This is a genomic window from Candidatus Neptunochlamydia vexilliferae (assembly GCF_015356785.1).
Lineage (GTDB): Bacteria > Chlamydiota > Chlamydiia > Chlamydiales > Simkaniaceae > Neptunichlamydia > Neptunichlamydia vexilliferae.
On sequence record NZ_JAAEJV010000001.1, the window covers coordinates 57672 to 141616 of the forward strand.

Here is an 83945-nt window from a genome sequence, read left to right on the forward strand (position 1 = left end):
CATCGAAAAAGGGGGGGATGTGATCCCTAAAGTGGTCCGGGTCCTTACCGAAAAACGGCCTTCTGATTCGAAGCCGTGGACGATGCCTGAAGCGTGCCCCGTTTGCCACTCACCTGTCACCCGTAAAGAGGGAGAGGTCGCGGTGCGCTGCCCGAATAAAACAGCGTGTGGCGGACAAAACCTCCGCCGCATCTCCTTTTTTGCCAGCAAAAATGCGATGGATATCGACCACCTAGGGCCTGAAATCGTCAAAAAACTTATCGAGCTTGGGTTTGTCACCCGTATCTCAGACCTCTACCGCCTCACCGAAGAAGAACTTGCCCAGGTCGAAGGGTTTAAAGAAAAAGCGATTGCCAATCTTTTAAAAAGCTTAGAAAACTCCAAAAAAACAACCCTTGCCCGCTTCATCTTTGCCATAGGCATTCCTTTTGTGGGAGAAGGGACAGCTCAACTTTTAGCAGATAGCGCAGAAAGCATCGAAAAACTTTCTGAGATGGGTAAAGAAGAGCTTTGCAATATCGATGGGGTGGGGGATAAAGTGGCCGCTTCTATCGTTACCTTTTTAGATGATCCTGCCCACCAAAAAGAGCTCGATGATCTTCTTGATCTCGGCGTTCAGCCGACCGCCCAAATGAAAAAAATTGTCGGCCATTCCTTTGCGGGAAAAGCCTTTGTTTTGACCGGTTCTTTAGAAGGATTAACCCGAAGCGAAGCGGGCAATCTCATTAAAGAGCGGGGGGGAAAGGTGAGTGGCTCGGTGAGTAAAAAAACCGATTATGTCTTAGTCGGTGAAGATCCCGGCTCCAAATATGACAAAGCCAAAACCCTTGGCATCACAATTCTTGACGAAGAAACTTTTCAAAAAATGTTATAAAGGTTAACCTGGCTCAAAAACAACGATTGGAGTTTGTTTATGAGAAAAGTGATCATTGGGGGAATTATTGGAGCGGTCATCGCATTTGCATGGTCTTTTGTTTCTTGGATGGTTCTTCCCTGGCATAACACTGGGATGAATGCCTTTACAAATGAAACAGAAGTTTCCCAGACGATTATGCGCAATGTCCCTAAAGATGGGACTTATGTTTCTCCTCATTTTGTCAATAAAGAGGGTAGTACTGAAGAAGAGCTACAAGCAATGGCAAAAGCTCCCTTCATTTTTATGCAGGTTCAAAGAAAGGGGATGGACCCTACCATGGCCTGGCCCTATGTCTTTTCTTTCCTGACCCAGTTTGTCGGTGCAGCGTTGATCTGCGCTCTTCTACGGGTGACGACACTTGGTTATGGTGGGCGTCTTATTTTCACTATGACCATTGGACTGATTGTGGGGATCCTTGGCTATGTGCCTGATTGGAATTGGTTCGGCGCTGGCTTCCAGTTTACTCTAGTGATGGTGGCTGATCTGATTGTGACCTGGTTTCTAGCAGGGCTGATCCTTGCAGCTTATGTGAAGCCTGCGCATCACGAACGGCCTATGTAAAAAATCGCACGCGCTGGCTTTATCTTCCTCTTCAAACTCAATCAGCCAGTATACTGAAGAAGGGTGGTTGAAGATCAACAATCCTTTCTCCATCATTCTTGGAAGCCATATATCAAAAAAGTTTTTGTTCTTAATCGCTAAGCTGTCCTCTAAGGGGATTGTTTCTTGTCCTGTTCGGTAAAAGTAATAGGCATAATCACCAATGAAGGTAGCTTCTCGTAAGGCACTCATGAAGAGCTTCTCCATTTCTCGAGTTCCCTCTGAAAACCAACTATGACAGCCGTGAGGGCAATAGAAGCTTGACTCTTTTGATTCTAAAGAAAACGCTTCAAAGCGAAAAAAGAGTAAGGAAGCTAAGATGATAAGGCGAGCCATATATACCCCTAAATTGGACTAAGAGAAAGAAAAATTTTAACTTACTTAAAATTTTCCAGTCTACTTAATTTTTACACTCACCGATGAGGGTTTGGTGGTTGTAGCTGTGGATTTGAACGTTTTGCAGCGTGCCGATGAGGGACTCGTCGCCGGGGAAGATCACCTTCTTCCAGCAGCGGGTCCGCCCTTTTAGCTGTCCATCTCTATTACGCCGCTCAACAAGAACTTCTAATTCTTGATTGAGAAGGGATTGGCGCTCTTCTGCGGTGATCGACTCATGAAGGGTCATGAGACGTTGGAGGCGGTCATCCTTCACCTCTTGAGGAATGTCATCCTTCCACCGCATAGCAGGAGTCCCTTTTCGAGGGCTGTAGGTATAGAGGAAGGCAACCGAGTAACGGATCTGTCTAAAAGCCTCAAGTGTTTCTTCAAACTCCTCTTCGGTTTCAGTCGGGAAGCCGACGATGATGTCGGTGCCAATAGAAACATTGGGGACAATCTCTTTAAGGAGAGCCACCTTTTCAAAGTATTGCTCTTTAGTGTAGATCCGGTGCATCTTTTTAAGGATCCGGCTGGATCCGGCTTGGATGGGGAAATGGACAAATTCGCAAAGAGAAGGGAGGTCGCGGATCGCTTCCATGAGCTCGCGGGTGATATCGATCGGGTGGCTTGTCATAAAGCGGATCCGCTCGATTCCATCAACCTTATCGAGGCGGTATAGGAGGTCGTGGAAAAGCTCTTGCCATTCGGGCTGATCTTTTCCGTAGCTATTTACATTTTGGCCGAGTAGGGTGATCTCTTTATAGCCTTGGTCAGCGAGGAGGCGGACCTCCTTTTCAATATCTTCAGGGGGGCGGGAGACCTCTTGTCCGCGCGTATAGGGAACGACGCAGTAGGTGCAGTACTTATCGCAGCCCCGGATGATAGAGACGTGGGCCTTATATTTGTCGTCCCGTTTGGCCACAAGGTAGTCGAGGTTTTCTTCAAATTGGTCATCGGTTTTGATTTGGGGGCGGCCGGTGTCGATCACATTATCGAGGATCATCCCTAGGTCGGTGATGTTATTGGTTCCGATGACGAAGTCAACATTGGGGAGTTTTCGGAAGAGGCTCTCTTTTTTGGCCATTGCCATACAACCGGTCACTCCGATCATCTGCTTTTTTTTGGAGCGGCCGAGCTGCCCAATCTTCCCCATTACCTTCCGTTCGGCAAGATCGCGTATTGAGCAGGTGTTAAAAACAAGGAGATCGCCCTCTTTTTCATCGTAGACCCGCTTGAGCCCCCGCTTTAGGAGTTGCCCCACCATGATCTCTGAGTCGAGCTCGTTCATCTGGCACCCATAGGTGCGAATAAAGAATGTCTTCGGTTTTTCCATGCCGAGTCATTCTACTTTATTTCTTTTGAGAAGTCAATGAGTCGTTGAGCATCTTTTGCTCTTGCTCTGGCAACCGTTCTATAAGGGTGTTTCGGTCTTCTTCTGGCAACGGCTCTTGAAACTTCCGTAAAACCATGTTTGGGAGTTCCTTTAGATCTTCTTTTGGCAGACCATTTAGAATCTTTTGTGGGAATTGGATGATACTTTTTAGAGTCTCATCTGACACCCAATGCATCCACTGAATGGCGCCATAACGGAAGAGGTGCAAGAGGGCCGCTTCTCCGACCGCCCTCTTTAGGGTGGTTAAAGCAACTTCTTTAAGGGGTGCTTGAACAGCTTTAAGGTCTTTGTATTTGGTCCGTTTGAATAGGGCTTGAGTTGTGGCTGTTGCTAGTGCTCTGTCAACCCTAAGAATTAGGATATCTTGATTCATCTTTTCCCGGTTGGCTTCATGTTCGATCTCAGAAACTTATGAAAGTTTAGATTCGATCTCCACACTTTGCCAGCCAAAAAAATCGGCATGGTTCAAAATAGGGTAACAATTTTGGTCTTATGAAAGATGCGTCGGGGGCAAGCCCCCTGCTGCCCCCTTGAGCTTCAATCTGGCAAGCCAAATCGACCCTCCTCGGGGGGCCGTGCAAAGCACTGTTCCACCCCTCGTGCGGGGCGATTTTGCAGAGCCATTTTGAAGCCGCGGACAGCTCACCGCATGGCTTTTCTTCGCCTTCGGCTCCGAAGCCATGTCAGTTCGCTGGAAAGGTTCTTTCCTAGAAAACCTTGCACATCTTTCACCAAGGAACAAGCCTCTTTTTTTCCAGGTTTTTAGCCACTTACCATATTCGCTTTGCTCGACTTTCAGCTTAACAAAAAAAATCCACTGAACCGACACAGCTTCGGAGCCGAAGGCGAAGAAAAGCTACGTCGTGAAGTGTCCACATTTCGTGAAGTGTTACCTCAGCATGCTGTATTTTGAACCATGCCGAAAATCGAAAAAAAAGAGACCGACTTTTTTGGAAAAGTTAAGTGTTCAAAAAAGCAACCTTTTTTAAGAATTCTTCTTTCCAGAAATAGTGGTCAAGAAGGCCTGTCGTATCCCATCCAAGAATGTCATAAGCGACGTAGAGAGCCTCGACGGAGGCGAGTCCGCGGGTCGGGTCGACGCAGTCGGTCTGTTTACGGGGATAGGCGGTTCGGACATCGGAGGGTAGGTTCCGGCGGATCCACTTCTCTTTATGGGGCAGCTGCCGCTCCATCACCGCTGCATATTTCCAGGTCCCATCAATTAAAAAGAGGCCGTGGTCCTTATCAGCAGGGGAGAGAGGAGGGGCATCAAGGGTTAAGAGGATGGTATTGGGGAGAAAGGGGATCGGGTCGGTTGGATAGGTAAGAAAGTGCATCTCTTCTCGGCTTTCTAGTCCGGCAAGACTACACTTTTTGAGGTTTTCTTTCCGGTGGCGGAGAATCGTTACTTCCATGAGGTCACCTTGAGGATCTCTTTTGGAATCTCAAAGAGGAAACGGGAGGGGTTGCAGCTGACGAGCTTTCCATGTTGGGTCCGCTTCCGCGCCATGCTTAGGCAGAGGGTTTCCATCGCTCGGGTGATGGCGACGTAGAGAAGACGCCGCTCCTCTTCGATCCCTTCCTTGGTCTGGCTTTTCGCATGGGGGATGAGCTGGTCTTCAAGACCAACGAGGAAGACGGCGGGAAATTCAAGTCCCTTCGCGCTATGAAAGGTCATCAGGTTGAGCTTGTCTTCGCCAAAACGGTCCTTTTTATCGATCGTTTTTTTATTGAGCATGGAGCTAGAGAGAAAATCGTGAAGGGTGGGATCTTCCTCTTTTTCGTAGGTTTGAAGGGCGGAAATACACGCTTGGACATTTTCCCACTTGAACTCTCGTCCCTTATCACTTTTGACTTCGTTAAAGATCGCATTTTTATAGTCAATTTTTTCCACAAGCCATTTAAGTGCCTCGGAAAGGGAGGCACTTTGAAACTTTTCGGTCATCCCTTGGTAGAGGATCATGAAGTTTTTGATCCCTTGGGTGCCCCGCGAGGTGAGCTCTAGCTCGGGGTAAGCATCTGCTGCAATTTTTTCCATCACCGCCATGAGGGGAAGGCGCTTTTGTCGGTTAAACTGGGTGATGGTATCGAGCGTTTTATCGGAGATGCCGCGACGGGGGTAGTTGACGATTCTAAGGAGGGCCTCTTGATCTTTAGGGTTGGAGGTAATCCGCAGGTAGGCCATCAGATCCTTGACTTCGGCGCGCTCAAAAAAACCGAGTCCGCCAAAAACTTGGTAGGGGATTCCGCGGACCCACTGCTCCCCTTTTCTCCAGACCGTTTGCATCAGGGAAAGTTCAAATGAACGGGCAATGTTATTGGAGCGGTAGAGGATCGCCATCTCTTTCCACCTGTAATTCTTTTCCTCTTTGAGCTGGAGCATCCGCTTGATCACCGCCTCCACCTCATCTTGTTCGGTTGGGGCATTGAAGATCTCAAGGGTCTCTCCCTCTCCCGCATTGGCCTCAAGCACTTTGTCATGGCGGTGGACATTGTTGCGGATCACCGCATTGGCCGCTTTTAAGATGTGGGAGGTGGAGCGGTAGTTTTGCTCGAGCTTCACCGTCACATCGGCAGGGAAATTGAGGATGTGCTCCACTTCAGCGCCACGCCAAGCATAGATCGACTGGTCATCATCACCGACAACGCAGAGGTTCCCATGCTTTTCAGAAAGGAGAGAGGCAAGACGGTACTGGATCGGGTTGGTATCTTGATACTCATCGATCATAATGTAGCGGAAGCGGTCTTGATATTTTTCTAAGACCTCAGGAAAGGTTTCAAAAAGTTCGACCGTTAAGGTCAAGAGGCTATCAAAATCGAGGGCATTATAAGCCCGCATAGCGGTCCGAAGCCCCTCATAGACCTCTTTCACAAATGGCTCTTTTTCTGAAGGGGTCATCCCCTTCCCTTTTAGATAAGAAATGGAGGTGATGATCGGTTCAAGAGCGAGCTCCTCCTCTCCCTCATAGAGCTCTTCGGCCACCTGCATGATGAGACGACGCATATCTTTTTCGTCGTAGAGGGTAAACTTTTGGGTGAAGCCAAGGCGGTGGATCTCTTTGCGGAGAATCCGCATACAAAAACTGTGGAAGGTTGAAAGGGTCACAGCGGAGGCTTCTTCTTTAGAGACCATATGGGCAACCCGCTCCCGCATCTCTTCGGCAGCTTTATTGGTAAAGGTGAGCCCTAAAATGGCTGTGGGGGAAATTTTTTTGCCTTGGATGAGATGGGCAATACGGTGGACAAGGACTCGGGTTTTCCCACTTCCTGCCCCAGCAAGGATCAGGACCTTCCCTTCAGTGGTTGTTGCCGCTTTTTGTTGGTTTTTGTTGAGCTTTGCCACAGTGCTTGATGACCTGTTTCAGTTCAGATTCAATGTCTTTAGAGGTAAGCTCCCGGTATCCCTCTCGAGGGTGGATGTTAAGGACCAGCCCTGGGGGAAGAATGGGGTAGAGCTTCCGGTAAGCCTCACGGACGATCCGTTTAAAACGGTTCCGGTCGTGGGCCTTGCCCCATTTTCTCGCGATGGTAATTCCCAATTTTGAGGGGGTCTTTTCCTTGATTAGGGCAAAGGCAAGGAGCCGGCTTCCCACATGCTTTTTCCCCTCTTCGTAGATAGCACGGAACTCGCGCCGCGATACGATCCTCTGGAGGCGGGAAAATTTAAGCAGCAAGGCGCTTCCGCCCCTTACTACGCTTCCGATTGATGAGATTTCTCCCACTGACGGTCTTCATACGGGCACGAAAACCGTGGGTTTTCTTTCGTCTTCTTTTGCTAGGCTGATAGGTTCTTTTCATAACTCTGGTAACTCTTATGTTGAAATATAAAGACCATTTTACTTCAGTCAGAATAAATCTTCAACCATAAAAAAAATTTATGAACTCGCCCTCTTGTCAAGAATTCCCCTAATCTATATACTCGGCTTATTGATAAATTTTAGGATTTGATAATGAAAGTACGAGCATCTGTAAAAGCAGACCCCAGCAAAGGGGACAAAGTGGTAAGACGGCGAGGCCGCCTCTACGTCATTAATAAGAGAAACCCCAATCGCAAGCAGCGACAAAAAGGACCAGCAAGGAAGAAGTAATGGCTAGAAAAGCAATGATCGAAAAAGAAAAGAAGCGCAACCACATGGTTCGTGTGAAGTGGGAAAAAAGAGAAGAGCTCAAAAAGATTGTGCGTAGCTTGACCGTGACCGAAGAGGAGCGGATGGCCGCCCAAGAAAAACTCAATTCCCTTCCTAAAAATTCTTCAAAAATTCGCCTTCGGAACCGGTGCCGTTTCACCGGCCGCCAAAGAGGCTACCTCCGAAAGTTTGGCCTTTCTCGTCTCTGTTTCAGAGAAATGGCAAGTGCCGGGCTGATTCCCGGAGTCACCAAGGCTTCTTGGTAAGAAAAAAGCCCCGACTGGGGCTTTTTTTATGTCTGAAGGAGATTCGGCAGCTCCTCTAATCTTTTCCAGTTTTCCATTTCCTCATTCCAGACATAGGTCGCTGCGGTGATCAGATCATCATCCCAAGCCTTTTGCAGGGCATAAAAACTCATCGGCCCATACCGCTTATCCTCACCATCAAGGTAATACCATAATTTTTGTGACTGAAGAGGAGGAGCAACCACTTGAGGGGGTGGAGCTTTCTCGACCACTTTTGAGGGAAGAAGGTATAGAATCACAACGGCAATAAAGCCAAGAGCCACCCCTAGAAAAAACCAGGTCGTGGGAGTACGCCCCCGTTTTAGGGCTATCCGGTAACAGATCCATCCAAAAAGAAGCCAGGAAGCCAAGTAAATCATGGTCCCCATCATACCTTAGTCGACAGATAAAAAAAAAGTTGAAAAAAAATGTTGCACCAGGTTTAATGTTTTTTTCGAATTAACGCAAAGGGGCCTGTATGGCATCATCATCAAATATGAACGGTCAGAAACAAACGCTTTCTGAATGTGATTTAACAGGCTATGAGCTTCAGTTTCCTGCTCAAGTTGTTCATAAGGAAAAAAATTCAGTCTGTGAGAAAAACAACATAAAGCATGAATTTTTAATTGGGTACATTGTGAACAAAGTTCTTGATAAAGAGGCAAAGATTGTTTGCCCAATGTGCCAGGAGGAAATATCAGCTATTACTTTGAAGGTTGATGATATAAATAAACCATATAAAGAAGAGCAGTACAAAAATATTAATAAGGTGGAACGTTACATTCAGCCTATTCGGAAAGAGTTCATTCGCAGAGAATACAATAAAGATGGCAAACTGATTAAAAACCGTGATGATAAAACCCCTCTGACTATTGACGATATTCGAGATATTGTTCTAAGGGTGCAACAACCAGCCAATCAGCAAGAGGGTGATTGTTGTTTGCAAGGTCTGCTCAACTTAGGAGGGTGTACCCTTGTTGTTGGACTATGTGTTGCATCATGGCAAATCTGTAAATATGTTCTTGGAATAGATGATGACCAAGAGGACCGAAAAACACCCCCGCCGAGTCCGATTAATAGAAACCGGGCCGTAAGTCGGTTCGTGTAGGTTCTTCTTTCGGAATTTAATCGAACGATGTAGACTGAGATAAATAGAGATTCAATATTAGGATAGGTTCATAATGCATGATCAGTTTAAGGAGCTCGACACCAAGGAGCTCAAATTTGCCGACACCGTCTTTGCGCGCGATATCGAAAGTCGCGTTTTTCAATCGATTGTCATTAAATGTTTAGCCGAGGTCGAGGGAGTCGCCCTCCTCGAGGGAACCCTCCTTGACAACCTTCTTGGCCGTGAAGGGAACGAGCGGATCAAGGGGATCCACGTCGAGCAAGACTCTAAGAACCACTCGGTGAGCATCAAGGTCGAGGTTAATATTGCCCATGGGATCTCCATCCCTGAAAAGGCAAAGGAAATTCAAAGCAAGATCGCCGAAGAGGTCTGCAACTTAACGGGACTCCATGTTGCGTGCGTCCACGTTGTTTTCAAGGCGCTTATTTCTGATGAACCGATCGAAGATATTATGGAAGAAGAGCTCGAAAAGGAAGAAGAAGAGTTCTCCCCCGAGAATTTATGAACCTATCCGAAAACTATAGCGCCCTTTCTTTGCACTCCTTCTGCATCTTTTTAGAAGCTGATCTTTTGCCCTTGTCTCTTGGACAATGTGCTCAAGTCAGCTTCCAAAAATCTACTAGAAATCAGGTGAAAATCAAGAACACTCTAGCTTACGGATAGGTTCAATGAAGACCAAAGACCTCCTTTTCTCAGCGGTCCACTTCTTTGTCACCTGCTTCATTATTGGAGTAGGGGTCTTGTTTTTAACCCTTCCCTATGCCGCTCATCTCCGTGTAGCACTGGTTAACTTTCTCCTCGAGCCTGGAGAGGCTTGCCGCCTCATCGGCGCTTCGATTTTAGGGTTTGGCTCCCTCCTCTTTATTGCCATTTTTCGTCTGAATCGTCGCAATTTTTTAGCGCTCGATTCTGCTGATATCGACAAAGGGGTGATTCAGGAGGTTGCCCTGGACCACTTTCAGCAGAAATTTCCCGATGAGGAGTGGAGTTTTGATGTGGCGGTCCATCCTAAAGGGAGGCTTGAGATCTTCACTTCAGGAATGGGACAGCTTGAAGAAGAGGAGTTTGAGGGGGAATGGAAAACCTTTTTAGGAGAGCGGCTTCACTACTTCAAACCGTTTACTTTGACATTTGTTGAAACTTAATACCTGGGAGCAAATTGCAAAATTACTGATGATCGCTTTTCGGTTCTTTTCACAAATTTTGCCGTTTGATGCAAACACCCTACCCTAAAGGGTATGTGAGTTTTCATCAAACGGCAAAATTTGCAAAAATCTTCCAAAAATCGGCATGGTTCAAAATAGGGTAACAATTTTGGTCTTATGAAAGATGCGTCGGGGGCAAGCCCCCTGCTGCCCCCTTGATCTTCAATCTGGCAAGCCAAATCGACCCTCCTCGGGGGGCCGTGCAAAGCACTGTTCCACCCCTCGTGCGGGGCGATTTTGCAGAGCCATTTTGAAGCCGCGGACAGCTCACCGCATGGCTTTTCTTCGCCTTCGGCTCCGAAGCCATGTCAGTTCGCTGGAAAGGTTCTTTCCTAGAAAACCTTGCACATCTTTCACCAAGGAACAAGCCTCTTTTTTTCCAGGTTTTTAGCCACTTACCATATTCGCTTTGCTCGACTTTCAGCTTAACAAAAAAAATCCACTGAACCGACACAGCTTCGGAGCCGAAGGCGAAGAAAAGCTACGTCGTGAAGTGTTACCTCAGCATGCTGTATTTTGAACCATGCCCAAAAATCGATTAATCAGTAATTTTGCAATTGGCTCCTGGGAAAGCAAGCTAGAGATGCTCGAAGGGCTTTTCGATTTTTTCTCTGGCTTTGGTAGACAAAAACCCCACATACTTGCCTTAAAGTAGGGGGGGGGGTTGTCTATCCAAGCCAGGGGAAAAAGAAAAAGCCAGGCGATCAGCTATAGCTTACTTTTCCAGGTAAAAATGGTTTCGATGTCTTTCTTTGTGAGGCCGGGCGCCCGTTCGAGTGCTTCACGGCTCGCTTTTTTAATCTGCTTCACACTTCCAAAATGTTTCAGGAGAAGGGAACGCTTCTTGGGGCCGATCCCAGGAAGGGTATCGAGCTCGGTCTGGATGATCCGCTTGGTCCGCCGCTTCCGGTGGTGGGTAATGGCAACGCGGTGGGCCTCATCCCGAATTTGCTGGAGGATAAAGAGGGTTGACGAACGGGGAGAGAGGAAAATCGGATCTTTTTTATGGGGGACGAAAATTTTTTCGAAGTTAAGCCCCTTGTCATGCCGCCCCTCCTCTTTGGCAAGGGAGATCACATCGACATTGGCAATTTCCAACTCTTTAAAGACGTCGAGAGCAACATTGAGCTGCCCTTTTCCTCCATCGATAAGGGCGAGGTCGGGAAGTTCATCCTTTTCTTTGGCTTTGGTGTAGTGGCGGGTAAGGACTTCACGTAGCGCCCCATAGTCATCCCCCGTGTCGATCTGCTTGATATTGAAAAGGCGGGTCCGTTCTTTATCCCGCTTCCCATCTGTAAAGCCGACCATGCAGGCGACGAGATCGGTTCCTGAAATATTGGAGGTGTCAAAGCATTCGATCCGGACGGGGCACCGATCGAGGCCACACGTTTCTTGCAAGTCAAGTAGCAGTTCTTCTTTAGAAAGCTCTTCGGTAAAGAGAGCCTTGGCATTTTTCTTAGCGAGCTCGAGGAGGTGGACCTTTTCCCCTTTTTTCGGGTGGACCAAAGAGAGTTCTAAAATTTCTTCAAGAAGGGACTCTTTTTTCAGGGTGATCGGGAGAAGAATCTCTGGGGGTCGCTTGTCTTGGTTTTGGTAGTGCTGTAATAGGAAACTTTCCCAAATTTCCTCATCGGTGGAGGCAAGCTCGATAAATTTAAAGTGGTCGGCGCCTGTGAGCCGTCCTTCGCGGAACATGAGCTGGGCGATGATGTGATGTTTCCCTTCGTGGTAGAGGGCAAAGATGTCGCAGTCCTTCCCTTTTGCTCGAATGATGGCTTGGCGACTCTTTGTCACATGTTCGATCTGCCCGATCGTTTTATGGAGAGAGCCTGCCCGCTCAAATTCGAGATTTTCGGAGGCGGTTTCCATCTCTTTTTTTAGATCGCGGAGGATCGCCTTGTCATGCCCTTTAAGGAATTCGATTGCCCGCTTCACCTCTGTTTCATAGACTTCATGGGTACACTTGTCGACGCAAGGGGCGAGGCACCGCTTGATCCCATAGAGGAGGCAGGGGCGGCTCCTTGAGGTAAGCTCCCGGTCAGAGCACTGACGGAGCTTGAAGACCCGGTTCATCAGATCGAGCGTTTGCCGAGCGGCAAAAGCGCTCGTATAGGGACCAAAGTGGAGCCCCTTCCCAGGAGGTTTCCCTCGGTAGCGGGCAATCCGGATTATGGGCCACCGGTGCTTATGATTAATCGTCAGGCTGATGAAGGTTTTGTCATCTTTGAGGAGGACGTTGTACTTCGGCTGATGCTTTTTGATAAGGGTGTTTTCTAAAAGGAGAGCCTCTTTTTCGGAGAAGGTGACAATGGTGTCGATCTCTTCCACCTGTGAGGTGAGGAAGGGGACCATCATCCGCCCATCCCTTCCCGGAACAAAGTATTGCTTGACCCGCTTCCGGAGCTCTTTGGCTTTCCCGATATAGAGGATCTCTCCCCGCTTGTTTTTCATCAGGTAAACACCTGGTTCCTTGGGAAGCTTATCGAGATCGATCATAAAAACTTACTTTTCCACTCTTCGAGTTTTTGAAGGGCGCGCATCGGGGTTGTCTCGTTGAGGTTGAGTTTTTCGAGTTCGCTCTTCAGTTCCTCTTCATCAATAGAAGGGGGCGGAGTGAAAAAGGAGAGTTGCTCTTGCTGTTTTGGAGTGTCACCGGTGGTTTCTAACTTATGAAGCTCAGTACACGACAATTTTTGGGGTCGATGGACAGCTGCGGCTTTACCAGGTTTCCTTTCTTCCTCACCCATAGCGCTTTGGCTATGGGATTCGTCATTCAAGAAAACCTGTTTTTGCCTCGCTTGCTCATCGCCTTCCAAAAGTTGTTGTGTACTGAGCTTGTGAAGGACATCGTGCGCCCTTTTAAGGACCGAAGGGGGAAGCCCTGCAAGGCGTGCCACATGGATTCCATAACTTTTGTCGGTGCTTCCCGCCACGATTTTTCGTAGGAAAACGATCCGGTCAGCCGCCTCTTGGACCGCCACATGGACATTTTGGACACCCGGGTGATCCTCTTCCATTTCGGTCAGCTCCCAGTAGTGGGTGGCAAAGAGGGTTTTACATCCCATTTTTAGGAGGTATTCGGCAACAGCCCAGGCGATCGAGATCCCATCAAAGGTGCTCGTGCCTCTTCCAATCTCATCCAAAATCACAAGGGAGTGGGAGGTCGCATTGTTTAAGATATTGGCCGTCTCGGTCATCTCTAACATGAAGGTCGACTGGCCACGGGAAAGGTCATCGCTCGCTCCAATCCGACTAAAGACTTTATCGACGAGGCCGACGTGGGCCTTTTGGGCTGGGACAAAGGAACCGATCTGCGCCATGATAGTGATGAGGGCCACCTGCCGGATATAGGTCGACTTTCCTGCCATGTTGGGGCCGGTAATTAAGACGAGACGGGCCTCTTCATCGAGCTGGGTGTCATTGGGGATAAATGCATCGCCTAAAAGGGAGGCTTCGATTACCGGATGGCGTCCCACTTCGATCGAAAGGGTATCGCTCTCATCTAAAATCGGACGGGTGTACTGGTTTTTTACCGCAACCGTTGCCAGGGAAAGGAGACAGTCAAGCGCCGCGATGCTCCGCGCCAAAAGGGTGATCGTATCGCTATGGGTAGCGATCTCTTTGCGGAGCTCGTGGTAAAGGCGACTTTCAAGGGCTTGGATTTTTTCTTCAGCGGAGAAGATTTTTTCCTCATAGGCTTTGAGTTCGGGGGAGATAAACCGCTCGTTATTGACGAGGGTTTGCCGCCGCTGGAAGGAGTCGGGCATTTTATCCGCTTGCCCCCGGCTCACCTCGATGCAGTAGCCAAACGCTTTGCTAAAGATGATCTTGAGTGTCCGAATCCCGGTCTGCTCTTTCAGCTCACTTTGGTACTGAGCGATCCACGATTTGCTATCGGTTTTCAGAGTGCAAAGTTCATCGAGCTCTTCATTCACTCCAAACCGGATCACCTTCCCTTCGCCCAGCTTAACGGGAGGCTCTTCCACAAGGGTTTCCTCGATCCTTTTTGCAATCGCTTCGGTGGGGGGAAAGACCATGTTTTCAAAGAGGGGCGCTTTAAAACTTGCGACGCTTTTACGAATGGCCGGAACCGCATCCAAAGAGGTTTTTAGCGTTGTCAGGTCGCGGGGCGTTCCCGTTCCGGTCGAGATCCGGGTCATCAGCCGCTCTAAATCGCGGATGGGGCGGAGCTTTTCCGCAAGGGGAAGGTACCCTTGAAGCTCCTCAACCGCCTCTTGCCGTTTGACGATCCGATCGAGAGAAAGAAGGGGGTGGGTGAGCCATGACTTAAAGAGACGGGCTCCCATCGGGGTGCGGGTGTGATTGAGCAGCTTCAGGAGTGTGCAGTTTTTTCCTCCCTTATGAAGGGGCTCGGTCAACTCTAAGTTCCGCTGCGTCGCTTTGTCGATTGCCATGTAAGAAGAGAGCTCATCGCGGGCAATTTTTTTCACATGGCTGGTGGATAAATTGAGGTCCTCTTCGATGTAGGACAAGAGGGCGCCCGCAGCGGTGACACTGGCCGTCATCCCCTGAAGGCCAAACCCATCGAGGGAGTGGACTTTGAGGTGGCCGGTGAGAAAATTAAAAGCGTTTTGCGGGTTGAACCGCCAGTTCTCTTTTTTGGTGATCCGGACCCCCTCCAAAAGGGGCTTTAACGTCTGATAATCCCGCTCGGAAAGGAGCACCTCGGAAGGGCGGCGACGGAAAAACTCATCCTGGAGCTCTTTCAAATCGGTTGCTTCCGAGACGCGGAGCTCTCCCGTTGAAAGATCCAAAAGAGCCAGCGCATAATTCTTATTGAGGATTGTAATCGAAGCGAAAAAGTTGTTGTCGTTTTCGGGGATCGAGTTCAGTAACGTTCCTGGAGAGACGACCCGTACAATCTCCCGCTTCACGAGCCCCTTGGCAAGTTTCGCATCCTCCACCTGTTCGGCAATGGCAACTAGGTACCCCTTTTCAACGAGCTTTTCTATATACCCTTCGGCAGCGTGAGCGGGCACCCCACTCATCGGGATCCCTTGCCGCTGCGTCAAGGTCACATCGACCCCTTCTGAGAGAAGAGTGGCATCGTCATAAAAAGCCTCATAAAAGTCGCCCAGTCGAAAGAGCAAAATAGCCTCTTTGGCTTTCTGTTTGCAGGCATACCATTGGGCCATCATCGGAGAGAGTTTTTCTACACAAAGGTTCATTTTTTAATCCTTTTTAGGAGCTTTTTTAAAAGGCCTTCTTCTTTTTCTCCATTGATGAGATCAAGGGCCTCTTTAGCCTCTTCGATTCCCTTAGCGATTTGGAGGATTACCCCATCGCACCACCGCTGCGATTCGACAATGTCATTTTGGAGTTCTTCGAGGCGCTTTAAAATTTCTTGGGGCGATTTAGAGATGTTTTCGATGGGGGAGGGGGAAGTTGCATGGAGCTGCGACTTATAGTTTTCAATCATTTGCCGGAGCTCGAAAACATCGATGAGTAGGGGGAGAAAGGTCTTTTTAAACTCTTCGCGAAGTCCTTTCGTGGCGCTCGAGGGAATAATTTTCTTAGGTTCCCGTTCTTCTTTGACCGAAGCAGGAGAAATCGTTCCCGACAGGGGAGAGGCGTCGAGCTTCCGGTAGACCTTTTTTTTAAAACTTGTTTTATCCATGACTACCAAGATAGAGCATCGCAGAAAAAATGTCGATCGTATAGACTAAAAAGAATGGGTGTTTACGCAAAGAAAAGTCTCGAGCTCTTAAGGGAGAAGATCGACCTTGTCGAGGTGATCTCTTCTCATGTGAACCTAAAGGCTGCAGGAAGTAGCTATAAAGGGCTTTGCCCCTTCCATGATGAGAAGACTCCCTCCTTTGTGATTCACCGGGGAGATTCTCACTACCATTGCTTTGGATGTGGTGCCCATGGCGATGCGATTGCTTTTTTGATGGGCTACATGAAGATGACCTTTGTCGAGGCGGTCGAAACGTTGGCAGAGCGGTTTCAGATTCCGCTTGAAGAGGTCGAGTATGACAGGCGGCAGACGGGACCAAGCAAAAAAGAGCTGAAAGAACCCCTTCAAAAAGCAGCCGATTTTTATCACACCTACCTTCTTCATACCGACGAGGGACACCGGGCCCTCAAATACCTTTATGATCGGGGGCTTGACCTCGATTTTATCCGCCTCTTTAAGGTGGGGTTTGCTCCACGAAGTGGTGCTGTCTTCGGAAAGTTTATGCAAAAGTATCGGTATACGGCTCAGCTTCTAGAAACTGCCGGTCTCATCAAAACTCTCTCCGATGGAAAGAAAAAGGTCTTTTTTTCGAACCGGATCACCTTCCCGATTTTGGATGTTTCGGGGGGCGTGATCGGCTTTTCGGCCCGGAAGACGAGTGAAGAGACTTTTGGCCCCAAGTATGTCAACACTCCCGAGACCCCCCTCTTTAAAAAGTCCCACACCCTCTATGGATTGAGCTTTTCGCGGCGGCAGATCGCCAAGGAAAAGCGGGCCATTGTTGTGGAGGGGCAGATCGATGCCCTCCGCCTCATCCAATCGGGTTTTAACATCACCGTTGCAGGACAGGGAACCGCCTTTACCGAAGAACATGTGAAAGAGCTTCTCAAGCTGGGGATTACCCGGGTCTATTTGGCTTTGGATGGGGATGAAGCGGGACAAACCGCTGCCTCAAAGATTGGAAACGTCTTTCAAAAAGAGGGGGTGGAGGTCTATGTTGTCCCAACGCCTCCAGGGATGGATCCCGATACGATTTTAAAAGAGCAAGGGCCCCCCGCCTTTACCGAGCTTTTGGAAAAGGCAGAGGATTATCTCTCCTTTTTGGTGGGCTATTTTTCGAAAGAGAGCGACCTCTCTTCTCCTTCGGGAAAAAGTCACCTGATTCAGACGATTGCTGAGCGGATTCGGAGCTGGGATCATCCCCTCATGGTCCACGAATCACTCAGAAAGCTGGCGCAACTCACCCAAGTCCCTGAAAAACTGGTGGGTGTGGGACAAGAAGAGGTCCGCCGCACGACCTACATCAAGCGGGAGGGAAAACTTTCCGAAGTGGCGATCAACCCCGATCGGGTCCTTCAAACAGACCTCCTTCGCTGGCTTTACCTTTTGGGCGATGCGGAGCCTTCTCTTCTTGAGATTATTAAAGAAAACCTCCGTCCCGAACACTTTAGCGTCACCTTATGCCGCCGCCTCTTTTCCCTATACATGGAGAACCTCGAGGCTCAAAAACCAGCCGATCTTTTGTCGCTTGCCAATAACTTAGAAAATCCCGAAGAACAAATCCTTTTTTCCGAGCTGATCCAGAAAAAAGTGAATACCGAAAGAGCGGAAGAGGGGGTGATCGAAACGGTGACCAAGATGCTCCAACATCATTGGATGGAGGAGCGGGAAAAGATCAAGATCAAAATCCAAAGTGGGCAATGTTCCCAGGAGGAAGTTTTGGAGCTTGCCAAGGCCTTTGATGCTTTAAGGGCTCCTCCTTCTGTAATTAGAGGTTCTGAATCTTCCCAAAGTCAAGAAGTAAAGAGAAGTGAGAGAAGACCTCCTGAAGCAGCGCGATCCGGTTAGAGCGGACGTGTGGATCATCGGCCAAAATTTTCACCTCATCGAAGAGCTTGGCCAGGGGAGAGCGGAGCTTAGCCAGCTCCCTAAAGGCTCCCTCATAGCTCTGATCCCTGAGGAGATCTTTGAGAGGCCCTTCTAAGGAGGTGAGTGACTTATAAAGGGACTTTTCAGCTCCTGCTTCGAAAAGATCGGGTTTGATCGTCTGTCTTTTCTCCGAGCCGATCTGCCCTTTTGCTCGTTTATAAACCTCAAAAAGGCCTGAAAAATGGTCACTTTTTCGGAAGGAGTGAAGCGCTTCGGTTTTTAGAAATTGATCGTAAGGATCGGTGCACCGGGTTTGAAGAGCGGCTTCAATCTCATCTTTTTTAAAGCCATATTCTTCGAAAACCCCTTTTGCGCGGGCGGTTATAAAGCCCTGCACCTCGGGATCTTTGATGAGAATTTCTAAGTCGAGGTTGAGGCGGTTTTCGACCAGGATTTTGATCAGCCCGATCGCTTGGCGACGTAGGGCGTAAGGATCGCTTGAAGAAGTGGGCTTGAGCCCCACCTTGAAGGTGCTAATGAGATTGTCGATCCGATCGGCTAAGCTAAGGACAATTCCTGCAGCGGTTCTTGGTAGGGCGCCCCGTTCGGACTTAGGGAGCCAATGCTCTTCAATCGCGAGGGCGACCTCTTTCTCCTCATTTTGATGGAGGGCATAGTACTTGCCGATCGTCCCTTGAAGGTCGGGGAACTCTTGGACGAGTTCTGATGCAAGGTCTGCTTTACAGAGTTCTGCAGCGCGGACCACTATCTTTTCGGTTCCCAGCTCAAGGGCTTGGCACAGGGTGAGGGCCAGGTGTTTAATGCGAGAGACTTTTTCAGCTACCGATCCCAGCTCTTTTTGAAAGACGATCATCTCCAGTTTTTTTGCAAAGGTGTCGAGTGAGGTTTTGAGATCTTCTTCGTAGAGGAAAACCCCATCGGAAAGACGGGCTGAAAGGACATTTTGGTTCCCTTCTTTAATGAGCTCATTCGGGGTGTTATCTGCGGTGATGACAAAGAGGGGAGCGAGCTTGTCAGAAGCATCTTTTAAGGGAAAGTACTTTTGGTGCTCCACCATCTCGGAGGTCAGGACCTCTTCGGGAGCCCTTAGGAAAGCCTCGTTGAAAGAGGCATAGGTCAATTGTGGCCACTCAGCGAGGTAAAGAACCTGTGCGAGGACTTTTTCTTTATAAAGGGCCGTTGTCTTGGTCTCTTCTTCAATGGCGGTAAGCTCTTTTTCGATCTTTTCTCTCCGCGCCTTTGTATCGACGAGGACCTTCCCTTTTTCCAACGCAGCAACATAGTCTCCAGGAGAGGCAACCTCAATGGGTTCATCGCACAGCTGCGCATGACCCCGCGAGACATTTCCAGAGACCACTTCAGCCACCTCGAAAGGAACCACCTCTTTTCCAAGAAGGGCCACCACCCACTGCAAGGGGCGGGCGTAGCTTGCCTCAATATCAGACCACCGCATCCTCTTGGGGAAAGGGAGGTCGGTAATGAGTTTGGGTAGCGCGCGGCTTAAAAGTTCGAATGTCGAGACCCCTTTCTTCTTCACCGTGACGCGGATGTAATCTCCATCCACCTCGTCCCTCTTTAGGGGGGGTAAGTTAACCGATTTAAAAAAGCCTTCTCCTTGCTTGGTGAGCACTCCTGCATCATCATAAGCGATCGAAACGGGAGGCCCTTTTCGCTCTTCTTCCACCTCTTCAGTGCCGTGGACAAGTCCCTTTACCAAAATCGCCAGGCGACGGGGAGTCCCATAGACCGACACATCACCAAACTTGAGCTCCGATTCTTTGAGAAGTTTTTCGAGGGCGTTTTTTAAGTTGCGACATCCAATTGGCACAAATGTTGCAGGGAGCTCTTCCGACCCAATCTCCAATAAAAAGTCATTCTTTTTCTTTGGATCAAAAGCGGTTGGGATGGAGAAGGTTTTTGTCTCTTTTACCCTCTCATTCTGAAGCATCGGAAAGCCCAATTTTTCGCGGGAGGCGAGATAACAGGTGGCTGCCCCTCGCGCTAATTCACGGACCCGAGCGATATAGCCCGTCCGCTCCGTAACGGAGAGGACGCCCCGCGCCTCTAACATGTTAAAAGCGTGGGAGGCCTTCATCACAAAGTCGTAAGCGGGGAGGGGAAGGTCGATTGCAATGAGCGCTTTCGCCTCTGTTTCATAATCTTCGAAGTGGCGGTGCCACATCTTGGTCGAGGCTTTATAGAAATTGTAGTGGCTCCACTCTATTTCGCTTTGGTGGTAGATATCCCCATAGGTGAGTTTTTCGTTGTATTGCATCTCGAAGAAGCTTTTCTTCTTCTGGATGATCATTGCGAGCCTTTCTAAGCCGTAGGTCAGTTCAACGCTAATCGGTTTTAGCGAAAAGCCAGCGACCGATTGGAAGTAGGTAAACTGGGTGACTTCCATCCCATCGAGCCACACTTCCCAGCCAAGACCCCATGCGCCGAGGGTGGGGGACTCCCAGTCATCATGGACAAAGCGGATATCATGCTCCTTCAGATTAAAGCCGAGCTCTTCCAAAGATTCCAAATAAAGTTTTTGGATCTCTTTCGGAGAGGGTTTCATGATCACCTGAAGCTGGTGGAAAAGTTGAGTCCGGTTGGGGTTTTCCCCAAAGCGGCCATCCTGCGGGCGGCGGGACGGTTCCACATAGACCGTATTATAGGGCTCAGGGCCTAAACAACGTAAGAAGGTGGCAGGGTTAAAGGTTCCTGCGCCGACTTCGACGTCATGTCCTTGTTGAATCAGGCATCCCTTGCGGGCCCAAAAGGATAGAAGGGTATTGATAATCTCTTGAAAAGTCATTCTATCTTTAAACAACCGTTTATGAGACAATCATGCAGAAATAGGAGATATTATGCGAGAATTTTGTGCCCTCTATGGGAAAGAGGTGAAAAACTTTTTTGCCGAAGAGGAGGAAAAGCCTTTTCGAGCGACCCAACTTTGTGACTGGGTTTATCAAAAAGGGGTTGTCGACTACGACGCCATGCTCAACCTTTCTCAAAATTTGCGCACTGTCCTTAAAAAAAAGCTTTTGCTCGGCCAGCTTACACTCCAAGGCAGCGAAGACTCTGCCGATGGAGAGACCAAAAAATTTCTTTGGAAGCTTTCCGATAACCGCCTTGTTGAGTCGGTCCTCATCTCCAGTGGGGAGCGGCGGACCGTTTGCGTCTCCTCCCAAGTGGGATGTCCCGCCCGCTGCGCCTTTTGCGCCTCAGGCAAACAAGGACTGATGCGGAACCTCACCGCAGGGGAGATCGTCGAGCAGGTCGTTCAGATCAACCACCACCTGTTTCAAATCGGCGAAAGGGTCAGTCACATCGTCTTTATGGGGATGGGGGAGCCCCTCGATAATTATGAAGAGGTGGTCCGCGCTCTAAAAATCCTGATCGACCCCGAACTTTTGAACTTTTCTCCTCGCAAAATTACCGTTTCGACCGTCGGTGTTGTCCCTTATATCAGGCAGCTCATTGGCGAAGGGATGAAGGTCAACCTTGCCCTCTCTCTCCATGCGCCCAACCAGCACATCCGAAAAAAAGTGGTCCCTTACGCCCGAAAATATCCCCTTGAGGATGTTTTACAAAGTGTCCGCGACTATGCCCGCTTTACCAAACGGGATCTCACTTACGAATATGTCCTCCTTGCGGGGATCAACGATCAGCCTCACCATGCCGAAGAGCTTGCCCACCTTGTTCGAAAAGACCCCTGCATCGTTAACCTCATTCCCTATAACCCCGTTCCCGGTGTTCAGCTCAAACGGCCCACTACAGAAGCAATCGAAGCCTTTCGAAGACTTCTGACTAAAGGGGGCGTCCGCAACACCTGCCGCTACACCAAAGGAAAAGACATCGCTGCCGCCTGTGGACAACTTGCATTGAAAAAATTGACATTAGGTAGCACTCCGGGTATAAGTGGACGGCATGAAAGCCGCAAGTAAAATATCGCTATTAAGAGGAACCATACCGGTGAAATTACCCCTATTCCTAACCATTGGGCGGATCTTTATCAGCCCCATCTTTTTAATTTTTTATCTCAAGTACCAACAGCTCGGGGTTTCCCTCCATGCCTTGCCCTTTATCCTTATGTTCCTCCTCACCCTTTCAGAGCTTTCTGACTTTTTCGATGGTTACCTGGCCCGCCGCTTTAACATGGTGACCGAGCTCGGAAAAATTCTCGACCCCATGGCCGATAGCATCACCCGCCTCACCATTCTCCTCACCTTTACCCAAGGGTTTATCCGACTGCCCCTTCTCCTCGTCTTCGTCTTTGTTTACCGCGACGCAATGATCAGTACCCTCAGGACCGTCTGCGCCTTCCGGGGCGTCACCCTCGCCGCCCGGACCAGCGGCAAGGTCAAAGCGGTCCTCCAAGCGATCTCGATCTTTGCGATCCTAATCCTGATGATTCCCTATTCTTGGGGGATCCTCCCGCTGATCCAGCTCCAGATGATCAGCCTCTACATTATCTCAGCCGCCGCCCTCTACACCCTCTTTGCCGGCGCTGAGTATATCTGGGCCAACCGGGACTACATCAAGCTCGCCTGGAAGAATGAGTAGCAGGGTTAATTCGATTTAAGGTGTTTGTTTTAAGTTTCTTAAGTTAGGATTTTTTATTTCTTTGCTTTTTATTCGCTTGGGCGTTAACATTCCGGTTAGATTTTAGACACAAAAATTTTAAAGAAGGAGACTCAAAAAATGTCTAGCACTATCGATCCAAATAACAGTAATGCCACAGATAATTCTGTATTAAAACCCACTGACCAAACTGTAAATGAAAAACAGGTTGCCACAACTAGTGATATTGCTGAAAAAGTAATCAACAATTCCAGTAGTGATAACGCTACACTATCAAAAAAATCTGATAATCAGACCACACCAAACGCCAACATAATCATCAGCGACAGTGACAGTGATGTTAGTTCCACTCCTTCGAGTCCAAATCGATTAGAAAGTGACGACAAAATTGATCAAAATTTGAATGCTTCTGGTGATGATGGCCAAAACTCTTCCTCATCCAGCACCAACTCTTCACCATTACGCTCTGATGTTGAAGATGATAACAGTAGCAGCGGTTTAAGCCCTACTTCTAATTCTAGTTCTTCATCCAACATTAATAATGACAACAATAACGATAAAACAAATTCCTTAAACAAAGTAAAAATTGGTGCCGTAGCGCTACTACTACTGCTTGTTGCTGGAGGAGCTTATTATAGCTACAACAGGGGGTGGTTAAACCCCATTCTACCAGACAGGTTTCAGAAACTTACAGCTGGTGGTGAATAGCCGCTTGTAGAGCCTCTTTGTAGGTCTGCAGATACTTTAAGGCTGGGGTCTTCCAACTCCAGTCTTTTTTTATGCCATTTTGGAGCATGAGTTGGTTTTTTTTAGGGTTGTTTTTATGGTTTTCAAAGGCACGGTCGATCGACCAGCGGAGGCTATCCTCGGCAGGAAACTCGAAGGTGTAGCCGTTCCGTTTTTCTTTGGGGATTTCTTCATGGTCGATATCGAAGATCGTGTCGCTGAGGCCCCCCACTTTGTGAACGATGGGGAGGGTGCCGTAGCGGAGGGCGATCATCTGAGTGAGGCCACAAGGCTCGAAGAGAGAGGGAATGAGGATAAAGTCGGCGGCGGCGTAGGTGAAGTGGGCGAGCCTTTCGTTAAAGGTAAAATGGAAGTGGACATGGGGATTATCGCGGTACTCTTCGGAGAGGGATTGGAACTGGTTTTTTAGGCAAGGATCGGGGGTCGACCCGAGGAGGATAAACTGTCCTCCTTTTTTAAGGACATATTCGATGCCGGCGAGGATCAGCTCAGGCCCTTTTTGCTGAACAAGGCGGGAAATTGAGGTGAAAAGGGGAGCCGAGTCGTAGTCCATTTTGAGCTCTTTTTGGAGCGCTTTCCGGTTGGCTTTTTTTCCTTCGGTCAGGGTTTCTAGGGTGTAGTTTTCGGCAAGGAGGGGGTCGGTCTCGGGGTTCCAGTAGGAGGTGTCGATCCCATTGAGGATCCCTTTGGTTTTTTTTTGCTTGATGACCTCTTCAAGGCCATAGCCCTCTTTTCGTTCGATCTCTTTGGCGTAGGTGGGGGAAACCGTTGTCAAAACATCAGACTCCATCAGTCCTGCTTGGAGGAGGTTTCCCTTTTTGTTTTTGATGAGGGAAGGTCTTTTTAGGGGAAGTTTGCCAGGGGGGCAGACCCCTTGGTATTTCATATTGTGGATGGTGGTAGCGATCGCCCCCACCTTGAGCCCCTTTTTCTGATAGGTCTCTCTGTAAAGGGGGGCGGCAAAGGAGGTGAGCCAGTCGTGCAAATTGAGAATATCGGGGTGCTTATTGCTTTTTAGAAGGTACTTGAGGGCCGCCTCTGGAAAGAAGGTGAACCGCTCGATATCATCCTTTTCGCCGTAGATGTTTTCTCGCTGAAAGAGGGGAGACTCGATGAGGACTAAAGGGATCGTGTCATACTCGGCAGACCAAAAAGAATCGCCAAGAGATTTGAGATTTTTGAGCTGTTTCCGATCGATCTTTTTGTAGAAGGGGAGGATCACTTCGACCTTTTGTCCCTCTTCGACAAGTGTTTTGGAAAGGCCGGCGGTGACATCTCCAAGTCCTCCCACCTTTGCGATAGGAGAAAGTTCTGTTGCTAAGTGAACGATATACATATTCCACTGCTTATCACAGATCAAGGCTTTTTAGGAAGTTTAGTCCTCTATGAATCTCAACCCCATTTGCCATTCGCTCTCGTTTGAGCTCTTTGACAGCTTGAGTAGCTGGGATGTCATACTTTTCATGAAAGTAGCGTAAGGCAGGATGGACGGTGTGGTTGGCGTACTTTGCCTCGATCATCATTTTGACCTCATCATCTTTCACTAAGGCAAAGTCAACCTCTTTCGACTCCTTTGTCCGCAGGTACCTAAGGGCATAGTCTTCTGCCTTGGTATCGATTTTGAAATGAACATGTTTAAGAAGGCACATTGCGACAAAGTTCTCAAATTTCACTCCGAGGTCTCCCTCGACAAGCCCTGTGTCAAAGAAGTAGACTTTAGGCTCTTTAAGGAGGCTCCGCGCAATGTTTCTCGAGTAGGGAGGGACGAGAAAAATGATATAGAGAGCCTCAAGGATTTGAACGTACTTCCTGACTGTATTTGGAGCGATAGCAACATCTTCAGCAATTGAGCGGTAGGATACAGGAGAACCGACCCGCCTTTGAAGAAGCTCGAAGACGAGGCGGATGGCTCGAAGGTTACGAATGCTTTCAAAGTCGAGAACATCGGCACGGAGTAAGCTGTCTGTGTACTGCTGACGCCACCTTTTGGCATCAGTGGGATTTTTAGCAAAAAAAGGTTCGGGGAATCCTCCTCGTTCTAGAAAGTGATCAAGGGTGTAGTCTACTGCGGCATGGTCGCATTCTACAGGAGAAAGAGGGAACAGACGATGGAGGAAATAACGTCCTGCAAGAGAGTCTCCAATTTCTCTGAAGATTTCTAATCGTGCACTTCCTGTAACGAGAATTTTCTGTTTAGATGGCTTGGTGTCATAAACCCCTTTTAGGTAGTTTTTCCATCCCTCCATCTGATGGATTTCATCAAAAATGAGGAGCTCTGTTTGAGGAAGCCAACTTTCCTCTAAAATGATCTTACGATCTTCTGCACGGTCATAGGTTAGATAGGCTGAAGATTTAAAAGATTTGGCGATATCCTTTGCAAGGGTTGTTTTTCCTGTCTGGCGTGGACCTGTTAGGAAAACCATTTTTTTTTGGAGATCGTTTAAAATATGTTCTTTTTGCATCCGTTTCATACCTGACTATTTTGCACGCTAATGCACAAAAGTCAAGGCTAATGTGCATTAGCGTGCAAAATAGTCAGAGCCCAAACCACTAATCAATTAACCTCAAGTATCTTACAAAAAAAGACATAAATTTATTGAAAAACAAGCATTTACCATAACCTCATTGCGAGATTCACCTAGCAAGGAGTTGGAATAAACAGAAATCTGCTTGGGAAATGCACTTCTTTCCATATAGTTAAAGATTTTCCTTTCACAAAAACCTCAATCCCTACTTGAAAAGAAATCTATGAGCGGGTAACATGGTCTCTTACTACCTATTGTTGGGGTGTAGCCAAGCGGTAAGGCAGCGGTTTTTGGTGTCGCCATGCGGAGGTTCGAATCCTCCCACCCCAAATATGGAGCCGTCGATGCGGCGGCTCCAGAACATTTGAGTGTTTTCATGGCCGAACCTTTTATGCTTTTCTCGGGAACCTCTCACCCGACACTGTCGGAAGAGATCGGAAAAAGCCTGGGTGTCAGTCTTGGAAAAACTGAAATTGAATTATTCCCTGATGGTGAGATAGGCGTTCAAATACTTGAGAATGTCCGCGGTCGGGATGTCTTCGTCGTGCAAAGCATTGCGAAACAGCCCAATCTCTATCTCATGGAGCTATTGATTCTTATCGATGCTCTAAAAAGGGCCTCTGCACGTGGAATCATTGCTGTCATCCCCTACTTTGGGTATGCGCGGCAAGATCGCAAAGATAGAGGAAGGGTGCCGATCACGGCAAAACTCGTCGCGAACCTGCTCGAAACAGCGGGGGCAACGCGGGTCATTGCCATGGATCTTCACTCGGAGCAGATCCAAGGATTTTTCGACATCCCCGTCGATCACCTTTATGCACATACTGTGTTTGCAAAAAAGGTGAAAGAGCTGGGGCTCGAAAATCTGACGGTCTGCGCCCCTGATGTGGGGAGCGCCAAGCTCGCCCGCATCCTCGCCACCGAGGTGGAGGGGGACTTTGCGATGGTTGATAAACGGCGAATAGGTGCAAGTGCTATCGAAGCAGGCGCACTCCTCGGCGATGTGCAGGGAAGGAATGTGATTCTCGTTGATGATATTTCCTCAACGGGGCAGACGCTCAAAAGAGCGGCTGAAGTGTGCAAAAAAGCAGGTGCTGCAAAGGTGTTTGCGGCGGTGACCCACCCCCTCTTCTCTGAAGAGGCTTTAAAGGGAGCGCCCATCGATCAGCTTTTTGTGACGAATACGATTCCAATGGCCCAAGAGATAGCCGGTCCTCAAGTTGAAGTCCTTTCTGTGGCTGGGATTTTTGGAAAAGCGATTGAGTGCATCGTAGAAAATGCCTCGGTAAGCTCTCTTTTCCGCTCCCGCACTTAAATTTCACTATTTGGAAAAAATGTAACAACAAATCTGGAGTGTATATGAAACTCGCAGTGTCCAAACGGGCAGGAGAAAAGAAAAGTGAGCTGACACAGCTCAGATATAAAGGGGATATTCCCGCAGCGGTCTACTCTAAGGGGAAACCATGCGATAAGATCTCCATTAATGGCGCCGAGTTTGCGGCAGTTCTTCGAGGGCTCCCTCAGGGGCACCTTCCGACAACTGTCTTCGATCTTGGTGGAAAAAAAGCAATTGTAAAAGATATTCAGTACCATCCAACGACCTATAATATCCTTCATCTTGACTTTCAGATTCTTGATGACAAGACAGAGGTCGATATCAACGTCCCTGTGGTTTGTGAGGGTGAGGCTGACTGTGCGGGAGTGAAGCTCGGTGGCTTTGTCCGGCCGATCAAAAGGCACGTTAAAGTACGCTGCTTCCCCGGAGATCTTCCCACCTCTTTTAAGGTGAATATCAAAGATCTCGCAATCGGTCAGTCAAAAAAGGTTGGCGATATCGATTTTGGTGAGGCGGTTCGCCCCTTAGCAGCAGATAAAGAAATCGTTGTAACAATTGCGAAGCGTTAATTATGAACAGATCCAGAAGTGCAAATACCCATTTTTTCCGCTGTTTCTGCATCTTTTTAAAAGCAGATTTTTCGCCCTTGTCTTTTGGACAATGTGCTCAAACCAGTTTTCAAAAATCTGCGAGAATCAGACAAAAATTAAGGGCATTATAACCTATGGATAAGTTCACGGGAGCATTGATCGTTGGCCTTGGAAACCCTGGTAAAAAGTATGAAAATACCCGGCATAACCTCGGGCAAATGGTCCTCTTTGCTTTCGCTGAAAAATATGGCCTTTCCTTTAAGAAGGAGAGCGACTTGAAAGGGGAGATTGCAAAAGGTGACGTGAAGGGGAAAAAAGTGGTTTTCCTTTTTCCCACCACCTACATGAATCTCTCTGGACAAGCGGTAAGAAAAACGATGAGTTTTTACAAGATTCCCCAGGAGAAGGTTTTGATCCTCTCCGATGATGCAGCCCTCCCTTTTGGGACCCTAAGGTACCGGGAAAAGGGGAGCGCAGGAGGGCATAATGGCCTGAAAAACATCGAAGAGTGTTTGGGAAACCAGGACTACCAACGGCTGAAGCTCGGCATTGGTGAACCTCTAGTTGGCTATCTTGAAGACTACGTTTTAGCCCCCTTTTCGAAGGAAGAGCAAGAAAAAATCCCCGAAATTGCCACCGAGTCAATCGGTTTTATTGAAGAGTGGCTATTTCAAGAAATGAAGGAACATGCATGACAAAAGAAGAGTCAAGACTCTATGAAGGGATGTACATCCTGAGCGCTCTACTTAGCGAAGATGCTTTGAAAAAAGCGCTCGAGCGCATCACAAAATCCATCGAGGAAAAAGGTGGAGAAATCCACAAGATCCATGAGATGGGACGCAAAAAACTTGCCTATGAAATCAATGGACATAAGCAAGGGCAATACTTTCTTCTCTATTTTTCGGTCGCTCCTACAGCGGTTGAAGAGATGTGGAAGGAGTACCACCTTAACGAAGACCTCATTCGGTTCATGACAATGCGAGCCGAAAAAGTTCTCGAAAAAATCGAATTTAAACCCCTTGTAGAGGCGTAAAGTATGAAAAAACGATCTGGATTTCGATTCAAAAAGAAAAAAAGTTGCCCCTTTGTTGCATCTGGGGTGAAACATATCGATTACAAAGATACCGAGACCCTTGAAAAGTTCGTCACCGAGCGAGGAAAAATTCTCCCAAGGCGAATCACAGGAGTGTCTCACCGCTACCAACTTCTCTTGAAGAAAGCGATTAAAAAAGCACGTCATGTGGCCCTATTACCCTTTGCTGCGGAGGAATAATTAATGAAACAAACGAAAAGTGGAAAAACTCAGCTCCTTCTTTTGGAAGATGTCACCAATCTTGGGAAAAAAGGAGATCTAGCGAGCGCCAAACCAGGCTTTGTCCGGAACTTTCTTCTCCCACAGAAAAAAGCGGTTATCGCTGACAAGCGGACCATCCGCATGCAAGAAAAGCTCCAAGAAGAGCGGTCTAAACAAGCCGCTGAAGATAAAAAAGAGTCTGAGACGCTTGCAGCCCGCCTTAAAGAGATGACCTTCACTACAAAAGTGAAAAACGATACTCAAGGGCACCTCTACGGATCGGTTGGCCCTGTTGAAGTGGTTAAGGTTCTTGCTGATGAGGGCATTACCATTGAGCGTAAAAATGTGGTCCTTCCGAAGCCGATTAAGATGGTTGGAATGCATGACGTTCAGCTCAAACTCAAAGAAGATGTTCCCGCCTCCTTTAAACTAACGGTGGAAGGGGAAACAGTCGTTAAAAAAGAAGAAAAACCACGCGTCGAAGTCGTCGAAGAAGGGGAAGAAGACAAAGCCCCTGAAACCGAAGAGGCGACTGAAGATCTTCCCATGCGGAGCGAGCGAGACAAAGAGATGAAAGAAGAGCTAGAAGAGCGCACAAAAGAGTGAAGCTCTTTTCGCCTGCTAAGCTCAACCTCTTTTTCCGCGTTCTAAAAAAGCGGACCGATGGCTTTCATGAGATTGCAAGTCTCATGCAAGCCATCTCTTTTGGAGATACCCTCCATTTTGAAGTATCGGACAAGGACACCTTTACCTGTACCGACCCTAGCCTTCCCACAGATGAAACAAATTTTGTACCCCGCGCACGGACCCTTTTCCGTGAAAAGACCAGCTTTATCCAGCCCATTGCGATCCACTTAGAGAAAAAGGTTCCGATCGAAGGAGGACTTGGTGGGGGAAGTAGCAACATTGCCACGACCCTTTGGGCCTTAAACCAGCTCAGTGGTCTCCACATCGATGAGGGGACCCTTTCGAGCTGGGCAGGGGAACTTTCCTCGGATGCCCCCTTCTTTTTCTCATGGGGAACAGCCAATGTAACAGGGCGAGGAGAGAAAGTTGAACCTCTCAAACCCCTTCCTCCCCAGTCGCTCTATTTAGCCAAGCCCAAGGGTGGTCTATCGACCCCCCTTGTCTATAAACACTGTTGTCCTAACGATTCCAAAGAGGGGAATGATCTTGAAGCCGCCGCCTTTGCCTTAAGGCCTGATCTGGGAGACCTTAAAAGGGAGCTTCTTGCTCTCGGTTTTGAAACGGTGACCATGACCGGAAGTGGGACCACTTTCTTCTGCACAGGTGCAGTCGAACAACCCACTTTGCCTGATGTTAACTTTTGGAAAACCTCATTCCTATGGCGGAAAGAAGGGAATTGGTACAAATCGTAAGTAGCTTTTATTAAGCGTTTTGTGTTATTTTTGGCGTAAAAATGGCGGAAAGGTGGCGTAAAAATGGCGGATATAACAATCTAAGTGCATATGGGTCATAAAGAAGACTATAAAAGACAAATTGGTGGGATCCTGGAACTTATTAGAAGGTTTCCTGAAGGGCTGTCTGCTTCTGAAATTCTTGAAAAGAGTGGGGATAAATGGTCTCGCCGTAGTTTGCAGAGAAAACTTTTGGAGTTGCAAAAGGATGGGATGGTTAGGAGAGAAGGGGGGAAAAAGACTGCGCGTTATTTTGCAACAGGTCTTGAAAGTGGAGAAATTAAAGAAGAAGAGCCCTCTTACCTTCCAATTTCAAAAGAGGGGAAAGAGGTTCAGTCTTATATTCTCAGTCCGATAGGGAGTCGTAAGCCGGTAGGCTACCATAGAGAGTTTTTTGAGTCTTATATTCCTAATCGCACTTTTTACTTAAGTGAATCAGATCGCAAAGAGCTTTTTGAAATTGGAAAGCAACCCGATGGAAAAAAGCCTGCAGGAACTTTTGCTCGTGATATTTTTGACCGTCTCCTTGTCGATCTATCGTGGAACTCTAGTCGACTGGAGGGGAATACCTATTCCCTTCTTGAAACAGAACGTTTGATCGCTCAAGGAGTGGAAGCAGGGGGGAAGTCTTCTCTAGAAACTCAAATGATCTTGAACCATAAAGAGGCAATTGAGTTTCTAGTCGATAGCGTGAATGAAGTGAAGATGAATAGCATCACGATCCGGAACTTGCATGCTTTTCTTTCCGATGAACTTCTGGGAAATTCTGAAGCTTGCGGGAAGGTGCGCGCCATTCCCGTTGGAATTAGTGGAACGGTTTTTCATCCCCTGGAAATTCCCCAGCTTATTGAAGAATTTCTTGAAGAAATTCTTCTCAAGGCGGAAGAGATCAAAGATCCTTTTGAACAGGCTTTTTTTATTATGGTCCAGCTTCCCTACCTGCAGCCTTTTGAAGATGTTAATAAACGGGTCGCCCGTCTTGCAGCCAACATTCCGTTGATTAAAGGGAACCTTTGTCCTCTATCATTCATTGATGTTCCTGAAGACCTATATGTAGAGGGGATTTTAGGGGTGTATGAACTGAATCGGATCGAACTATTAAAAGATGTTTTTTTATGGGCCTATAAGCGCTCGACAATTCGGTACTCAGCCATTCGCCATTCGGTAAAAAGTCCTGACCCTTTCCGCCTTGAGCACCGAGAAGAAATGAAGCAGCTTGTTAGAAAGCTTATCCTAGAAAAAATGGATAAAGAGTCGGCAATCGTCACGATCCATGATTGGGCAGAGATCCACCTCAAAAAAGCTGATAGGCCCCGCTTCACCGAGATTGTAGAAAGAGAGCTGATGGCTCTCCATATCGGCAATATCCAACGGTATAAAGTTTCTCCTAAGCAATTTGAAGCATGGCAAAAGAGTTGGAGTTAGGGTCCATCAAAAAATAAATGCTACAAGTTGGCTGGCTGCGACTTTGCCAAATTAAGCTTCCTCGTTGCCCTTCCCTATTGGGAATGGTGCTCCTCATTCAGCTCAATTTCGCTGTGTCTCTCTGAGTCAACTTGTAGCATTTACTTCTTTGACGAACCCTTATCCTTCTTTAGCCTCTTTTCCATCAAAGTCTTCAAACTGAACAATTTTTTTAGGAATTAAGTGATTTTCAAGGGAGGTTAAGCGTTGGTTAGAATTTTTCAGTTCATTTTCAATGACCGATATGCGAGTTTCTATTTTACCAAAGCGACTTTCTACATTTTTTTCGAATGAATTGACTTTATCTGTAAGTTTTTGTGTCTTACTGATAAGATAGATGAAAAATACAGAAAATATCCCAATAATAGTGAATGATTGAGTCCAGTCCATCTCTTCCCCTTATGCTTTGAGAATACAATATTTTCGAATAAAAGTATCGCTTATGGAAAATAAAATTTCAACTTGTACCCATTCCGACTCAAAATTTGGGGGTTTGCCAAAGCCAGCGCATTCAAAAAAAATTCACAAAACTATGCACGGGATTCATGAATATAAGAGATTTTCTAAGGAAAAACTCTTGATATTACATGCTTTTTAATGTGTTTGAAAACCAATTTAGTAAACTTATTTCTTTGAATGCGCTGGCTCTGGTACATAATGACAAATAACCCTCAATGTGTAACAATTGGAGGTTATGACAACGAAGCTTTATGATGATCAATTGATTGTAGTGACGGGAGCCGCCGGCTTTATCGGGTCGGGGGTCGTCCGCTACCTCAATGACCAAGGATTTTCTAACCTCCTCCTCGTCGACGACTTTGGGACATCAGAGAAGTGGAAAAATCTTCGAAATAAGCGGTTTATCGACTTCATTTCCCCCGAAGAACTTTTTGATTTCCTTAAAGGGAAAGAGCAAGATGTCGAGGCCTTTGTCCATCTGGGCGCCTGCTCAAGCACGGTAGAGCCCGATGGGGACCATTTTATGAAGGTCAACTACCGCTTTTCAGTCCGCTTGGCCGAGTATGCCCTTGAGAATGATCACCGCTTCATCTACGCCTCATCGGCCGCGACCTATGGCGATGGCTCTTTGGGCTTTTCCGATGATGAATCGAAGCTCGATACCCTCGTCCCTCTAAACATTTATGGCTTTTCCAAACAGATGTTTGACAAGTGGCTCCAAGAAAGGGGCGTTTTAGACAAGGTGGTTGGCCTCAAATATTTTAATATCTTTGGCCCCAACGAGTACCATAAAGGACGGATGGGGTCGATGGTGATGCATATGGTCGATCAAGTCCATAAAACAGGAAAGGTTCGCCTCTTTAAGTCGTCGGAGCCCGATCGTTTCCCCGATGGAGGGCAGTGTCGTGACTTCTTCTATGTCAAAGATGCGGTGAAGATGACCTGCTCCTTTTTAAATAACGACCTTGGGGGCATCTTTAATGTGGGAAGTGGTCAGGCCAACACCTGGAATGCCATGGCAGAAAATGTCTTTAAGGCGATGGGAAAAAAGACAAATATCGAGTATATTCCGATGCCAGACGACCTCATCGGCAAGTATCAAAACTACACCTGCGCCGACATGGGAAAGCAGAGCGATTTTAAAGGGGACTTTACCTTTGCAAGCGCCATTGAAGATTATGTGAAAAACTATTTACTAACAGGGGCAAGATGGTAATCCGCTCATTTAGTCAGCTAAGGCGGGCAAAAGTCCTTGTGTTGGGTGACTTTATGCTCGACACCTATACAACCGGTCGAGTCGAAAGGGTCTCTCCTGAAGCACCTGTGCCGATCCTCCACGTCCAGCAGACCGAAGATCTTCCAGGGGGCGCGGGCAATGTTGTCCTTAACCTCCAAACCCTCGGCGCCGAGGTGATCGCTGTTGGAAGGGTCGGAGATGACAAAGAAGGGCTCCGTCTGAAGCAACTTCTCAAAGAAGAGGGGACCGATGTTTCGGGAATCTTTACCCAAAAAGGGGTAAGCACCCCCCTAAAAAATCGGCTGATCGCAGGAGGACAGCAGCTCATCCGGGTCGACCAAGAATGTATCTCTCCCCTTTCAAGTGAAGTCGAGGAAGAGGTGGTCACTTTTATCGAGTCCCATAAAGGGACCTTTGACGTGATCGCTATTTCTGATTATGCAAAAGGGTTTCTTTCCCACTCGCTCCTTCAAAAGGTGCTGGGCTTAGCTAAAGAGTGGGGAATCCCCACCATCGTTGACCCCAAAGGAAACGACTTCACCAAATACCAGGGGGCGACCCTTGTTAAGCCGAACTATAAAGAGGCGGTTGCTGCTTCCAAGCTGACGCCTGATGCCGACCTCGACGCCATTGGAGAGGCTCTTTTAGAAGAGGCAGGCGCAGAAATGATCATGGTGACCCGCTCTGAAGAGGGGATTTCCCTTTTTGAGCGTGGTAAGGGAAGGCAAGACTTCCCCGTTAAATCGCGAGAGGTCAAAGATGTCACAGGGGCAGGCGATACGGTCCTTGCAATGACAACGATGACCTTCGCCTCAAAGCTTCCCCTTAACGAAGGGTTAGAGCTGTCGAACGTTGCAGCAGGGATTGCTATTGAGCGGCTCGGCTGCGTTCCCGTTTCTTTATCGGAGCTTGCCGAGCGCCTTTTAGAGACGAGTGTGAGCAATAAGATTTTCGATGGAAACCACATCTTTGCTTTAGAGCAAGCGCTTATCGATAAAGAGCTCACCATCCTTGGAATCAATACCGAAGAGGGAGTTTCAAGCGCTCTCTTTTCACAGATTCAAAAGCTGGCCAAACAAAAAGAGGGAGAGCGGCTGATGATCTATTTGATCGACTCCGATCCCGATCCTGACTTTCTCTCGATCCTTTCTTCCCTTCACGAGGTCGACTTTATCGTCATTCAATCAGATAGCCTCGCAAGCCTCACTGAAAAAGTGGCTCCCAAAAGGGTTTATACCCTAGGTTCTGATGGGCTTCTGATAAAAGCTCCACTATCTAGGCTCATGCTTGAGCAAATAAAATAGTTAAAAAACCAAAATTTGGGCATGGTTCAAAATAGGGTAACAATTTTGGTCTTATGAAAGATGCGTCGGGGGCAAGCCCCCTGCTGCCCCCTTGAGCTTCAATCTGGCAAGCCAAATCGACCCTCCTCGGGGGGCCGTGCAAAGCACTGTTCCACCCCTCGTGCGGGGCGATTTTGCAGAGCCATTTTGAAGCCGCGGACAGCTCACCGCATGGCTTTTCTTCGCCTTCGGCTCCGAAGCCATGTCAGTTCGCTGGAAAGGTTCTTTCCTAGAAAACCTTGCACATCTTTCACCAAGGAACAAGCCTCTTTTTTTCCAGGTTTTTAGCCACTTACCATATTCGCTTTGCTCGACTTTCAGCTTAACAAAAAAAATCCACTGAACCGACACAGCTTCGGAGCCGAAGGCGAAGAAAAGCTAAGTCGTGAAGCGTCCACATTTCGTGAAGTGTTACCTCGGCATGCTGTATTTTGAACCATGCCAAAATTTGTTAATGGTAACATTCTTGCAGCTTGCCAAATTGCAAAAATCTTATTGAAGTGTTGAACGACTACTCCCTACACTAGAAGAGCTTAGGCGATTTAACCTCTTATAAAACCCTTCCTTTTGGCTGTTACTCATGCTAGATATACTAACTTCTTGTTTAAGCTGTTTGATCTCACGTTCTAGAGGATGGTTGATTTTTTCAAGCGCTGATATTTTTTCTGTAAAAGATTTTTTTAGAAGAGAATCATCCACTTCATTCACCGGGTGTTCTTTAGTTAAAAGGGTAAGTCGGGAGTAATGAATTCCTTCGTTTAAAATGGCTATTTCATCTCCTGAATGTGGACCATACAGTATAGGGGCCATGTCATTACTTGAAAATAGCAGAAGACGTTTTTCAAAAAGATAGGCTGCAAGCTCCATTTCTTTATCTGTTAAAAAGTAGCTCGGCTGTGCTATTTCGGCAAAGTACTTTCCAAAAGATGTGGAACTTAATAAAAAGTCTTCCTCTAACCTAGAAGCCTCCTTATTTTTGGCTACTCTTTCTTTGGTGAGAGTTTCTAAGTTTTTTGTTTTTAAGGGACTTAAAAAGCTAGATAGTTTTTCTCGGATAGCCTCAAGAGCGTTAAAGCAATCCCGTTTGTTTTCTCGAAGCTCTTTGATAAGTTCTTTATTGGTTAGCCTTTCCCATCGTCTTGATTTTTTTGTTTCTTTAAACCCATTTTCTCCTGCAGCACCATCCCGAATCAAAACCATCAAAGGGGAGTCCTCTTTTGCCTCAAGCATGACTCTATAGTAGAACTTTTCTAGATTTTTTATCTTATCAGCAACACCTCTATTCCATTTTTCACATTCCCTTTTGTAATCACTTCTTCTCTCAAAAAATTCTCTTAAACAACATAAAGTCTGAGCGCGATATTTTTCTTTTTCCGCTTTCAGCTTTGATATAAAAGCTGTTTTTGCTCTTCTCTGTATCTCCTCCGCTATTCCCCCTCCTAACCCCTTAAAAACCCATTGCTTTTGATACAGCTTTCCTAAAAGTGCATGGATACCGCATGCCCCATCTCCCAAGGTAGGTTCCTCCAAATAATAAGAGCGATTGTTAAAGGTAAATAGTGGAGAATAGTCCTTTTTTTTCTCACACTTCTTAGGTGCTTCTGAAGGAGTTGATTTATTGGGCATGTTTTTTTTATTTGAAAAAAACATTTTAAAAAAGCTTGCCTCAGTGGTTTTTCCTAATAACTTATTTATCTCATTTTGAACCTGTTCTCCTATTTTATTTGAGTGTATAATTAAATTTCTAAGAGAGCGATTCACCTTTAGCGATTCTAAAATCGCCTTTCCTCCATTATATCCTAGATTATTGTCGTAAATAGTAAGACCGTAGAGCGTTTTATTAATTTTTAGAGCTTCTCCGATTGCCTTAGCTCCACCTTCCCTTAAGTTGTTTTTGCTAAGATCGAGAAACCTGAGTGTCCTATTGACTTTCAGAGCCTCTCCGACTGCTTCGGCTCCACCTTCCCTTAAGTTATTTTCGCTAAGATCGAGTTGATAGAGTGTTTTATTGACTTTTAGAGCTTCTCCGATTGCCTTAGCTCCGTTTTCCCTTAAATTATTTTCGCTAAGGCGCAGATAAGTCAGGGCTTTATTAATTTTTAGTGCTGTTCCGATTGTCTTAGCTCCAAGGTCCCTTAGATTGCTTTTGCTAAGATCAAGGTAAGTGAGAGTTTTATTAATTTTTAGCGCTATTCCCATTGCTTCCCATCCCTCAGTTCCAGCATTGGTTTCACTGAGGTTGATCTCTGTGAGTGTATTATTAGTCTTCAGCATCTCTCCAACTGCTTGCAACCCTTTAACTCCTAAATTGTTTGCACTAAGCTTAAGCTTCTTGAGAGATTTATTGAGTTTAAGTCCTCTCTCGATTGCCTTAGCTCCTTCACCTCCTATGTTATTTTTATCAAGGTGGAGTGATGCAAGTTTATTATTGAGCTTCAAAGCCTCTCCGATTGCATTTGCTCCTTCAGCCCCTATGTTATTTTCAGCAAGGTCGAGTGATTCGAGTGTATTATTGGACTTCAAGGCTTCTCCGATAATTCTTGCTCCTCCAGCTTTTATTTTATTTTCGGAAAGATCAACATATGTAAGTGTATTATTAACTTTCAGCATTTGCCCAAATATTTTACCTGTTTGGTCATTTAAATTATTGCACGAAAGGTTGAGACTCTTCAATGCTTTATTGAAATCCAGTCCCCTCAAAATTACCTTTGCTCCTTCGGCTCCTATATTATTTTTAGCAAGATAGAGATGTGTGAGTACACTATTGGTCCTAAGAGCTTCCGCAAAGGCCTTAGCCCCCTCAGCTCCTATGTTATCTTCATAAAGAGTCAGGCTTGTGAGCACATTATTGGTTTTGAGAGCTACCGCGATTCTCTTTGCTCCTTCAGTTCCTATGTTACCTTTATGAATGCAAAGATGTTTAAGTGTTCGGTTAATTTTTAAGCTTTCCCCAATTGCTTTTCCTCCATTAGCTCCTATTTGGCTGTGATACCACTCTAGGTTTATGAGTGTCTTATTGTTCTTTAACACCTCTCCAATTGCTGTGGCTCCCTCAGTTCCTATTGGATTCCAACTAGAAATACTTATGCGTGTTTCCTCATTTGTGTAGAAGGAGTGTAATGTTTCAGCGCTTATATCATAAACCTTTTTAGGAATTTCTCTCTTGATTTTTTCAATGACCTCTTTTCTATTCAATTGGTTACAGCCTCGAATATCAATCTGTGGAACCTTAAGCAGTTTTAGGTTGAGATTTTTTAGCGAAGAGCTTTGATTGGCCCTGAGGTTTTTAAGCCCGTACGATTCTAAATGGATGTCTGTCAGTCGGGGGCAGCGGGAAATGGCAAGGTGGCGGAGGTGCTTAAGCTGCGCTGGACTTTTTCCTGTATAACCATGATACGCCAGCGCTTGAATTTCGCTGCAGTCGCTAAGGTAGAGTTCTTGTAGGAGTGGGCATAGGGTTACGATATCATGGGTATAGTTGAGCGAAGGACTATTTCTTAGGTTTAGGTAGATTAACTGCTTATGTAGAAAGGGCTTTAGTGTTTCACGGGTTAAAGCCTTTGATCCGGTGAGGGCAACGTGAGTCGGTTTTTTTATGACTGTCTGGAAATAGACAGTTAATGCATTTAGGTTTTCAGCGTGTTTTGAAGGGGGTAATTTCGAAAAATCCATTTCAAGGATGTTGTCGGTAATTTTTACAAAAGCTCCACTTGATAAAAAGAGAGTTTCACCAATCGCTTTTTTTGCTTTTTTTAGAGAACAATACCTTCCTTCTTGGAGTTGTCTATAAGTAGGAGGTTTTCTGTGACTTGCTAGTAAGGCATCTTTTGTATTCATCGATTGATGAATATCTCTGCTTGTGCTTTGCTGGAGTCTTTCTATAGCTGAATACTGGTCAGGAGGATTTTCATATGCTTTTCGAATAAAGGGACCAATGTGGTTTGTGGTTAAATTAACATCGGAGCCTCTAAATGTAATTAAGGAATCTAAAAGGTCCATTGAAGTGGCTTTTCTGGAGTTTTTTAGGAGTTTTTGAAGGATATGAGACTGATTAATAAGGGCTTTTAGGTCATCTTCAAAAAGCATGAGTGTGGGGACAAATTGTCGATCCTTTTTATCTTTTTCATAGAGTCTCTCGAGCTCTTGTTTACGAAAGATATTAGCATAGAGACTTTCTTTTGCCGCAACATCTTGAACCCAAGCAAGGAGAATACTTTTCATATCGAGATTTATAAATGTGCGGACAACACTGTGGTTAAGTGTGAAGTGTCTAAATCGGCTAAAGAGGATTGAGGTGAAATTAACCTTCTGATATTTATTGACCTTCTGATATTGAATGTTCCACCTCGGCGCTTTTTCTTGAACAATTGGTTCAACAAAGACATCTTCATTATCGATGGAAAAAATTTTTCCATCGGGCTGGAGGATAAGGTTAGAAGGTGTGGCATCTCCAGGGCGAAACAAGGTTGAACAAATAAGAAGCCAAGTAAGGTGGCGTTCATTCAAGTGGTCAATTCGATCTTCATTTTCCTCTAGGACTTGCTTTAAAGTTTTACCTGGAATTGTTTCGGAGATAAGAACGGGATAAGATGTTTTAGTATTTCCATCTATATTGAACTTAACAAGCTCTGTTTGAGGGGTTGTTGTGCGCATGATTCTAGAGGTAAGAGCATGGATCGCATACTCCATCACAGGGTGACTAGGCCTTTTTTTAAAGTGGAAATGAATATTTTTATATTGAATGCGAGATACTTCATGCAGGCTTTTTGACTTGCAATTTGGATCGCCAGTAGTATATTCAGGATGAGGCTTAAATTTTTTACCATCAAAGATTTGATGTAAGATTTCTTTTTTTAGGAACCGCTCTTCTTTTAAGCTTGGGATAAATACCTTACAGAAGGTAGGGGTTTCAGTGGTGATTGCTCGCAGGTTTTCAAGAAATACCTTTCGATCTATTCGCTCCCTTTGGCGAGTTCCGTTTGGAGTGGGAACTTCTGCAAGTTTGGCGATTAACTGCTTGTTCTTTAAGCTACTGATGTAGCTTTTACGATAGCTATCTCGATTATCAACTTTACTTAACAGCCTATAATATTTCTCATGGCTCCTTGGCTGGGTAATAAAATTTGCAATTGCTTGGGTCACCGCTTCGCCTTTACTTTTCTCAATAAGTGGGATTCTCCTAAAAGCTTTATCAAGTAGGGATAGTTTTTTTAGACTTGAAGAAAGATCAATCCTATTTTTTCTGGATTCAAGATGCTTATATAAAGGAAAAAGAATCAGCCAGTACATTTGATAGAAAATATTTCTGTCTGTAAGCTTTAACTGTTTTGACAACTCTTTGTCCGATATAGGTGTGGAAAGGAGGCCCTCATCATTTTGCTCTTTATAGTATCGCTGAAGACTTACGCGGTTTCTATAAATTGTTTCTAAAGAATCTTTTATGAGTTCAGTGGTTTGAGGCTCAAAAAACCCATGTTTTTTGGAGAGGATATCTATTGCATCGAAGGTGTTGGTAGGGGGAAGTCCCAAGTAAAGCATCAGGTCATTTAAGAGGTGGTTAAGAAACTCAACACAGTCTTCTTTTAAGTTTATGGTAGATCTAGGGGGAGATAGATTATCGAAATCTTTTATACGTTCAGCTATTGAGTAGAGAGCAAGTTGCTGATATTTTGATTTAGGGATATTACTTATGAATGTGTGATAGAGTTTTTTGTGTGACTGTTTCAAAGAGACAGATTTAAAAAACATTGAGTTGCCTTTTTCCATGCAAAATTTTTTAAACTCTTCAGGAGTTGCTATATTTCTTAGCTTTTTATCTTGATGAATGATGACATCAAGATGTAATCCCTCCTTAGAATTTTCTTCCGAAAAAGGGCGAATAGGCTTGGTCTCTCCAAGAGAAAGGATTTGAAGGTGTAGAATTTGTAGGAATTTTATAAAATAGGGTCTTTGGGATTCCTTCTCAATAAGGATAAAAAGCTCGATATCTGAGTAAGGACACACTTCGCCAGTTGCTGTGGAGCCGATTGCACGAATATCATAGTTTAAAGGTCCTGAGGAATCGGATGGGAATCCTATTAAAGCAAAGATATCGGGGAAAAAAACTTCCGTGAAAATTTTTTTAAACTCTTCCGTTCTTTCCTTTTGAAATTGTTTAATAGATCCATAGATTCGAGAGAAGTTTTCCCGAAATTTCTTTAGATGGACTTTATAATCTTGCGAGGCATAAGCTCCAGGAGGGGATAGCTCACTGGGGTTTGTTTTCAATTTTATGCGATCTCTAAGGCTTTCGGGAACCTTAAGATAATTTTCTGGTCGAACATCCTTGCAAGCGAATTTATCAAAAACATGTTGATATAAAGAAGAAATAAGATGATAGTTTTCCGAGCTATGGATCCGCTTTAAACGATCGATCGGTATTAAAATCCATTTTTCAATGAGATTGGGTACTTTTGCTTTGGGTTGTTGAATAAGTCTATGAAGGGTGTCTACAAAATATTCATGTCTTTTGGAGGTGTCCATATAAGAAGCAAGAATTTGGGACATTTCTTTTTCAGTTTCAGGTGTTGGAATAATCTTCTGGGCAGTCGCAAAAAAATTCATCGCCTCCTTATGTCTCTCAAACCGATCTTTCTTAGACTGTGAAAGGGCTAATTTAGCACAAAATAGTCCTAGATCATGAGCAAATTGTCGTTTGAGATTAGGAAGATTTGATGATTCTTTAGCAAGAAAATTCCCAATAGGTTCAGAGCCTCCTAATAGGTTGGAATAGCCTTTTGAGTTGATGTGTGGCAAAATAACGTGCAGAAAATCGAGTATTTTTTTTATATCATCTTCACGTAGTTTTGATCGGTCTTTGCATAAGATACATACTTTAGTGCAAGCTTGTTGATACTTTTTTTCTACTAGAATTAATTGCCATATCTCAGCTAATGGATTGTTGACGTCTTTTCCCCAAATATCTAAAAAGTTAGCGACGTGATTCTTTCCGGCTTCCTTTGCCAAATCAATAGGAGTTTTTCCTGAAAAATTTTTGCAATTAATATTGAGGTGTTTTAGAAGGGTTTTTACTAAATTTAAATCGCCCTTTTGAGCCGCTATATGTAGAGGCGTATTGCCATAGCCATCTGTTATATGAAGTGTGATTTTTCTTTTGATGAGCTGGTTGTATATCTCTTTTTCTTCTGTTAAAATCGTATGAATTAAAAGAGAAGTTCTCCAGATTTTTGAAAGTTCTTGGATTTCTTTCGAGGATTTTATGACGCTCCATTTACCCTCTTTACAAGCCTTGAGCGTAGACTCAAAGGCCCTCTGACAAGAAGTTATATAGCTTTTGTTATCTATTTCAAATGGGAGTGTCTTTGCGAAACTATAGACTAGGCTCCATTTTTCTAGATCACATTTGTTTTGGCTGATAGCAGACATGTTTTGCTCTTTGGTTAAGGAGATTGGGCTGAAAATAATTTTAATCTTAGCAAAGGCTTAAAGTTTATGTAAATTCTTTTTTGGGGATAGTTATGGAAAAAATTTGCCTTGCCTTGCGCTTTGCCACCTTCAAAAAAATATCATATACAAAAATGCGAAGGAAATTCTTGAAATAAAAACAAATTATATTTTAGGCTATCGTTTTTGTTATATCAAATGTAAGGATTGAGTAATGTCTATTGTTTCGAGTTCCAATCAAAAATTTTCAACATCGTTAGTAGTAAGTCATCTAAATACAACTTTAGCAGGGTGTTCAGATCAACGCCTTTTCCAAAACATTAAGGGAGAAGTCATTGTTGTTCCTAAGCCCCCTGCCTATGTTATTGGAGAAAAAGTCGTACGCCCTGCTGTTGAAACCATTTACAATTTTGGTGTTCGATGTTTTCAGTCAATAAATGCAGTCGTAAGTTTTCCAGGAAAGATCCTTTCAGAGGTCAGTGATCTAGCGACATTCCCGCCAATGGTTGGTGCTTATGAGCTTGAGGATGCTGATGGAGATGCTATTGTCTACGTGAATGTGGATACAAACCACTTTTTGGAAGAGATTGCAGATGTCCTTAACGTCAAGGATCGGGTGGACCTTGCTGGTAGCTGTTTTGAAGCGGTGCTTGAGTCATCTAGAAAAAAAGAGTGGAGCCGTTTGGAACACATTCTTGAGGAAATAGAGCACTTAGAGAGGGATTTAAAGCGATCTCTTCTTACTGAATTGATCGATCGGGGGGAGTTTGAAGTTGCAAAAGAGATGATAGACCGCTTACACCTTGACTTTCATTCTCAAGATGCCCAAAACAGAACAGCCCTCCATGCAGCTGTGGAACTTAACCATCTCTTACTTACCAAGAAGCTGTTTGGGCATATACCTGTCGACGCCAAAGAGCGCCATCAACTAACCCCTTTACATGTAGCAGCGCAACTTGGGCATATAAAAATTATTGAAACCCTACTTAGGCAAGGAGGGAATCTTAATGCATTAGGATCCTGGCAGTTAGATCAAGATGCCATCTCTATCACCCCTCTTGGAGCCGCGGTTATAAATGGGCGAACCTCGGTTATCGATTTCTTATTTTCAAAAAAGTCCCTTACCCTAGGGCTTGAAACCCGGTGTGGAGAGATTGGAAACATTCTCCATTTAGCGATTCACTTTCGGCAAAGCAAGGTTTTGGAAGAGCTTATCACTAAACATTATGACCAGACAAGGGGGTTAATCGAAAGCAAAAACCCTCAAGGCTATACCCCGTTTATGCTTGCAGCCTTTCTTGGAGAAAAGAAAATCTTAAAGGCTCTTCACAGCAAAGGGGTTAATCTTGAAACCAAAGATCCTAATGGGTGGACGGCATTTCACTTGGCTGTTGAAAACCGACAATGGGAGACGATTAAGGTCCTAAGCGACCTTCGCTGCGATATTAACGCTATTGATCTCCAAAATCGGCGCCCTCTAGATCTTGTTTCTTCAAGCGGAAACCGAATAGAGAAAAGAGTTAGAACTCTAATTAGCAGCTTAATGAGAAAGATACCAATAGAAAATGATCTGCCACCTGACTTTGCAGTTTATCCACCGGAAAACCTTGTTTTTGGGGCAGGGGGATCTAAAGCAATCGCCTATATTGGAGCTCTAGAGACCCTTGATAAGGAAAAAAAGCTAACGAATCTTAAAAGGGTTGCTGGAACCTCTTTTGGAGCCATTACCTCTACTTTAGTAGCACTTAATTATAACGTAGCAGAGATCAAAGAAATCCTTATAAAGACTGATCTTACCGAGTTTTTAGACCATCCCCTTTCGAATAAAAAGATTAAAGAGGCCATTTCCAGCTCTAGTTTTGGTGAAATAGTGTCTTTTCTTCAGAATGCTTATTCAATGATCAGCGATGCAATTGATTCCCCTAAAGAGTTTGCCACCAATGCTCTCAAAACCCTCTGGCATACACCTGGCCTTTGTTAAGGAGAGGAGATTTACCAGTGGATAGAAACCCTTATTGCTAAGAAAACCGGCATTAAGAACTGTACCTTTAAGCAACTCCGTTGGCAAATTCCAAAAGGAAAAGGCTTTAAACAGCTTCATATCTATGCTACACGTGTTAGTAAAAATGGAGACCCTGAAATCATCCGTTTTAGTTCTGAAGATAAGAAATGGGATAACATTCCTATCGCTGATGCCATTCGAGCATCACTTTCCATCCCAGGTGTTTTTAAGCCCTATGTCCTGCAGTCGGTAAACGAAGAAAATATCCTTATTCGCAGACTTGATCTTGGCTCCTTTATAGATGGAAGAATTCTTTCTAACTTCCCCCTTGAGGCATTTGATGCCATGAAGTATCAAACAACTCGCCTCTTAGGACAAGAAAAGGAGCGCCATGTTCTTAATAAAAAAACCTTAGGACTCCGCTTTGCCTCTCCCAAAAAAGAGCGAAAAGTGCCTCTTAAACCTCTTGAAACAGTTGGAGATCTACTCAAAGGACTTGCTCAGTTTTATTATGAAGGAGAGTCCCTGATCCGAGACCAGATAGCCTATAACCGTTTCCGTGTTATTAACATTGAAAGCCTTGGCATAGGAGCAACCGACTTCTATCTAGATAATAAAACGAAAGAAAAACTCATTGCTTCTGGAGTGAAAGGAACGAAAAAGTTTTTTTCTTCCTCCTCTTCGAGTGATTATAACAATGGTGGTTCCTCAACAAATCGTAATCGCAAAGCTTTTTCTCTAGACTCTTCAAAGCCGGAAAAAAAAAATACTAATGAAGAATCCAGCTTTATGAATTATATCTATATAAGTGCTGGACTAGCGGTCGCTATAGGTGCTGTAGCGGCAGTTGCCTTTAAGGTTACTGGACTACCGGTCTCTTTTATATTCAGACGTGTAGCTACCTGTAGATCTTGTAAAAAGAGGTTTATTAATCTGTCTGATAATAGTTCTAATGGGCAAATTAACGAAAGCAAGCCAAACACCAATACTGGTGATGAGGAAAATGTTACTAACCCTAACGATGGTGCAAGCTCTTCTAACACTGGAAACCAGGATGTTCGTATTGGGAAAGACATCTGGGAAAATCACTTTGACAATATCGAAGGAACTGAGGGTCCACTTCCTTACGATATCACACAGATCCTTAATGCTAAATCTACCTTTGAAGTCGAAGGCTACAGTAAAAAAGTCCGCGATACCCATATCCTTGTTTGGATACCGGAGCGTGTTGGTGGAGACAATATATCGCTAAATAGCCTAGAGAAGATTTTCAGAAAGTATAGGTATTATAGCGATAGCATAAAGAAAGAAATTGGAGCTAAAAAGATTGAAAAAGCTACCTGGATTCTTATTAGCAAAAATGTCTTGAAAAACACCCGAAACAAAACCTACAATGAACAGAGAAAGAGCGTTGGAGCTCACATCTCCAAAGGGTATACCCTTCCCAAAGTCCTAGAATTGGCAGCGGCTCTTTTAATCTACGAGAAAGAGAAAAAAAAGAAGCTGTTGTCCAACTCCCCTCCGACCTATACCCGATGCCAAGAGAGAGTGTGTAACAATCAATGGCCTGTGGCTATTGGTAACTTTGGTGCTAAGGGCCTTTGTATCGATCCCTACTGGCTTGACTCCAAAGACTGCGGTGTTATTGCAGCTAGGAGGTTATAGCTGAGCCAAAAGGGGGTTATTTTTTTTAATCTTTATATCGACATCTTGTGTGCAAAGATATCTTTTGGATCGCTTGGAAAATTTCCGATAGAAATATAGGAGCAGCAGGATTCGATAGGCCTTTGATGAAAGCTTCTCCTTTATCACTCTTCTCTGCGTAAAAAAAACCTTGAAATAAAATTAAACTATATTTTAACTTGGATTTCCCATTCCATTAAAAAACAGAGGATTAGTAATGTCTATCGCTCCAAATTTCAATCAAAATTCTTCGCTACCCTTAGTCGCGAGCCATCTAAATACGACTTTAGCGGGGTGTTCAGATCAACGCCTTTCCCAAAATATTAAGGGAGAAATTGTTGTTATTCCTAAGCCTCCCGCTTACGTCTTTGGCGAGAAGGTCGTACGCCCTGCTATTGAGACCATCTATAACTTTGGCGCTCGGTGTTTCCAGTCAATAAATGCAGTTGTAAGTTTTCCAGGAAAGATCCTTTCAGAGGTTAGCGATCTAGCTACGTTCCCGCCAATGGTTGGCGCTTATGAGCTTGAGGATGCTGATGGAGATGATTTTGTCTACGTGAATGTGGATACAAACCACTTTTTAGAAGAGATTGCAGATGTCCTTAACGTCAAGGATCGGGTTGATCTCGCTGGTAGCTGTTTTGAAGCGGTGCTTGATTCATCTAGAAAAAAAGAGTGGAGCCGTTTGGAACACATTCTTGAAGAAATAGAGCACTTAGAAAAGGATTTAGAGCGATCTCTCCTTACTGAATTGATCGATCGGGGGGAGTTTGAAGTTGCAAAAGAGATGGTAGACCGCTTAGATCTTGACTTTCATGCCAGAGATATCCAAGGGAGAACGGCTCTGCATGCGGCTGTAGAATGGAAGGATTGGAATTTAGTTGAAAAACTTCTTAATCATATCGATATCGATGCCAGAGATAGTCGCCGATTCACTCCCTTACATGCAGCCGCGCAATTTGGACACCCAAGGGTTGTTGAAGCCTTACTCAAGCGAGGAGGGAACCTCAATGCGCTCGGAGACTGGAAATTAGGCCGAGATACCATCTCTATCACCCCTCTTGGAGCTGCGATTATCAATGGACAAACCTCGGTTGTCGACCTCTTCTTTTCAAAAAAAGATATCACTTTAGGGCTTGAAACCCGGTTTGGGAAGATTGGAAATATCCTTCATCTAGCGATTCACTTTCACCAAAGCGAGATTTTGGAAGAACTCATCACCGAGCACTATGATCAGACAAAGCGGTTAATTGAAAGCAAAAACCCTCAAGGATACACCCCTTTTATGTTAGCAGCTTCTCTTGGTGAGGAGAAAAGTTTGAAAATTCTTAACAAGAAAGGAGTGAACCTTGAGGCCAAAGACTTCAAGGGGTGGACGGCATTTCACCTAGCTGTTGATAATCGGCAAAGAGAGGCGGTTAAGATTCTCAGCTATATTGGGTGTAATATTCATGCTGTCGATTCCAAAAATAAACGCCCTTTAGATCTTATTTTTTCAGCGGAGGATCGAGCAGGAAGAAAATTGAAACCCCTTATTAACAACCTAATGAGGCGGCAAATAATAGAAAGTGAGTTGCCCCCCGACTTTGAAACCCATCCTCCGGAAAACATTATTTTCCAAGGAGGAGGTTCCAAAGGAATCGCCTATATTGGAGCCTTAGAAACCCTTGCGCAAGAAAAAAAGCTAAAAAACCTTAAAAGGGTTGCAGGAACCTCTGATGGGGCCATTATTTCTACCCTGGTGGCACTAAACTATACCCCAAAAGAGATCAAAGAAATACTCACCAAGACCGACCTTACTGAACTTTTAGACCATCCCCTTTCAAAGAAAAAGATCACAGAAGCTATCTCTGATGCTGGTTTTGGCAAAACGGTAAGTTTTCTCCAAAATGCCTACTCAACGCTCGGCGATGCGATTGCCTCTCCTGGTCAGTTTGTCACTAATGCCCTCAAAACCCTCTGGCATACCCCTGGTCTTTGTGAAGGGGAGGAAATTTACCAGTGGCTTGAGACCCTCATCGCCAAAAAAACCGGGATTGAAAACTGCACCTTTAAGCAGCTCCGTGAACAAATCCGAAAGGGAAAACCTTTTAAGTTGCTCCATGTCTACGCCACAAGGCTGAGTAAAAATGGGTCTCCTGAAATTATCCGTTTCAGCCCCGAAAACAAGAAATGGGATAATATCCCTATCGCCGATGCTGTGCGAGCGTCGCTCTCGATTCCGGGTGTTTTTAAGCCCTATGTTCTCCAGTCGGTGAATGAAGAGAATGTCCTTATTCGTAGGTCTGATCTCGGCTCTTTCGTCGATGGAGGAATCCTTTCTAACTTTCCTCTTGAGGCTTTTGATGCTATGAAGTATCAAACAACCCGTCCCTTAGGACAAGAAAAAGAACGTCACGTTCTCAACAAAAAAACCTTAGGGCTCCGCTTTGCCTCTCCCAAAAAAGAGCGAAAAGTGCCTCTTAAACCCCTTGAAACAGTTGGAGATCTACTTAAAGGACTTGCGCAGTTTTATTATGAAGGGGAATCTCTGATCCGACAGCAAATCACCTATAACCGCTTCCGTGTCATTGATATTAATAGCCTTGGTTTAGGAGCGACCGATTTCTACTTAGACGATAAGACAAAGGAAAAACTCATCGCGTCTGGAGTTCAAGGGACACAGAAATTTTTTAATGCTTCCTCTTCAACCGACCATAATCATGCTGCTTCTTCAAACTCTCACTCTTCCTCTTCAGACACCTTAAAACCAGAAGAAAAAGAGAGCACTGAAGAAGGATCTAGTTTTATGACCTATGTCTATACGGTTGCTGGAATAGCGGGCTCTATATTTATAGCGGTGAAGTGTCGAGGTTGCAGGAAACGCTCTACCAATAGGGGATCTACCATTATTAGAAAAGCCACCTGGCAAAAGCACTTCAAACATGTCCAAGGAACCGAAGCCCCCTTACCCTTTGATATTGAAGCGATCCTTAACGCTTCTTCTCCTTTCAAGGTCGAAGGGTATAGCGGCAAGGTCCGCGATACCCATATCCTCGTCTGGATACCGGAAGTGGTTGGTGGAGTGGATGTTTCTCTCAATGGCCTAGAGAAGATTTTTGGAAAGTATCGCTATTATAACGATGTTGTAAAGGAAGAAATTGGAGCTAAAAAGCTAGGAAAGGCCACCTGGGTCCTTATCAGCAAAAACGTGTTGGAAGGGAGCCGAGATAAAACCTACGATCAGCAGAAAAAGATCATAAGCGCCTATGCCTCCCAAGGGTATGCCCTACCAAAGGCATTAGAGGTCACAGCAGCCCTTTTAATCCACGAGAAAGAGACCAAAGAGAGGCTACTGAACAATAACCCATATACCTATACCCGATGTCAAGAGAGCGTGAGTAAAAATCAATGGCCCGTGGCCATTGGCGGCTGCGCCGCTGGGGGCCTGTCTGTCAGCGGCAGCAGCTGGGATGGCGACCAGGACGACGGTGTTGTTGGCGCCCGGAAGTTTGGTAATTGACATTTGGCTGCTTGGTGCGCCAAGCGAAGCTTGGCGTCTCTTGCTGATTGAAAGGAATCAGCCGTGGGAATTGCTTATTTACCCGCGTAGGAAACTAAACAAGGTAAGGAGTAATCTGAACTTGAAGCTTTAGTAGACAAATATGTAAGCCGTAGCGTGAGCGAACCCGTTCTAGCTTCGAAACCAATAAACTGTAGATGGCCAGCCTGTCAAGCGAGGTGAAGCCTAAAACACTTAAGGAAGCAATAAGCAAATGCACTTAGGTGGTCTACCGGAGTTATAAGGGATGGCGTGCATAGAAAGAGACGTCAGGAACTTGGGAGATCCTTTAAGGCAAAGTCAGGAGCGCAGTCCCGGCTTAAACAGAGCTGTGGAAGAAATAATACAGACCTGGCCTTACAAGGAAGTCGGATGAGCCCATACTAGCGATGAATTGGGGTAATGCCCAAGGAGCAAAGGGGCTCTACTATTACAAACGTTTTCAACTTAGGAGATAAGCTGATTGACAAACAAGTCTAAAACAGAAAAAGGGATAAAATATCCCCCAACCCTCATTTCACTAAGAGAAAAACTCGGCCAAAAGGCCAAGCGCGAACCAAAATTTCGCTTTTACTCTTTATATGGACATCTTGTGCGCAAAGATGTCCTTTGGACCGCCTGGAAAATCTCCAAAAGGAATAAAGGAGCAGCAGGAATCGATGGAAACACCTTCAAGGACATCGAAGAAAGTCCCGAAGGAGTCCAAGGATTTCTAACAAACCTCCAAACATCCCTCAAAGAGAAAACCTACAGAGCCGATCCAGTAAAGAGAGTCTACATTCCCAAAGGAAACGGAGGACAAAGGCCCTTAGGACTCATCACGATCAAAGATCGCATCGTCCAAACAACCCTCCTCCTCATCCTCGAACCGATCTATGAACCAGACTTCCAAGACTGCTCATACGGCTTCAGACCCAACAAATCTGCACTAGAGGCCATAGAAATCCTCCAGAAGGAGATACACCATGGGAAAACCCAAGCCTATGATGCAGACCTAGAAGACTGCTTCGGATCGATACCCCAAGATAAACTTCTAAAAACAATAGAACTGCGAATCGCAGACAGACAAATCCTAAAGCTGATAAGGAAATGGCTAAAAGCTCCAATCAGAGAGCCAGGAAAGCCCCAATACAAACCAACAAAAGGGCTGCAGCAAGGAGGGGTGATTTCACCCCTTCTTACAAATGCCTACCTAAACTGGTTTGATAAAGCCTTCCAAGGCCCATCCAACCCAGCCTATAAGACAGGAGTAAGGCTGCTCCGTTACGCAGATGATCTTGTAGCCGTAGCAAAGGAGATCACTCCCGAGCTCATAGAGTTTATCAAAAGAATCCTCGAAGAAAAACTAGGACTAAAACTCAATCCGGAGAAAACCCAAACAGTCAACCTCAATGAGGGAGACAGTCTAAATTTTCTAGGGTATACCTTTAGGTATACCCCATTGATCAGAGCCCCACATAAGAGATACTGTAACTACAGAGTCTCCAAAAAGGCAATGATCAAAGCGCGGAAAACAGTCAAAACCCTATGTAAGAGTGCATGCAGGTTGCAAGTCGAAGACTTCATCCCACGTATCAATCTCTATCTCGATGGATGGGGAAGATACTTTTCCAAAGGATACCCATCAAAAGAATTTAACAAGCTCAATAACTATGTTAAATACACATTGATGAAACAACTCCATAGGAAAAGCCAAAGAGGATATAAAATAGGGAAAGACAAAAGCTGGCACCAGTTCCTAAAGGAAAATGGGCTAGTAACATTAAGCAAACAAAGGTACGCGTGAATGCCCAAGGCGACAGTAATAGGAAAGGCGGATGAGGGAAAACTTCAGGTCCGCCTTGACGAGGGGGATGGAGATAGGTAATAACCGATGGCGAAGCCATCCAGAATCCCAACGGTCAAGGCTTTTGGGAGCGTGTGTTGTCCTACTCCATTTCTACTCTACACTTTTGGGGTTGGATCCTTGATCTTTGTCCTTTGGGGCCCCGAAGGGGCCTGACGCCGAGGAGCGTGCGAAGCAAAGCTCCTCGGCGCCGGCGCGATTTTTTTTATCAGGAAGAGGTTACCCACTCTTGTTGGGATCGAGGGACTGGACCCTATGTCCATCTGAGGAAAGGAGTTCTCCTTTCCAACTGGAGATTGTGCGGGATTCTGAAGAAAAGGTCACTCCGATCAGAGCGATCTCTTTTCCTTTTTGGGTATAGCGCTCAAAGTATTTTCGGTCATGGATTTGGGTAAGGGCCTGCTCGGAAGGAGCATTAAGCTCTAGGATATAGGTGGTTTTCTCCATTTGGATGATGAGGTCGCTTCGACCAATATTTGTCGCTTGCTCTGCTTCGACCTCAAGTTCCATTCCCTTTAAGATGCCTAAAAGGACCGGTTGGTAGGTGGCTTCGGTGGCTTTGACAAAGAGTTGGTAGGGAAAACTAGCAAGCATCGAGCTCATTTCATTAAAAAACGAGGTGAGCTGGTAGGTTTCGAGCATCTGTTGACATTTTGAGGAAATTGTGGGAGTGATCGTTGTAAAATGTTCGATCAGTGAGTCTAGGAAGGATTCTTTCACCTCTTTATTGGGAAAGGTAAGGTGGTAGCGGTTTGTAGTGGGGTTGTAAGTATCAATGGTGAGATAGCCTGTTTGAAACATGAGGGCTGTTAGATCGATCTTTTCGAGGTTGCTGATATCCATGAGACCACTTTTTTTTGCTGTGGTCCCACTTAAGGGAACGATAGACTGGGGATGCTTTTGAACTTCATGAATGAGAAATGAAGGGGTGCCGGTGCTGTACCAGTAAGGCTCAGCTTCTTTTTTTTCCATGAAGTTTAAGGTCGAAAAGGGGTTGTAAACGCAAGTGTTGCTCTTTGAAAAATGATACCCGTTGTACCACTCTTTTAACTCAGCAAGGATTTTGGTTTTTTCTCTATTTTGGCTTTTGGAGATAGAGGCGATATGCGGTGTGAAGTTAGAAAGGAGATCTTCTTCGGTATATCCCATGATCCCTGCGTACTTGGGATCCATTGTGATGTCATTTAAGTTGTTGAGGGCAGAGAAAAGTGACACTCGAGAGAACTTGCTCACACCTGTTATAAATGTGAACTTTAGGTATTTGTCTAAACTCTTGATGGTTCCAAAGAAGTCTTTCAGAAGGTCTCGATTTTTTTCTGCAATTTCAATCGATTTTAAGTTGTTAATGATTGGGTAGTCGTACTCGTCTACCAAAACAACGACACGATTTTTTTCAGCAAGTTTGATCACGAGCCTTTTTAGCTGAGATTGGCTAGAAGCACCGGTTATTGATATGCCGTAAGCCGCAGCAACATCTTCAAGGGCTTCCTGTAACCCAATTTCTAGCCCCTCAGGAGAGGTGCTATGAATTTGAGCAAAATCAAGGTGTAGAATGGGATATTTTTGCCAGTCATGGTTGCTATTGTAGATCTGACACTCTTTGAATAGTTCCTTATTCCCTTTAAAAACCTCTTCCAATGTGTTCAAAAATAGCGATTTACCAAATCTTCTGGGGCGGGATATAAAATAGTGTGGTGAGCCCTCATCTAGCAACTCTTTAATAAAGGTTGTCTTATCCACATAGACATAGTTCTCAGAAAGAATTTTGCTGATGCTTTGAATACCGATAGGAAGTTTTTTCATTTATTTACTTTATCATTCAAGGGGTTGAACTCTATCTCCATCGGTGGAAAGAAGCTCTCCTTTCCAACTGGAGATTGTGCGGGACTCTGAAGAAAAGGTCACTCCGATCAGGGCGATCTCTTTTCCTTTTTGGGTATAGCGCTCAAAGTATTTTCGGTCATGGATTTGGGCGAGGGCCTGTTCGGGAGGGGCGTTAAGCTTAAGCTCTAAGATATAGGTGGTTTTTTCCATTTGGATGACAAGATCGCTTCGACCAATATTTGTCGCTTGCTCTGCTTCGACCTCAAGTTCCATTCCCTTTAAGATGCCTAAAAGGACCGATTGGTAGGTGGCTTCGGTGGCTTTGACAAAGAGTTGGTAGGGAAAGCTAGCAAGCATCGACCGTATCTCATTGAAAAAAAGGGTGAGTTGGTGGGTTTCGAGTATCTGTTGACATTTTGAGGAGACTGTGGGGTTGATGGTTGTAAAGTATTTAACAAGGGAATTGAGAAAGGCTTCTTGGACCTCTTTATTAGGAAAGGTGAGGTGGTAGCGGTTTGTGGTGGGGTTATAGGTGTCAATGGTGAGGTAACCGGTTTGAAACATAAGAGCGGGGAGGTGGATCTTATCGAAGTCATTGATATTGCTCAGTTCGTTTTTTGTTGCAGTGGTTCCAATTAGGGGAACCATAGATTGGGGATGCTTTTGGACTTGATGGATCAGAAATGAGGGGGTGCCGGTGCTGTACCAGTAGGGCTCTAGCTCTTTTTTATCCATGTATTTGAGCGTTGAAAAGGGGTTATAAACAGGGGTCTTTTCTTTTGTAAAACGGTATCCATTATACCAGATTTTTAGGGCAGCAAAGATCTCTTCTTTTTTTCGATTTTCTTCTTTGGCTATTGCATCGATATGTGCTTCAAAATTTAAGGCGAGCTCTTCTACTGTATATCCCATCATTGCGCCATATCTGGGATCCATAGTGATATCGTTGAGGTTGTTCTGAGCCGAGAAGAGAGAGACTTGGGAAAACTTGCTAACTCCCGTTGTAAAGATGAACTTTAAGTATCGATCCAGACTCTTAAGGGTAGCGAAGAAGCGCTGCAAAAGATCACGGTTTTCGATTGCTTGTTCGACATTTTTGAGATGGTCGATAATCGGCTTGTCGTAGTCATCAACGAGGACGACAACCCGCTCTTTTTTTGCAAGCCCTTCGATCAGTTTTCTGAGCTTGGATTGGATTGACGGAGCTTTGATGGTGAGTTGATGCACCTGTGCAGTTTCTTCTAGCTTTTCTGCTAAGTCTTTTTTTAGCTGCTCAGAGCTACTATTATCGAATTGGGAAAAATCTAAGTAGACGACTGGATATTCCTTCCAGTCATAGTTGCTTTGCTCAATATAACAGCCTTGGAAGAGCTCCTTACTCCCTTTAAAGATCTCTTCGAGGGTGTTTAGAAAAAGAGATTTTCCAAACCGTCTAGGTCGAGCAAGAAAGTAGTGCTTTCCAGAGGAGATCAATTGATGAGCAAAACGCGTCTTATCGACATAGATATAGTTTTCCTCGATGATTTCTCGAATATTCTGAATACCGATAGGAAGTTTTTTCATAATTATTCCAATGAATTAACCGATTTTTTGTCACCTTCCTGGAAGCTCCTTGAGCCTTTCGATCCGTGCATCGAGCGAGGGGTGCGTTGAGAAAAGGCCCATTCCCCGCCGTGGCATCGAAATCATCAAAGCGTTCATTGCCGATTTTTTTGTTTCAGTAGGGGTGCGCACTCCTTTGAGCCTCTCTAGTGCAGCAATCATCTGCTCTTTTCGCGTTAAAATCGCTGCCCCTCGGTCAGCGCGGTACTCCCGCATCCGGGAGAAAGCTGTTACGACAAGGGTTCCCGCAATCATAAAGACAATCTCGAAAAGGATGGTAAAAAGGTAGTAGCTGCCATAGGAAAAGCGGCGATTGTTTGAGCGACTTGCAGAGGTAACCGCGTAGGCAAGGACTCGGGCAAGGAACATCACAAAAGCGTTAACGATCCCTTGAATGAGAGTCATCGTGACCATATCGCCATTTGAGATGTGGGAAACTTCATGAGCAAGAACCGCTTCGAGTTCTCCTTTTTCCATCTGGGAGATGAGTCCACTCGATACAGCGACAAGGGAGCGCCTTTTTGTGGGTCCTGTTGCAAAAGCGTTCATCTGCGGGGAGTCAAAGATTCCCACCTCAGGGGTGTCGGGAAGGTTTGCATCGCGGGCAAGGCGAGCCACCATTTTGTAGACTTCATGGTCGGGACCCACAAGTTTGACACGCATGAGCCACTTTGCCATTTTTCGAGAAAGGGCCAAAGAGATACATGAGCCCACCATTCCCCAAACAAGACAGAAAATAGCGAGAGCTTCTAGATCAAGTCCATAAGTTGTTAAATAAGGGCGTACCCCTAGGACCGATAAAACAACCGAAATCGTTGCAACAACTAAAATGTTTATCATCAAAAAAAGGGCAATTCTTCGAAACATATGTAGCCTCCTCAAATTAATTCAATGGTACCATTTCTTAGTCATTTTTATCCACCCCTATAACCGAAATATTATTTTAATTAAAAAAGTGATCGAGATTTATTGCCTATAAATAGGCTAGAGGTGGCGTGTCAGGAATGCATATAAGCTCCTCCCTGTGCACGATTCCGTTTTTCTTCCAAATAAACCTTAACAAAACGCATTTGTTAGCCAGCTGTCTATATCACGCTCCCTAACCTGCCCAAAGGCTAATTCTATAAGCTCTTCTGTTGGTTGTTCCCCAACTCGACTTGCCATAGACAAAATTAATCGCCCCATAGGCTTTGGACCTCTTTCGCTAATGCTCTTATGCTTTCCGAACAGCGATTCTATGATTTCTGTTGAACCTATTATCTTTTTACCTTCAGGAATCTTATTGCCTTGCTCTTCGACAACATCAATTAAGTTGCAAGCGAATGGCTCAGCCCGTGGGCAAATTTCCTCTCCTAACAACTCTTCTGCTAACTCCTCATGACACCCGATCCAAACACCCTTTTTACGAGTGAAATTTCTGCCAACCCTTCCTATATCGACTAACTGCTTCCAATAGCTTATCTCTTCCTCATAATCACCCAACCAACTCAACTTCTCTTGCTCGCTTTTAGGAAGGCTTTCGTATTCCAATAATTTACTGACTCCCCAGTCTACAATGACGTCGATGTTGTGGTACCTTGCTTTTGTGCGCTGGTTAGGGGGAGCTATTTTTGCATATTCGGTCAACTGCACTTGCTTTTTAAAGTCAGAACACTTTTTCGTAAATTCCTTCCAAAGCTCATCATTTCCTAGCCAATGTTTGTATAGACAAGCAATCTTATGGGGAATATCTTCAGCATCAACAACCTGAGGGTAGGCTTCGCAAAAGAGTCTTCCCCCACAACGAAGATCAGGACCATCATCCCTCAAAATCGCAAGAGGTGGGATACCATGGTTTGTGCTTAATACTGTCTTGAGTTCTGTTTCCATCAAACCGCCATTGCTGGATTTCATGGGAACAATTCCTAGAGGCTCCACGTCTTCAAGGCTAACTGTTAAGTCATCTCTTTTCAAAAGAGAGGCCATGCGCACTCCCAATACTACAAGACATTTGTGTACCCCTTTGCTAACAACATGATCTATAATCCATATCCAATCATTAGCAGCCTCCTTGGGGCGCATTAGCTTATGCAACCCAAACTTCATTTCCCACTGAATGCATGTCTCTACAGCTGGTGCACGATCCAATTTGCCTTGCTCGCGAAAAACCTGCATTGCATGAGCTGTCGGAGAAAACCCCAGGCAAGCAGTATGCATAAGAGTTAGAGACGTTGCTATGAGGCTATTCCAATATGTGTGGCGGCAAGGCTTACGCGTCAAAGGAGCAACCTCTTTTTTTTTGACTCCTCTAGCTGTTGGTCAACTTTTTCCAATTTCGCTCTAAGCGCTGAATTCTCGGCTTCCTTTTGCCTAACGACTTCTTTAGCTGCATTTAAAGCTGCTTTTTCTTGTGCCAGCTCCTCTTGAAGCGAATCGCGGCTGGTTCTAGCTCTCTTTACGGCTAGCTTTTGCTTCTTAAGGCTATATTTTGCCGTTTTAGCCTTACTTCTCCAGGAATCGCGGCTTTCTTCAAGCCACTTCAAGGTCTTATCGACCCTTAAAGGCAGTGGGTTATTTGATTGTTTTGAATTTGGTATATCCATAAGTTCCTTTAAGTTTTATGCAAAAAAAAACATTTTACACAAAAATACAAAGGAAGGAAAGTAGAAACTTTACTTAACCCTAAATATGTTGAAAATCAGCTAATTCCTGACACGCCACATTATTCCTATTTTTTTAATTGGATCAGCAATATTTTTTACAATATTTTATAATTTTTTCTCTAAAATTATTTTTCAAAGGATTGCACTGACAGCTCTAGTACTCATAGCATTTTATTGGCTATTCTCTATTCTCTTTCAAGAATCTAAGTATTTTTTGTTAACTTACAATCGTTTTGGAAGTTTAAACTCCTTTTTATTAACTGTTTGTATGATTTCATCTTTAATTTTCGCTTTTATTTGGATAAAAAAACCCAATCTTATTTGGATTTGTTTATTTATTATTTCTAGCGCTATTTCTGCCTATATAATGTCTCTCTGTTAATATGTCGTTTTCCTTTCAAAATATCCCAAAATCGAATACAATTTAACCAAACTCTAAAAATAGGAGTAGTATATGGCTTTAAAAAAAAATACCTTACCGCGACTTGATAGTGTAGAAAGCATGTATGAAGATAGTCTACATGAGATTTCTCTATTTGAGGGAGGTTTCATAAACTTTGGCTACTGGACGCAGAGCTTGCCATGTTCAAGAAATTTCTCGAAAAAAGAACGCTTAGAAAGTGAAAAAAACTTATACAGGTATGTAGGAAAAGAATTAGCGATTAATCAATCAGATGTAGTTTTAGATTTAGGCTGTGGCTTAGGGCTAGGCACAAAATTAATTGCTAAAGAATTTCTCCCTAAAGAGATAGTTGGAATAGACTCTTCTACCCACCAGATTAATAAAGCAAATCATCTTGATGAAAAAGTTTTAGCTCCTAAACTTAATGTACGTTTTCAATTAGAAAATGCTTGCCACCTCTCATTCAAAAGACACTCCTTCGATAAAATTATTTCCATTGAGGCTGTACAGCACTTTGAATCACTAATGGGATTTTTGAAAGAGGCGTACAAGGTTCTTAAAGCAAATGGAAATATCGGTATTGCAACATTTTTTGGGACCTCCGAAGCCTCCTTTCAAAAGTCTGCAAATTTAATACCTACAATTAAAAGTTATACCGATAAATTGTTTCCTATTCAAGAGGTTATAAGCTCCTTAGAGCAAGTGGGCTTTATAAATATTAAAGTAGAAAGCATTGGAAAGCACGTTTGGCCACAACTTGATAAGTGGATTAGCCAAGGAGACCTAAAAGATTCTTGGGATAAAAACTGGTATATAGGATATAAGCAAGATCTTTACGATTATTATGTAGTGACTGCAAAAAAGAAATAATGAAATCTATTTGCACTGTAATTTTCCCAAAAAATCACTCTGAGCTTCTTTATGCAAAAAGAAGTAGTTATTATAATTTTCTCTATCTAAAACAATCTCTTTCTGATACAAAAGAGCTCCCTTGCTAAGAACCAAGCTTTTAAAGCCCCTGATTCTAAAACACATGCAAGATTGCAAAGAATGCCGAGGCAAATGCTGGGGCATTTTTACCAAAAACACTAAACCATACCCCTAATAACATACCAGTGTTTTCTGTGAATGTGTGCTCTATCTCTGGGGCTAAGGTGAACTGCACCATCTCAAGAGCTTCTACACTAGCTTTTTCTCCTGTTGTCGTCCTGCCTGGCTTTCCAGAGAACCTTCCTTTAAAGTTATACTGAAAGTTTGCATCATAGGCTATCGCCCATCGGCTATTGAGGTTATACTCCCCCGAGGAGTAGATCGAAATATAATTTCCTGGATAAATCTTTCCTCGGGTTCCAAACCCTCCCCCATAGGCATTGAATGACTTTACGTGAACAGGCGCAGGCACAAAATACCCTGCACTAAACCTCATCTGAAAGCTGTGATATTCATTAAGCTTAAACAGCTTTTGAAAGGCTAGATATAACCCTGTTTGGAACGACCCTAGCCCCGTTAGGTCTGTTTCATTCTTTTTGGGGTTGAGCTTCTGGTGCTGTCCTGTGGGAAAGACCTCCTGCAAAATGATTCTAAAGTCTGGGACCCAGGTACCTGGAACTTCGTTAAGAACTTGAAACCCCAAGCGAACAGTCGTATCTTGAATACGGGTAGAGCTCGCACTTCCACTAAAGTTATTCGTCCAAGAGCCAATGAATTCCATCCCCAGTACGGAATTAAAGCCCAGCTGTAAATCTAAGTAGTTATAAATAGACCAGAGATCTGTTTCGTTCTTGATGCTCCAGTCAGAGTCATAAAACCCATACTGATTTTTAACCCCTACTGTAACTTCTAAAGCGGGGTGTGAGGAAGCTGGAGTAATCGCCATTGGAGTAAACAAAGGCCCAGTAAACCACTGATCAAAAGTGGTAGCTTCTGAAAGGTTTTTCTGGAATGAAGTCTGACCGCAAAATAAAGAAATATTCCCCAGGATAAATATTATAAAGAGTTTTTGCTTAAATCGATTGAGCAACGCCATATCTCCGTGTCCGCCCCATGCTACAGATTACCTTCTTGAGCCCAGTTTAAAAATATTTCAATAATATCATTCAGGTTTTGAGACCCGCCAGCTCCTTGAAACTGGCATTTTTTCACATCACACTGAACCCAGTTCTGTTCATTTTTTTCCCAACAAATTTCACTAAAGTTTTTCCCTTCTAAATCTGTATCAACCAAATCTATATTAACTTTCCATCCAGGATTATCCAGCGTATCTATTTTAACTCCAAACTCATGTTCCCAATCACCATCACATTGATCAAGATACCATTTTTGCAATAAATCGAGCGACCTGTTTCTCATATTTACCTTGTTAATTCCCAATCTTTTGGATATCTAATACCCCCTGGGTATTGAGGATCGTGAATATGAGGTGTATTAATATCCATCTTTAATATCTTGTTACGGTGACTTTTTCCTATGCCGTCATATCGCTTCAAGCTTTCCCAAGGCTTTGGATCGTAAGGGTTTGTTTGAGGGTGGAACGTTTCATAATGCGTTACTCTCCTTGAAGAAAGATCTGTTCGAAATACTGTATGTGGACCTTTCGCTTTAGGATTAGGAACAAATCTATTCCTTCTCCCAATTTTTCTATGGGGCAGCTCTTTAGACAATGAAGAGGTTAGCGTTTTATCTGGCAGCTTAAAGGCTGGAAAAGAAAGCTGGCTTGCCCTTCTAATGAGCGCCATACTTCCCATACTGCCTATCAGGCTTATCCCATTGTCTATGTTAGTTGCCATATTATGCGATAGGCTTGTTTTTTGTAAAAGCTGTGTTGTCACGGTGTCTTCAAACTCCCCCGAAATAACCGCGCGCACTCCTGTAATGAAATAATCGAGCCCATGGGCTATAACGAAAAAACCTGCGGGAGCTGCTAGGCCACCAGAACCAACAGCAAGTGTCCCTCCAATGGTCATCTCTGTGAGGCCGCCAAAGGCCTGGCATGCTCCTTGGAAACGGGGGTTTTGTAAAATGGCGTTGGCTCCAGATGCTATGTGATTAAGGGTACCTGAATGATAAGCTCTAAAGTGGGGCGGCATTACAGCCTCTCCATAGAGATCGAAGGTGAGATGGGGGTTGTTGAGGAGGAACTGGTAGAGGTTGGGACCCTCGGAGAAACCCTTGGGATCGGGTGAGAGCCAGCGGCCGGTTTGGGGATCATAGAGACGACGGCCAAATTGAACAAGATGGAAGATGTGCCTCTTGGATTGGTAGCGCCAGGGGTTCAGATCTGAGTGAGACCTTTCCTCTCCGAAGGCTGTAAAGTGGTAACTCTCTTTTTGGGGACCGAAAAAAGTTCCCCAAAGGGATGGGGCATCTTGGGGCTCGATCGAAATGATGTTGCCAAAGAAGTCATGGGTAGGAAAATAAATGTTTTGGTTGAGCTCAAGGGCAATAGTGGCTCCGATCTCGGCTCCTTGGCCCTGGCCAAGGATGCGGAGCTGGTGGGGATAGATCCCAAGCTCGCATTGGTCGTCATAGAGAAGGGGCTTGGGCGTTTGGGGTACCCATTGCTGGTACTGGTAGAGGGAGGTGGTGTGGGTGTGGCAACGGCCCCAGGAGTCGTAAGTGAGGGCGAGGGCTTGGGAACCTTTTTCAATACGGATAAGGCGGTCAAGGGCATCGTAGCGGTAGCGGGCGGAATGGTCGGAAAGGGTATTGCCATTAAGATCGTAGTGGTGAGTGGCGATTTGATTGAGATCATTCAGAGGAATAGATCTTTCGTTTTTAGAGGTGCGGTTGTGGTGTGCATCATAGGTGTAGCTGGTGTCGTTCTCGTAGATGAGTTGGTTAAGGGGATCGTAGTCGTAGGCGGTGACTTCGTCGTTCCGGATATAGGTATAGATGTTTCCATTGGGGTCGATGTGGGGAATGGACTGGGTGATGGTGGGGGTTTCGATGTGAACAGAACGGGAAAGGAGGTCGTAGGTGTAGTGGGTTGTTTCATTTTCTTGGAGAATGTTGTGGCTAAGGTCGTAGGCGTCGTAGGTGTGGGTGTAGAGGGGCTCGCCTTGGGGTGTGAGACGTGTGATTTGTATGAGATGGTAGGGATCGTAGTGGTAGTGGACGGTGGCTCGGGGCAGGTAGAGATGGGTTTTGCGGCCGAGTGTATCGTAGGTGCGGCGGGTGGAGAGGCCGTTGGCAAGGGTCTCGGTGAGGAGCTGGCTGAAGTGGTTATGGGTGCGGGTAGTGGTTTGGTTATGGATGTGGTCGGTGGAGGTGATGATGTTCCCAAGGGCGTCGTGTGTGAGGGTGTAGTGGATGTGGGGAGCTTTGATGGAGGTTTGTTGCCCAAGGGCGTTATAGGTATAGGTGATGGTGACACCGTCGGGCTTGGTGAGGGTCTTAAGATGTCCATCGGGAGTGTAGGTGTAGGTGGTTGTTTTGCCTTGGGGCTCGTGGAGGGCGATAAGCTGGTTAAGGGAATTGTATTCCCAGGTTTTGGTGATGGTTTTGCCAGAAAAGTGGCTGGTTTGGGCGATTTTGTTTCCGGATAGGTCGTAGGTGAAGGTTTCGGTGAGGAGAAGGGTTGTATCTTTGGAGATTTTTTGGAGGGTGGCTAGGCGCCCAAGGGGATCGTAGATCTCGATGGTGAGATGCCCTAGAGGGTCTCGGGTCGTTTTTTTGATGACGGTTTGGCCATGGGTGTCAACGTAGTGATCGTCGTAGGTGGTGCGGGTTTCATGGCCCAGGGGATCGATGTGGAGGGTTTGTCTTCTGAAGGGATCGTAATGGTATGTTTCGACGGCTTTTCCGACATGGACCTCTTTGGTGAGGGTTTCTTTATTACTGAAGCCGTCGTAGGTGTAGTGGGTGTAGCTATAGAGGGTGCCTTCGAGGTCACGCTCTTCTTCGAGGGTAGGCCGATCGAGCAGGTCGTACTTTGTGATGTGCACTTGGGGGCCGCGTATGGTTTTTTCTAGGCGGCCCAAGGGATCGTAGGTGTAGGTGGTGATCCGGTCTAGGGTTTGCTCTTGGATCTTTTGCCCAGCGCCGTTGTAGGTGTAGTGGGTAGCGACTCCGTCGGGCGCGGTATACTTGATGAGATGGAAGGTATTATAGGTGTAGCTTTCAGTGGAGTGGTCTTTGCCGTTTTTTTTGATGGTTTTGAAGGTGATGCGCCCTTGGGCATCATGGGTGTAGTGGGTCTCGGTTCCCCCGGGACTGGTGTGCTTTTTGAGATGGCCCTCTAGGGTGTAGATGTAGTGCTCTTCGTCTCCGTTGGGATGGATGATGTGGTAGGGCTTCCCTTGGGCTGTGTAGGCGGTGTGGGTGGTGTGGGTGGTGTGACCACGGGGATCGGTTTGGGTAATGGGTTTTCCAAGCGCGTTGTAGGTGTTTTTGATGAGGGGATGCTTGCCTTGGACGGCTGGGAGTTGGGTCTGGGTTGGATGTCCAAAGGGATCGTAGGTAATGTGGGTGGTGTTTCCTTGGTTGTCGATAGTGGAGATTTTTTGGCTAAGGTGGTTGTATTGGCAGGTGACGGCTTGGGTTGCTGATGGGTTGATGTGTGCGGCTTTGTAGGGACGGTTGGAGTAGTCGAAGGCAGTTTGGGTAAAGAAGTTTTCGTTGGGGTCGTTGTCGATAATGGGGTTGTCGTTGGCATCATAATCGATCTTGCGCTCTCGACCAAGAGGGTCGGTTTGGGTGGCAAGACGCCCTCGGCCGTCATAGGTGTAGATGAGGGCGTAAGCAAAGTCTCCGTTACTATCGTAATGATTGACCAGGATAACTTGGCCATGCTTGTTGTACTGAAGCTCCTTTTTGGAAAGAAGGTAGACTTCCCCTGTTCGGGGCTCGTAATAGCTTTCTTTGACCACTTTGGGAAATCCGATAAAGGGGCTCTCTTCTCTTGGAGTGATTTGGGTGATTAACCTCTGAGTCACTCCTGAGAGGTTGTCTTTCTCTTTGGCGTTTCCATCATCATGGACCTTTTCTATGAGGATCGTATCGTCATAGGCATAAAAGATTCTCTCTTTAAGAATACCTTCATGGTAGGTGAGTTGGGCGGTGAGGAGATCGGTATTTCCTTCATAGTGATATTCAACCATTCTCCCATTAGGATACTCTTCGGTCTTGAGGAGGAGGTTGGGATAAAAGGTGCGTGCAACCGAAAAGGTCTCTTCATTACCACTGCCGGTAAAGTCGCCAACTTGATCGGTTTGCACAACATTCCCCTTTTGATCGTAATGGTAGACATGCCGAAGGAGGGGTTGATGGTCTCTTCCTAGAAGGGTTTTGGCATGGAGCCACCCTTTAGCATCCCACTCATAGAGCTCTTGGGAAAAGAGTTCTGTTTTTCCTATGCAGCGCTCAACCCGTGTTAGACGGAAGTTTTTATCATAGTGGTAGCGCGTCAGGTTGTTATAGGCATCGTAAACACTGGTATGTCCCCCCTTTTCCTTATATTTCCCTGGACGGTAGAAGAAACGGTGAGAAGGAACAAGCTTGCTATCCTCTCCAACGGGCCGCATAAGAATTTTCACTTTTTTGTAGCGAAAATTGTCTTCTCTTATGTTGATATTAAACCCGTTATTTCTCCCAAGACAGTAGTGATGAATATTGAGATTACGGGCGTCAGGCAACTGCTTCCAAGAAAGGAGTACTCCTCCTTTTTCTGCTCCCCAGAAGTCATACTCTTCCCTTGGACGATCTGAAAATGTCACATTTTTTAAAATATGGTACCGCTTCTTTTTGTGCTTAAAGTGGGGGTTAAACCGGTAACAGATTTTTCTGTGGTCGCTACTGTTAACGGTCACAGAATAAAGATGATCTTTATCGGGTTTGTCATAAGAAAAACCAACCTTTGCAAACAGTTTTCCTTTGGGTGAGATAGTTCTCACCTCTTTAACTTCATATACTCCATGAAGATTTACCCATTGATAGTAGGTTTTATTTCCGTTAGGAAGAACTTCAGATACTAAACGATATGGAACCAATCCAGGATAGAGCGGTGGCAGTCGACTAACATCAATATCTGTCTCATACCGCCTTATTGATCCATCAGCCCCTTGGACAGTGATCTGCTTTTTATTTTTACTAAGGCTAGCTCTGTTATTATAGACGTTGAGGCGAGCACTTAGCTCCCCTGTTGGACAATTGCTCAATCCCCCAATGTTTTTGACAGGCTTATACTGTGAAGTCGTGGGATCAATACAGTAAGTGACTCGTATTCCTGATTTCTCTGGGATTTCTAGCCAAGCTCCTATAATCAAAGAGGCACATAAATAGTTAAAGCTGTAGTTCCACCCAGCAAAATGCCCTCTGTCATTTCTAGAGTAATAACGGCGCTGGATCCGGATAGGTTCGTGCCCCCTAACGACTAGATCCTCGGTATTGGTGAAAAACTCACCCGTAATGGCGCTAACACACCCTGCAACAATGGAGTTCGGCTCCCCACCAAAAACCGCCATTTCATAAGGGTTTTCTTCTCTTGCAAAAAGAAAAAAGGGAAGTAAAAAGAGTAGCAACTTGCGCATAGAAGCCTCCTAAAAACCAAAAAAATTGTAGCAATGCTAATAATTTTTTTGCAAAGGCTTTTTTTTCTACCCCAGTTTCCAGTAGAGGAGGTGGAAAAAGAGGGGTGCGGTAAAGACGAGGCTGTCAACCCGATCAAGCAATCCGCCGTGACCTGGCAGAAGGGTCCCAAAATCCTTCACATGCATGTCCCGCTTTAGCGCCGACATCGTCACATCGCCGAAAAAACCTCCAATTCCAATGAGAAAACCAACAAGCGCTGCCCAGGGAAGGGTCAGGGGCGTCAGAAACGGGGCAAAAACCATCGCTAAAAGACTTGTCGTGATGATGCCGCCGACAAGCCCTTCTACAGACTTTTTGGGACTGATCTTGGGGACAACTTTATGCTTCCCAAAGAGCTTCCCCCACATGTACTGCGCTGCATCATTGAGCTCAGTGAGAACTAGGAGGAAAATCATGAGCCCTAATGGTCCCGCCTTAAAGCCCATCCGGCTTGAAAACGGAGCCAGGTAGGCAACGTAACTAAGACTATACCCCGCCATCATTATCCCCCAAAAATAGGAGCCCATCGATTGGAGAAAATGTTCGGTCTTCCCCACAATAATCATCCGAACCGGGAAGAGGAGATAGACATAGACCGGGATAAAGATGAGGAAGAGGCTGTAGTAGTCAATGAGGATAAAGGCATATTGCACCGGAATCGAAAGATAGAGCCAGAGACGGACCTGTTTGTGCTCCTCGTCGGTCGGAATGGCATTGAAAAATTCGCGGAGAGCTAAAAAACTCACCCCCATCCAAAGAAGGATAAAACACCACTGTCTTGTGAGAAAGGCGATCAAAAAAATTCCTAGAATATACCACCAAGCGGTCAGTCGGGGCTGGAGGTCTTTAAATCGCTCTGTTTTCCCCCGCACCCAAACAAAAACTTGAAAGGCTAAAAGGAGGCTGAGAATTCCGATAAATGCCCAGATGATTGGGGGTGTCAGAAGGGGAAACATTGACATTTTTAACATGCTGCTGCCATAATTGTAAGTTGTTTAACAAAGGATTTATTATGGATGTTGGTGTTTATAATCTCAAGTACCCTTTCAGAAAAATGATCGGTTTTCTTATCCCCTTCTTCAGAGAAATCAGTCCAAATCGGATCAGCTGGTCCTTAGTCCCCATTGGGGCGGTCACTGCTTTCCTCTACTTTTTTGCTCCAAGCGCTCCTCTCCTCTATTTGTTAGGCGCTCTATTTATTTTAGTGCGGATGGTCGTGGGAACGATGGATGGGTTGATCGCTGTAAAGTTTCAGAAGAGCTCCCCCATGGGTGAGATGATCAACCGGATCGCTCCTGAAGTTTGTGACATCCTCTTGATGCTAGGGGTCGTCTTCTCGGCGCCTGAGTATTTGAAGATCGGAGCAATTGCTCTGGCAATGTGCTGGGCGGTTACTTTCTTCGGCCTGATTGGCTTAACAGCTGGAAAAAAGATCCAAAGTGTTGGCCCCGTTGGACAAACCGACCGGGTCGTTGCCCTAGGAATCTTCTCAATCCTCCAGCTATTGAGCTCAAGCTTTGGGTGGGGACTCGACTTCATCTTCCTTTTCCTCGTCTGGGTGGTGATCGGCAGCTTCTTGACTTTGGCTCTGAGAGTCGCGCGAAATTTTAAAGTATCGTGATGCGTGACAGATGGTGTCGTCTTAAGCTTTCACTTGAAAGAGGTTTTCCTATGAGAAAAGTTCAAAGCACCCGATGGAGGCAGCCCCTTGTGGGTTGTCGAAGCAGGGTAACGCAGAAATTTTCCATAGGAAAAGCTAAGGCAAGGGAAATCTTACGATGACACCATCTAATTACTATCCGGTTTTAAAGGAGGGCATTTTCCTCAACCACGCGGCAACGGCACCTGTCTCCTACCGCACAATTGAGCGAATGCAAGCGCTATGTGGGGAAATGAAAGAACCTCTTGGAAAGCATTTCTATGAAGCCCTCGGCGTCATGGAGCAAACCCGTCGCCTCTTGGCCGACCTTTTGGGCTGCCACCCTGGTGAACTGGCTTTTACCCCGAACACCTCTTCATCTCTGAGCTTGGTTGCGCAGTGTCTTGACTTCAAAGCGGGAGACCGGGTCCTCATCCCGCGGGATGAATTCCCCTCAAATCGCTACGTCTGGCAAAATATCAAGAGGGTTGAGTGTTCCTTTTTTGATATTCCCCATGATGTGTCGCTTACTGAAGTGCTGGAAAGGGAAAACCTGGAGGGCGTCCGCCTCATTTCTGTGAGCCTCGTCAGCTATTTGACGGGAAAAAAACATGACATGCAGGCTTTTGGAGAGTTTTGTAAAAAGCGGGGGATCATCAGCTGCGTCGATGCGATTCAAGGGGTGGGCACTTTCCCGATCAACCTCAAAGAGTCCCCTGTCGACTTCTTTGTGGGTGCGGCTCAAAAGTGGCTCCTTGGCCCCATCGGGTGTGGCTATTTTTATATCCGTAAGGAGCTCATCGATAAGGTCCATGTCCCCTTTGTGGGGTGGACCAGTGTCCGCTACCCAGAAAATTTTGAGAGGATGCCCCTCGAGTTTGCGGATGAAGCAACCCGTTTTGAGGCGGGCCTCCCCAACATCGTCTCGATTGGAGGGCTTCACGCCTCTCTAACCGAACTTCAGGAGTTTGGTTGGGATCATATCTATGGGCAGATTGAGAAAAATACCCGCTATTTGGCGGAAAGACTCGACCCTCTCGTTCCCTATGAAGAGCTAGGGGCCATCGTCACCTTTAAACTCCCCGAAAAGGTCCACCCGAAAAAACTTGCAGCAAAGCTCGCAGCAAAAAAAATCACCGTCACGGCGCGGAGTGACTACGTCCGAGTTTCTCCCCACTTTTATAACACTGAGGAGGAGCTTGAAACATTTGTGAAAACGATCGGGGCAGAGCTGAAAAACCACCACCTCTTTTTCCCTGAGAAAAGCCCTCGAGATCGGGAGGGACGGATCCTCCTTGTGGGTGCAACGGGAACGCTTGGAAAAGAGATTGCCCTTTACCTTATGGAAAAGGGATTTCAGGTGATGGGAATCGGTCGCAACCGCTCGGTCCTTGATGAGCTCTCAAAACAGGAGGCTTTTGAAGAGACCTCCCTTGAGCTAACCGACCGGCAGGCGATCAAAACCTTTTTACGGGAAACGCCTCATACTTATAGCGGCCTGATCAACTGCGCGGGAATGGTCGACGTGGAGCCGGTAACCTCTTTGGACGATGAAAAACTCGTTGAGATGTTTGCAGTGAATACCTTGGCTCCCACTCTGTTCATGCAGTGGTTTGCCTCTCAACCAGGTCCTTTGGGGGTTTTAAATATCGTCTCTCCTTTGGGACAAGGGGGGTATCCCCTTCTGGGAGGCTACGGATCGACCTATGCAGCGCTTGAAATTCTGACTCAAGCGCTCGAAAGGGAGAAAAAGGACCTCCATGTGACAACTTACTTCTCTTCTCCAATGCACTCCCCAATGCAAAAAGACATTGGAAGGGCGGCCCTCCGCTATTTTAAGATGGAAGGAACCTTTAACTACCGCCATGCAGAAGAGGTGGCGCGCGAAGCGGTCGATGCTTTTTTGGCTAAAAAAAGACGGGTGATGAGCTTTAAAAATCGGCTCCAGTTTTTCTTAAACCGCTTTGCCCCGAAATTTGTGACTCGAAAAATCGAAAAGGTCTGGCTCCCATGAGTGATTTGTCAAAGAGGATTAGGGCGATCGCTGAAAAGTATGAAAGCAAAAGGGCGCTCACCTACTACCACCGGTTCCGCATCAATCACTACACCTATGGGGAGCTCTATCAGCTCGCTCTAAAGTGTATCGGCTACTTCATTGAAAATGGGGGCAAAAAAGGGGATCGGATTTTGATCTGCGCAGACAATGGCCCCCAGTGGGTTGTCCTTTTGTTTGCGGCGGCTTTAGGGGGCTTGACCCTCGTGCCGATCGATCGAAAATCTTCTCCTGAGTTTCTTGCAAAGGTGACTGCAGAGACCGCGCCAAAATGGACATTTTTGGGGCTCGATGATCTCTTTTCTTTGATCGAAGAGGCGGATCCCGTCCTCCCTCATTGGGAGGTTTTAGATGAAGACCTTTTTGAGATTGTCTACACTTCGGGAACAACGGCAGCTCCTAAAGGGATAAAGATTCAACACTGCAACCTTTCAGCAAGTATCGCTTCTGTTCAGGCATTTCTCTCCAGCAAGTTTCAGGGAACCCTTTTATCGATGCTCCCCTTAAGCCATGTGCTGGAGCAGACGGCAGGCTGTCTTGCAACCCTTTCTTTTGGAGCGCGGATCATCTACACGCAGCAGGTCCGCTTTTCTCGAATCGCTCAAATTCTGAAAGAGGAAAAGGTGACCCACGTGGTTGCCGTTCCTGCCATCTTAAAAAACTTTCAGAAAAACCATTCACCCATCCGGTGGCTTAGCTACCTCCCCTTTTTCTTAAGACGCCTTTTATCCTTCCCCGTTCGAAAAAAATTGGGCCGCCACTTTAAAGCCTTTATCTGCGGAGGGGCTCCCCTCTCTTCATTCGTTGAAGATTTCTGGGAAAACCTCGGGATCAAAGTAGCGCAAGGGTATGGCCTAACCGAAAGTTGCGGCATTGCAACGGGCAACACCTTCAAAAAACGGCAAAAGGGATCGGTGGGACGCCCCTTCCCCGGGCAAGAGGTGAAACTCGGCGCGCAAAATGAGGTGTTGCTGAAGGGAAAAAATATCATTTGTGAGGACGAGTGGTACCATACAGGAGATGTAGGCCGTTTTGATAAGAAGGGAAACCTCTATATCGTTGGACGCCTGAAGGAGATGATCCTCACCTCGAATGGACTCAATGTCTTCCCTTCCGATATTGAAAAGATCTTGAGTCGCTCCCCAGCGATTAAAGAGTGCGCCGTTTTTGAAGATCCGACGAAAGAGGGGCGGCTGATCGGTGGGGTGATCCTCAACGCCGACACCGATTTAAAAGAGCTTCTTCAAAAGGCAAACCTCGAGCTTGCCTCTCATCAGCAGGTCAGCGCCCTTGTCCCTTGGTCTCAGCCGACCTTCCCCAAAACCCCCTCTCTTAAAATTAAGAGGGGACAACTCCCCAAGATCTATGCGCAAACCGCCGCAACTCCTGAGCAAAACCACACAGATCCCCTTCTCAGGATCATCGGAGCCATTGCCAATGTCCCCGCCGACACCTTGACTCCAGAGACGGTGCTAACCAAAGACCTCGGTCTCGACTCTTTAAATTTCGTCGATCTAACTCTAAAGCTCGAAGCAGAGTTTCGAACAAGCATCGATGAAGCCCTATTTGCCGGCGCATGCACCATCCAAAAGGTGCGAGAAGCGCTAGACACCTCTCCAGAAGAGCCTCCTCCCCTTCCCCGTTTCTACTACTCACAAGTGGGAAGTGGGATCAGGCAGGCCTTCCACTCTTGCTTGCAACATGGCCTTATCAGACGATGGCTCTCTTTTAAAACCGCTCCCTTTCCCAAGCTCGATCTCAACAAGCCAACCATTTTTATCGCCAACCACTCGAGCCACCTCGACTCTCTATCGATCCTCACCACCCTTCCTCGCTCGATTCGAAACAAAATCTTGATCGCCGCCGCTTACGACTACTTCTTTGGAAAGGAGAAAAAGGGAGGCCTTTTGATGCATCCCCTCATGATCCCGATCTTCCCCTTCCACCGGGAAAAGTACTTTAGTGAAAACCTCAAGAACTTGGGGAAATTTCTCAGCCAAGGACGTCCCCTCCTCATCTTTCCGGAAGGGACCCGGAGCCGGAGTGGCACCTTGGCCCCGTTTAAGCCGGGCATTGGGATGATCGTTAAAGAGATGGGAGCCCAGGTCGTCCCGACCTACATCTCGGGAGCTTACAAGCTGTGGCCTCCTTCGGCCTCACTTCCTAAACGGGGAACCATTGCAGTGCGCTATGGAGCCCCACTTACCTTTGACAAAGAGGACTCCCCCGAGGCGATTACCAAGGTTCTTGAGAAAAATGTGCGCGCCCTAGGGGAGATACAGGACCGTATCTAGTTAGTTCGACTGCTTCCTACAGCATTGGAGCTTAACTTATTGAGCTCTTCAATAAGGGCATTTTTCTTTCCATCCTCTAAAAAAGAATTCTTGATTTCTACTATCAATCTCTTGAGCTTAGAGTCTTCAGGGTGATCCAACGATTTAAGCTCTGCTACTTTAGTTTGATAAAATTCAAAGGCATTTGCTTGATCTGCACCAAGTAAACGGTTTCTCAAGCCATCTACCATCCTCTTATCAACTTCCAAAAGACTTAAGTCATTCAGTTGTGACAAATAAGAATTGATTTTTTCAGAAGACTTATTTTCTAAGTCTGTTGTCTTTCTATCCAGCTTATTTAACAAAAGTTGCCCAATAATCTTGGAACTTTCTTCACGAATGATTCTCCTAACTTCATCTGGATTAAACACTAGACCACTTTGATTTAATCCCTTTCCTTGGGTTTGAGGTGAATTGCCGTCTATTATTGGTTGATTGTGTTGTTGGACTGATAAATCGCCATAAAACCATCGCCAAGAATGTGTTTTCAGTTCAAAGGGTTCTGGGGCTTGTAAAGGATCCTTCGTTATTGCTGATATATAGGCCTTATCATACTCTGTAATTTCTAGACGGGGGTAATGCTTAGGACGGCCTTCTTTAAGCTGAACGTAAGAGTGATCTTCCTTAATATAGATAGGAGACCTTTGCAAAAGCCCTTCAGCAGTGAGCGTTTTTAAAGCATGCTTAAAGCCCGTTATATCAAGCTTGCGCTTAAAAGCACCTACAATAAAGCCCCCTGTCGCACGCGCTCCCTGCTTAAATTTTTGGTAGTGAGAGCTATCTCGAGTTGTAGGAAGACGTATAATTGTTTTGTTAAAAAAGGGGTTTTGCTTCTGATAATGTAACAGATACATTTTATTTGGGTTAAACCATGTCACAGATAAAGCCAGAGAGTTAGCCCTTCTATAAATTTCTTTTACCTTATTCTCATCACCCCAGAAAAGATCCTCTCTAAAAAAATAATCATTATAAAACATAAATGCAAAAAGACGCGTTACAAGATTGCTTGTAAAAGTTTCAATGGCGCTTTTATTTAACTGATGCCCCCGATCTCCTGTAGGCTTATCAAAGTAAGTCAGTTGTTCCTTAAACAAAGTAAGTAGACGATAAGTGACAATTCTAACAAAATGAGTAGCATATTGAGGGTCACTAAGCGCTGAAGAGATATCCTTCAGGTGGTCTTTTTTTGCTTGCTCTATAAAATGCTGCGGAATTTTAATGGCCAAAGAAGCAACTAAAGAAGCTCCAGGCATGGGAAACAAAGATTTAACTAGCTTAGGGACCAACCCTAAGGCTTGCGTAGTAAGAGTTTTAGAAGCCGCTGTCCAACTACCTAGAGAAGCCTGCATAGAAAGAATTTCATTATTCATTTTTGAAGAAAAACCATTGTAAAAAGCTTTGTAGTAGGCGCCATAAACAGGGTCATCTAAAAAGGCCCGGATCTTATCGTTCAAATCAACATCAACAATCTCCTCAACCTTTCCAAGTCTAATTTGTAGCTCTCGAAATTCGGCTTCCGCCTTCTCACGGACCTCTTTAAGCTCTTTAATAAGACCTTCTTGGGTTTCTTTTAAGTCAGCACCTGCTTGAACAAGCGCCATAACAGTATCGTCAAGCTCGGATCTCAAACTTGACAATGACTTCCCATTAACCTCTTTGTTAGGGTCTAGCCCAAAAGCTAGAAGGAGACGTGTAATTTTATGCTTTCCTGCTTTAAAAGCTTGCTCAATTTGGTCATCAATCCCTTCTTCTGGAATCCCCCAGCAATCTATAAGCTCAGCTAAATTCTTGAGGTTACTAAGACTCTCTTCCTGTATGGCTTGGTTTAGCGCTTCAACAATTTCACTTTTTGAATCCTTTTCAGCAGCAAATAATTTTATCAGCTTATGATTGCCTGTATCAAGGGCATGGAGATAAGGGGATCGTCCCTGCTTATCAAGCTTAAAAGGGAGGGCACCCTCACGATATAGCTCTTCGCTTGCATTGTTGCATTGAAATAGTACCGATAAAAAAAGTTCACTAGGAAGTTGTGGGTCTTGTTTACGCAACTTTTGTATAAAACGAATAACTTTATCTGTTTGTCCATCTTCATCCCACTTCTTAAGTATCTTTCCACGACTCCTCAGGCGACGGTTCCTGATCAAATAAGAGTCGATTTCATTGGAATCCGCCTCTTTGAGTCCTTTAGGAAAGGTTAATTGTAAAAGGGTGTAGTTAACCTTTATTGCTTCAAGAAGTACCTTTCCTGCTTTAGGTTTCATCTTCTTTTGACTTAAATCAAAAGCAGTTGTTAAGGTGTCTCTTGATAAACGGCTTGTAAAATCACTCAGCTTCTCATTAACGCTTGGGATTTGCTTTGAACCGATGAATGGGTTATCTTGACTAGATACTATTTTTTTTTGAACAGATGCTGACATGTTTCCTACTCACTTAATTGGGTTAATTTTCTAAGGGCATCACAGGAACCATATAGTAGTTCTCTGTGGGGTTGAAAGTTTTCCACTCTACTGAGAGTCCTTCTGCCACGCTAAACTTAACAAACAGATGAGATTTCTCATTTTTATACGAATCGAAATCTGAATCCAAGCAAAAAATTTCGTGACTTGAAGTACTGCCTTTTTCCTTAGGAAAAAGCACTGTTCCTGTAGATACAAAATTTGCCATAAATAGTGCCGAAATTTCTATTGCAAAGGATGGCCGGTATGAGTACCTGTTAATCTTAGGTAAGCTGCTGATATATTTTATGCTCTCAGTATATGTCCTTGGCCCAATATCAAATTGTTTCCGAAATAAGATCCAATGGCCATTAATGAATTTTGCACCAGAAATATTTGGGGCATACTTATTAAGGTAGAAGCGATATGTTTTTGAATTGCTACTAAAAGAGTTCAATTTAGAAAACCAAAACTCAGTTTTACGGTCTTTTAGGCGACCTGTATTACGATCGAACTTACTGGGTATTAAAAATTCCACACAAAATTTTTCAATATGAGATCTTTCCCTATCCAAGAATTCTGAATAATCAGGCAAGTCTTGATATGGAGTAACAGTTCGATTAAAAGTATTTTTCCAACTATTAGCACCAAAAGTATTTTCTATCAATGGCAAGTTAACCTCAGCTCTTTGGAGCGTCATTTGAGTTGTTTTTCGCTCATACTTCCCGATATAATAAAATTGATTAGCGCTAGAAAGTTCGAAGATTTTCGTTTCTGGGTTGTAGTAAGCTGAATATGGAGGCTTAAAGACACCCTTTTCCATAGAGATGTACGGAGCTCTCATTGCAACAATGGCTAGCTTGAATACCTCTCGGTCTTTAAGGATCGAAATGTCTGTTGTAAAGAGCCTATCCTTCTCGCTTACCTCCCAAAGCGGTAAAAACTTGGTTTGGTAGAATCCTGAGGCTGAAAAAGCTTCTGATTCCCAATTCTTGTATTCATGAATACTTTGTTTTGTACTATTAGGCCTAAGTGGTTCATTAAAGCCCGCTTCTTCGCTTTGGTTTGCCCACTGCTTTACACGCATAATATCTAGTTTTGAAGGTCGAAAAGTCGAAGAGTATTCTTTTTCAGAGGGGAATTCTTTGAAATATGCCCTTTCAGGGGACCAAGAGGTGGTCAGGTCGATTTTAAGTTTAGGGATTGCTGACATCTTTAACTCCTAAGTTTTTTTAAAATGTAATAATCAATTTATGAAGAAACCTTAAAGAGGTCAAGAAAAAAATTTACGCAACTATGCATAGTTCCTGTGCGATACCCATTCCGATTCAAGATTTCGGGGTAAAGCTAGAGACGCTAGCACGGGGAAAACCAAATCTTGAGTCGGAATGGGTATAGACTTTGATGCATGCCTACAGGCTTTTGGCGATTGCACTGAGGTTTTTTTTGATGAGGCTAAGGGAGGTCTTATTCACTCCTGCCTCTTTGGCAAAGGTTTCCCAATTGGAAGTTGCCAAAGCGACTTCCTCGATGATTTCTACCGCACGCTCTTTGGCGATAGACCCAAGCTCAGCAACCTTTAGAAGGTTAGAGCGCTTTGGTGTTTTTCCTTCTCCGGCAACCATGGTTGAATGCTCTCCAGCTGGCCCTGAGGAAAAGGTGAGGTCGTAGGGAGGTGCTACGCTCCAGCTCCCCTCTTCATCCATCAGAAATGAGAAGTTTTTGGCATGGTCATCTCGATTATGGCTGAGCACATTAAAGACCATTGCTCTAAACTGCTTTTCACACTCCTCAAGATCTTTTGTTAAAAAGGCAGTTGCCTTCATAATGGTCTTATAGTCAAGGCTTGGAAGACGGAAGTCAGCGTGCAAAAGGCCACTCATGGTATGCATGTGAACGCGCTTTTTCTCTATTCGATCAAACCGCTTTGTTCCAAAGTAACCAGGTCCTTTTCTTGAGGGAAATAGCTTGGCCTCGGGAACGTTTAGAAGCGCTTTTTCTGCCATTAGGTGATAAGCATATTCGATAGGACCAATATCTTTGGGATCTACCGATGAGCGAAATTTAATCAGCCAATCTTCTCCATTAATGGGGATCAAAATTTTGGGCCGTGCTCCAGCTGATGAACCATTCATTGCGAGTAAGTCATCTACAAAACGGTCATCATCATTTTCTTCAAACTGACGCGCTTCTTCAGCGATTGCATCAAGGTCTGCATGGTTTAAAAATAGCGCCCCTTCAATCTCAGGTTCATAGATTAAGGCTCCCATCCCCCGCTGTCCGACATAACTTAGTCGATCCAAAGGAGAAAGAGTCTCAGGATGAATCCCCAAGGTCATTAGCTTACGATCAAGAAGGAGGCGCCCCCACCCATCGGGAAGGGAGTCATTAAAAACTCCAAAAAGCCCCTCAAAGAGGAAGTCCTCTGTTTGTTGAACCCCTCTTTTAAGAGGAAGCTTAAAGGGAGAAATCTCTAGCTTTGTTTCGATAAACTCGGGAGCATACTCAAAAAGAATTTTCCTTTGCTTAAGGGCAAGCGTTCCAAGAGGGATTTTTTTCTCCCCTTGCATAAAGTAAACATAGAGCTTGTTGACTGTCATCGCCGTCCCCTTTTTCTTTCTTTCTCTTCAAGAAGCGTCTCAAGAGATGTGTCAGCTATTTTTTGCCCAAAGAGATCCTTAAAGGGTTCTAGGGCATCTAGGACAAGGGCGATTTTCAGCAGCGACTGCAGTGAAATTTTTCCCGTTTTCTCAAATTTCTTAATCACTGAAAGACTGACCTTCGAACGCTCCGAAAGGGTCTTCTGCGAGAGGTTGAGCGCCAGCCTTTTTCCCCGAGCCCTCTTGGCAAGGTGACCTGACATCTCGCCCGGAGTAATTAAGAAAAGAGTCATTATAGTATCCCTTATTGCTATTTTTTCCTCTTAAGAGCCATTATAACAGCTGTTAAAAGGTCTGTCAAGCAGAAAAAACAATAGACATAAAAAAGTTTAAATTTTATATAAAAATCACCTTTAATTTTATTAATACAAAAAAAACAATGAATCAACATAAAATATAAACGAAATTAATTATTTAAATTGGTGAAATTATGTCTATATATCCAACTTCTAAATCTTCTAGCTATCAGAGCAACAAAAAAGATGCACAATACCCCTCAGATGAAAATACTAAAAATATTATCCAGGCTACGGAAAGATTTTTTAAACAAGAGCTACCTGATATAAAAAAGGATACAAAAGACTGGGTCATGGAAAAACTACTTCCCGCAATGACCCAAGCAGAAAAGGCTAAAAAAGCCGTTTCTGATAAGGAGGTGAATCTATTTTTACAAAGCCTATCAAAAGAAATTCCTTGTATGATTAAGGAACTTGAAACAATCAGTTTTTCAAGAGGGCATGAACTAGACAATTATACTTATCCCTCTGTGGAGAAATTTCAACCCATTGCTTCCTGGCTCAAGGCTCTTGGTAAAAAATATGATTTATATAAAGGACAAAAGGGGTTTATCTCTAAGCTACAAAAGGTCTTTCAACCTTTTATAGATACACTCACTACACTGATCCGCGAACAAGCCTTAGCCTCTCGAAAGCTCCAATACAAAGAAATCTTATCAAAGCCAACACTCGAAAATTTTATTTTTAATGAAGCTGTAACAAAGGCTCATATTAATGCCTTAAATGGTGAGCCTCAACAGGTTTTTTTAGAACTTAGAGACCTTTTAAATTTGCAACGCAACCCAGAAATAAACCGCGTCCCCTCTATGCAAGAACAGAAAGCTTTCCAATTCCTTTTAGCCATTGCTGAGTTTAAAGGATTTTAAGAGGGGAAGTAAGACTTATAAGCCATTGGAGCTTTACAGCTTTTTTGCAAACAGGTGTCCCTATTATGTCTCTCTTAAATCCCATAATGCAAAAGTTCCAACTCTCTAGTGGGGAAGGTGGAACAGGAATAAGAAAGCTCGACATATCTGAAGGGGCTCCTCCTCTTTGAAAAAAAGGTTCAGATGGTTCTTTCTCTTCAGATGGGTTTTTATAGATAATGCAGTGGTAGTAATCCAACTGTAAACCAGTTATATTGATAGAGTGTGTTTTTAATGCTTCAGACATTTGATAAATCCTTGCTTTTATTATCAATTATTTCATTTGAATCGGAACTCCAACACATTGGAGATGAAAGCTCATAATCTTAGCCAAGAATAAGGAAGGACTATTTTTTATTTCAACTTTTTTATCGCCGTGGGTATGACTAAAAATTGTACTTGCTAAATTTATGCTTGATTGGATGTGGTGAGAGATAGAGCATCAAAATAAAGATTTAGTATAATATGCGCCTCCAAGGAAAATCCTAAAACCTCGGAGTGCCACTACCGTCAATTGAACTGAGGTTAGTAGCACTCCGGGTAAAAATAACAGGAGATAAAATTATGTTCAAAATACCCTTAAACTTCTTAAAAAACCAGTATTCATCCAGCCACCTGTGTGCTTATAGTAAAACCATAAAAGGCAAAAAAACACCATTTCCTAAATACCAAGGGAGTGAGCTTTTTGGTATAACGTCTCTATCGGACAAAGACTTTAAGCAGCTAATAACAGAAGGAACTAAGGAAATTAGTGCTTATAACCAAATGATTAGAGAAGCCAAGAAAGCCCAAGAGCTGCGTCAAAAGAACAAGGATGAGTAGTTACAAGCTTAAGATATTTTGGTAGATAAGGGCGCCAAGAGCAGCCCCTAACAAGGGGCCAATGATGGGAACCCAGGCGTAATCCCAATCGGAACTCCCCTTCCCTTGGATCGGAAAGAGGGAATGAACAAGGCGGGGCCCCAAATCGCGGGCGGGGTTAATGGCGTAGCCTGTAGGCCCACCGAGAGAAAGGCCAATGCTAAAGACGAGAAGACCAACAGCGAAGGGACCCACACCACTGGCGATTTCATTGTGGATGTTAAAGATACCAAGGACTCCGATTAGGAGAACAGCAGTCGCAATCACTTCGGTGACAAAATTCCATCGCTTAGCGCGAATGGCGGGCTGGGTGCAAAAAATGAGAAGTTTATGGGTTTTGTTGTCACTTTTTTCGAAGTGGAGAAAGTAAGAAGCCCAGACAAGGATCGCTCCAAGAATGGCGCCAACCATCTGACCAGCAATGTAGGTGGGCACTTGGTTCCAAGGGGTTTTTCCAACAATGGCAAAGCCAAAGGTCACAGCGGGGTTGATATGCCCTCCGGTTGCCCAGCCAACGGCGTAAACCCCCATGGCAACGGCAAAGCCCCAGCCGGCGGTAATGACGATCCACCCACTTTGCTCTCCCTTAGACTTTTTTAGGAGGACGTTAGCAACGGCCCCATCCCCAAGCAAGATCAAGAGCAAGGTTCCTAAAAGTTCTCCCCAAAAAATAGACATAATGACTTCCCTAAATAGTTGTATTGACGTATACCAAAGGTAAGGATTGTTATGAAATATATTCTTTCGCTAGACCAGGGAACGACAAGTTCGAGAGCTCTGATTATTAACCAAGAGGGTAAAGTTTTGGGCCTTGCCCAGAAGGAATTTACCCAAATTTTCCCCAAGCCGGGCTGGGTAGAGCACGACCCCAATGACATTTGGGCCACGCAAGCCTCAGTCATGACCGAGGCAATTGTCCATGCCCGCCTCACCTTAAGGGACATTGGGGCGATTGGGATCACCAATCAGCGGGAAACGACGATTGTCTGGGACCGGAAAACGTCGCAGCCCCTTTGCAATGCAATTGTGTGGCAAGATCGGCGGACAACCGCGATCTGCAAAATGCTTAAAAAAGAGGGGTATGAGCCTCTTTTTCAGAAAAAGACGGGGCTTCTCCTCGACCCCTACTTTTCGGGAACGAAACTGAAGTGGATTTTAGACAATGTGGAAGGGGCGCGCAAGCGAGCGGAAAAGGGAGAACTCGCCTTTGGAACGGTCGACAGCTGGCTGGTTTGGAAGATGAGCGAAGGGCGGCAACACATTACCGATGCGACCAATGCTTCACGGACGTTGCTATATAATATCCATGAGGGAAAGTGGGACGATGAGCTCCTTAGCATTCTCGATATCCCGCGGGAGATGCTCCCCGAAGTGAAAAGCTCGAGCGAGGTCTATGGAGATTGCAGTGAAGGTGTTTGCTCGACAGAAATTCCAATTGGAGGGATTGCAGGCGACCAGCAGGCAGCCCTTTTTGGCCACTCTTGCTTTAAAAAAGGGATGGGAAAGGTCACCTATGGAACGGGCTGTTTCATCTTGATGAATACGGGGAAAGAGGTCCCCCCTTCGAGCGACCATCTGATCACAACGATTGCCTACAAGTTAGGAGATGAGGTCCATTATGCTCTTGAGGGAAGTGTCTTTATTGGGGGAGCTGTTGTCCAGTGGCTCCGCGACTCTCTCGGCATCATTCGAAACTCTTGGGAAGTAGAGCAACTCGCAAGAAGTGTTCCCTCATCGGACGGGGTCTTTTTTGTTCCCGCATTTACTGGGCTCGGCGCCCCTTATTGGGACCCGAGCACCCGTGGAATGATCTTAGGCCTTACGCGAGGGACAACCGCAGCCCACATCGCCCGCGCCGCCCTTGATGGCATTGCGTTTCAGGTTTCTGATATTCTCGATATCATCCAAAAAGAGGTTCCGATCAAAGAGCTTCGAGTCGATGGCGGGGCTGTTCGCGATGACCTTCTGATGCAAAAACAAGCCAACCTCGCAAACATCCCACTCATGCGTCCGAAGTGGAAAGAGGTATCGGCACTGGGTGCTGCCTTCTTAGCGGGTTTAAGCATTGGCTACTGGAAGGACCAAGAAGAGATCGCGAACCTTTGGGAAGAAGAGAAGCGGTTCGACCCCAACCTTTCTGACGAAGAGCGGACAAACCAAAAAAAACAGTGGGAACATGCGATTGCCTGCGCCAAACTGTGGGGCTCGCAAGATGAATAGGGAAACAGGGGGGCTCGACCAAGAGTGGGACTTTTTGATCATCGGTGGAGGGGCGACAGGGCTCGGCGCTGCTGTTGATGCCGCTTCGCGCGGGCTAAAAGTGCTCCTCGTCGAGCAAAATGACTTTGCCAAGGCCACCTCGAGCCGAAGCACCAAGCTGATCCATGGAGGACTCCGCTACCTGCAACAAGGGAACATCGCCCTTGTCTTAGAAGCTCTCCGCGAACGGGGCCGCCTCTGCCAAAATGCTACCCACCTGATCTACCACCGCGCCTTTTTCGTTCCCAGTTACCACTGGTGGCAAGGCCCTTTCTATGGCATTGGCCTCAAAATTTATGACCTTCTTGCCGGCAAACTTGGCATCGAACCCTCCAAACACCTCTCAAAAAAAGAGACCATCGAAGCCCTTCCCACCCTAGAAACCGAAGGGCTGTATGGCGGAACCCTCTACTATGATGGGCAGTTCGATGACTCAAGGCTCGCCATCACCCTTGCCCAAACCGCAACCGACCATGGGGCCCACCTGATCAACTACATGAAAGTGACCAGCCTGGTTAAGAAAAACGACCATGTTGAAGGGGCCATTTTGCGTGACGAGGAAACCGGCGATACCCATGAAGTGCGAGCTAGAGTCGTGATCAATGCGACGGGCATTTTTTCCGACGAGGTGCGCCACATGGATGAGCCCCAGGCGCCCACTATCGTCCGTCCCAGTCAAGGGATCCACGTCGTTTTAGACAAAAGCTTCCTCGATAGTGAAACAGCGATCTTAGTCCCCCACACCGCCGACGGGCGGGTCCTCTTTGTTGTTCCCTGGCTCGGGAAAGTCCTTGCCGGCACCACCGACACTCCTGTTAAAAAACCCGAGATGGAACCCAAGCCCCTCGAAGAAGAGATCGACTTTGTCCTCAAAGAAACGGGAAAATACCTGACCAAACATCCCAAAAGAGAGGACATCCTCAGCGTCTTTGCCGGTCACCGTCCCCTTATCGCGGAGCAAGGAACCGAAAAGACCGCAGCCATTTCCCGTGACCATTCGATCCTCGTCTCGAAGAGTGGACTCATCACCATCGCAGGGGGAAAGTGGACGACTTACCGAAAGATGGCCGAAGATGTCGTCGACAAGGCGCTCCAGCTCGGCGGCTTTGACGAAATCCCCTGCAAAACGAAGACGCTCAAACTCCATGGCTGGATGGAAGGGGCTGATCCCCTCGATCCTTGGAGTACCTATGGCACCGACCGCGCCAAAATCGAAACATTGATCGAAGAAGATCCTACCTTGGGAGAGCTCTTTGACCCCAAACTCCCCTACCTAAAGGGGGAGGTGGTTTGGGCTGTACGTGAAGAGATGGCCCGCACCGTCGAAGATGTCCTATCTCGCCGAACCCGCTCTCTTTTGCTTGACGCTAGCCTTGCCATGAAGGTGGCACCGATGGTTGCAGCGCTAATGGCTAAAGAACTGGGCAAAGGAAAAGAGTGGGAAGAGAGTCAAGTCGCAGCATTTACAAAGCTTGCTCAGAATTATGTTATGCCAACTAAGGGCTAAAGCAGAGCCTCAGCCAGTAGGCAAATAAGGGGTCGTCAAAAAGAACCTTTCCTCTTCCCCCCTCTTCGTCTAAGATTCCTTTTGCTTTAAGCGCTTTGATTGAGGAGGAAAGGGCCGGAGCACTTGTGATCTCATATTTCTGAAGGACCTCCTTATTGAACAAGGCTCCTTTCTCATAAGCTGCCAAGCGAAGGGCACGCTTTTGAGCCAAGGTTAAAGAGCTGATGAGCGTTTGATAGGTATAAGCATTTTGCCGCACCACATTTTCTAAAACCTCTTCGACCTCCTTACCTGTCACACAGGCGCACCCTTGAGCAACGAGGTGGAAGCACACTTTTTGCGCGTAGTTTGGAATGTTTTGCACAAGCTTTAAAAGGTGTTTGATCGCTTCCGACTTGCAGGATGTCCCGATCGTTTTAAACCGCCCCACAATCCAATCGACAAACTCGGGGCCAAATGCAGGAAACTCGATGGTCTGGCAAGAGCGGTAAAGGGGACGACTAGGATTATTGAGCATCTCCAAAATGAGATCCTTCCTAGAACCGGTGAGGAGAAAGGAGACATTTTTAAGCCGCTGGAGATGGGTTCTTAAGGTTGCCTCTAACCACCCCTGGTCATCGATTTCTGACACTTTCTGGAACTCATCAACTGCGACAACCACCTTTTTTCCAAGACTGGAAAGGACCTCTAAAAGATCTTGAATCGCCTCTTTCACATCTTCTTCCCCTAACTTTCCCAGAGTTAAACCAAAGCTAGAACTCCCAGAAAAAGTATCGAGATCAGCCGTTACCTTAGGGACACAAGTGGCAAGCTTTTTTAACCACCCTCTCAACTTCCCTTTTAGCCCCTCCTTGAGCCGGATGGCTCTCAGGAGTTGGCGAAGAAAATCGCGATGAGAGGTGATATTAAAAATATCGACAAGGAGACAGGTATACCCCTCTTTTTCAAAATCTCTTAAAAGACTTAAGACAAAAGAGGTTTTCCCAAATCTTCGAGGTCCCATAAGGACAACATGGATCCGGTTTTGCAAAAACTGCTTCACGGCTGCGTGAAGCTCTGGCCGAGCCAAATAGTAGTCCCCTTCTACAGGATTGCCAAACTTAAATGGGTTACTGTTCACTTTTTCCACGTCTCAATATTTAACAAAACCGTTAAATATTGGCAAGCGAAATATAGGTCATCTCATGAGAAAGCTCACGAATAAATTCTCCAGACTCAGACAAAAGCTCTCCCTTCCATTCGGATACATTCCGAGCTTCTGAAGAAAAATTTGCTCCAACAAGAACAAGCTCTTTTCCCTTATTAATATAGGGTTGGTAGTACCTTTTGTGGTGAATTTGCTCGATCGCTCTATGAGCGGAACCATCAAGCTTCATCTCTAAAATATAAGTTGCCTTAGGCATCTCTAGTAAGAGGTCTATTCGCCCTTTGTTTGTCGCTCTTTCTGACAATGGATCAAAACCCATTCCATAAAGCATAGAAAGAAGCATCGCTTGATAAGTCCGCTCTTTTGCCCCCACAAAGACTTGATAAGCAAAGCTAGAAAGACCTACCTTGATGTGCTCAAAAAGAACTTCTACTTGGTAATTCTCCAAGGATTTGACAAACTTCTCTGATGACCTTACATCGATATTATCCGTGAAGTGACTTACCAAAGAGTTCTTGACATCCTCCTCTCCCTAAAGGAAGAGGATTCCCAGGTTGTCTAAATACACCCTAGGAGCAGGCTCTTATCGCTAATCCCTGCTGGTTCCTGCTTCAATGTGAGATCTATAGACTCACTCCACAGGCTAAGACCCGATAGTCCTCGGGCTAAAATATTCATTGCTCCTACATGATC

65 protein-coding genes, 1 tRNA gene and 2 pseudogenes (1 of these 68 only partly in view) are annotated in these 83945 nt (G+C 45.4%); 35 read left to right on the top strand and 33 right to left on the bottom strand.

Going from position 1 to position 83945, the window contains the following annotated elements:
- Together ligA and NEPTK9_RS00270 are read left to right on the top strand one after the other, a co-directional pair.
- Positions 1-874 carry the 3' end of an NAD-dependent DNA ligase LigA gene (gene ligA / locus NEPTK9_RS00265; protein ID WP_194846821.1) on the top strand. Its footprint begins 1103 nt before the window's first position, so only the last 874 of its 1977 coding nucleotides appear in the window; its start codon lies beyond the left edge, outside the window; the stop codon is at positions 872-874.
- Between the two features lie 39 nt (positions 875-913).
- Positions 914-1477: a hypothetical protein gene (locus NEPTK9_RS00270; RefSeq protein WP_194846822.1), complete on the top strand. Its 564-nt coding sequence runs from the start codon at positions 914-916 to the stop codon at positions 1475-1477.
- Positions 1478-1916: 439 nt separating this feature from the next.
- Here NEPTK9_RS00270 and miaB read toward each other — a convergent pair whose 3' ends face one another.
- The 6 genes from miaB to rpmH form a co-directional block, all read right to left on the bottom strand.
- Positions 1917-3227 (bottom strand): tRNA (N6-isopentenyl adenosine(37)-C2)-methylthiotransferase MiaB, encoded by a 1311-nt coding sequence (miaB, locus tag NEPTK9_RS00275; RefSeq protein ID WP_194846823.1) that lies wholly within the window; start codon positions 3225-3227, stop codon positions 1917-1919.
- A gap of 16 nt (positions 3228-3243) precedes the next feature.
- Positions 3244-3660, bottom strand: coding sequence for a hypothetical protein (locus tag NEPTK9_RS00280; RefSeq protein ID WP_194846824.1), 417 nt, complete (start codon positions 3658-3660; stop codon positions 3244-3246).
- A 586-nt stretch (positions 3661-4246) separates the two neighbouring features.
- Positions 4247-4702, bottom strand: coding sequence for a hypothetical protein (locus NEPTK9_RS00285; protein WP_194846825.1), 456 nt, complete (start codon positions 4700-4702; stop codon positions 4247-4249).
- On the bottom strand, positions 4693-6630 hold the full coding sequence (locus NEPTK9_RS00290) for a UvrD-helicase domain-containing protein (protein ID WP_194846826.1): 1938 nt from the start codon (positions 6628-6630) through the stop codon (positions 4693-4695). Before NEPTK9_RS00290 ends, NEPTK9_RS00285 begins: the two co-directional genes overlap by 10 nt.
- A complete protein-coding gene (gene rnpA / locus NEPTK9_RS00295; protein ID WP_194846827.1) occupies positions 6584-6961 on the bottom strand; it encodes a ribonuclease P protein component in 378 nt (125 codons plus the stop codon). Before rnpA ends, NEPTK9_RS00290 begins: the two co-directional genes overlap by 47 nt.
- Entirely contained in the window at positions 6951-7085 is a 135-nt protein-coding gene (gene rpmH, locus NEPTK9_RS00300; protein ID WP_194846828.1) for a 50S ribosomal protein L34, read from the bottom strand. The genes rnpA and rpmH overlap by 11 nt, the downstream gene beginning before the upstream one ends.
- A 152-nt stretch (positions 7086-7237) precedes the next feature.
- Here rpmH and rpmJ point away from each other — a divergent pair, with 152 nt between their 5' ends.
- Positions 7238-7375, top strand: coding sequence for a 50S ribosomal protein L36 (gene rpmJ / locus NEPTK9_RS00305; RefSeq protein ID WP_194846829.1), 138 nt, complete (start codon positions 7238-7240; stop codon positions 7373-7375).
- On the top strand, positions 7375-7680 hold the full coding sequence (gene rpsN, locus NEPTK9_RS00310) for a 30S ribosomal protein S14 (protein WP_194846830.1): 306 nt from the start codon (positions 7375-7377) through the stop codon (positions 7678-7680). Before rpmJ ends, rpsN begins: the two co-directional genes overlap by 1 nt.
- 26 nt (positions 7681-7706) lie before the next feature.
- Here rpsN and NEPTK9_RS00315 read toward each other — a convergent pair whose 3' ends face one another.
- Positions 7707-8087: a DUF4339 domain-containing protein gene (locus tag NEPTK9_RS00315; protein WP_194846831.1), complete on the bottom strand. Its 381-nt coding sequence runs from the start codon at positions 8085-8087 to the stop codon at positions 7707-7709.
- 89 nt (positions 8088-8176) lie between these two features.
- Between NEPTK9_RS00315 and NEPTK9_RS00320 the strand changes: the two genes are divergently transcribed.
- The 3 genes from NEPTK9_RS00320 to NEPTK9_RS00330 all read left to right on the top strand — a co-directional run bounded on the left by NEPTK9_RS00320 (position 8177) and on the right by NEPTK9_RS00330 (position 9972).
- A complete protein-coding gene (locus tag NEPTK9_RS00320) occupies positions 8177-8806 on the top strand; it encodes a hypothetical protein (protein WP_194846832.1) in 630 nt (209 codons plus the stop codon).
- Between the two features lie 73 nt (positions 8807-8879).
- Positions 8880-9332 (top strand): Asp23/Gls24 family envelope stress response protein, encoded by a 453-nt coding sequence (locus tag NEPTK9_RS00325; RefSeq protein ID WP_194846833.1) that lies wholly within the window; start codon positions 8880-8882, stop codon positions 9330-9332.
- 163 nt (positions 9333-9495) lie between these two features.
- Positions 9496-9972 (top strand): hypothetical protein, encoded by a 477-nt coding sequence (locus NEPTK9_RS00330; protein WP_194846834.1) that lies wholly within the window; start codon positions 9496-9498, stop codon positions 9970-9972.
- A 768-nt stretch (positions 9973-10740) separates the two neighbouring features.
- On the opposite strand, the gene uvrC is transcribed toward NEPTK9_RS00330, so the two are convergent.
- The 3 genes from uvrC to NEPTK9_RS00345 are packed head-to-tail and all read right to left on the bottom strand — an operon-like array spanning position 10741 to position 15670.
- On the bottom strand, positions 10741-12528 hold the full coding sequence (gene uvrC, locus NEPTK9_RS00335) for an excinuclease ABC subunit UvrC (protein ID WP_194846835.1): 1788 nt from the start codon (positions 12526-12528) through the stop codon (positions 10741-10743).
- Positions 12525-15221, bottom strand: coding sequence for a DNA mismatch repair protein MutS (gene mutS, locus NEPTK9_RS00340; RefSeq protein ID WP_194846836.1), 2697 nt, complete (start codon positions 15219-15221; stop codon positions 12525-12527). Before mutS ends, uvrC begins: the two co-directional genes overlap by 4 nt.
- Entirely contained in the window at positions 15218-15670 is a 453-nt protein-coding gene (locus tag NEPTK9_RS00345) for a hypothetical protein (RefSeq protein WP_194846837.1), read from the bottom strand. Before NEPTK9_RS00345 ends, mutS begins: the two co-directional genes overlap by 4 nt.
- A gap of 54 nt (positions 15671-15724) precedes the next feature.
- Between NEPTK9_RS00345 and dnaG the strand changes: the two genes are divergently transcribed.
- Positions 15725-17578, top strand: a complete 1854-nt coding sequence (gene dnaG / locus NEPTK9_RS00350; protein ID WP_194846838.1) for a DNA primase — start codon at positions 15725-15727, stop codon at positions 17576-17578.
- On the opposite strand, the gene glyS is transcribed toward dnaG, so the two are convergent.
- Positions 17499-20423, bottom strand: coding sequence for a glycine--tRNA ligase subunit beta (gene glyS / locus NEPTK9_RS00355; protein WP_194846839.1), 2925 nt, complete (start codon positions 20421-20423; stop codon positions 17499-17501). The two genes, dnaG and glyS, sit on opposite strands and share 80 nt — an antisense overlap.
- A 52-nt stretch (positions 20424-20475) precedes the next feature.
- On the opposite strand from glyS, the gene rlmN reads away from it, so the two are divergent.
- From rlmN to NEPTK9_RS00370, 3 genes are all read left to right on the top strand, one after another.
- Positions 20476-21555, top strand: a complete 1080-nt coding sequence (rlmN, locus tag NEPTK9_RS00360) for a dual-specificity RNA methyltransferase RlmN (protein WP_194846840.1) — start codon at positions 20476-20478, stop codon at positions 21553-21555.
- 28 nt (positions 21556-21583) lie between these two features.
- Positions 21584-22174 (top strand): CDP-diacylglycerol--glycerol-3-phosphate 3-phosphatidyltransferase, encoded by a 591-nt coding sequence (gene pgsA / locus NEPTK9_RS00365; protein WP_194846841.1) that lies wholly within the window; start codon positions 21584-21586, stop codon positions 22172-22174.
- 138 nt (positions 22175-22312) lie between these two features.
- The gene (locus NEPTK9_RS00370; RefSeq protein WP_194846842.1) at positions 22313-22900 is read left to right on the top strand and encodes a hypothetical protein; all 588 of its coding nucleotides are present in this window, start codon (positions 22313-22315) and stop codon (positions 22898-22900) included.
- Here NEPTK9_RS00370 and NEPTK9_RS00375 read toward each other — a convergent pair.
- Positions 22881-24275, bottom strand: coding sequence for a glycogen synthase (locus NEPTK9_RS00375; protein WP_194846843.1), 1395 nt, complete (start codon positions 24273-24275; stop codon positions 22881-22883). The two genes, NEPTK9_RS00370 and NEPTK9_RS00375, sit on opposite strands and share 20 nt — an antisense overlap.
- Before the next feature lie 13 nt (positions 24276-24288).
- Positions 24289-25410: an ATP-binding protein gene (locus tag NEPTK9_RS00380; RefSeq protein ID WP_194846844.1), complete on the bottom strand. Its 1122-nt coding sequence runs from the start codon at positions 25408-25410 to the stop codon at positions 24289-24291.
- 312 nt (positions 25411-25722) lie between these two features.
- On the opposite strand from NEPTK9_RS00380, the gene NEPTK9_RS00385 reads away from it, so the two are divergent.
- From NEPTK9_RS00385 to NEPTK9_RS00425, 9 genes are all read left to right on the top strand, one after another.
- Positions 25723-25794, top strand: a tRNA-Gln gene (locus NEPTK9_RS00385).
- On the top strand, positions 25766-26779 hold the full coding sequence (locus NEPTK9_RS00390) for a ribose-phosphate diphosphokinase (RefSeq protein WP_320412038.1): 1014 nt from the start codon (positions 25766-25768) through the stop codon (positions 26777-26779). The genes NEPTK9_RS00385 and NEPTK9_RS00390 overlap by 29 nt, the downstream gene beginning before the upstream one ends.
- A 44-nt stretch (positions 26780-26823) precedes the next feature.
- Positions 26824-27369: a 50S ribosomal protein L25 gene (locus NEPTK9_RS00395; RefSeq protein WP_194846845.1), complete on the top strand. Its 546-nt coding sequence runs from the start codon at positions 26824-26826 to the stop codon at positions 27367-27369.
- Positions 27370-27524: 155 nt separating this feature from the next.
- Entirely contained in the window at positions 27525-28085 is a 561-nt protein-coding gene (gene pth, locus NEPTK9_RS00400) for an aminoacyl-tRNA hydrolase (RefSeq protein ID WP_194846846.1), read from the top strand.
- Positions 28082-28423: a 30S ribosomal protein S6 gene (rpsF, locus tag NEPTK9_RS00405; protein WP_194846847.1), complete on the top strand. Its 342-nt coding sequence runs from the start codon at positions 28082-28084 to the stop codon at positions 28421-28423. The genes pth and rpsF overlap by 4 nt, the downstream gene beginning before the upstream one ends.
- Before the next feature lie 3 nt (positions 28424-28426).
- Positions 28427-28663 carry a 30S ribosomal protein S18 gene (gene rpsR, locus NEPTK9_RS00410; RefSeq protein WP_194846848.1) on the top strand — a complete coding sequence of 79 codons (237 nt, stop codon included), beginning with the start codon at positions 28427-28429 and terminating at the stop codon, positions 28661-28663.
- A gap of 3 nt (positions 28664-28666) precedes the next feature.
- Positions 28667-29290: a 50S ribosomal protein L9 gene (rplI, locus tag NEPTK9_RS00415; RefSeq protein WP_194846849.1), complete on the top strand. Its 624-nt coding sequence runs from the start codon at positions 28667-28669 to the stop codon at positions 29288-29290.
- Entirely contained in the window at positions 29287-30063 is a 777-nt protein-coding gene (gene ispE, locus NEPTK9_RS00420; RefSeq protein ID WP_194846850.1) for a 4-(cytidine 5'-diphospho)-2-C-methyl-D-erythritol kinase, read from the top strand. The genes rplI and ispE overlap by 4 nt, the downstream gene beginning before the upstream one ends.
- 90 nt (positions 30064-30153) lie before the next feature.
- Positions 30154-31527 (top strand): Fic family protein, encoded by a 1374-nt coding sequence (locus NEPTK9_RS00425; RefSeq protein WP_194846851.1) that lies wholly within the window; start codon positions 30154-30156, stop codon positions 31525-31527.
- Positions 31528-31686: 159 nt separating this feature from the next.
- On the opposite strand, the gene NEPTK9_RS00430 is transcribed toward NEPTK9_RS00425, so the two are convergent.
- Positions 31687-31956 (bottom strand): hypothetical protein, encoded by a 270-nt coding sequence (locus NEPTK9_RS00430; protein WP_194846852.1) that lies wholly within the window; start codon positions 31954-31956, stop codon positions 31687-31689.
- Between the two features lie 304 nt (positions 31957-32260).
- Here NEPTK9_RS00430 and rfaD point away from each other — a divergent pair, with 304 nt between their 5' ends.
- Positions 32261-33241, top strand: a complete 981-nt coding sequence (rfaD, locus tag NEPTK9_RS00435) for an ADP-glyceromanno-heptose 6-epimerase (protein ID WP_194846853.1) — start codon at positions 32261-32263, stop codon at positions 33239-33241.
- On the top strand, positions 33235-34566 hold the full coding sequence (gene rfaE1, locus NEPTK9_RS00440) for a D-glycero-beta-D-manno-heptose-7-phosphate kinase (protein WP_194846854.1): 1332 nt from the start codon (positions 33235-33237) through the stop codon (positions 34564-34566). Before rfaD ends, rfaE1 begins: the two co-directional genes overlap by 7 nt.
- A 531-nt stretch (positions 34567-35097) precedes the next feature.
- On the opposite strand, the gene NEPTK9_RS09575 is transcribed toward rfaE1, so the two are convergent.
- Entirely contained in the window at positions 35098-37800 is a 2703-nt protein-coding gene (locus NEPTK9_RS09575) for a leucine-rich repeat domain-containing protein (RefSeq protein ID WP_228546929.1), read from the bottom strand.
- Between the two features lie 3756 nt (positions 37801-41556).
- Positions 41557-42030 (bottom strand): annotated as a pseudogene (locus NEPTK9_RS09920) (ankyrin repeat domain-containing protein); the annotation flags it as partial.
- 232 nt (positions 42031-42262) lie between these two features.
- Here NEPTK9_RS09920 and NEPTK9_RS00450 point away from each other — a divergent pair.
- The 5 genes and pseudogenes from NEPTK9_RS00450 (at position 42263) to ltrA (ending at position 51060) form a co-directional block, all read left to right on the top strand.
- Positions 42263-44029 carry an ankyrin repeat domain-containing protein gene (locus NEPTK9_RS00450; protein ID WP_194846856.1) on the top strand — a complete coding sequence of 589 codons (1767 nt, stop codon included), beginning with the start codon at positions 42263-42265 and terminating at the stop codon, positions 44027-44029.
- A gap of 162 nt (positions 44030-44191) precedes the next feature.
- A pseudogene (locus NEPTK9_RS09935) lies at positions 44192-44377 on the top strand (patatin-like phospholipase family protein); the annotation flags it as partial.
- 18 nt (positions 44378-44395) lie between these two features.
- Positions 44396-45715 carry a hypothetical protein gene (locus NEPTK9_RS00455; RefSeq protein ID WP_228546930.1) on the top strand — a complete coding sequence of 440 codons (1320 nt, stop codon included), beginning with the start codon at positions 44396-44398 and terminating at the stop codon, positions 45713-45715.
- A 235-nt stretch (positions 45716-45950) separates the two neighbouring features.
- A complete protein-coding gene (locus NEPTK9_RS00460) occupies positions 45951-49235 on the top strand; it encodes an ankyrin repeat domain-containing protein (protein WP_194846857.1) in 3285 nt (1094 codons plus the stop codon).
- A 502-nt stretch (positions 49236-49737) separates the two neighbouring features.
- Entirely contained in the window at positions 49738-51060 is a 1323-nt protein-coding gene (ltrA, locus tag NEPTK9_RS00465; RefSeq protein WP_228546931.1) for a group II intron reverse transcriptase/maturase, read from the top strand.
- A 279-nt stretch (positions 51061-51339) separates the two neighbouring features.
- On the opposite strand, the gene NEPTK9_RS00470 is transcribed toward ltrA, so the two are convergent.
- The 5 genes from NEPTK9_RS00470 to NEPTK9_RS00490 form a co-directional block, all read right to left on the bottom strand.
- On the bottom strand, positions 51340-52923 hold the full coding sequence (locus NEPTK9_RS00470) for an ATP-binding protein (protein ID WP_194846858.1): 1584 nt from the start codon (positions 52921-52923) through the stop codon (positions 51340-51342).
- A gap of 12 nt (positions 52924-52935) precedes the next feature.
- The gene (locus NEPTK9_RS00475) at positions 52936-54507 is read right to left on the bottom strand and encodes an ATP-binding protein (RefSeq protein WP_194846859.1); all 1572 of its coding nucleotides are present in this window, start codon (positions 54505-54507) and stop codon (positions 52936-52938) included.
- 30 nt (positions 54508-54537) lie between these two features.
- Positions 54538-55413, bottom strand: coding sequence for a protease HtpX (gene htpX / locus NEPTK9_RS00480; RefSeq protein ID WP_194846860.1), 876 nt, complete (start codon positions 55411-55413; stop codon positions 54538-54540).
- 189 nt (positions 55414-55602) lie between these two features.
- Positions 55603-56511: a hypothetical protein gene (locus NEPTK9_RS00485; RefSeq protein ID WP_194846861.1), complete on the bottom strand. Its 909-nt coding sequence runs from the start codon at positions 56509-56511 to the stop codon at positions 55603-55605.
- A 290-nt stretch (positions 56512-56801) separates the two neighbouring features.
- Positions 56802-57128 (bottom strand): hypothetical protein, encoded by a 327-nt coding sequence (locus tag NEPTK9_RS00490; RefSeq protein WP_194846862.1) that lies wholly within the window; start codon positions 57126-57128, stop codon positions 56802-56804.
- A 514-nt stretch (positions 57129-57642) separates the two neighbouring features.
- Here NEPTK9_RS00490 and NEPTK9_RS00495 point away from each other — a divergent pair.
- The gene (locus NEPTK9_RS00495) at positions 57643-58461 is read left to right on the top strand and encodes a class I SAM-dependent methyltransferase (RefSeq protein ID WP_228546932.1); all 819 of its coding nucleotides are present in this window, start codon (positions 57643-57645) and stop codon (positions 58459-58461) included.
- A gap of 154 nt (positions 58462-58615) precedes the next feature.
- Here NEPTK9_RS00495 and NEPTK9_RS00500 read toward each other — a convergent pair whose 3' ends face one another.
- The 4 genes from NEPTK9_RS00500 to NEPTK9_RS00515 all read right to left on the bottom strand — a co-directional run bounded on the left by NEPTK9_RS00500 (position 58616) and on the right by NEPTK9_RS00515 (position 66128).
- Positions 58616-59467 carry a hypothetical protein gene (locus NEPTK9_RS00500; protein ID WP_194846863.1) on the bottom strand — a complete coding sequence of 284 codons (852 nt, stop codon included), beginning with the start codon at positions 59465-59467 and terminating at the stop codon, positions 58616-58618.
- Positions 59468-59637: 170 nt separating this feature from the next.
- Positions 59638-59940, bottom strand: a complete 303-nt coding sequence (locus NEPTK9_RS00505) for an immunity 53 family protein (protein WP_194846864.1) — start codon at positions 59938-59940, stop codon at positions 59638-59640.
- A 2-nt stretch (positions 59941-59942) separates the two neighbouring features.
- Positions 59943-65117: an RHS repeat-associated core domain-containing protein gene (locus NEPTK9_RS00510; protein WP_194846865.1), complete on the bottom strand. Its 5175-nt coding sequence runs from the start codon at positions 65115-65117 to the stop codon at positions 59943-59945.
- Between the two features lie 66 nt (positions 65118-65183).
- Entirely contained in the window at positions 65184-66128 is a 945-nt protein-coding gene (locus NEPTK9_RS00515) for a phosphatidate cytidylyltransferase (protein ID WP_194846866.1), read from the bottom strand.
- Positions 66129-66169: 41 nt separating this feature from the next.
- Here NEPTK9_RS00515 and NEPTK9_RS00520 point away from each other — a divergent pair, with 41 nt between their 5' ends.
- The 3 genes from NEPTK9_RS00520 to NEPTK9_RS00530 all read left to right on the top strand — a co-directional run bounded on the left by NEPTK9_RS00520 (position 66170) and on the right by NEPTK9_RS00530 (position 71143).
- Complete coding sequence (locus tag NEPTK9_RS00520; protein WP_194846867.1) at positions 66170-66778, top strand: CDP-alcohol phosphatidyltransferase family protein; 609 nt, start codon at positions 66170-66172, stop codon at positions 66776-66778.
- Between the two features lie 157 nt (positions 66779-66935).
- Positions 66936-68810, top strand: coding sequence for an aminotransferase class V-fold PLP-dependent enzyme (locus NEPTK9_RS00525; RefSeq protein WP_194846868.1), 1875 nt, complete (start codon positions 66936-66938; stop codon positions 68808-68810).
- Positions 68807-71143 carry an AMP-binding protein gene (locus tag NEPTK9_RS00530; RefSeq protein ID WP_194846869.1) on the top strand — a complete coding sequence of 779 codons (2337 nt, stop codon included), beginning with the start codon at positions 68807-68809 and terminating at the stop codon, positions 71141-71143. The genes NEPTK9_RS00525 and NEPTK9_RS00530 overlap by 4 nt, the downstream gene beginning before the upstream one ends.
- On the opposite strand, the gene NEPTK9_RS00535 is transcribed toward NEPTK9_RS00530, so the two are convergent.
- The 4 genes from NEPTK9_RS00535 to NEPTK9_RS00550 form a co-directional block, all read right to left on the bottom strand.
- Positions 71140-73599 (bottom strand): hypothetical protein, encoded by a 2460-nt coding sequence (locus tag NEPTK9_RS00535; protein WP_194846870.1) that lies wholly within the window; start codon positions 73597-73599, stop codon positions 71140-71142. The two genes, NEPTK9_RS00530 and NEPTK9_RS00535, sit on opposite strands and share 4 nt — an antisense overlap.
- A 22-nt stretch (positions 73600-73621) precedes the next feature.
- A complete protein-coding gene (locus NEPTK9_RS00540) occupies positions 73622-74830 on the bottom strand; it encodes a hypothetical protein (protein WP_194846871.1) in 1209 nt (402 codons plus the stop codon).
- A 199-nt stretch (positions 74831-75029) separates the two neighbouring features.
- Positions 75030-76217 carry a type II toxin-antitoxin system HipA family toxin gene (locus tag NEPTK9_RS00545; RefSeq protein WP_194846872.1) on the bottom strand — a complete coding sequence of 396 codons (1188 nt, stop codon included), beginning with the start codon at positions 76215-76217 and terminating at the stop codon, positions 75030-75032.
- The gene (locus NEPTK9_RS00550) at positions 76214-76510 is read right to left on the bottom strand and encodes a helix-turn-helix domain-containing protein (RefSeq protein ID WP_194846873.1); all 297 of its coding nucleotides are present in this window, start codon (positions 76508-76510) and stop codon (positions 76214-76216) included. The genes NEPTK9_RS00545 and NEPTK9_RS00550 overlap by 4 nt, the downstream gene beginning before the upstream one ends.
- 197 nt (positions 76511-76707) lie before the next feature.
- On the opposite strand from NEPTK9_RS00550, the gene NEPTK9_RS00555 reads away from it, so the two are divergent.
- Positions 76708-77439, top strand: a complete 732-nt coding sequence (locus tag NEPTK9_RS00555; RefSeq protein WP_194846874.1) for a hypothetical protein — start codon at positions 76708-76710, stop codon at positions 77437-77439.
- On the opposite strand, the gene NEPTK9_RS00560 is transcribed toward NEPTK9_RS00555, so the two are convergent.
- Positions 77426-77725 carry a hypothetical protein gene (locus NEPTK9_RS00560; RefSeq protein ID WP_194846875.1) on the bottom strand — a complete coding sequence of 100 codons (300 nt, stop codon included), beginning with the start codon at positions 77723-77725 and terminating at the stop codon, positions 77426-77428. The genes NEPTK9_RS00555 and NEPTK9_RS00560 overlap by 14 nt on opposite strands.
- A gap of 317 nt (positions 77726-78042) precedes the next feature.
- On the opposite strand from NEPTK9_RS00560, the gene NEPTK9_RS00565 reads away from it, so the two are divergent.
- Positions 78043-78300 (top strand): hypothetical protein, encoded by a 258-nt coding sequence (locus NEPTK9_RS00565; RefSeq protein ID WP_194846876.1) that lies wholly within the window; start codon positions 78043-78045, stop codon positions 78298-78300.
- Here the strand turns inward: NEPTK9_RS00565 and NEPTK9_RS00570 are convergent, their stop codons facing one another.
- A complete protein-coding gene (locus tag NEPTK9_RS00570) occupies positions 78301-79017 on the bottom strand; it encodes an MIP/aquaporin family protein (RefSeq protein ID WP_194846877.1) in 717 nt (238 codons plus the stop codon).
- Between the two features lie 51 nt (positions 79018-79068).
- Between NEPTK9_RS00570 and glpK the strand changes: the two genes are divergently transcribed.
- Both glpK and NEPTK9_RS00580 read left to right on the top strand, forming a co-directional pair.
- Positions 79069-80559, top strand: a complete 1491-nt coding sequence (gene glpK / locus NEPTK9_RS00575; protein WP_194846878.1) for a glycerol kinase GlpK — start codon at positions 79069-79071, stop codon at positions 80557-80559.
- A complete protein-coding gene (locus NEPTK9_RS00580) occupies positions 80552-82105 on the top strand; it encodes a glycerol-3-phosphate dehydrogenase/oxidase (RefSeq protein ID WP_194846879.1) in 1554 nt (517 codons plus the stop codon). The genes glpK and NEPTK9_RS00580 overlap by 8 nt, the downstream gene beginning before the upstream one ends.
- On the opposite strand, the gene NEPTK9_RS00585 is transcribed toward NEPTK9_RS00580, so the two are convergent.
- The gene (locus tag NEPTK9_RS00585; protein ID WP_194846880.1) at positions 82095-83225 is read right to left on the bottom strand and encodes an AAA family ATPase; all 1131 of its coding nucleotides are present in this window, start codon (positions 83223-83225) and stop codon (positions 82095-82097) included. The genes NEPTK9_RS00580 and NEPTK9_RS00585 overlap by 11 nt on opposite strands.
- Before the next feature lie 31 nt (positions 83226-83256).
- Positions 83257-83760: a PD-(D/E)XK nuclease domain-containing protein gene (locus tag NEPTK9_RS00590; RefSeq protein ID WP_228546933.1), complete on the bottom strand. Its 504-nt coding sequence runs from the start codon at positions 83758-83760 to the stop codon at positions 83257-83259.
- Between the last annotated feature and the right edge of the window lie 185 nt (positions 83761-83945).

What these genes read in the sequence shown, in the direction of transcription:
- rfaE1 (WP_194846854.1), top strand. Translation starts at nt 33,235, where the DNA reads ATGGTAATCCGCTCATTTAGTCAGCTAAGGCGGGCAAAAGTCCTTGTG.
- NEPTK9_RS00390 (WP_320412038.1), top strand. Translation starts at nt 25,766, where the DNA reads ATGCGGAGGTTCGAATCCTCCCACCCCAAATATGGAGCCGTCGATGCG.
- rlmN (WP_194846840.1), top strand. Translation starts at nt 20,476, where the DNA reads ATGCGAGAATTTTGTGCCCTCTATGGGAAAGAGGTGAAAAACTTTTTT.
- NEPTK9_RS00525 (WP_194846868.1), top strand. Translation starts at nt 66,936, where the DNA reads ATGACACCATCTAATTACTATCCGGTTTTAAAGGAGGGCATTTTCCTC.
- rplI (WP_194846849.1), top strand. Translation starts at nt 28,667, where the DNA reads ATGAAACAAACGAAAAGTGGAAAAACTCAGCTCCTTCTTTTGGAAGAT.
- NEPTK9_RS00530 (WP_194846869.1), top strand. Translation starts at nt 68,807, where the DNA reads ATGAGTGATTTGTCAAAGAGGATTAGGGCGATCGCTGAAAAGTATGAA.
- NEPTK9_RS00395 (WP_194846845.1), top strand. Translation starts at nt 26,824, where the DNA reads ATGAAACTCGCAGTGTCCAAACGGGCAGGAGAAAAGAAAAGTGAGCTG.
- NEPTK9_RS00430 (WP_194846852.1), bottom strand. Translation starts at nt 31,956, where the DNA reads ATGGACTGGACTCAATCATTCACTATTATTGGGATATTTTCTGTATTT.
- NEPTK9_RS00565 (WP_194846876.1), top strand. Translation starts at nt 78,043, where the DNA reads ATGTTCAAAATACCCTTAAACTTCTTAAAAAACCAGTATTCATCCAGC.
- pth (WP_194846846.1), top strand. Translation starts at nt 27,525, where the DNA reads ATGGATAAGTTCACGGGAGCATTGATCGTTGGCCTTGGAAACCCTGGT.
- NEPTK9_RS00550 (WP_194846873.1), bottom strand. Translation starts at nt 76,510, where the DNA reads ATGACTCTTTTCTTAATTACTCCGGGCGAGATGTCAGGTCACCTTGCC.
- glpK (WP_194846878.1), top strand. Translation starts at nt 79,069, where the DNA reads ATGAAATATATTCTTTCGCTAGACCAGGGAACGACAAGTTCGAGAGCT.
- NEPTK9_RS00460 (WP_194846857.1), top strand. Translation starts at nt 45,951, where the DNA reads ATGTCTATCGCTCCAAATTTCAATCAAAATTCTTCGCTACCCTTAGTC.
- NEPTK9_RS00285 (WP_194846825.1), bottom strand. Translation starts at nt 4,702, where the DNA reads ATGGAAGTAACGATTCTCCGCCACCGGAAAGAAAACCTCAAAAAGTGT.
- NEPTK9_RS00455 (WP_228546930.1), top strand. Translation starts at nt 44,396, where the DNA reads ATGAAGTATCAAACAACTCGCCTCTTAGGACAAGAAAAGGAGCGCCAT.
- NEPTK9_RS00425 (WP_194846851.1), top strand. Translation starts at nt 30,154, where the DNA reads ATGGGTCATAAAGAAGACTATAAAAGACAAATTGGTGGGATCCTGGAA.
- NEPTK9_RS00380 (WP_194846844.1), bottom strand. Translation starts at nt 25,410, where the DNA reads ATGAAACGGATGCAAAAAGAACATATTTTAAACGATCTCCAAAAAAAA.
- miaB (WP_194846823.1), bottom strand. Translation starts at nt 3,227, where the DNA reads ATGGAAAAACCGAAGACATTCTTTATTCGCACCTATGGGTGCCAGATG.
- NEPTK9_RS00515 (WP_194846866.1), bottom strand. Translation starts at nt 66,128, where the DNA reads ATGTTAAAAATGTCAATGTTTCCCCTTCTGACACCCCCAATCATCTGG.
- NEPTK9_RS00375 (WP_194846843.1), bottom strand. Translation starts at nt 24,275, where the DNA reads ATGTATATCGTTCACTTAGCAACAGAACTTTCTCCTATCGCAAAGGTG.
- rfaD (WP_194846853.1), top strand. Translation starts at nt 32,261, where the DNA reads ATGACAACGAAGCTTTATGATGATCAATTGATTGTAGTGACGGGAGCC.
- NEPTK9_RS00325 (WP_194846833.1), top strand. Translation starts at nt 8,880, where the DNA reads ATGCATGATCAGTTTAAGGAGCTCGACACCAAGGAGCTCAAATTTGCC.
- NEPTK9_RS00470 (WP_194846858.1), bottom strand. Translation starts at nt 52,923, where the DNA reads ATGAAAAAACTTCCTATCGGTATTCAAAGCATCAGCAAAATTCTTTCT.
- NEPTK9_RS00485 (WP_194846861.1), bottom strand. Translation starts at nt 56,511, where the DNA reads ATGGCCTCTCTTTTGAAAAGAGATGACTTAACAGTTAGCCTTGAAGAC.
- NEPTK9_RS00320 (WP_194846832.1), top strand. Translation starts at nt 8,177, where the DNA reads ATGGCATCATCATCAAATATGAACGGTCAGAAACAAACGCTTTCTGAA.
- htpX (WP_194846860.1), bottom strand. Translation starts at nt 55,413, where the DNA reads ATGTTTCGAAGAATTGCCCTTTTTTTGATGATAAACATTTTAGTTGTT.
- rpsF (WP_194846847.1), top strand. Translation starts at nt 28,082, where the DNA reads ATGACAAAAGAAGAGTCAAGACTCTATGAAGGGATGTACATCCTGAGC.
- NEPTK9_RS00535 (WP_194846870.1), bottom strand. Translation starts at nt 73,599, where the DNA reads ATGTCAGCATCTGTTCAAAAAAAAATAGTATCTAGTCAAGATAACCCA.
- NEPTK9_RS00510 (WP_194846865.1), bottom strand. Translation starts at nt 65,117, where the DNA reads ATGCGCAAGTTGCTACTCTTTTTACTTCCCTTTTTTCTTTTTGCAAGA.
- NEPTK9_RS00490 (WP_194846862.1), bottom strand. Translation starts at nt 57,128, where the DNA reads ATGGATATACCAAATTCAAAACAATCAAATAACCCACTGCCTTTAAGG.
- NEPTK9_RS00520 (WP_194846867.1), top strand. Translation starts at nt 66,170, where the DNA reads ATGGATGTTGGTGTTTATAATCTCAAGTACCCTTTCAGAAAAATGATC.
- NEPTK9_RS00495 (WP_228546932.1), top strand. Translation starts at nt 57,643, where the DNA reads ATGGCTTTAAAAAAAAATACCTTACCGCGACTTGATAGTGTAGAAAGC.
- rpmH (WP_194846828.1), bottom strand. Translation starts at nt 7,085, where the DNA reads ATGAAAAGAACCTATCAGCCTAGCAAAAGAAGACGAAAGAAAACCCAC.
- NEPTK9_RS00475 (WP_194846859.1), bottom strand. Translation starts at nt 54,507, where the DNA reads ATGAAAAAACTTCCTATCGGTATTCAGAATATTCGAGAAATCATCGAG.
- NEPTK9_RS00370 (WP_194846842.1), top strand. Translation starts at nt 22,313, where the DNA reads ATGTCTAGCACTATCGATCCAAATAACAGTAATGCCACAGATAATTCT.
- uvrC (WP_194846835.1), bottom strand. Translation starts at nt 12,528, where the DNA reads ATGATCGATCTCGATAAGCTTCCCAAGGAACCAGGTGTTTACCTGATG.
- NEPTK9_RS00500 (WP_194846863.1), bottom strand. Translation starts at nt 59,467, where the DNA reads ATGGCGATTACTCCAGCTTCCTCACACCCCGCTTTAGAAGTTACAGTA.
- NEPTK9_RS00315 (WP_194846831.1), bottom strand. Translation starts at nt 8,087, where the DNA reads ATGGGGACCATGATTTACTTGGCTTCCTGGCTTCTTTTTGGATGGATC.
- NEPTK9_RS00505 (WP_194846864.1), bottom strand. Translation starts at nt 59,940, where the DNA reads ATGAGAAACAGGTCGCTCGATTTATTGCAAAAATGGTATCTTGATCAA.
- mutS (WP_194846836.1), bottom strand. Translation starts at nt 15,221, where the DNA reads ATGAACCTTTGTGTAGAAAAACTCTCTCCGATGATGGCCCAATGGTAT.
- glyS (WP_194846839.1), bottom strand. Translation starts at nt 20,423, where the DNA reads ATGACTTTTCAAGAGATTATCAATACCCTTCTATCCTTTTGGGCCCGC.
- NEPTK9_RS00330 (WP_194846834.1), top strand. Translation starts at nt 9,496, where the DNA reads ATGAAGACCAAAGACCTCCTTTTCTCAGCGGTCCACTTCTTTGTCACC.
- NEPTK9_RS00560 (WP_194846875.1), bottom strand. Translation starts at nt 77,725, where the DNA reads ATGTCTGAAGCATTAAAAACACACTCTATCAATATAACTGGTTTACAG.
- NEPTK9_RS00270 (WP_194846822.1), top strand. Translation starts at nt 914, where the DNA reads ATGAGAAAAGTGATCATTGGGGGAATTATTGGAGCGGTCATCGCATTT.
- NEPTK9_RS00280 (WP_194846824.1), bottom strand. Translation starts at nt 3,660, where the DNA reads ATGAATCAAGATATCCTAATTCTTAGGGTTGACAGAGCACTAGCAACA.
- NEPTK9_RS00450 (WP_194846856.1), top strand. Translation starts at nt 42,263, where the DNA reads ATGTCTATTGTTTCGAGTTCCAATCAAAAATTTTCAACATCGTTAGTA.
- rpsR (WP_194846848.1), top strand. Translation starts at nt 28,427, where the DNA reads ATGAAAAAACGATCTGGATTTCGATTCAAAAAGAAAAAAAGTTGCCCC.
- rpmJ (WP_194846829.1), top strand. Translation starts at nt 7,238, where the DNA reads ATGAAAGTACGAGCATCTGTAAAAGCAGACCCCAGCAAAGGGGACAAA.
- NEPTK9_RS00540 (WP_194846871.1), bottom strand. Translation starts at nt 74,830, where the DNA reads ATGTCAGCAATCCCTAAACTTAAAATCGACCTGACCACCTCTTGGTCC.
- NEPTK9_RS00555 (WP_194846874.1), top strand. Translation starts at nt 76,708, where the DNA reads ATGTCTATATATCCAACTTCTAAATCTTCTAGCTATCAGAGCAACAAA.
- NEPTK9_RS00580 (WP_194846879.1), top strand. Translation starts at nt 80,552, where the DNA reads ATGAATAGGGAAACAGGGGGGCTCGACCAAGAGTGGGACTTTTTGATC.
- NEPTK9_RS00570 (WP_194846877.1), bottom strand. Translation starts at nt 79,017, where the DNA reads ATGTCTATTTTTTGGGGAGAACTTTTAGGAACCTTGCTCTTGATCTTG.
- rpsN (WP_194846830.1), top strand. Translation starts at nt 7,375, where the DNA reads ATGGCTAGAAAAGCAATGATCGAAAAAGAAAAGAAGCGCAACCACATG.
- NEPTK9_RS00545 (WP_194846872.1), bottom strand. Translation starts at nt 76,217, where the DNA reads ATGACAGTCAACAAGCTCTATGTTTACTTTATGCAAGGGGAGAAAAAA.
- NEPTK9_RS00345 (WP_194846837.1), bottom strand. Translation starts at nt 15,670, where the DNA reads ATGGATAAAACAAGTTTTAAAAAAAAGGTCTACCGGAAGCTCGACGCC.
- dnaG (WP_194846838.1), top strand. Translation starts at nt 15,725, where the DNA reads ATGGGTGTTTACGCAAAGAAAAGTCTCGAGCTCTTAAGGGAGAAGATC.